68 protein-coding genes, 1 tRNA gene and 1 riboswitch are annotated in these 81,672 nt (G+C 60.7%); of the genes, 43 read left to right on the top strand and 26 right to left on the bottom strand.

Annotation, left to right across the window (positions count from 1 at the left end; genetic code table 11):
• Together ACURWW_RS15765 and istB are read left to right on the top strand one after the other, a co-directional pair.
• Positions 1 to 1,009 (top strand): Mu transposase domain-containing protein (locus tag ACURWW_RS15765; RefSeq protein ID WP_445618376.1); only part of this gene is annotated, 1,009 nt, incomplete at its 5' end.
• Entirely contained in the window at positions 1,002 to 1,754 is a 753-nt protein-coding gene (gene istB, locus ACURWW_RS15760) for an IS21-like element helper ATPase IstB (protein ID WP_458618512.1), read from the top strand. The genes ACURWW_RS15765 and istB, both read left to right, overlap by 8 nt.
• Positions 1,755 to 2,096: 342 nt before the next feature.
• Here istB and ACURWW_RS15755 read toward each other — a convergent pair.
• From ACURWW_RS15755 to ACURWW_RS15740, 4 genes are all read right to left on the bottom strand, one after another.
• Positions 2,097 to 2,172, bottom strand: a tRNA-Phe gene (locus tag ACURWW_RS15755).
• Positions 2,173 to 2,286: 114 nt separating this feature from the next.
• Positions 2,287 to 2,559 carry an oxidative damage protection protein gene (locus ACURWW_RS15750; RefSeq protein ID WP_445617865.1) on the bottom strand — a complete coding sequence of 91 codons (273 nt, stop codon included), beginning with the start codon at positions 2,557 to 2,559 and terminating at the stop codon, positions 2,287 to 2,289.
• A gap of 18 nt (positions 2,560 to 2,577) precedes the next feature.
• Positions 2,578 to 3,645: an A/G-specific adenine glycosylase gene (mutY, locus tag ACURWW_RS15745; protein WP_445617864.1), complete on the bottom strand. Its 1,068-nt coding sequence runs from the start codon at positions 3,643 to 3,645 to the stop codon at positions 2,578 to 2,580.
• Positions 3,642 to 5,750 carry an AsmA family protein gene (locus tag ACURWW_RS15740; RefSeq protein ID WP_445617863.1) on the bottom strand — a complete coding sequence of 703 codons (2,109 nt, stop codon included), beginning with the start codon at positions 5,748 to 5,750 and terminating at the stop codon, positions 3,642 to 3,644. Before ACURWW_RS15740 ends, mutY begins: the two co-directional genes overlap by 4 nt.
• Before the next feature lie 160 nt (positions 5,751 to 5,910).
• Here ACURWW_RS15740 and gcvT point away from each other — a divergent pair, with 160 nt between their 5' ends.
• Both gcvT and gcvH read left to right on the top strand, forming a co-directional pair.
• Complete coding sequence (gene gcvT, locus ACURWW_RS15735) at positions 5,911 to 6,996, top strand: glycine cleavage system aminomethyltransferase GcvT (protein ID WP_445617862.1); 1,086 nt, start codon at positions 5,911 to 5,913, stop codon at positions 6,994 to 6,996.
• 39 nt (positions 6,997 to 7,035) lie between these two features.
• Positions 7,036 to 7,428 (top strand): glycine cleavage system protein GcvH, encoded by a 393-nt coding sequence (gcvH, locus tag ACURWW_RS15730; RefSeq protein WP_445617861.1) that lies wholly within the window; start codon positions 7,036 to 7,038, stop codon positions 7,426 to 7,428.
• A gap of 111 nt (positions 7,429 to 7,539) precedes the next feature.
• Here the strand turns inward: gcvH and ACURWW_RS15725 are convergent, their stop codons facing one another.
• Together ACURWW_RS15725 and ACURWW_RS15720 are read right to left on the bottom strand one after the other, a co-directional pair.
• Positions 7,540 to 8,724 carry an imelysin family protein gene (locus ACURWW_RS15725; RefSeq protein WP_445617860.1) on the bottom strand — a complete coding sequence of 395 codons (1,185 nt, stop codon included), beginning with the start codon at positions 8,722 to 8,724 and terminating at the stop codon, positions 7,540 to 7,542.
• Positions 8,721 to 9,401, bottom strand: a complete 681-nt coding sequence (locus ACURWW_RS15720) for a histidinol-phosphatase (protein WP_445617859.1) — start codon at positions 9,399 to 9,401, stop codon at positions 8,721 to 8,723. The genes ACURWW_RS15725 and ACURWW_RS15720 overlap by 4 nt, the downstream gene beginning before the upstream one ends.
• Positions 9,402 to 9,860: 459 nt before the next feature.
• Here ACURWW_RS15720 and rppH point away from each other — a divergent pair, with 459 nt between their 5' ends.
• Complete coding sequence (rppH, locus tag ACURWW_RS15715; RefSeq protein WP_445617858.1) at positions 9,861 to 10,436, top strand: RNA pyrophosphohydrolase; 576 nt, start codon at positions 9,861 to 9,863, stop codon at positions 10,434 to 10,436.
• 5 nt (positions 10,437 to 10,441) lie between these two features.
• A complete protein-coding gene (ptsP, locus tag ACURWW_RS15710) occupies positions 10,442 to 12,712 on the top strand; it encodes a phosphoenolpyruvate--protein phosphotransferase (RefSeq protein WP_445617857.1) in 2,271 nt (756 codons plus the stop codon).
• A gap of 13 nt (positions 12,713 to 12,725) precedes the next feature.
• Here ptsP and ACURWW_RS15705 read toward each other — a convergent pair whose 3' ends face one another.
• The gene (locus ACURWW_RS15705) at positions 12,726 to 13,493 is read right to left on the bottom strand and encodes an NRDE family protein (RefSeq protein ID WP_445617856.1); all 768 of its coding nucleotides are present in this window, start codon (positions 13,491 to 13,493) and stop codon (positions 12,726 to 12,728) included.
• Positions 13,494 to 13,632: 139 nt separating this feature from the next.
• Here ACURWW_RS15705 and lgt point away from each other — a divergent pair, with 139 nt between their 5' ends.
• From lgt to ACURWW_RS15660, 9 genes are all read left to right on the top strand, one after another.
• Positions 13,633 to 14,436, top strand: a complete 804-nt coding sequence (lgt, locus tag ACURWW_RS15700; protein ID WP_445617855.1) for a prolipoprotein diacylglyceryl transferase — start codon at positions 13,633 to 13,635, stop codon at positions 14,434 to 14,436.
• A gap of 25 nt (positions 14,437 to 14,461) precedes the next feature.
• Positions 14,462 to 15,295, top strand: coding sequence for a thymidylate synthase (locus ACURWW_RS15695; RefSeq protein WP_445617854.1), 834 nt, complete (start codon positions 14,462 to 14,464; stop codon positions 15,293 to 15,295).
• A gap of 43 nt (positions 15,296 to 15,338) precedes the next feature.
• On the top strand, positions 15,339 to 15,872 hold the full coding sequence (gene folA / locus ACURWW_RS15690) for a type 3 dihydrofolate reductase (RefSeq protein ID WP_445617853.1): 534 nt from the start codon (positions 15,339 to 15,341) through the stop codon (positions 15,870 to 15,872).
• Between the two features lie 278 nt (positions 15,873 to 16,150).
• Positions 16,151 to 16,930 carry a DUF3450 domain-containing protein gene (locus ACURWW_RS15685; RefSeq protein WP_445617852.1) on the top strand — a complete coding sequence of 260 codons (780 nt, stop codon included), beginning with the start codon at positions 16,151 to 16,153 and terminating at the stop codon, positions 16,928 to 16,930.
• Entirely contained in the window at positions 16,927 to 18,312 is a 1,386-nt protein-coding gene (locus ACURWW_RS15680; RefSeq protein WP_445617851.1) for a MotA/TolQ/ExbB proton channel family protein, read from the top strand. The genes ACURWW_RS15685 and ACURWW_RS15680 overlap by 4 nt, the downstream gene beginning before the upstream one ends.
• 14 nt (positions 18,313 to 18,326) lie before the next feature.
• Positions 18,327 to 18,854 carry a MotA/TolQ/ExbB proton channel family protein gene (locus ACURWW_RS15675; RefSeq protein WP_445617850.1) on the top strand — a complete coding sequence of 176 codons (528 nt, stop codon included), beginning with the start codon at positions 18,327 to 18,329 and terminating at the stop codon, positions 18,852 to 18,854.
• An 88-nt stretch (positions 18,855 to 18,942) separates the two neighbouring features.
• Positions 18,943 to 19,344 (top strand): ExbD/TolR family protein, encoded by a 402-nt coding sequence (locus ACURWW_RS15670; RefSeq protein WP_445617849.1) that lies wholly within the window; start codon positions 18,943 to 18,945, stop codon positions 19,342 to 19,344.
• 6 nt (positions 19,345 to 19,350) lie between these two features.
• A complete protein-coding gene (locus tag ACURWW_RS15665; RefSeq protein ID WP_445617848.1) occupies positions 19,351 to 19,953 on the top strand; it encodes an energy transducer TonB in 603 nt (200 codons plus the stop codon).
• A gap of 65 nt (positions 19,954 to 20,018) precedes the next feature.
• Positions 20,019 to 21,374, top strand: a complete 1,356-nt coding sequence (locus ACURWW_RS15660) for a tetratricopeptide repeat protein (RefSeq protein ID WP_445617847.1) — start codon at positions 20,019 to 20,021, stop codon at positions 21,372 to 21,374.
• Positions 21,375 to 21,562: 188 nt separating this feature from the next.
• Here the strand turns inward: ACURWW_RS15660 and ilvD are convergent, their stop codons facing one another.
• From ilvD to ACURWW_RS15640, 4 genes are all read right to left on the bottom strand, one after another.
• Positions 21,563 to 23,407, bottom strand: coding sequence for a dihydroxy-acid dehydratase (gene ilvD, locus ACURWW_RS15655; protein ID WP_445617846.1), 1,845 nt, complete (start codon positions 23,405 to 23,407; stop codon positions 21,563 to 21,565).
• A gap of 79 nt (positions 23,408 to 23,486) precedes the next feature.
• The gene (gene argA, locus ACURWW_RS15650; protein ID WP_445617845.1) at positions 23,487 to 24,830 is read right to left on the bottom strand and encodes an amino-acid N-acetyltransferase; all 1,344 of its coding nucleotides are present in this window, start codon (positions 24,828 to 24,830) and stop codon (positions 23,487 to 23,489) included.
• Between the two features lie 83 nt (positions 24,831 to 24,913).
• Positions 24,914 to 26,191, bottom strand: a complete 1,278-nt coding sequence (locus ACURWW_RS15645; protein WP_445617844.1) for an inorganic phosphate transporter — start codon at positions 26,189 to 26,191, stop codon at positions 24,914 to 24,916.
• Positions 26,192 to 26,243: 52 nt separating this feature from the next.
• Entirely contained in the window at positions 26,244 to 26,924 is a 681-nt protein-coding gene (locus ACURWW_RS15640; RefSeq protein WP_445617843.1) for a TIGR00153 family protein, read from the bottom strand.
• A gap of 239 nt (positions 26,925 to 27,163) precedes the next feature.
• Between ACURWW_RS15640 and ACURWW_RS15635 the strand changes: the two genes are divergently transcribed.
• The 9 genes from ACURWW_RS15635 (at position 27,164) to ACURWW_RS15595 (ending at position 39,136) form a co-directional block, all read left to right on the top strand.
• On the top strand, positions 27,164 to 28,939 hold the full coding sequence (locus ACURWW_RS15635; protein WP_445617842.1) for a GspE/PulE family protein: 1,776 nt from the start codon (positions 27,164 to 27,166) through the stop codon (positions 28,937 to 28,939).
• 27 nt (positions 28,940 to 28,966) lie between these two features.
• Positions 28,967 to 31,963 (top strand): bifunctional [glutamate--ammonia ligase]-adenylyl-L-tyrosine phosphorylase/[glutamate--ammonia-ligase] adenylyltransferase, encoded by a 2,997-nt coding sequence (gene glnE, locus ACURWW_RS15630; protein WP_445617841.1) that lies wholly within the window; start codon positions 28,967 to 28,969, stop codon positions 31,961 to 31,963.
• A 195-nt stretch (positions 31,964 to 32,158) separates the two neighbouring features.
• A complete protein-coding gene (locus ACURWW_RS15625; protein ID WP_445617840.1) occupies positions 32,159 to 33,088 on the top strand; it encodes a branched-chain amino acid transaminase in 930 nt (309 codons plus the stop codon).
• 275 nt (positions 33,089 to 33,363) lie between these two features.
• Entirely contained in the window at positions 33,364 to 34,452 is a 1,089-nt protein-coding gene (waaF, locus tag ACURWW_RS15620; RefSeq protein WP_445617839.1) for a lipopolysaccharide heptosyltransferase II, read from the top strand.
• 113 nt (positions 34,453 to 34,565) lie between these two features.
• Positions 34,566 to 35,594, top strand: coding sequence for a lipopolysaccharide heptosyltransferase RfaC (rfaC, locus tag ACURWW_RS15615; RefSeq protein WP_445617838.1), 1,029 nt, complete (start codon positions 34,566 to 34,568; stop codon positions 35,592 to 35,594).
• Positions 35,591 to 36,751, top strand: coding sequence for a glycosyltransferase family 4 protein (locus ACURWW_RS15610; protein WP_445617837.1), 1,161 nt, complete (start codon positions 35,591 to 35,593; stop codon positions 36,749 to 36,751). The genes rfaC and ACURWW_RS15610 overlap by 4 nt, the downstream gene beginning before the upstream one ends.
• Positions 36,748 to 37,560: a lipopolysaccharide core heptose(I) kinase RfaP gene (rfaP, locus tag ACURWW_RS15605; protein ID WP_445617836.1), complete on the top strand. Its 813-nt coding sequence runs from the start codon at positions 36,748 to 36,750 to the stop codon at positions 37,558 to 37,560. Before ACURWW_RS15610 ends, rfaP begins: the two co-directional genes overlap by 4 nt.
• On the top strand, positions 37,560 to 38,393 hold the full coding sequence (locus ACURWW_RS15600) for a lipopolysaccharide kinase InaA family protein (RefSeq protein WP_445617835.1): 834 nt from the start codon (positions 37,560 to 37,562) through the stop codon (positions 38,391 to 38,393). The genes rfaP and ACURWW_RS15600 overlap by 1 nt, the downstream gene beginning before the upstream one ends.
• Positions 38,394 to 38,401: 8 nt before the next feature.
• Entirely contained in the window at positions 38,402 to 39,136 is a 735-nt protein-coding gene (locus ACURWW_RS15595; RefSeq protein WP_445617834.1) for a lipopolysaccharide kinase InaA family protein, read from the top strand.
• Between the two features lie 99 nt (positions 39,137 to 39,235).
• On the opposite strand, the gene ACURWW_RS15590 is transcribed toward ACURWW_RS15595, so the two are convergent.
• Positions 39,236 to 40,216 (bottom strand): glycosyltransferase family 4 protein, encoded by a 981-nt coding sequence (locus ACURWW_RS15590; protein ID WP_445617833.1) that lies wholly within the window; start codon positions 40,214 to 40,216, stop codon positions 39,236 to 39,238.
• Positions 40,217 to 40,220: 4 nt separating this feature from the next.
• Complete coding sequence (locus ACURWW_RS15585; RefSeq protein WP_445617832.1) at positions 40,221 to 40,865, bottom strand: class I SAM-dependent methyltransferase; 645 nt, start codon at positions 40,863 to 40,865, stop codon at positions 40,221 to 40,223.
• 308 nt (positions 40,866 to 41,173) lie between these two features.
• On the opposite strand from ACURWW_RS15585, the gene ACURWW_RS15580 reads away from it, so the two are divergent.
• From ACURWW_RS15580 to hldE, 3 genes are read left to right on the top strand one after another with little or no spacing between them, the layout of a single operon-like run.
• A complete protein-coding gene (locus tag ACURWW_RS15580; RefSeq protein WP_445617831.1) occupies positions 41,174 to 42,316 on the top strand; it encodes a glycosyltransferase family 4 protein in 1,143 nt (380 codons plus the stop codon).
• 58 nt (positions 42,317 to 42,374) lie between these two features.
• Positions 42,375 to 44,228 (top strand): lipid A export permease/ATP-binding protein MsbA, encoded by a 1,854-nt coding sequence (gene msbA, locus ACURWW_RS15575; protein WP_445617830.1) that lies wholly within the window; start codon positions 42,375 to 42,377, stop codon positions 44,226 to 44,228.
• A 49-nt stretch (positions 44,229 to 44,277) separates the two neighbouring features.
• Positions 44,278 to 45,717 (top strand): bifunctional D-glycero-beta-D-manno-heptose-7-phosphate kinase/D-glycero-beta-D-manno-heptose 1-phosphate adenylyltransferase HldE, encoded by a 1,440-nt coding sequence (gene hldE, locus ACURWW_RS15570; protein ID WP_445617829.1) that lies wholly within the window; start codon positions 44,278 to 44,280, stop codon positions 45,715 to 45,717.
• A gap of 282 nt (positions 45,718 to 45,999) precedes the next feature.
• Here the strand turns inward: hldE and ACURWW_RS15565 are convergent, their stop codons facing one another.
• Both ACURWW_RS15565 and ACURWW_RS15560 read right to left on the bottom strand, forming a co-directional pair.
• Positions 46,000 to 46,788, bottom strand: a complete 789-nt coding sequence (locus ACURWW_RS15565; RefSeq protein WP_445617828.1) for an aldo/keto reductase — start codon at positions 46,786 to 46,788, stop codon at positions 46,000 to 46,002.
• A 93-nt stretch (positions 46,789 to 46,881) separates the two neighbouring features.
• Positions 46,882 to 48,090, bottom strand: a complete 1,209-nt coding sequence (locus ACURWW_RS15560) for an FAD-dependent oxidoreductase (protein WP_445617827.1) — start codon at positions 48,088 to 48,090, stop codon at positions 46,882 to 46,884.
• Positions 48,091 to 48,264: 174 nt separating this feature from the next.
• Between ACURWW_RS15560 and waaA the strand changes: the two genes are divergently transcribed.
• Entirely contained in the window at positions 48,265 to 49,554 is a 1,290-nt protein-coding gene (waaA, locus tag ACURWW_RS15555) for a lipid IV(A) 3-deoxy-D-manno-octulosonic acid transferase (RefSeq protein WP_445617826.1), read from the top strand.
• Here waaA and ACURWW_RS15550 read toward each other — a convergent pair.
• Positions 49,524 to 50,990, bottom strand: coding sequence for a TolC family outer membrane protein (locus tag ACURWW_RS15550; RefSeq protein WP_445617825.1), 1,467 nt, complete (start codon positions 50,988 to 50,990; stop codon positions 49,524 to 49,526). The genes waaA and ACURWW_RS15550 overlap by 31 nt on opposite strands.
• A gap of 214 nt (positions 50,991 to 51,204) precedes the next feature.
• A riboswitch (TPP riboswitch) is annotated at positions 51,205 to 51,303 on the top strand.
• Between the two features lie 96 nt (positions 51,304 to 51,399).
• Between ACURWW_RS15550 and thiD the strand changes: the two genes are divergently transcribed.
• The 9 genes from thiD to ACURWW_RS15505 all read left to right on the top strand — a co-directional run bounded on the left by thiD (position 51,400) and on the right by ACURWW_RS15505 (position 62,145).
• Positions 51,400 to 52,224 carry a bifunctional hydroxymethylpyrimidine kinase/phosphomethylpyrimidine kinase gene (thiD, locus tag ACURWW_RS15545; protein ID WP_445617824.1) on the top strand — a complete coding sequence of 275 codons (825 nt, stop codon included), beginning with the start codon at positions 51,400 to 51,402 and terminating at the stop codon, positions 52,222 to 52,224.
• Positions 52,225 to 52,402: 178 nt separating this feature from the next.
• Positions 52,403 to 54,349: a phosphomethylpyrimidine synthase ThiC gene (gene thiC / locus ACURWW_RS15540; RefSeq protein WP_445617823.1), complete on the top strand. Its 1,947-nt coding sequence runs from the start codon at positions 52,403 to 52,405 to the stop codon at positions 54,347 to 54,349.
• On the top strand, positions 54,346 to 54,948 hold the full coding sequence (locus ACURWW_RS15535) for an NUDIX domain-containing protein (protein ID WP_445617822.1): 603 nt from the start codon (positions 54,346 to 54,348) through the stop codon (positions 54,946 to 54,948). Before thiC ends, ACURWW_RS15535 begins: the two co-directional genes overlap by 4 nt.
• A gap of 118 nt (positions 54,949 to 55,066) precedes the next feature.
• Positions 55,067 to 55,639: a DUF1249 domain-containing protein gene (locus ACURWW_RS15530; RefSeq protein WP_445617821.1), complete on the top strand. Its 573-nt coding sequence runs from the start codon at positions 55,067 to 55,069 to the stop codon at positions 55,637 to 55,639.
• 69 nt (positions 55,640 to 55,708) lie between these two features.
• Positions 55,709 to 56,569, top strand: a complete 861-nt coding sequence (gene cpdA, locus ACURWW_RS15525) for a 3',5'-cyclic-AMP phosphodiesterase (protein WP_445617820.1) — start codon at positions 55,709 to 55,711, stop codon at positions 56,567 to 56,569.
• Positions 56,570 to 56,696: 127 nt separating this feature from the next.
• Complete coding sequence (locus tag ACURWW_RS15520; RefSeq protein ID WP_445617819.1) at positions 56,697 to 57,287, top strand: YqiA/YcfP family alpha/beta fold hydrolase; 591 nt, start codon at positions 56,697 to 56,699, stop codon at positions 57,285 to 57,287.
• Positions 57,288 to 57,315: 28 nt separating this feature from the next.
• A complete protein-coding gene (gene parE, locus ACURWW_RS15515; RefSeq protein WP_445617818.1) occupies positions 57,316 to 59,205 on the top strand; it encodes a DNA topoisomerase IV subunit B in 1,890 nt (629 codons plus the stop codon).
• Positions 59,206 to 59,479: 274 nt separating this feature from the next.
• Positions 59,480 to 61,363, top strand: coding sequence for an outer membrane protein assembly factor BamB family protein (locus ACURWW_RS15510; RefSeq protein ID WP_445617817.1), 1,884 nt, complete (start codon positions 59,480 to 59,482; stop codon positions 61,361 to 61,363).
• A gap of 98 nt (positions 61,364 to 61,461) precedes the next feature.
• A complete protein-coding gene (locus ACURWW_RS15505) occupies positions 61,462 to 62,145 on the top strand; it encodes an HhH-GDP family DNA glycosylase (protein ID WP_458618511.1) in 684 nt (227 codons plus the stop codon).
• A 24-nt stretch (positions 62,146 to 62,169) separates the two neighbouring features.
• On the opposite strand, the gene ACURWW_RS15500 is transcribed toward ACURWW_RS15505, so the two are convergent.
• From ACURWW_RS15500 to ACURWW_RS15480, 5 genes are all read right to left on the bottom strand, one after another.
• Complete coding sequence (locus ACURWW_RS15500) at positions 62,170 to 62,784, bottom strand: hypothetical protein (protein WP_445617815.1); 615 nt, start codon at positions 62,782 to 62,784, stop codon at positions 62,170 to 62,172.
• A gap of 130 nt (positions 62,785 to 62,914) precedes the next feature.
• Positions 62,915 to 63,802 carry a helix-turn-helix transcriptional regulator gene (locus ACURWW_RS15495; RefSeq protein WP_445617814.1) on the bottom strand — a complete coding sequence of 296 codons (888 nt, stop codon included), beginning with the start codon at positions 63,800 to 63,802 and terminating at the stop codon, positions 62,915 to 62,917.
• 119 nt (positions 63,803 to 63,921) lie between these two features.
• Positions 63,922 to 65,532: an apolipoprotein N-acyltransferase gene (lnt, locus tag ACURWW_RS15490; protein WP_445617813.1), complete on the bottom strand. Its 1,611-nt coding sequence runs from the start codon at positions 65,530 to 65,532 to the stop codon at positions 63,922 to 63,924.
• Positions 65,529 to 66,134 (bottom strand): lipase secretion chaperone, encoded by a 606-nt coding sequence (locus ACURWW_RS15485; RefSeq protein ID WP_445617812.1) that lies wholly within the window; start codon positions 66,132 to 66,134, stop codon positions 65,529 to 65,531. Before ACURWW_RS15485 ends, lnt begins: the two co-directional genes overlap by 4 nt.
• Positions 66,131 to 66,946 (bottom strand): lipase secretion chaperone, encoded by an 816-nt coding sequence (locus ACURWW_RS15480; protein WP_445617811.1) that lies wholly within the window; start codon positions 66,944 to 66,946, stop codon positions 66,131 to 66,133. The genes ACURWW_RS15485 and ACURWW_RS15480 overlap by 4 nt, the downstream gene beginning before the upstream one ends.
• Before the next feature lie 316 nt (positions 66,947 to 67,262).
• On the opposite strand from ACURWW_RS15480, the gene ACURWW_RS15475 reads away from it, so the two are divergent.
• Complete coding sequence (locus ACURWW_RS15475) at positions 67,263 to 68,180, top strand: dienelactone hydrolase family protein (protein ID WP_445617810.1); 918 nt, start codon at positions 67,263 to 67,265, stop codon at positions 68,178 to 68,180.
• 93 nt (positions 68,181 to 68,273) lie between these two features.
• Here the strand turns inward: ACURWW_RS15475 and ACURWW_RS15470 are convergent, their stop codons facing one another.
• Together ACURWW_RS15470 and ACURWW_RS15465 are read right to left on the bottom strand one after the other, a co-directional pair.
• Positions 68,274 to 70,424 (bottom strand): YgiQ family radical SAM protein, encoded by a 2,151-nt coding sequence (locus tag ACURWW_RS15470; protein WP_445617809.1) that lies wholly within the window; start codon positions 70,422 to 70,424, stop codon positions 68,274 to 68,276.
• A gap of 136 nt (positions 70,425 to 70,560) precedes the next feature.
• Positions 70,561 to 70,968 (bottom strand): hypothetical protein, encoded by a 408-nt coding sequence (locus ACURWW_RS15465; protein ID WP_445617808.1) that lies wholly within the window; start codon positions 70,966 to 70,968, stop codon positions 70,561 to 70,563.
• Positions 70,969 to 71,183: 215 nt separating this feature from the next.
• Here ACURWW_RS15465 and ACURWW_RS15460 point away from each other — a divergent pair, with 215 nt between their 5' ends.
• The 3 genes from ACURWW_RS15460 to ACURWW_RS15450 all read left to right on the top strand — a co-directional run bounded on the left by ACURWW_RS15460 (position 71,184) and on the right by ACURWW_RS15450 (position 75,711).
• Positions 71,184 to 72,173: a 2-hydroxyacid dehydrogenase gene (locus ACURWW_RS15460; protein ID WP_445617867.1), complete on the top strand. Its 990-nt coding sequence runs from the start codon at positions 71,184 to 71,186 to the stop codon at positions 72,171 to 72,173.
• A 229-nt stretch (positions 72,174 to 72,402) separates the two neighbouring features.
• Positions 72,403 to 72,963 (top strand): lipid-binding SYLF domain-containing protein, encoded by a 561-nt coding sequence (locus ACURWW_RS15455; RefSeq protein ID WP_445617807.1) that lies wholly within the window; start codon positions 72,403 to 72,405, stop codon positions 72,961 to 72,963.
• 378 nt (positions 72,964 to 73,341) lie between these two features.
• Complete coding sequence (locus ACURWW_RS15450; protein ID WP_445617806.1) at positions 73,342 to 75,711, top strand: PAS domain-containing protein; 2,370 nt, start codon at positions 73,342 to 73,344, stop codon at positions 75,709 to 75,711.
• A 30-nt stretch (positions 75,712 to 75,741) separates the two neighbouring features.
• Here the strand turns inward: ACURWW_RS15450 and ACURWW_RS15445 are convergent, their stop codons facing one another.
• Positions 75,742 to 76,686: a DegV family protein gene (locus ACURWW_RS15445; RefSeq protein ID WP_445617805.1), complete on the bottom strand. Its 945-nt coding sequence runs from the start codon at positions 76,684 to 76,686 to the stop codon at positions 75,742 to 75,744.
• Between the two features lie 410 nt (positions 76,687 to 77,096).
• On the opposite strand from ACURWW_RS15445, the gene ACURWW_RS15440 reads away from it, so the two are divergent.
• Positions 77,097 to 77,879 carry a BON domain-containing protein gene (locus tag ACURWW_RS15440; RefSeq protein WP_445617804.1) on the top strand — a complete coding sequence of 261 codons (783 nt, stop codon included), beginning with the start codon at positions 77,097 to 77,099 and terminating at the stop codon, positions 77,877 to 77,879.
• Between the two features lie 290 nt (positions 77,880 to 78,169).
• Positions 78,170 to 79,819, top strand: a complete 1,650-nt coding sequence (locus ACURWW_RS15435; protein ID WP_445617803.1) for an isovaleryl-CoA dehydrogenase — start codon at positions 78,170 to 78,172, stop codon at positions 79,817 to 79,819.
• Between the two features lie 112 nt (positions 79,820 to 79,931).
• Here ACURWW_RS15435 and ACURWW_RS15430 read toward each other — a convergent pair whose 3' ends face one another.
• Together ACURWW_RS15430 and ACURWW_RS15425 are read right to left on the bottom strand one after the other, a co-directional pair.
• Positions 79,932 to 80,360, bottom strand: a complete 429-nt coding sequence (locus tag ACURWW_RS15430; RefSeq protein ID WP_445617802.1) for a hypothetical protein — start codon at positions 80,358 to 80,360, stop codon at positions 79,932 to 79,934.
• Positions 80,361 to 80,477: 117 nt separating this feature from the next.
• Complete coding sequence (locus ACURWW_RS15425; protein ID WP_445617801.1) at positions 80,478 to 81,608, bottom strand: hypothetical protein; 1,131 nt, start codon at positions 81,606 to 81,608, stop codon at positions 80,478 to 80,480.
• Positions 81,609 to 81,672 lie beyond the last annotated feature (64 nt).

Raw genomic sequence — 81,672 nt, 5'->3', positions numbered from 1 at the left:
CTGGGCCTACGCCCAGGTCGTCTACGGCGGCGAGAGCTTCAGTGCCCTGGCGGACGGGCTACAACGCGCCTTCAGGGCCAGCGGCGGTGTGCCGCGACAACTACGTACCGATAGCCTGAGTGCTGCCTACAAGAACCGACAGGAGCAAAACGACTTCACAGAGCGATTCGCCGGGTTGTGCCGCCATTACAATCTCCAGCCTACCCGCAACAACCGGGGGCAGGCGCATGAGAACGGAGCGATCGAGTCGCCCAACAACCATATCAAGCGACAGCTCAAGCAGGCGCTACTGCTAAGGGGCAGCTTCGACTTTGGAAGCCGGGCTGAATACCAGGCCTTCCTACAGGGTGTCCTGGACCGCCGTAACCGGCGCCTCTCGAGCGCCTTCAAAGACGAGCAGCGACAATTACAACCGCTACCTCTTTACGATAGCGTCAATTACAGCCAGCACACGGTACGAGTCAGCAGCACCAGCACCATTGCGCTGAAACGAGTAACTTACACCGTTCCATCACGTCTAATCGGTAGCCGCCTGACAGTGCACCTGTTCGATGATCGCTTGGAGCTCTGGTGTGCAGGCCAGCACACACTGACTCTCCCACGCCAGTACGCCTCTAAGCAGCAACGCCTGCGCAGCATCGATTACCGCCACGTGATCGAGTCATTGGTCAAAAAGCCCCGCGCCTTCCGCCACGCCCAATGGCGCGACGAGCTATTGCCCAACGAAGATTACCGACGTATCTGGAGCTACGTGGACAAAACCCTGAATGCGGATGCCGCCTGCCACTACATCGTTCGCCTGCTCCACCTCGCCAAGAAGAGCGACCGGGAAGATACCCTGGGACGGTTCGTCGTGGCCGGTATAGAACGTGACGCGCTCCCCAGCATTCTGCACTGCGAGGAACGCTTCCTTGCCTCACCGCGCATGCTGCTGTCGGATATGATCGTCCAGCAACATGCCCTAAGCGATTACCAGGCCCTGCTCACGACAGGGGGTTGCCATGAGTAATGTCGCCGCCAGCCTGCCTCTAATGTTGAAAAACCTGCGCTTGGCCAGCATGCAAAAGCAGTGGCGGTCGCTAGCTGAGAAAGCCGTCAGCGAACACTGGGCGCCTGAGCAGTACCTGGTCGAGCTATGCACCATTGAACTGGCCACCCGGGAGGACAAACGGCTACACCGCTACTTGAAAGAAGCCACCTTGCCACCGGGTAAGCAACTCGGCGACTTCGACTTCCATGCGGTGGAGGGCGTCACCCAGCAGCACGTCCGCCAGCTAATCAACCAACCGGACTGGGTAAAACGCGGCGAGAACGTGCTGCTGTTCGGCGCCAGCGGCCTGGGCAAAACGCACCTGGCGTGCAGCATCGGCTACGGACTGGTCGACGCTGGTATCCGGGTCAAGTTCATGCCGGCCACCGACCTAGTGCAATCACTTCAACGGGCCAAGGCCGAGCTGAAACTCACAGATCTTCTCAACAAGCTAGACCGCTATGCTGTACTCATTGTCGACGACCTGGGGTACACCCAGAAAACCGAGCAAGAGACAAGCGTACTGTTCGAGCTCATTGCTCATCGCTACGAACGACACAGCCTCGTGATCACCTCCAACCAAGCGTTCGAGAGCTGGGACAAGCTGTTCGACGACAGTGTCATGACGGTTGCCGCCATCGATCGATTGGTCCATCACGCAACCATCATCCACTGCCAGGGTGAGAGCTACAGAAGGAAAACGATCCAGAAGAAGGGATCATAGGTTCAGCATCAACCGGCCAAGTTAATTGACGCTGAACCGGCCACGATAGTTGACGCTGGATACCGTCCTTTCTCTTCCGGGAGACAAGCCCGTTCTCGGTCACTTCCGGCCCCGGTTGCAACGCTTTTCTCGCTTTCAGGCTGAACGAGCAGTTTCGTTTCTGACTAGCAGTGGTCATCAATACCTCCAAGGTGTTTAGAAGTATTTAGGGGGGAGCTGAGGGGGAGGACACCAGCGTAGGCTAGCGTAAATACACGTATTCCAGCGTATTTGGCAGAGCATGGTAACACAGCCGAACTGACGGCTGGATTCTCGTAAGCTGCTGATTTTGCTGGGAATAGATGGTGCCCAGAGGCGGAATCGAACCACCGACACGGGGATTTTCAATCCCCTGCTCTACCGACTGAGCTATCTGGGCAAGGAGGCGGGAAGGATGAGTTGGCCGGTGGCCTGACTATCTTCCTGCAAGAGGCCGCGTATTAAACGTGATCGGCGGCCTGGAGTCAAGGAGGCGCGGGGTACTCCAGCCTGGTTATTCTTCCGGCGGCACGTAGCCTTCCGCCCGGTCCACTTCCTCCCCGCTGAAGAACTTCTGCATCTGCTCCTTGAGGTAGGTGCGGGAGGTCATGTCCATCATGTTGAGGTGCTTTTCGTTGATGAGCATGGTCTGGTGCGCCAGCCAGTCCTGCCAGGCCTGTTTGGAGATGTTGTCATACAGATCCTGCCCCAGCGGGCCGGGCATGGGGGGCTGGTCGAGGCCTTCCATTTCTTGCTGGTACTTGCGGCAAAACACGGTGCGTGGCATGGGGTCCCCCTGGGTGATTCAGATGAGGCTGGCCTGAGCGGGTTTGAGCTCCCCGAGCTGCCGGAGCAGGCGTTTGACGGGGGCGGCCAGGCCCACGTTGGCGGGCCGGGCGCTGTTATACCAGAGGAAGCGGTCGTCGGCCATGATGCGCGCCGGTTCCGTGCCCAGCTGAAGGAGTACGGGGCTGATGTCCAGGTGGTAGTGGCTGAAGGTGTGCCGGAGCGTGGACCAGCGTTCCAGCAGGTTGGCTTTGGGGCACAGGCCACCGGCGTAGTCGATGGGTTCAGCCTCGGGTGCCAGCTCCGGCAGGCTCCAGAGCCCGCCCCAGATGCCCTGGGGCGGGCGCTGCTCAAGGAGGATTTCGCCGCGGGGATTCAGCAATAGCAGCATTTGCACCTGGCGCACGGGCAGTGCCTTCTTTGCTTTTTTACCGGGGTAGTCCTCGGGGTTGCCTCGCGCGGCCAGGCATTGGGTGACCAGGGGGCAGATCTCGCACTGGGGGCGCCGGGGCGTGCAGACGGTTGCGCCCAGGTCCATCATGGCCTGGGTGTAGTTGGCGCTGCGCGACTCGGGTGTGTTCTGCTCCGCCAGGGCCCAGAGCCGCTTGGCCACGGCGGTTCGACCGGGCCAGCCTTCAACGGCATAGAAGCGGGCCAGAACCCGCTTGACGTTGCCGTCGAGGATCGGCGCCGGGCGGTCCCAGGTGAGGCTGAAGATGGCACCCGCGGTGGAGCGGCCGATGCCGGGCAGTTCCGCCAGTTCCTCCACCGAGTCTGGATACTCGCCGTCGTAGTCGGCCACGACCCGCTTGGCGCAGGCGTGGAGGTTGCGGGCGCGGGCGTAGTAGCCGAGTCCGGTCCACAGGTGCAGAACTTCGTCCAGCGGCGCCGCCGCCAGGTCCTTCACTGTGGGGAAGGCCTGGGTGAAGCGTTCGAAGTAGGGGATGACGGTGCCCACCTGGGTTTGCTGCAGCATCACTTCCGACAGCCACACCCGGTAGGCAGTCAGGTTTTTTTGCCAGGGCAGTTCGGTGCGCCCGTGCTGGTCGAACCACTGGAGTACCGCGCCGGAAAAATCAAAGGTCATCGTCGCAACAGGTCCTTGAGAAGGTTGCTGGAGCTTTCCTCGTCCTCGTCGCCGCCAAGTCGCTCGCGGAGCTTCTCCCTGAGTGTCTCGCGAACTTCTTCCTTCTTCTCGGTGGTGCGTTTTTCCAGGTTGTAGCGCACTGCGTCCTTCGCCAGGTCGGCCACGGCCTGGGTATCCAGCCCGCACTGCTCGCCGAAATCCATGGTGTCCAGGGACCCGGCGCAGCCCAGTACATCCAGTTCGCGGTTACGCAGGAAGTTGCTCTCCACCAGGCAGCCGGAGGGGCTGGTGCGCTCCTGGGGCAGGCGCATGGGCATGCGGATGCGGTAATCCATGGCTTCCAGATCCAGATAGCCGGTGGAGGTCAGGACGAGGTTCTCCACGTTCGCGTTCAAGGTATCGATCGTGAGTCGGGAGTCGGCCACGCTGAGTCGGCCTTCCACTTCGCTGATCCGGGTGCGGCGCGGCCATTCGGTGGCGGGCATGTCGCCGTCCCCCAGTTGGGTGGCCGCCTGGCAGTAGAAGTATTCCGCGTTGAAGCCCTGAAAGGTCAGCACCGGGCTGGTGAAGGTGAACATCGCCTCGAGGTTCTGCATCAGCTCTTCGTCGGTGGCGGCTTCGGTCTGCGTTTCCAGCCGCCCGCTCACATTGCCACTCAGGTCTTCGAACTCGGCGAAGTCCCGGAGCAGGGGCTGCACCGCAAGGCCCTCCAGTTGGGCGGCGAACTGGAGTGCGGCACGGTCCCCGCGAGCGGCACGTGCGTCGAGGCTGCCGCTGCTTTGCAGGGTGCCTTCGTAGAAGTTGGCCGCCAGTTCGGACAGGTTCCACATTCCATCCCGGCCCCTGACCGTCAGACGCGCCTGGGTAACGGGCATGGCCATGACGACGATCTCGTCCATGCTCAGTTCCAGGTCCGCGTTGAAGCCGCGCAGGCTATCCCAGGGGAGCGGTTCGGGGCCGGTTGCGTCCGTCGTGGCGGTGCTGGCACTTGAGGTGTTGTCCTGCGGCGCCGCTTCATTGTCGTCAGTTTCCGGGGGCAGATAGCGGTCCACATCGATGCGGTTGCCACGCAGCCGCAATTGCGCTGTGGGCAGCCCGCCCTCCGGCAGGGCGAGCGCGAAGTCGCCGCTGAGGCGCGTTTCGTCCAGCACCAGAGTCAGCTCTCGGCCTTGCACATTGCTTTCATCACCCTCCACCTGCGCGGCCAGGCCCACGGCGGTCAACGCCGATGGGTCGGCCATGGCCGGCAACTCCTGACCCAGGGCGGTGAGCAGGGCGCGTGCATCAAAGGGTTCGAGTTCAATATTGGCCGTGTAAGCGAGGGCGTCTTCCAGGTTGGCGCTGGCGTTTAACGCCAGGGCCAGTCGCGCGTCTTCTTCCCCGGCCACGGAGAGCACCAGTTGCCCATCCTGCAGATTGAATCGGTCCAGTGCGCCGTTGGCCTGGAGCTGGCTCGCAAGCTGTAAGTCCACAGGATTGGGCAGCTCCGAGGCGCGAACCTGCGCTTCGACGCTCAGCGGAAACGCTCTCTCATCGAGATTGACGTCGGTCAGCTCGACGAAGAGGCTGTCCAGCGCGAAGCTCTGGCCGGTTTGCCGGTCCTGGTAATTGAGCGATGCATTCTCAAGGGCAATGCGCTCCACGGAAAGCTGGAGGTCCTGAGAGCCTGTGTCTTCCTCCGCGGGAGTCGGCTCCTCCGCTGGCTCCGAACCCTGGCTGAGGGCTTCCCAGTTGCCGCGGCCCTGCTCGTCCACAACCAGATCCACCGCGAGATCTTTCAGTATCAGCTGGTCCACCTGCACCTGTCCGGAAAACAGGGGCATCAGAGCGACCGCCGCGGTTCCGGCGCCCGCCCGGCCCAGCGGCTGGTCCGGTGCATCCAGCGCGGCAATGGAAACGCCTTCCAGCGACAAGCCGAGCTCTGGAAAGAATTGCCAATCGATGGGGCCCTCCAACCGCAGGAGAATGTTTTGTCGCGCCGCGATGTTCTCCAGCGGCCCTTTGAAGCGATTGGGGTCGACTACGAACGGCAACGACAGAACCGCAATGATCAACAGAACCAGAAGAACCGCGATGGCAGCGAGGCTGCGTTTTAGCCATTTCATGGAAAATCGTCCTCGTCGGCGTCATGGCGCCAATTGTTGTTTGTCCATGGACCCGGCAGGCGCGCAGATGTTGCGTTGAGCTCGCTCGGGTCCCTCGCCATTTTCATTTGCCATCCCGGGCAGTAGAATGCGCGCTTTCAACGGAAGGGGCCGGCACATTATGGGGCAGCACACCGAGCTGTACGAACAACATCGCGCACTGTCTGCCAAGCTGGTGGATTTTAGCGGTTGGGACATGCCGTTGCATTACGGCTCCCAGATCCAGGAGCACCGGGTGGTGCGCAGTGGCGCCGGGGTGTTCGACGTGTCCCACATGGCCATTGTGGACGTCACCGGCCCCGGCGCGCGGGATTACCTGCGCAAACTGCTGGCCAACGATGTGGACAAGCTGGCCGGCGTGGAGGGCAAGGCCCTTTATACTGCCATGCTGAACGAAGCGGGCGGCGTCATCGATGACCTCATTGTTTACCGCTTCGACGACTGGTATCGAACGGTCGTCAATTGCGGGACCCGCGACCGGGACCTCGCCTGGATGCAGGAACAGGCGAAGGGCTTCGACGTCACCATCTCCGAACGCAACGAACTGAGCATGCTCGCCGTGCAGGGGCCCCAGGCGCTCACCAAGGTCTTTGAAGTTCTGCCCCAGTTTGCCGAGGACCTCCGTCAGTTGAAACCCTTTCAGGCCAGCCTGCAGGGCGACTGGTTCTTCTCCCGGACCGGCTATACCGGGGAAGACGGCCTCGAGATCATCATGCCCGATGCGGAAGTGGTGGGCTTTTGGGAGACCCTCATCAACGCCGGGGTAGAACCCTGTGGCCTCGGAGCCCGGGATACCTTGCGCCTGGAAGCGGGCCTGAACCTTTACGGCCACGAAATGAATGAGAGCGTTTCACCTCTGGTGGCCAACATGGGCTGGACCATTGCCTGGGAACCGGCGGACCGGGACTTTATCGGTCGCACGGCCCTGGAGTCGGAGCGGGCCGCTGGTGTTGGCGAAAAGCTTGTGGGATTGGTGCTGCGCGACAAAGGTGTGCTGCGCGCGGAGCAGGTAGTTCGCATTCCGGGCAGTGACGCCACCGGAGTGATTACCAGCGGAACTTTCTCGCCCACCCTTGGGCTCTCTATAGCACTGGCTCGGGTCCCCTCCGACGTGGGGGGCCGCTGCCTGGTGGAAGTGCGCAGGAAGGAACTGGAAGTGGACGTGGTCAAGCCCTGTTTCGTACGCAACGGCAAGCCGTTGGTGTGAGGGGCGACTCCCCGGGAATTTGCATAACGAGGACAAGTAATGAGTGAATTTCGCAGCGACCTGAAATATTTGCCGAGCCACGAGTGGGCCCGCGTGGAAAGCGACGGCACGGTGACCATCGGCATCTCGGATCACGCCCAGGAGTCGCTGGGTGATGTGGTGTTCGTGGAGACGCCGGAAGTGGGCAGCGAGGTTACGGCCGGCGAGGAAGCTGGAGTGGTGGAGTCCGTGAAGGCTGCGTCCGACATTTTCTCCCCGGTGTCCGGCGAAGTCGTCGCGGTGAACGAAGCTTTGGAAGAGGCTCCGGAGACGGTCAACAGCTCGCCGTTCGACGATGGCTGGTTCTTCAAGGTGAAGCCCAGCGATCTAAGCGAACTGGACGATGCTCTGGATGCGGACGGCTATCGGGAGTCCATCGAGGACGAAGACTGATCCGGGCGACCTGGCCTCGTTCCGCGCGGTTGAAGCGGGAATGAGGTCGGCCCATTTGAGCGGGAAGCGGGCGTTATGCCGGCCCGCTCGTGCTTCTGCCTTCCTGCGGCCTCATTCCGGAGCTGGAATTTCTGCAGGTTCAAAGTGATCTGCCAGTTCTGACAGCCTCGCCGCCATGGCCGCGCCCTGCTCCCCCGTCGGAGGCCAGGCCTGCTCCTCCCACGCCAGCAGTTCTCCGCGCAGTTGCGCCAGGGATTCCTGCACCTGACTCTGTTCTTCCCCTTCGGGCAAAGTCCAGCGGCCCAAGGCATCTTCCCCTGTCTTCAGTAGCAGCTCTTCCAATCCGTGCAGAGTGTGGCCGAAGCTGCGTGCAGCCCCACCGGCAAAGGGGCTGTGGTGCAGGCTGTCGGAGCCCACGGCCTCCCCCTCGCCCTCAAGCTGGGCCTGCAGCAGGTTCTGGTGATGATTGAGTAGCCCATAGGCCGCATTCTGGAGCAGCTCCAGGCGGCTCGCGGAATGCAGTGCGAGGTAGCTCCGGCGCAGCAGGCCGTTGGGGTTTTCCACCGCCTCCTTGAAGGCCGAGAGATCGTCCACCAGCAGGTTGGCCAGCAGTGCGGTGAGTGTTCGGCGGCGATTGCCGGGCAGGTCCACCGGGCGGACACCGGCATTCTCTTGAGCGGTATCCGGCTGTGCCTGGGCAAAATCCTCGGCTGGCCGCTCACTGTCTTCACCCCACAAGAGGTACTCCAGGGCGTGAAAGCCCAGGCTCACGTCGCTCGCATCGGTGAAACCGTGTTGCTGTCGCAGGGCCTCGGCGGTGAGGGGCATGGCTGCGTCGTTGACGATGCCGCTGTGGGTGTACACGTCATAGGCGTCCAGGTAGCCCGGCTGGATGGGCCATGCTTCCACTGCAAAATCGTATTCGCCCATGGGTCCAAAGAGCCCCGGATTGCTCCCACCGAGCGCCGTAAACAGCTCGTACTGCAGGTAGGCGTTGTGGGCGCGGTGCCAGGCGCTGCGTGCCTTTTGCAGGCTCTCTTCCCCTGGGGTTTCCAGCAGGGCTTCCACCGCCGTCACCAGCTCCCGCGCTTCTCCGATGCCCGCGTCCAGAATGCCGACGCCGCGCAACCAGATGCCGATGGTGGCGCGATCGAGCTCCGGGTCCTCCAGGACCAGGGGTTCCGGTTCCGGCAGGGGGGGCGTCGAGCGGCTCTGGTTGTCACATCCGGACACGCCGAGAGTGATCAGAAGCGCCGCGGCCAGGAGCCTTGCGGATGAGCAGGTGTTCAGGGTCATGTTCCGGCCTCCTGACTGATTTCGTCCCGCAGGGAGATAATGTCCCAGCCCCGTTCGCGGGCGAGTGCTGCAAGGGTGGGGTCCGGGTCCACCGCCACGGGGTTGTCCACTTTTTCCAGCAGCGGCAGGTCATTGATGGAATCGCTGTAGAAGGTGCAACCGCTCAGATCGTGGGGGTTGCGGCGCAGCCAGTTCTCCAGGTGGTCGATCTTACCGGCGCGGTAACAGGGCACACCGACGATCCGGCCCGTGTAGCGGTCACCATCCATCTCCAGTTCCGTGGCCATCAGGTGTTCGATGCCCAGCATGGTTGCAATGGGTTCGGTGACGAAGCGGTTGGTGGAAGTGATGATCGCCAGCACATCGCCGTTTGCCTGATGGCGGCCGATAAGAGCCTGAGCCTTGTCCAGACGCAGGGCCTCGATCTTGTCGCGCATAAATTGCCGGTGCAGTTCCCGGAGCTCGGTGCCGCTGAAGCGGCTGAGCGGGGCGAGGGCAAAGGCCAGGTAGGCCTGGATGTCCAGTTCGCCGCGCTGGTAAGCCCGGTAGAACTCATCGTTTCGCGCCCGGTAATCCGCCGCATCCACCACCGCCTGTTCCACCAGGAATTCGCCCCACAGGTGGTCACTGTCGCCGGCAATCAAGGTGTTGTCGAGGTCAAAAAGAACGAGGCTCACGTCGCCTCCTTTGCTGTTGGCATGTGCTGATCTCATCGATGAAGCAACGCCGCGAACCGGGCGCGCAAATGGAGCCAATGATGGGCGGCCATCTTACACTGGCGCGAAAAATATGTAGATGTCCTGCTGTCAAAATTGCCGAAGGTTCCGCCAAATCGGCCGTTCCTGCGGGTCCGGAGGGCAACCCCCGGCCGGGGAAAATTGCAGCGCTCGTCTCCCCGGGCCGCTGCACAGGGCCCCCGGTTGTGGTATACAGGAACCCTTCGAACCTGTTTGATCGGTCCATCCCGGCTCCATGGAAAAGGATGAGGGGACGCGGACCGTTGTGGCCAGGAGCGCTGAAGGGCCTCTCCGAGCCCGACCGCCCTCGCCGCAACAGCGGCACCTGATCGCCAGCGAGGCTGACGCGATACAGGAGGTTCCGCAGGATCAACCCACCTATTCTTGGAGGAGTGAGTTGTGATTGACGCGGAAGGCTTCCGCCCCAACGTGGGAATCATCCTGACCAACCCGCGCGGAAAGATTCTCTGGGCTCGCCGCGTCGGAGGTCACGACGCGTGGCAGTTTCCCCAGGGCGGTATCCAGCGCAACGAGAGTCCGGAAGCGGCCCTTTACCGCGAGCTCTACGAGGAGGTCGGCCTCCAGGAAGCGGACGTAGACATCCTGGCCTGTACCCGCGGTTGGCTGCGTTACCGCCTCCCCCGCCATCTTGTTCGGCATCAGTCCAAGCCGCTCTGCATTGGCCAGAAGCAGAAATGGTTTCTGCTCCGGCACACCTCTGAAGAACACCGGATCTGCCTCGATCGCTGCACCACCGCCGAGTTCGATAGCTGGCGTTGGGTCAGCTATTGGTATCCCTTGAACAAGGTGGTGTCCTTCAAGCGGGACGTGTACCGCCGGGCGCTGAAGGAACTGGCCGCGCCCTACTTCAATTTTCAGAAGCGCGTGGAAACCATTGCGCTTGACGAGCCGGCCGGGCCTGTCACTGCGATAGATGAGCGGCCTGCTCGCTCTTCGACCGGTCGGCGGAGCTGACCTACATGTTGCAATACCTCCGCAGCATCGTTCAGGAAGTCAACGCCGCCCGGGACCTGAAGACGGTGCTGGAGACCATCGTCACCCGCATCAAGGAGGCCATGGCCACCGAGGTGTGCTCCGTCTATCTGCGCGACGACGACGGCAAGTATCTGCTGATGGCCACCGACGGCCTCAATCCCAATGCGGTGGGCAAGGTTCGCCTGGGGCCTCGCGAGGGGCTGGTGGGCTGGGTCGTCATGCGCGAAGAGCCCATCAACCTGGAGGACGCAGAGTCCCACCCGAGCTTCCAGTATTTTCCCGAAACAGGGGAAGAGTGCTACAACGCTTTCCTGGGTGTACCCATCATTCATCACCGTGTGGTTTTGGGGGTGCTGGTGGTGCAGCAGTCGGAGCGACGTCGCTTCGACGAAGGGGAGGAAGCCTTTCTGGTAACCCTGTCCGCCCAGCTGGCGGCGGTGATTGCCCACGCCGAGGCGACCGGCGTGCTGGAGCAGATCGGGCAGAAGGCCCGCCAGGCCCGCTTCAGTGGAGTGGCGGGCGCGCCGGGCGTGGCCATGGGTACGGCTGTGGTCATTACACCGATTGCCGACTTGCATTCGGTGCCTTTCCGGGTGATCGATGTCGACGAAATACAGGGCGAGCTGGACTTTTTCAAGCACTGCCTTGCGCTCACCCGGGACGAGATCAAGGATCTCGGTGAGCAGCTGAAATCGCGGCTCAATCGCGAAGAGCAAGCGCTGTTCGATGCCTACATCAGCATGCTGGACGACTCATCCCTGGCGGGTGAGGTGATCGAGCGCATCAAGCAGGGCATCTGCGCACCCTATGCCTGGAGTGAGGTGATTCTCGAGCACGAGCTCAACTTCTCCAGCATGGATGATGCCTACCTGCGGGAACGGGCGGCCGACGTCCGGGATCTGGGGCGCCGGGTTTTGCTGCATTTACAGGAATCGTCCCGGGAAAGCCGGGTATACCCCGCGAATTCCATCCTCGTGGGGGAAGAGCTGACCGCCGGCATGCTCGGCGAGGTCCCCAAGGGGCAACTGGCCGGGCTTGTGTCCCGCAAGGGTTCCCATAATTCTCACGTGGCAATTCTCGCCCGCGCCATGGGCGTACCCACCGTCGTAGCTGCCCTCGACCTGCCGTACAAACAGCTGGATAGCAGGGAACTGGTGGTGGATGGCTACAACGGCATCGTCTACAGCGATCCCGGTCCGGAGCTGCGCAAGCGCTACGAAGCCATTTACGAAGAAGAGCAGCAACTGGTCAAGGGGCTTGAAGCCCTCAAGGATTTGCCCTGCGAATCCCTGGACCACCACCGGGTTCCTCTCTGGGTCAACACCGGCCTGATGGCGGACGTATTCCGGTCCCTTGAGCGGGGCGCCGAAGGTGTGGGCCTTTACCGCACCGAGGTGCCCTTTCTGCTGCGCGATCGCTTCCCCTCCGAGGAGGAGCAGCGGGTCATCTACCGGGAGCAACTGGAAGCCTTCGCGCCGCACCCGGTTACCATGCGCACTCTGGATATCGGCGGCGACAAGTCACTGCCCTACTTCCCCATCGAAGAAGACAACCCCTTCCTCGGCTGGCGGGGGATCCGCGTGACCCTGGATCACCCGGAAATCTTCCTCGCACAGGTTCGGGCCATGCTCAAGGCCAGCGAAGGCCTCAACAACCTGCGCATCATGCTGCCCATGATCACCAGCATCTCCGAGCTGCAAGTCGCCCAGACTCTGGTCTACCGCGCCTACCATGAGCTGCTTGAAGAGGGTTACAAACTGGAGCTGCCCCCCATCGGCGTCATGGTGGAAGTGCCCGCGGCGGTCTACCAGGTGCGGGAGCTGGCCACCCGGGCCGACTTTCTGTCCGTGGGCAGCAACGACCTGACCCAGTATCTGCTGGCGGTGGACCGCAACAACGCCCGCGTCGCGGACCTCTACCACTCCTTCCATCCGGCGGTCCTGCGGGCCCTGCAATTTATCGTGACCGAGGCCCATGCCCAGGGGACGCCGGTGACCATCTGTGGCGAAATGGCGGGCGACCCCGGCGCCGCGATTCTGCTTGCGGCCATGGGCTACGACGTGCTGTCGATGAACGCCACCAACCTGCCCAAGGTCAAGTCGGTCATACGTAGCATCACCATGGTGCAGGCGGAAGAACTGTTGGAGCGGGTGATGAGAATGATGGACGCTGACGAGATCAACGCGACAGTCGAGGAGATGCTGCAGCAGGCCGGCATTACCCGATTGCTGCGCCCTTCGCGAATCCAGGCCTGAGTTGGAGCAGCACTCAACCGGAAAGCTGGAACTGATGAAGCTCCTCGTGCGGCTCCCGGTCGTAAAAGCTTCGTTCATGAAAAGTGGTACGGCCTGTTTCGTCCACAATGATCCCGGTGGACGCGCAGGTGCCGTATTGTCCCGCCTCGATGAAGATGGGCGAAAGATGCCGCTCGGCCTCGAGCCCCACTCCTGTATCCGGCAGAAATTCATCTTCCGCAATATTCCGGTCCGTGAGGATGTCCAGCAGCTGTCCGGTCTCGGCGCGGCTGGAGCTGTGCCACTGGGTCAGTACCTGCGTGAGTCGGTTCTTGCCACTGATCACTTTTGGCCAGGGCGTATCCAGCAGATGGTTGCTCAACCCATAAATGCCCGGCTGCAGCCGCTCCCAGCGGTGATTCAGGTTCTCGCAATAGACAAGCTCGTCCATGTTGCCCAGCAGAAGATTGAAGCCCTGGTAATCGGCCCCGCGCCGGACCACGTCGCGGGCGTAGTCCGCGGGTGATGCGCCGCCAACGAGGAACTCCCGCGTGAGCTCACCACGGGAGCGGAAGGTCCCGGCCCGCCGCTGCCCGGCGCGGAAATTGGTGACTGCGGCAAACCGTCCGTTGCGGGTGATTCCCAGCCAGGTCCCTCCCGCCTCCAGGTCCATGCCGGCCAGCAGTTCGGGGTGATCGGGCCAGAAGCCCGCCGGGCGGCTGGGCCGGTCGTAGCGCTCGTCCCGGTTGGCCGCTACCACCACGGGCAATTCCGAATGGGCCTTATATGCAAGTAGTATCAAACACACTGTTCTGATCTCCCGCGGATGCGACTATTGGCATCTTGTTTTTTGTAAGTGGTATGATCGCCGGCTCGTTTGGTCCCGCCACGCCCTAAGCGGCGTTGACTCTGACTCGTCCACAGATCACCGGCAAACCCCTATGCTGAGCTATCCCGACATCGATCCCGTCGCATTCTCCCTTGGCCCTCTGCAGGTGCACTGGTACGGCATTGCGTATCTCTGTGGCTTCGCCGCCGCCTGGTGGATCGCGGTCCGCCGCAGCCGTCTGAAGCATACGTCCATTCGCAAAGAACAGATCGAAGATCTGATCGTTTACGGGGCATTGGGGGTGATCCTGGGTGGCCGGATCGGCTATGTGCTGTTCTATCAGTTTGACGTCTTTCTCGCCAACCCGCTGTGGCTGTTCAAGGTATGGGAAGGGGGAATGTCCTTCCACGGCGGCATGCTCGGGGTTGTTGCGGCGATGTGGCTGTATGCCCGGAAGCACAGAATACACTTTCTGGACCTGATGGACTTCGTCGCTCCGGCAGTTCCCCCGGGGCTCGGATTTGGGCGGCTCGGTAACTTCATCGGCCAGGAGCTGTGGGGACGGGAGACAAACGTGCCCTGGGGCATGGTATTCCCGAAAGATGAGCTTGGGCTCGTCCGTCATCCCTCCCAGCTTTACGAGGCGGCGCTGGAAGGTCTGGTGCTTTTCGTCATCCTGTACTGGTATGCAGCCCGACCGCGGCCACGCGGAGCAGTGGCGGCACTGTTTGTACTCCTGTACGGGTGCTTTCGGTTCGCTGTGGAGTTTACCCGGCAGCCGGATGCCCACATCCAGTTCGATCTTTTTGGCTGGGTCACGCGGGGGCAGCTGCTTTCGCTGCCGATGATCCTGGTGGGTGCCGGGGTGCTGGTCTGGACCTACCGCAACCCGCGTACGCGGCCTCTCCGTTACTGATCTCAAGCAGAAGAATTTGTAATCAATGAAACAATATCTGGAACTGATGCGCCATGTGCGCGACCACGGGGTTGAGAAAGGCGATCGCACCGGCACGGGAACCAGAAGCGTTTTCGGTTACCAGATGCGCTTCGACCTGCGGGAAGGCTTTCCCCTGGTTACCACCAAAAAGTGCCACCTCAAGTCGATCATCCACGAGCTGCTCTGGTTTCTGAAGGGGGATACCAATACCCGGTACCTGCGCGAGAACGGTGTGAGCATCTGGGATGAATGGGCGCTGGACTCGGGCGATCTGGGGCCGGTCTACGGATTTCAGTGGCGCTCCTGGCCCACTCCCGATGGCGAGAGTATCGATCAGATGCGCCAACTCGTCGAACAGATTCGCCGCAACCCCAACTCCCGGCGTCTGATTGTTTCCGCGTGGAACCCCGCCCAGTTGCCCGATGAGTCGATCAGCCCCCAGGATAATGTCCGCGCGGGGCGTATGGCGCTCGCCCCGTGCCACACGTTCTTTCAGTTTTATGTGGCCGAAGGCCGGCTTTCCTGTCAGCTCTACCAGCGCAGTGCGGATATCTTCCTGGGTGTGCCTTTCAATATCGCCTCCTACGCACTGTTGACGATGATGATGGCTCAGGTGCTCGATCTCGAGCCGGGCGACTTTATCCATACGCTCGGTGATGCGCATCTCTACCTCAACCATATGGACCAGGTAGAGACGCAGCTTGCGCGCACACCCCGCCCCCTGGCGCGTATGAAGCTGAACCCGGCGGTGACTGACCTTTTCAGTTTTGTGTTTGACGATTTTGAGCTGGAGGGCTACGACCCTCATCCCCATATCAAGGCCCCGGTCGCCGTATAACAAAAAACAGAACGTCACCGGGATAGTGTTGTAAGATGGACCGATGCAAGTTTCTCTGATAGTCGCCATGGCGGATAATCGCGTAATCGGGCGGGACAATAAAATGCCCTGGCGCCTACCGGCCGACCTGAAATATTTCAAAAACGTGACAATGGGAAAGCCGATTGTCATGGGGCGAAAGACCTTCGAATCCATCGGCAGGCCGTTGCCGGGCAGAACTAATATTGTGGTTACTCGTCAAACTGACTGGCGGTTCGATGGTGGTGTCGAGATCGCTCATACTCTGCCGGAAGCGTTGGAAAGAGCCCGAAACTTATCGTTGATCGATGGAAACGAAGAGGTTATGGTTATTGGCGGTGCGCAAATCTACCGGGAAGTGCTGCCTCAGGCTCACCGGTTATATTTGACGCAGATCCATGCCCAGATCGAAGGAGATGCTTTTTTTCCGGAGATCAGTCGTGAAGAGTGGATCGAGGTAGGCCGGGAAGACCATCAAGCCGACCCCTCCAACCCCTACGACCACTCCTTCATAGTGCTCGATCGCGTTACTCGCCCGAGCGCGGGTAACGATAGGTAACACTCGCAGGACGTAATTAACCAGCCACACCGGATAATGGACTGTCAGCCCCAACACTGTACTGCTGGGTTGGGGAATGGCAAATAAGGTGTGCTTGTTACCTAATTACACAGAAACTAAGAAGCACTTACAAACCATTGAATGTTCACGCCAGCTATTATTAAATGTCGCGCTCTTAATTGGCGCCAAAGAACCTATACTTTTTTGTCGGAACCCGGTATGGCGAAGTGGTCACACTTGCGCTTGCCGAATTTGTAAGAACCCAAATCGGGGGAGCTATGAAGAAGCAACAAATCAGAGCTGTGGCACTGACCACCGTGCTGTCGGTGGGCGCTTTCATCGGCGCTGCGCAGGCGGACCAGACGCTCGATAACATTCTCGAAGAAGGTCAGGCCATGACCAATGCCGGTGTGCAATCCCAAAAGCGCATCGACAAGCTGCAGGAAGAAACCAGCGATCTTTACCAGGAATTCAAATCCGTCAACAAGGAAATTGAAGGCCTGCGTGTTTACAACGCCCAGCTGGAAAAGCAAATCGCCAACCAGCAGGACGTACTGGCGCGGCTGGAGCGGTCGATCGACCGCGTCACCGTTACCGAGCGTCAGATGCAGCCGCTTATCCTGCGCATGCTCGACTCCCTGGAGCAGTTCGTCGAGCTGGACATCCCCTTCCTTCAGGACGAGCGTCAGGAGCGAATTGCCCAGCTGCACGCTGTCCAGGATCGCGCTGACGTAACCGTTGCGGAAAAATTCCGCCAGGTGCTGGAAGCGTACAAGATCGAATCCGAGTACAGCCGCAACAGCCTCGTTTATGAAGACACGCTCAACATCGGCGGTTCCGACAAGCAGGTCAATATGCTGATGGTGGGTCGTATCGCCCTCGTATATCAGACCAAGGACAAAGAGCTTACCGGCGTTTGGGATCAGGACAACCGTACCTGGGTCGAGCTCGAGCCGGGCCGATATGCCAACGCTGTTTCCGAAGCCATTAAAGTTGCCGAGGGTGGCGTCCCCGAAATGATGAGACTACCGATTGCTGCGCCGGAGGCCGTACAATGAAAATGAAATTCGTAAAACATTGTCTGATCGCTTCAGCCGTCGGACTGTTCGCTGCCACTGGAGCTTTTGCTCAGGAGGAGCCGAAGGCTCAATCCCTTGAGCAACTGCTCGAGATGGTGAAAGAAAACCGCATCCTGGAAACGCGTGAGCACCAGCAGCGCGAAGCCCAGTTCCGACGCGACAAGGCCAATCAGCAGGAACTGCTGAACGAAGCCCGTCAAACCCTGGCAAACGAAGAGCGTCGTGCCGAACAGCTGGAAGACACCTACGAGCAACAGGAACAACAGGTTGTCCAGAAGCGCCAGGAAATGCAGCAGCGCCTGGGTTCTCTGGATGAACTGTTCGGCCACCTGACTTCCCAGGCCGGCGACCTCCGCCAGCGTCTGGAAAGCAGCATCGTCTCCGCCCAGCCGGGCCTGAGCGGTCGTGCCGGCTTCCTGACCGACCTCATCAACAAGATGAACAGCGCCACCGAGATCCCGGAAATCGAGGAGATCGAGCAGCTGTGGTTCGAGATGCAGCGTGAAGCTGTTGAAGCGGGCAAGATCGTCAGGTTCCCCGCAACCGTCCTTAAGACGAATGGTGAGCGAGTTCAGGAGGAAGTGGTCCGCGTCGGTAACTACAACCTGATGTCCGCCAGCGGCAACTACCTGTACATGACCCAGGACGGCCAGATCGCCGAACTGCCGCGCCAGCCCGCAGGTAACTTCACGGACTCTGCCGCTCAGCTGGCGTCCGCCGAAGAGGGCTTTGTTCGTGTGGGTATCGACCCCACCGGCGCCAAGGGTGGCTCCTTCCTGCAGGCGATTGTTGACCTGCCGAGCCTCGTGGAGCAATGGCACCAGGGTCAGGAAATCGGCTACGCCATCACCGCTCTGGGTGTGTTCGCCGTGCTGCTTGGTCTGTTCCGTCTGCTGGTACTCTCAGGCGTAAGCCGCAAAGTGACGGCTCAGCTTCGTTCCGACGAGCCGAACACCAACAACCCGCTGGGTCGCATCCTGCTGGTCGGCCAAGAGAACAAGGGTATCGACAACGAGTCCCTGGAGCTCAAGCTGGAGGAGGCGATCATCAAGGAACGCCCGGCCATCGAAAGCGGTCTAAACCTCCTGAAGGTGATCTTTATGATCGCACCGCTCATGGGTCTGCTGGGTACGGTTGGCGGTATGATCCAGACCTTCCAGGCGATCACTATCTACGGTACGGGTGATCCCTCCACCATGGCGGCAGGTATCTCTGCAGCGCTTGTGACCACCATGCTGGGTCTGATCGTCGCGATCCCCACCATGCTGATTCACACCATCGTCGCGGGCCGTGCCAAGCGCATCCTGCACGTGATCGATGAGCAAAGTGCGGGCATTATCGCCGAGAACGCAGAGCGCTAAGAGGAGGTAGACCCATGCTCGCTTTACAGGAAGCATTGGCGTCGATTCGTGACTTCATGGCATCGGGCGGGCCCGTCCTGCTCGCCATCGCAGCGCTGGCGTTCGTGATGTGGACCCTGATCTTCGAGCGTGTCTGGTATTTTCGCGGCGCCCTGCGCCGCGATGTCCGGACCGCGCTTGATCACTGGGAGAGCCGTGCCGAACGCAAGTCCTGGACCGCGCAAAAGATCCGCGAAAAGCTCATGTCCGAAGTTCAGATGAAGGTGGAGCAGAATACGTCCCTGATTGCCACGTGTGTGGCGCTCTGCCCTCTTCTGGGTCTTCTGGGAACAGTTTACGGCATGATCGAAGTGTTCCAGGTTTTGAGCTTCACCGGGGGCGGCGACGTGCGGCCCATGGCGGACGGTGTATCGAAGGCTACCATTCCCACTCTGGCGGGCATGGTGTCAGCGATCTCGGGGGTGTTTGGAAACACCTACGTGACGCGAAAGGCGGAACGTGAGAACCAGCTGCTGGAAGATCACCTGACGATGGACCATTGAGATGCCGGCAATCGTGCCACTGCGAATTCGATTGCGTGCAGCTACTTGAGTAATCATCGCCCCGAATAAACATTTGCAGAGAATCATCATGGCTAGAAGAAAGGTAAGAGAGGAAGAGGAAAGTTCGGTTGACCTGACGCCCATGCTGGACGTCGTGTTCATCATGCTGATCTTCTTTATCGTGACCTCCGTATTCATCAAAGAGGCCGGCATCGAGGTCAACCGGCCGGATGCGACGACGGCCCAGCCGAAAGAGAACGTCAGCATCCTCGTCGCGATTAACGCGAATAACGAAATCTGGATCGACAAGCGTCGTGTGGATGTTCGAGCGGTCAAATCCGTTATCGAGCGTATGCGCGCCGAGAACCCCGAAGGGGGCTTGGTGATTCAGGCCGACAATGAAGCCAACGTCAAGACACTCACCGCTGTGGCCGACGCCGCCCGAGAGTTGGGCTTGTACGATGTCTCCATTGCGACGGACGAGAGTTAATTTGCTATGAACGTTACGCGACTGATCACCGCCGGTCTGTTGGGCGCGATCACCACCGCAGTTCTCATTGTGGTGATGTTCAAGCTGGTCGACAGAGAATGGGATGCGCCAGACGAGACGGAACGTCGCAAACTGGCCGACTTCAACATGCCTCAGCGGGATATCGAAACCCAGTACGATCAGGAAAAGCCCGAGAAGCCCGAGAAGCCGGAGCCGGAGCCCGATATGCCGGAGCCGGACTTCGACACCCCGGACGTTGCCCAGGAGTCGGTGAGCGTTGCGACTCCGACCGTGGACTCGGCCGTGGGCGAAATCAACGTGACGAGCTTCGACGACGGAGAATATCTTCCGATCGTGCGTGTTGAGCCCATCTATCCGACCCGTGCCGCGAGCCGGGGTATCGAGGGCTACGTTATTGTGGAGTTCACGGTAACCACCAACGGCTCGGTCCGGGATCCGATGGTTGTGGAGTCGGAACCTTCAAGCATCTTCAACCGGGCGGCAGAGCGCGCGGTCATGAAGTGGAAGTTCAAGCCTCGGGTCGTGGACGGAACTCCCGTCGAGGTACCCGGTGTGCAAACCCAGCTGACCTTCAAGCTGGACAATTAAGTCAGCGTACAGGTCGTGCCCGCCTAAATGTCCGGCCGGCCCGTACGATCTAGTTGAGGTGGACTATGGCTAAGAAGACTTCAATCGCGCGTTCGCTTGTAACGGGCGCGCTGTTTGCGGTCCCGGCGTTTCTGCTTGTCCCCATCGATAGCGTGTCTGTCTCCGGCCAGGGTGTACAGGTGAGCTGGGCCCAGGCCCAGGCGCAGGACGATGACAAGCCGAAGCGCCGAACCCGCCGCGCCATGGCAATTTCAGAGTCGGTCAACAAAAGGCTGGCTCGCGTGAGCGAACTGCTCAACCCGGAAGAGGAAGGCGCCAAGCCGGATCTGCAAGGGGCGCTGCGTGAAGCGCAGGCCATCGATTCCAGTCGCTGGAACGAGTACGAGCAGGCTCAGTTGTGGAACATGATGGGTGGTATTTACGTACAGCTTGAACAGTACGAAAAAGCCATCGAATACTACGAGCGCTATGTACAGACGGAGAGTGTTCCTGAAGCGAACATGCTGAACGTCTCCTACTATCTTGCCCAGCTTTACCTGGCGACGGAAAACTACGACAACGCTATCCGCCTGCTGGAACAGTACATCGCCCGCTCCGAAATCGTCGGTGCGGACCACTACTACAAGCTTGGCCAGGCCTATTACATGGCCGAGAATCTGGACAAGTCGCTTCCGAATATCGACAAAGCGGTCCAGATGTACGAGGACTCGGACCGGATTCCGCCGGAAGGGCTGTACCAGTACCAGATGTCCCTGTATCACGGCAAGGAGAACTACCCCAAGGTCATCAGTGTTCTCGAAAAGCTGGTGCGTCACTATCCCAAGCTGAATCACTGGCGCACACTTGCTTCGGTCTACGGCGTCTCAGGGCGTCCGCTTGATCAACTCCATGCCTATGACACCATCTACCAGATGGACGGCCTCCAGGAAGAGAAGGAGCTGCGACTTCTGGCAAGTCTGTATCTTGAGCAGGAGTATCCCTACAAGGGCGCCAAGATTCTCGATAAGGGAGTCGAAGAAGGGAAGGTCGAAAAGACCAGCAAGAACCTGGAGCTTCTGGCCGGTGCCTGGAGCCTGGCGAAGGAGATGGACAAGTCCATTCCCGTGCTGGCAGAGGCTGCAAGCAAGTCCGATGACGGTGAGCTGTTTGCGCGTCTTTCCCAGCTGTACCTGTCCATCGACGATTACCAGAAGGCAGTTGATGCGGGTCGAGAGGCCCTCAACAAGAAGGGTTTGAAAAAGCCCGCCAACGTACATCTCTACATGGGCATGTCCCTGTTCAATCTGGAGAAGTACGAGGACGCCCTCAAGTCATTTCGGGAAGCGCGCAAGGACAAGTCCGTCGCGCAGCAGGCTAATACCTGGATACGACTGGTGGAGAGCGAGCAAGCGCGAGTCGCCAAGCTGCAGGAAAGCGCCTGACCTCCAAGGCGGGCACAAAAAAGGGCTGAATTATTCAGCCCTTTTTTTGTGCCCGTGAAATGCGCCATCTCGTCGTTTGCCCTGAGCGCCGCCGATCAATCACTCCACGGGATCGCCTTTCAGCGGCGCGTGGTGAAGGCATCGAACTCCGTTCGATTCGGCGGAGCGAGTCTCAAGGACTACAGCCCTCAGTCCAATTTGCTGAGATCACGCACTGCGCCCCGGTCCGCACTGGTGGCCAGCATCGCATAAGCCTTGAGTGCCGCACTGACCTTCCGCGGTCGCGGTTTGGCGGGCTTCCAGGCCTGGTCTCCCTTGGCTTCCATCGCTGCCCGGCGGCTTTCCAGCTCCTCGTCGCTGATGCGAACTTCGATGCGGCGACCGGGAATGTCGATGCGGATGATGTCCCCATTCTCCACCAGGGCGATGTTGCCGCCGGCCGCGGCCTCAGGGGAAACGTGGCCAATGGACAGGCCCGACGTGCCACCGGAAAAACGGCCATCCGTCAGCAGGGCGCAGCTCGCACCCAGCCCTTTTGATTTAAGGTAACTGGTGGGGTAGAGCATTTCCTGCATGCCCGGTCCGCCCTTCGGCCCTTCATAGCGCACGATCACCACCTCGCCCGACTTCACTTCGCCTTCGAGGATGGCCCGCACGGCGTCGTCCTGGCTTTCCACGACCCTGGCGGGGCCTTCGAACAACCAGATGCTTTCGTCCACGCCCGCTGTTTTGACCACGCAACCACTGGGTGCGATGTTGCCGGTTAGAACCGCAAGCCCACCTTCAGCCGTATAGGCGTGCTCCACGTTGCGAATACAGCCTTGCTCCCGATCACGGTCCAGGCTTGGCCAGCGGGTGTCCTGGCTGAAGGCTTCCTGGGTCGGAATGCCTGCCGGGCCCGCCTGATAAAAGCGGCTTACGTCCGGGTCATCGTTAACGGCAATGTCCCACTTTTGCAGTGCTTCGGCGAGTGTCCGGCTGTGTACGGTGGGAAGTTCGTTGTGCAGCAGTCCGCCCCGGTTCAGCTCGCCCAGAATGGCCATAACCCCGCCGGCGCGATGCACATCCTCCATGTGGTAGTTCGGGGTGCTCGGGGCGACCTTGCACAGTTGAGGGATTTGCCGGGACATGCGGTCGATGTCCGCGAGGTCGAACTTCACTTCACCTTCCTGGGCCGCTGCAAGCAGGTGCAGAATGGTGTTTGTCGAGCCGCCCATGGCGATGTCCAGGGCCATGGCATTCTCAAACGCTTTCACGCTCGCGATAGCGCGGGGCAGAACACTCTCGTCGTCCCGCTCGTAATAACGCCTGGCCAACTGCACGATGGTGCGCCCCGCTTCCAGGAAAAGCTCCCGCCGATCCGCATGGGTGGCGAGCAACGACCCGTTGCCGGGCAAGGACAGTCCCAGAGCCTCGGTCAGACAGTTCATGGAATTGGCCGTAAACATTCCTGAGCAGGAGCCGCAGGTCGGGCATGCAGAGCGCTCATACTCCTCCACGGTTTCGTCGCTGGCCGAATCATCGGCCGCGATCACCATGGCATCCACCAGGTCCAGGCCGTGGCTGGAGAGCTTGGTTTTGCCCGCTTCCATGGGGCCGCCGGAAACAAAAACCGTGGGGATGTTCAGCCGCATTGCGGCGTTAAGCATCCCCGGGGTGATCTTGTCGCAGTTGGAGATGCAGACCAAAGCGTCGGCGCAGTGAGCATTCACCATGTACTCGACCGAGTCGGCGATGATGTCGCGGGACGGCAAACTGTAGAGCATTCCGTCATGGCCCATGGCAATGCCATCGTCCACGGCGATGGTGTTGAACTCCTTCGCTACCCCACCCGCTTTTTCAATCTCCCGCGCCACCAGTTGACCCATATCCTTGAGATGCACGTGGCCTGGCACGAACTGGGTGAAGGAGTTGGCGATGGCAATGATGGGCTTCTGAAAGTCATCGTCCTTCATCCCGGTGGCTCGCCACAGGGCGCGCGCGCCGGCCATGTTGCGTCCGGAGGTGGAAGTACGTGAACGGTAAGCGGGCATAGGTCACCTCGAGGGAGTCTTGCAATGAAAGCGCGGAGGGAAGACCAACAAGAATAACAGAAAGTGGCGTGGCTCGCTGTCAGGCGGGACCTGAGCGGCTAAGCCCATCGGACAGATGCTTCACGAACACCTTGGAGTTGCGCTGATAGTTGTACAGGTGTTGTCGCTGCTCGGGAAGACTGGCCACCTGAGCCGGTTCGAAACCCTGCTCGATAAACCAGTGAGCCGTTTGCGTGGTGAGCAGGAACAGTTTGCGGATGCCCTGCTGTCGCGCGAGCTGCTCAATATTCTTCAGCAGCAGGGCGCCACGCCCCTGGTTCCGATAGTCTCCCCGGGTGGCCACCGCGGCGAGCTCTGCCATTCGGTCTTCAAAGGGGTAAAGAGCAGCACAGGCGATGATGGCGCCGTCCTTCTCTATGACCCGGAAGCGGTGGATTTCGGTTTCAAGCAGCTCCCGGGAGCGTCGCACCAGCGTGCCCTGCCGCTCCAGAGGCTCGAGCAGTTCCAATATGCCCCCGACGTCTTCAATGGTGGCCTGGCGCAAAGTCTCGTAGCTGTCGCTGTGAATCATGGTGCCGGCACCGTCGCGGCTGAACAGTTCCTCCAGCAACGCGCCATCGATCTGATAGCTGATCAGGTGGGCGCGGGGAACCCCGGCCCGGCAGGCCTCGTAGCAGGCTGTCAGCCCCAGGCGCAGTATGGAGTCCCCTTCGATTTCTTCCCGGAGGTGACGCTCGCAGTCGCGCAGCGTGAATTCCCGCTGCAATTGCCCCTTCTCATCCACCACGCCGCGAGTATCCGTAAAGGCAATGAGCTTGTCCGCCTTCAGGCTGGCAGCGATGTGGGTGGCCACCTCGTTGTAACAGAGATTAAAGATTTCTCCGGTGAGGGAGTAGCCGAGATTGGAGACGAGTACCACGGCACCGTGGTCCAGGGCGGTGCTGATCGCCTTGCCGTTGATTCGGCGTACCGTACCCGTGTATTGAAGATCCACTCCGTCAATCACGCCCTGGGGCATGGCGGTGACAAAGTTGCCGGCAACCGTCTGAATGTGGGCGCCCTGCAGAGGGGAATTGGGGAGGCCCGCGGACAAAGCCGCTTCGATCTCGACCCGCAGTTCGCCCACGGCTCGCGTAATCGCAGGCATATGCCCGCTTTCCGTGATGCGCAATCCGCGATGAAAGCTGCTGTGAAAATCGCACTTCGCCAGGTGTGTGTCGATCTGCGGGCGGGCACCGTGGACCAGCACCAGCCGGATGCCCAAGCTGTTCAGAAGGGCGATGTCATTGACGACGTGCTGAAAATTGCCATCCTGGAAACACTGCCCCGGCAACATGAGCACAAAGGTCCTGCCCCGATGCGCGTTGATGTACGGCGAGGCGTTGCGGAACCATTGTAGAAAGCTTTCCTGTTTTGCGGGCACGGTCGGGTCGTTGGCAGCGAAGTGAATGGTGAGAGCAGATTAGCATCGATTGGCCAGCCCGTCCCAGCTCATATCCCGCTGTTTCAGGAGAATATTCCCTGAAACAGATAAAAGAACACCACCGCCAGAACCGCACCGACCGGCAGCGTGATGATCCAGGACATGAAAATGGTGCCGATCACCCCCAGGTTCAGAGCGCCGATGCCCCGCGCGAGACCGACCCCCAGGATCGCGCCGACCAGGGTGTGGGTGGTGGACACGGGCAGTCCGGTCCCAGACGCGAGCACCACCGTGCCTGCTGCGCCAAGCTCGGCGGCGAAGCCCCGGCTCGGCGTGAGTTCAGTAATCTTTTTGCCGATGGTGGCGATGACCTTGTAGCCGTAGGTGCCCAGGCCGGCAACGATGCCGATCCCGCCAAGCAGCAGAACCCAGCTTGGCATCACCGCGCTCTGGCCCACCAGGCCGCCGCTGCTGACCACGTTGTAAACCGCCGCCAGTGGACCCACCGCGTTGGCCACATCGTTGGAGCCGTGAGCGAAAGCCATGGCGCAGGCGGTGAAGATCATCAGCACCGCGAAGACGCGCTCGACACCGGCGAAGCGATTGCCCGAGCTGGGGGTGTCCTCTTCCCGGATTCGGCGCAGCAGCAGGCTGCCGAGCCCGGCCACCAGCAAACCGGCGACCACTGAGTACAGCGCGGATTCCCAGAAGCTCAGTTCGAGGCCCGCGTCCGCGAAGACGTGCTTGAGGCCTTTGAGCACGGTGACCATGGAGATCAGGAAGCCGACCGCGAACATGTAAACAGGGATGTAGCGTTTGGCGTTCTGGAACGGGGTATCGGTGTTGAGTATCAGAATCTGAACACTGCGAAAGAGTCCGTAGGAAATGCTCCCGGCCAGCAGCGGGGACACCACCCAGCTGGCAACGATGCTGCCGACCCGCCCCCAATCCACGGAGTTCACCCCCACGCCTACGGCGGCGAAGCCCACGATGGCCCCAACGATGGAGTGGGTGGTGGAGACCGGCCAGCCGCGCAAACTGGCCACCAGCAGCCAGGTGGCCGCGGCCAGCAAGGCGGAAAGCATGCCGTACACCAGCAGTTCGGGGCTGTCGCTCAGCATCTGCGGGTCGATAATGCCCTTGCGAATCGTCGAGGTGACCTCGCCCCCTGCAAGGTAGGCCCCGAGGAATTCGAAAACCATGGCGACGATGATCGCCTGGCGAATGGTCAGTGCGCGGGAGCCTACCGAGGTGCCCATTGCGTTGGCGACGTCGTTGGCGCCGACCCCCCAGGCCATGAATACGCCAAAAAAGCAGGCCAGCACCAAAAGTAGAGTGCCGTGTTCGGCAATCACCGCCATCGCTTACCCCCAATTACCACCTGGAAAGACTAAAACTACAAAAAGCCCGCGGTTAGCGGGCCAGCAACAACTGTAAACGACTACCCACCCGCTGCGCGCGGTTGGACAATTCACCAATCCATTCAATGACCCGATAGAGGAACATCACGTCCACCGGCGGCAGCTCGTCCTCGATCGCGAACAGGGCGGCCCGGATCTCCACCTCCAGCTCGTCCGCCCGGTGTTCACGCTTGTCCAGCTCCTCAATGAGATTTTCCACAACCTTCAGCTCGCGACCGCTGAAGCCGGTCTCCAGCAACTCATCCAGCTCGTTGATCGCCTTCAGAGCCTGGTTGGCGGCGTCCACGGCGGATTGCACGAACTCGAGCATATCGGGCTGAATGGAGGACGGAATGGACATCTTGCGACCCAGCATGATGCCGGCGATGTCGCGGGCGCAGTTGGCGATTGCATCCTGCATGGAGAGCAGTTCCAGAAGGTCCGTGCGCGGCACCGGGAGGAACAGGCTCTTGGGCAGATGCAGGCGCAGGTTCTTTTTCAGCGCGTCCGCTTCGTTTTCCCGTTCGGCAATTTTTTGCTGAATCGTGGAAGCGTGATCCCAGTTGCCGTCCACAACGGCCTTGAAGAAGGGGACCAGCTCATCGGCCGTCGCGCAGGCCACTGTCATATGGTCCTGCATGGGTTTGATCGGTGAGCGGCCAAACAGACTGGAGAAAGGATTACTCATGGCCATAACAGATTCCTGCTGTGTCCGTAGCTGCGTTAGCGCCAGTAGCTGGCTGGGCGCGCATTATGACAAAAACAGGCCCGTTTGGCTGCCATTTTGCGCAGCACCGCCTGAATCCGGAGTACGCTGGTACTGCTCGTGGTTTATTGCGGCTACAATCGGGAGTCCCGGTAGCCGGGAGTCAGCCGCATCAGGCGGGACGTCGCGCAGCCCGCTCTGCACCAAGCAAACAAAAAGGTTCAACCATGGCGGAAACCGCAGCCCCCGACCGCGTCCTGGACTTGCGTGGTCTTCTCAATGATCTGGTCCGCGATGGCCGCATCAGCCAGGAGGACGCCAACAGCCTCACCGGCACGGTGCGGACTCGCGAGCAGGCGGCCCTGCATCCCCTCGTTTATGTGGCCGGCCAGCAACTGGCCGACCGCGCCCGCCCCGGCAAAACCCTGGATCTGGACAGCCTCAGTGAATGGCTGGCCGAGGCAGCGGGGCTGCCCCTGTTTCACATCGATCCGCTCAAGATCAAGGTGGCCAAGGTCACCGAGGTCATGTCCTACGCATTCGCGAAGCGCCACGGCATCCTCTGCGTGGAAGTGGATAACGAAGAAGTGGTGGTTGCCACCACCCAGCCCTTCGTCAGTGGCTGGGAGCCGCAGCTGGAGCACACCGCACAAAAATCCGTGCGACGGGTGTTTGCCAATCCGGCCGATATCGAGCGCTTCCTGGTGGAGTTCTACAGCCTGTCCCGCTCAGTTTCCGGAGCGACCGGCCTGACTGGGGGCAGCAATGTGACCAACTTCGAGCAGCTGCTTGAGTTGGGCAACATGAGCGACCCGGAGGCAAACGACGCCCACATCGTCAACATCGTGGACTGGCTGCTCCAATATGCCTTCGATCAGCGGGCCAGTGATATCCATCTGGAGCCGCGCCGCGAGGTGGGCAAGGTCCGCTTCCGCATTGACGGGGTTTTGCATCAGGTTTACGAATTTCCCGCCTCGGTAAGTAACGCGGTCACCAGCCGCATCAAGATCCTGGGCCGCATGAACGTGGCCGAAAAGCGAAAGCCCCAGGACGGTCGAGTCAAGACCAAGCGGGCGGATGGCAGCGAGGTGGAGCTTCGACTGTCCACACTGCCGACCGCCTTTGGCGAGAAGCTGGTCATGCGGATCTTCGATCCCGACGTGTTGCTGCGAACCTTTGCGGAGCTCGGGCTCACCGGGGACGACCATGCCCGCTGGCAGTCCATGGTCAAGCGGCCCAACGGCATTGTCCTGGTGACGGGCCCCACCGGCTCCGGTAAAACCACAACGCTCTATTCCACGCTCAAACAGCTCGCCACCGCCGAGGTGAATGTCAGCACCATCGAGGACCCCATCGAAATGGTGGAGGAAGCCTTCAACCAGACCCAGGTGCAGCACCAGATCGGTCTGGATTTCGCCGCCGGGGTCCGTACGCTCATGCGCCAGGATCCCGACATCATCATGGTGGGTGAAATCCGGGACCTGGAAACCGCGCAGATGGCCATTCAGGCGGCCCTGACCGGGCACCTGGTGCTCTCCACTCTCCACACCAACGACGCACCCACATCCATCACCCGTCTGCTGGACCTGGGCGTCCCCGGTTACCTGATCAAATCCACCCTGCTGGGCGTGGTGGCCCAGCGCCTTGTGCGCACTCTCTGCCCCCATTGCAAGGAGGATGCGCCCCTGGATGATGCTGCCTGGCAGGAGTTGGTCAAGCCGTGGCGGGCGCCCGGACCGCGAAAGATCTCCAAGCCAGTGGGCTGCCTCGAATGTCGCAACACGGGCTATCTCGGTCGCCAGGGGCTCTACGAAATGCTGCCCATTTCGGACGGCGTGATGGAGCTGATCGGCGACCGCTGCGAGCCCCAACTGCTGCGCAAGCAGGGAATGAAAGAAGGCATGCGCACGCTGCGGCTTGCGGGGGCGCAAAAGGTGGCAGCCGGACTGACCACCATCGAGGAAGTGATGCGAGTAGCTCCGCCGCCTGATACCATCAGCTGACCCCATCCCCCAGCGATCAGCCTATTCATGTTCGACACCAGGAACCTGCCCGAGCCCCTCGTCCGCCAGGCTGAGCGCTTTGTCCTGCAATGGCAAAGCAGCGCGTCGCCGGAGGCGCAGCATAATCTCGACGAGCTTCTCTCCAGCCGGGCCGAACTTCGCGAGCAGGCCTGCCGGGCGATCGTGGGGAGCGAATTCATTGCCGGGCAGCTTCTCGCTGATCCGGACACCTTTATTCGCTGGCTCGAAAACGATGAGCTTGAGTTTCTCACCGCCTGGGACGGGAGCCGGATCAAAGGCCATCTCGACCAGAGCCTCCAGCGCGACAGCGACGAACACTTCGACCGTTCCCTGCGCGAGTTCCGCCGCAAGTTCATGGTGCGAATCGTCTGGCGGGACCTGAATCGCCGCGCTGGCCTTGAAGAAACCACCGGCGAACTCAGCGTCTTTGCCGCCGCCGCCGTACAGGAGGCCATGGACTACCACTACGCTGCACTGAGCCGGCGCTTTGGCCTTCCTCTCGGGGTCGCGAGCGAGTCGCCGCAGCCCATGCTGGTACTGGGCATGGGCAAGCTGGGCGCCGGGGAGCTCAATGTCTCGTCCGACATTGACCTGATATTCGCCTACCCCGAAACAGGGGAGACCGCAGGCGGGCGGCAAACCCTCAGCAACCAGGAATTCTTTACCCGGCTGGGTCAGCGGCTGATCAAATCCCTGGATGCGGTTACCGCGCACGGTTTTGTTTTTCGAGTCGACATGCGTCTGCGTCCCTATGGCTCCAGTGGTTCACTGGCCATGAGCTTCGACGGACTGGAAACCTACTACCAGACCCAGGGACGCGAATGGGAACGCTATGCCATGATCAAGGCGCGGGTGATCGCCGCCACGCCCCCTGCGCTCCTCGACACGCTTGCCGCTGAAGCATTGCCATCTCCGGTTCATCCGCCCAATCGGGACCCGGCGGCGGAGCTGATGTCCCTGCTGCAGCCATTCACCTTCCGCCGTTATCTGGACTTTTCCGCCATTGACGCCATGCGGGCCATGAAGCAGCTGATCACGCGAGAGGTGTCCCGCAAAGGGCTGCAGGACGACGTCAAGCTGGGCGCTGGCGGGATTCGCGAGATCGAGTTCATCGTTCAGGTCTTCCAGCTGATCCGCGGCGGCCGCGATACGCGCCTCCAGGAGCGTCGTTTGCTCAGGGTTTTGCCCCTCCTGGTGGAAACCGCCTGTCTCCCGCCCGCGGTGGCCGACCGGCTGGCGGAAGCCTATGTGTTCCTGCGCGATACCGAACACGCCCTGCAGGGCTGGCAGGACCGGCAAACCCAACAGCTGCCTCCCGACGGGGACGGTCAGGCCCGTCTGGCCTGGGTGATGGGTTTTGATGGCTGGGACGACTTCGCGGCCGAGTTGCAGCGCCACCGGCATGCGGTCAGCGCCCAGTTCCGGGAGCTTATTGCGGAGCCGGAGGAGAAAAGCGGGGAAACCCGCGAAGACGACGGATGGCACCTGATCTGGCAGAACAGTCTGATCGACGAAGCGGCTCGCGACTTCCTCCACACCCAGGGGGTTCCCGACCCCACCGCCATACTGGGCACCCTCAACAACTTGCGCGAGAGCCGCTACGTCCTGGCGATGCAGGCCACCGCCCGGGACCGCCTGGATCACCTGATGCCGGCACTGCTGTCGGAACTGGGCGAGGTGGAAAATCCCGTCCCGACGCTGGAGCGTGTGTGCGGCGTGATTGAGGCGGTGGCCCGCCGCAGTGCCTATATTGTGTTGCTGCTTGAAAACCCTTCGGCGCGCAAGCAGCTTCTCAAGCTCTGCTCCGCCAGCCCCTGGATTGCCGGGGAGCTTCGCAGTCACCCGGTACTGCTGGACGAGCTGCTGGACAGCCGCACGCTCTATACGCTTCCCGACGTTCCCACACTGCGGGACGAACTGCGCCGGGATACCCTGCGCCTGAGCTGGGAGGACCTGGAGGGTCACATGGAGGCGCTGCGGTACTTCCGCATGTCTCACGCCCTGCGGGTAGCCGCCTGTGAGGTGACCGATCTGCTGCCCTTGATGAAGGTGAGTGACTACCTGACCTTTCTGGCGGAGGTCATTCTCGAGCATGTGCTGGAACTGGCCTGGCAGCAAATGATTGCCCGCTACGGGCGCCCCCGCCGGGCGGACGGGGGGACCTGCTCTGTGGACAGCCAGACTGGCGACTTCGTCATTGTGGGTTACGGGAAGCTCGGCGGCATCGAGCTCGGCCACGGCTCGGACCTGGACCTGGTGTTTGTGCACCGGGCCGACCCCCACCTCGGCACGGAAGGCCCCCGGGAAATCGACAACGGCACCTTCTTCATGCGTCTGGGCCAGAAAATCATTCACATCCTCAACGCCCAGACTCTTTCCGGTCAGCTTTACGACATCGACATGCGCCTGCGCCCCTCGGGCAACTCCGGATTGCTGGTCAGCACCCTTGCCGCATTCGCTCATTACCAGGAGAAGGATGCGTGGACCTGGGAGCATCAGGCATTGGTTCGGGCGCGGGTGGTAGCCGGGGGCGCCGGGCTTGCGGCGGAGTTCGAGGAGGTTCGCCAGCAGGTGCTTTGCCGTGAGCGGGATCTGCCCGAGCTCCGGCGGGAAGTGGTGGATATGCGGGAGAAAATGCGCCGGCACCTGGGAAGCGAAAGCCAGCCCCGCCATCAGGAGCCCCGGTTTCATATCAAGCAGGACGCAGGCGGTATTGTCGATATTGAATTTATGGTTCAATATGCTGTCTTGGCTTGGGCGCATCTACACCCGGCGCTGACAAGATACACAGATAACATTCGCATCCTCGGCTGTCTTGCCGAGGCTGGTCTGGTGACCCCGGACGAAGCGGACCAACTCATCGAAGCCTACAAAACCTATCGATCGACTGTGCATCGCCTGGCGTTACAAGGTTTGCCGAGCATCGTTTCCGGCGACCGGTTTCTGCCGGAACGCAGCCTCGTGGTCAGACACTGGCAACGGCTGTTGATCGCCCACCCCTGAGGTTCGCTTCCGGTACTGCTCGCTCACCGCGCGCCTGGAAGCGCCCCGCAAAACTCCTGTAGCACGGGATTGAACGGGACGTGCCGCCGTTTTCGAAGGGCAAGTTCGAGAATGCTCTGTTATTAATACAGGCTGACTGCGGGCCGGACGTGCCGCGGCAGCACTGTGATCGTGAAAGTAAATCTGGAGACTTCAATGTCGTTTGCGGATCGTGATGGTGTTATCTGGATGGATGGGGAGCTGGTGGATTGGCGCGAGGCCAAAGTCCACGTGCTGACTCATACTCTGCACTATGGGATGGGGGTGTTTGAGGGTGTGCGAGCCTATGACGCCGGCAAATACGGCACCTGCATTTTCCGCCTGCTGGACCATACCGATCGCCTGTTCCGCTCCGCTCACATCCTGGGCATGAAGATGCCGTTCAGCAAGGAAGAGCTCAACGCCGCCCAGAAGTCCGTGGTACGCGAAAACGGGCTGAAAGAAGGTTATCTCCGTCCCATGGCCTTTCTGGGCTCCGAGGGAATGGGCCTGCGTGCCGACAACCTGCAAACCCATGTGATCGTTGCCGCCTGGGAGTGGCCCTCCTACATGAGCCCAGAGGCCCGCGAGAAGGGCATCAAGGTGCGCACCTCCAGCTACACCCGCCACCACGTGAATATCACCATGTGCAAGGCCAAGGCGAACGGCAATTACATCAACTCCATGCTCGCCCTGCGCGAGGCTCTGGAAAGCGGTTGCGAAGAAGCGCTGTTGCTGGACAACGAAGGCTACGTGGCGGAAGGCAGCGGCGAGAACATCTTCATCGTTCGCGATGGCCGGATCTACACCCCGGAACTGACCTCCTGCCTGGACGGCATCACCCGCAATACGGTATTTCAGCTGGCGGCGGACTGTGGCTACACCATCCACGAGAAGCGCATCACCCGCGACGAAGTGTACGTTGCCGATGAAGCCTTCTTTACCGGCACCGCTGCCGAAGTCCTGCCGATTTGCAGCCTTGACGGCCGTACCATTGGCGAGGGTCGCCGAGGGCCGATCACCGAAAAGCTGCAGACCCTGTATTTCGATGCGGTGCGCGGCAATCTGGATACACACCCCGAGTGGCTGGATCCAATCAAGGGCTGAGCCGGCGACTCGACTTGCCGACTTGGCGTAGGTTGGGTTAGGCCGCAGGCCGTAACCCAACACTTTCCGACAGACGTTACCCGGTAAATTGTTGGGTTACGCTTCGCTAACCCAACCTACGCTGCTACGTCGATGTTGTGGTCCGCGCAATCGCGGAATTCCACCTGCTGCACACAAAAACGGGCGTTTGTGGCATCCAGACCCCCCTCGGCGACGACGTTCGCCGTTTCGTCGCGTAGAATATCGGGCCCATTTCCACCAGCAGTAGCCCTTTCATGCCGGACTCCCAAGCCCAACAGATCCTGATTGTCGGCCCATCCTGGGTTGGTGACATGGTGATGGCGCAATCTTTGTTTCAGGCCCTCAAACAGCAGGACCCGGACGCCGGAATTCACGTGCTGGCGCCCGCCTGGACCCGTCCACTGCTGGACCGTATGCCCGAAGTCAGCGGCAGTTTGGACCTGCCGTTCGGCCATGGTGATTTGCAGATCGGGGCCCGGCGGAGATTTGCGCAGAGTTTGCGGGGCCGATTCCAGCGCGCCATCGTTCTGCCCAATTCCCTGAAATCGGCCCTCATCCCCTGGTTTGCCGGTATTCCGGTTCGCACCGGCTGGCGAGGGGAGATGCGTTACGGGCTGCTCAACGACATTCGCCCGCTGAACAAACCCGACTATCCCCTGATGGTGGAACGCTTTGTGGCACTGGCCCATTCCCCGGGCGCCCCGCTCCCAGAGTCCCTTCCCATCCCGAAATTGACGGCGGACAGCCAGCGCATCCCCGAACTTCTCAGTCACTTCGGCCTGGACCGCATGCATCCGGTGCTGGCGCTCTGCCCCGGTGCCGAGTTCGGGCCGGCCAAGCGCTGGCCCGAACGCCACTACGCGGCGGTAGCCGAGGAGCGGATTCGCGCCGGGTGGCAGGTGTGGATCATGGGCTCCCAAAAGGACCGCGCGGTGGCTCAAGCCATCATTGCCGCCCTGCCGGAAGACGCGCGGCCCCAGTGCCATAACCTGGCCGGCACCACGGCGCTGGCGGACGCCATCGATCTGCTCTCCGCCGCCGACGCCGTGGTCAGCAACGATTCGGGCCTGATGCACGTGGCTGCGGCACTGGGCCGACCGCTGGTGGCCGTATACGGATCAACATCCCCCGCGTTTACTCCGCCCCTGGGGGAGCAGGTTGTTATCGAATCGATTCCTGTAGAATGCGGCCCTTGTTTCAAGCGGGAGTGCCCCCTGGGACACCTGAAATGTCTGGAAGACCTGGAGCCCAAGAAAGTTCTGGCCGGTTTGGAGCGCCTTTTGGAGCAGCAAAAACGGGTGGCGGTCAGGGAATTGAGTGATTCTCTCGGGCCGGCTCGGTGAACGTTGGGTTACGCTTCGCTAACCCAACCTACCACATGGCTACTGTAGATTGGGTTGGGCCGAAGGCCGTAACCCAACAAATCGAGACCATTTGACCAGCACATAAGCGAGATATGCGCGTTCTAGTTATCAAAACCTCTTCCATGGGTGACGTCATTCACGCGCTACCCGCACTGACGGACGCCCGTCGCGCCCTCCCCAACGTTGTCTTCGACTGGGTGGTGGAAGAAGCGTTTGCGGAGATCCCGAGCTGGCATCCAGCCGTGGACCACGTCATTCCGGTCGCGATCCGGCGCTGGCGCAAGCACCTGTTCCGAACCAAAAACTCGACGGAATGGCGGCAATTCAAAACCCAGTTGCGCAAGCACCATTATGACCTGGTGATTGACTGCCAGGGTCTTCTGAAAAGCGCCTGGCTGGGCAGCCTGCTCAAGGCGCCGGTTGCCGGAATGGACAAACAGTCCGCCCGCGAGTCCTTTGCGACCTTCTTCTATCGTCAGCGCTACCCGGTACCGAAGAACATGCACGCGGTAGAGCGCATCCGCCTGCTGTTCGCCCAGGCTCTGAACTACGAGCTGCCTTCGATACGGGGCAACTACAACATCGATCGGCAGCGCTTTTGTGGCTCCGCGCAGGAGCCCGCGAGCATTGTCTTCCTTCACGCAACCGCCCGCGCGGAGAAGCTTTATCCCGAGAGCCACTGGCGCGGCCTGGCTGAGCGCCTGGCCGCCGACGGCTACCGGATCCGTCTGCCCTGGGGCAGCGACGAGGAACGGGAGCGCGCGAAGCGAATTGCGGCAGGCATCGAAGGCGTGGAAGTACTGCCCAGGCTGAATCTCCATGGAGTCGCCTGTGTGCTCGCACAAGCGGCTGCCGTAGTCGCGGTGGATACCGGGCTGGCTCACCTCAGTGCTGCCCTGAACATCCCGACGCTCACTCTTTATGGGCCTACGGATCCAGCCCTGGTCGGTACCTACGGCGACAACCAGTTTCATCTCTGCGATCAGTCGGACAAACATGCACTGGCGGGTCTGATTCCCGAAACGGTGTATTCAACCCTGCGCCGTTCGGTGCTAGACGCCGGCACGGAAGGCAATGAGCGGGGGCAGATGCCGCCCCCGAGCGCGAAGCGGGCGCCATGAACTTTGCCTTCGTTCTGTTCAAGCACATCCCCTACGGTGGCATGCAACGCAACATGCTCGCCATCGCCCGGGCCTGTGCGGAGCGCGGCCACCGCGTAACCATCGTGTGCAGCCGCTGGAACGCGGAGCCCGATGGGCGCTTTGCGGTCGTGGAGTTGCCTCTTGCCGGGCTGGACCGGCTGCGCGGCAACGGCGGCCAGATGCAGCAATTCTGCCGCGCCTTTACCGTCTGGCTGTGTCAGCATCCCCAGGATCTAGTGGTGGGTTTCAACAAGTTTCCCGGGCTGGATGCCTATTACGCTGCGGATTCCTGCTTTGCCAGCAAGGCCCGGGAAGAGAAGTCCTGGCTTTATCGGCTCAGTGCCCGCGCCCGAATCTATCTCAGCTATGAGCACGCAGTGTTCGGCCCCGAAAGCCACACTCGCATTCTCGAGGTATCGCCGAAAGAACGGCCGCGCTTCGTAAAGCATTATGGAACGCCCGAGGAACGGTTCTTTCCCCTGCCGCCCGGCATCTCCCGCGATCGCGCTTCCGCCCAAAACTTTCGCGAACTGCGCACTGCGATCCGTCGGGAGCTGAGTCTGTCCGACCAGCAGCAGGTGTTTCTGGCTGTGGGCTCCGGCTTCAGAACAAAGGGCCTGGATCGCAGCATTCAGCTGCTGGCGGACTGGAATCGCAGGCATGGTGAGCCCGCTGTGCTGCTGGTAGCCGGCGCTGACAAGGACGCTCGCTTCCGCCAGCAGGCTTCACGCCTCGGTGTGGCTGAGCAGGTCCACTTCCTCGGTGGCCGCAGCGATGTGCCCGCTTTGTTTCAGGCCGCGGATGTGGTCCTGCATCCCGCCTACAAGGAAAACACCGGCAACGTGCTTCTGGAAGCCATGATTGCCGGTCGCCCGGTTATCGCCACGGATGTTTGCGGTTACGCCCACTACATCAGCGATGCACAGATGGGCGAGGTTCTCGCCAGTCCCTTCTCGCCTGTTGCTTATCTGAACGCGCTGGAACGCGTGCTGGGAGTGGCGGATCAACAGTGGCGGTCGCGGGGTGCAGAATTTGCGGCACGGGAAGAGATCTATTCCCGGCCCGCCGTGGCTGCCGACTTACTGGAGCAGTTTGCCACTGCGCCCAGTCAGCTGCAGGAGGCCGCCGCCCAATGACGGTGATCCTTCGCGGTGTTTTTGCCGATGCCTGGAACGAGACCAACGCCTTCGATCAGGTTCGCAGCCTGCAGGGCACGACGGTTCGTCACAAGGAGGGGCGTCGTACCCTGCGCTTCGAATTCCAGGGTCGGCATTATTACCTCAAACATCACCGGGGGGTTGGCTGGGGCGAGATTCTCAAGAACTGGAGCCAGTTGAAGGCCCCGGTCACCGGAGCCGTCAACGAATGGCAAGCCATCAACAGGGTACGCGACCTGGGTTTGCATACGCTGAATCCACTTGCTTTTGGTGAGCGCGGCCGCAACCCGGCCGAACGCGAGTCCTTCCTGATTACCGAAGAGCTGACCGGAACGGTTTCACTCGCAAAATACGCCGAACACTGGCCCGATCGCCCGCCATCATTCCGGGAGAAGCGGCAGATCGTCGAAACTGTTGCCCGCATCGCCCGCACTATTCATCGCAACGGTATCAACCACCGGGATCTTTATATCTGTCACTTCCTGCTGAACGAGGAAGCGAGCAGGCGGAGTGATCAGCCGGTGCTTCACCTGGTGGACCTGCACCGGGCCCAGTGCCGCTCCCAGGTGCCGACCCGCTGGCTGGTCAAGGATGTGGGCAGCATCTACTTTTCCGCGGCGGACATCGGTTTGACCCAGCGGGACGTGCTGCGCTTTCTCCGGGTTTATTTCGACAAGCCCCTGCGCCGGACTCTGGCCGAGGACCGGGCGTTCCTGCTGGCGGTACGCAGGCGCGCCCTGCAGTTGTATCGGCGTGATTTCGACCGCGAGCCGGTGCTGGTGCTCTGATGCAGCAGTCCACGGGCGAAAACTGGGAGCAGGTCGCCGCCACTCTGGCGAGTGGAAGTCTTCCCGCTGGATGGCAGCGACTGGTCAGCTCCGCGCAGGCCGGGGTTTTTTTCGCCCGCGATCGCGCCATCTATCTCAAGCTCTTTCATGAGAGCCGCCCCCACAAAAAACTGCGTAGCTGGCTCGCTCCGGGCTATGCCCGTCACCGGCAGTTTGTTCGCAACAGCGAACTGCTGCTGCGCCTGGGCTTTCGCGCGCCCCCCGTACTCGCCAGTGGCAAGGTGCACGGCGCGGCCCGCCACAGCTGTGGGTTTGTGGTCAGCGAGGCGTTCGAGGGCATGGGGCTCGGGTCTTTTCTGGCCCGCTACCTGACAGCCTCTCGCGAGGACGAGCGGCTGCGCCGCTGGAAGCGGTGGGTCATGCGGGAGCTGGGGGCGGAAGTTGCCCGCCTGCACAACGCCGGCATCGCCCATGGGGATTTGCGGCCCGACAATATTCTCCTCAGTTGCATTTCACCGATACCGCAGTTCTGCTTTATTGATAACGAACGCAACCACCGGCACCAGTTCGGAATTTCCCGGCGCGCGCGGGAAAAGAACCTCTCCCAGCTCAACATGCTGTGGTCGGAAGATCTCAGTGCTCCTTACCGGATGCGCTTCATCCGCAGCTACCTGTCCCACAGCGCCCAAGACCTCGATGGCAAGGCTCTGATGCGTCGGGTCAGCGCCATCTCCACGCGTCGACTGCGGGGCAAGCCGCGCGGGGGTTACCGGCAGGGCGACCAGAGACAGATGACCCAACCGGATTTTGATCGCCTGCTGGCGAAGGTGTGAGGACTCGAATGAACCAGTCGGCATTAAACCGGGACCATTGGCAGTTGCTCAAGGACGGCAAACGAATCCGCGTATACCAATCGCACCTGGAGGACGGCAGCCCGGTGGTCGTGAAAACCTATGGGCTGACCGGTCCCCTGAGAAGCTTCAGCTTCCATCGCAAGCGCCGAACCCTGGAACGTTTCTACCGGGAAGTAGGCGACGAGTTCCCGCTGCCGGAGCTCATCTCGGCTGGAACCGTTTCCCCGCCTCGCCTGGGTTATCTGTGCTTTCGTCTTTTGCAGGGGCAGGACTTTCGCCGGGTGCCCTGGAGCCGAATGTCCTCAACTGAGAAAGCCTTGCTGACGCAGCAGGCCGGTAGTCTGCTGGGCAAGCTGCACCATTTTGGTTGGGTCCATGGGGACTACAAGTTCGGCAACCTGATGGAAAGTGGTGGCGACATCTACCTGCTTGACCTCGAAAGCGCGCGCGAAACGACTTCGATGTCCGCGCGCGGGCGGGACCTCGCACGATTCCTGTTGAACGGTGTCGAGCTGGGGCTGGCGGAAGAGGATCTCGCAGCGTTCTGGGTGTGCTATCGAACCCAATGGGGCCAGGGATGGAATCGTCTGCCGGAAGCGGGAATCACCCGGGCGACCCGCCACTGGCTGGCGAAACTGTCTCGTCGCCATGAAAAATACCAGCACCCTGATGCGAAGGCGGACCTTGCCTTTCTGCAAGAGGGAGCCCCGGGATCAAGCTGACTGGCCCCTGTCCCCTGGCCAGGTGGGCAGCCGCGGGAAACCGCTGCCGTGGCTGACGGTGAGCGCTCACTTTTAAAGCTCGATGTGCGGTTCAGTGAGTCACGCCAGCAGTTCCGTGAACAGTTCGTCCATGGTTTTTGCCAGCGCTCCTGCACTGTAGTGATCGCGGGCGCGCTGGAGGGCATTCGTTCCCATCTTCTGCCGCAACTCGCCGTCCTGGAGTTGGCGCACCGCGTCGATCCACTCCTGTGTGCTCGTCACCAGATAGCCATTGATGCCGGGCTGGATGATTTCCGCGTTCGCCCCGCTGTTGGAGGAAATTACCGGCAGGCCGCAGGCCATGTATTGAATCACCTTCAGCGCGCACTTGCCCCGGGTCCAGGGGTCGTCGGTCATGGGTGCGATGCCGATGTGAGCGCTCGCCAACTCCCAGACCTCCGCCTCTTCGGACCACTGGATGCAATAAGTCTTGAGGGGCGCGAAATCGATGGTGAAGTCACCGATCACCTTCAGGCTCAGTTCCGGGAACGCCTGCCCCAGCGCTTCCAGGCTTTCGCGATGGTGTTCCAGGTAGCGGCTGGTGGATCGGCTGCCGATCCAGACCAGGGTCAGAGCCGGGGGCTTGCCGGCCTTGATGTCCCCGTACCGGGCCATCTCCACCGTGGTGGGAAACACCACCGTGCGGGGGCAGCGGGAGTGGTCCGCCAGGTAGCGGTTTCCCGCCAGGCACAGCCGGGCCCGGCCCGTGGTGCTCAGGAAGCGCTTCATCCGCCGCGGGGAGGGACCGCCATCGTCCCGCAGGAAGATGGCGTCATCGTAGTCGAACACCAGGCGCGGGTTGACCCGCTGCATCAGAGCCAGCGTGAGCGGATCGAACAAGCGCCGCTGGATCACCACCACGTCCGCGCGCGCGCATTCCCGCAGCATCTGCAGGCGACCGCGGGTGGCCGGTAGATAGTCCAGCTCCCAGCCCGCCGCGCGCAGATAGTCCCAGTACTGAAAAATACGGTAGCGGCTGGACGCGGCGTCCCTGCGTTTGGAAATGAACAGGATCCTTCCCTTGTGGCTCACCTGGTTCATGGGCTCAGGCGCCCTTGCGGCCGACGGCGATCACCTGCTTGCTGAAATCCAGCCCCAGCAGGCGAAACAGGGGCTGAAAAATCCAGCGCCGCAGCAGCTTCAGCAGCAGAGGGTCCTGATACAGGCGGTACAGAGCTTCCAGTTCGAAGCCGGCATGTTGAACAACCGCACCCAGCTCGTCGTAGCACCATGGCGTAATGTGGGTGGCGTCCCGAAGGTACTCGGGTGGATGGAAGGTATTGGGGGTGGTCACGAAGAGCAGACCACCCGGTCTCAAGTGCCCGAAGGCCGTACGCAGCATCTTGTGGGCGAGTTCCGGCGGCACATGTTCTATGACCTCAAACATGCACACCGCGTCGTACTCGCCCGCGATGTCTTCCAGGCGGTGAAAGTCGTGGGCGTGGGTTCGGTCGATGTCGAAGCTTTTGTAGTGCAGATTCTGCTTCTTTTTCCGCATCAGGTCGTAGAAGTTGCGGCTGCCCGCTCCCAGTTCGAGGATGGAGTCGATGTCCGCCAGCCGTTCGCTCACCAGCTGATGATGGCGCTTTTTGATGGGGAGTGCCCAGATGGTCTTGTAGCGCTTCTGGGTCGCGCGGCGGAAGCGGTAGAGCCCGCTCCAGTCCAGGGGCTCGGCGGTGGAATCAGTCATGGGCTTTGCATCTGTGTCAGTGGCTGCGCGCGGGCGGGCCGGCGCTCAGCTGCAACGGAAAGCGGCCTATCATAAAGGGCTTGGCGCAGGGGATACAGCCATAAGTGTGGAGCCAGAGATTCCCTTTTCCGGGATGGGAGGCAGAGCAAACAACCCAAGGTGCGACAGCTGGCTTGACATGTATAATGGCGCCCCTGCGGCACAGGCCGCGCAAGGCCGCCTGTAGGACTCACACTGTTCCACTTGCGGATGGATAGTAGTCCGGAAAAGCTGCCGCTAGCTGTGCTCCAGCCAGGATCTCTTCACTCATGACCTCGACGGTTCTCCAACTTAACAAAATTTACCGGTTCGACGCTCCTCTCATCAACAATATGGTGAAACCCGACAGCAAGGACTTCCGCACGGTGACTTGCTATCTGTCCGGCAAGCCGGACGGCAGGAATGGCATGGAGCAGCGAGCGGCACAAACGGTCTACTGCCGCATTCCTCTCAAGCAGGTGAACTGGAGGAACCGGGAGACGATCCGACGGGTGGCGGCCATTATTGATGAATACGAGGTGGATCTGGTGGTCTGCCAGTACCGGCGCAGCATTCCCATTGGTGTGCTGGCTGCGATGCTCTCAAAGCGCAAGCCCAAGGTAATTGCCATATTGCACGGCATCGTCGGCGGCAAGGTGGGTTGGGGCCGTAAACTGGTCAATTTTTTTGCCTTCCGCAAATTGGCAAAAGTCGTTTCCGTCTCGGAAGCCGGTGTTGCCGATATTCTCAAGTTGAACATCGCTTTGGATCCGGGCAAGGTGACGGCGATTCCCAATGGTCTGGATTGCGAGCCCTTCCTTGCTCCTTCGCGTGTTGACCGGGAAAATCTGTTTCCCAAGTTCGGTCCCCAGGATTTCATATTCGTCATGGTCGGACGCCTCGCCCCTGTGAAGAATCACCAGGGTGTGCTGCGCGCCTTTGCCGCGCTCGCCGGGGACTTTCCCCAGGCCCGGCTCGCCATCGTGGGTACAGGGCCCATGGAAGCGGAGATTCGCCGATCCATTGCGGCATTGGACCTGAAGGACCGGGTTCAGCTCCTGGGTTATCGCACCGACGTTCCGGACATCCTCAAGAACGCGGACGCCTACCTGATGCCGTCGTTTCGGGAGGGTTTCGGGCTCGCCCTCGCGGAAGCGATGGTCTGCCGGTTGCCGGTGATTACTTCACGCACCGGCGGCATGCGGGAGCTGGTTCCCGGTGAGCGCTACGGCTTGCTGGTGGACCCCAACTCAGTGGAGTCCATTGCGGTTGCCATGCGCCGGGTCATGCAGAATCACCCGGAAAAAAACCGGACCATCGGGGACAACGCCCGTCGGCGAGTACTGGAAAACTTTACAGCAGAACGGATGGCTGATGACTATGAAGCCCTCTATCGGTCCGTTCTCGCACCCCCGGGCGAAAATCACCCATAACGGAGCACGGCCAAATGCTCCTCAGCCCCTTAACGCAACGCAAAGCAAAGATAATTTAGTGGCAAAACGAACACAGGCAATATCCCAGAACCAACCCGGCCAATGGCGCATTTACTTGCGCTTGTTGAGCTATTTGCGTCCGCACCTGTTCATGTTCTCGTTGAACGTGCTGGGGTTTTTCATCTACGCAAGTACTCAGCCCATGCTCGCCAAGCTCACCGAGTTCCTTATCGGTGCGCTGGAAAACCGCGATGCACCGGCCCGGGACGAAACCGAGACAGCGACCGGCCCGTTGGGCGGGCTTGCGGACAAGCTTACGCCTGATTGGGATTGGCTTTCGTCATTCAGCGATGAGCTGCTGCTGGTGCCCTACCTGGTGGTCTTCATTTATCTCTTGCGAGGTATCGGTTTATTTGTAGGCAACTACGCCATCGCGGTGGTGGCGGAAAACATTGTCCACTCCCTGCGCACGGAAGTGTTCAACAAGCTCACCACCTTGCCCAGCAGCTACTTTGATGAACAAAGTTCCGGGCACCTGATCTCGAAGATCACCTACAACGTGGCCCAGGTGACTGTTGCCGCCACAGAAGCGCTCAAGATCATTCTGCGGGAAGGGTTCACCGTGGTGTTGGTCATGGCCTATCTGTTCTATACGAACTGGAAGTTGACCATGGTCTTTGTTGCCATCGCGCCGGTCATTGCGCTGTTCGTTTCCATTGCGGGCAAACGGTTGCGCCGTATCAGTGGCAAATTGCAGACCGCCATGGGCGCCATTACCAGCATCTCCTCGGAAATGATCGGCGGCTATCGCGTCATGCGCAGTTTCGGCGGTGAGGAATATGAGAAGCGCCGCTTTCGGGACGCCAGCCGCTACACCTACCGGCAAAACGTCAAAATGGTATTCACCGCCAATTTGGCCACCTCGGTCAACCAGTTCATTGTGGCCATTGCCCTGGGCGCGCTGATGTTGATTGCCATCAGCTTCATCGGCACCGGTGGCGCGGCAGAGTTGGTGGGTTACATGGTCGCGGTAGGGCTGCTTCCAAAGGCCATGCGTCAGCTCAGCGACGTGTATGGCAAAATCCAGAAAGGCCTGGTAGCGGCCCACAGCGTATTCGAGCAGATCGATGAGCCGGGCGAGAAGGATGAGGGACGCTACGAAGTGGACCGGGTTCAGGGAAAGGTGGAGTTCGAGAACCTCAGCTTCATTTATCCGGGCGCGGACAAGCCGGCCCTGGAGAGCATCGATCTGGTGGTTGCCCCCGGCACCACCGTGGCTCTGGTGGGGCGCTCCGGCAGCGGCAAGTCCACCCTCGTGAGCCTCATCCCCCGCTACTACGATCACACCACTGGCGCAATCCGGCTGGATGATCGGGAAATCAATGAGTATTCGCTGGCGAGCCTGCGCCGCCAGATTGCCCTGGTGACTCAGGACGTGGTGCTGTTCAACGATACGGTTCACAACAACATCGCCTATGGGGACCTGGCCACCAAGAGCCGGGAGGAAGTAATCGCCGCCGCGCGCAATGCCCATGCTCTTGAGTTCATCGACAAATTGCCCGACGGCCTGGATACCCAGATCGGCGAAGACGGAACTCGCCTGTCCGGCGGCCAGCGCCAGCGTCTGTCCATCGCCCGCGCCTTCCTGAAGGATGCGCCGGTTCTGATTCTGGACGAAGCCACTTCGGCACTGGACAGCGAATCGGAGAACCTGATCCAGGACGCCCTGGAGAAGGTGGTTAAGAACCGCACCACCTTTGTCATTGCCCATCGGCTGTCCACCATCGAAAATGCGGACAAGATTGTGGTGATGGAGGACGGCCACATTGTGGAGGTGGGGTCCCACCGGGAGCTGTTGGCAATGGACGGGGCCTATGCAAAACTCCACGCGGGCCAGTTCAAGGAAGAGTAGCGATCACCCATCCTCCACAGCCACCACCCAGACGTACACGGAGAACTCAATGCAACTGACCATGCCCCGTTTCAACAACTCCCAGGTTCTGGTTGTGGGCGACGTAATGGTCGACCGTTACTGGTATGGCGACACGTCAAGGATCTCTCCCGAGGCGCCGGTACCGGTGGTTAAAGTGGGTCGGCAGGAAGACCGCCCCGGTGGCGCGGCCAACGTGGCCCTGAACATTGCTGCCCTTGGCGCCGGCGCTTCTCTTACTGGCGTGGTCGGTAACGATGAGGCGGCCCAGGCGCTGCAGGCAACCTTGAGTGCCGCAAACATTTACGCGGACTTCCATCAGTCTGCCGACAAACCCACGATCACCAAGCTGCGGGTGATGAGCCGTCACCAGCAGCTCATCCGGATGGATCTCGAAGAATCTTACGGCGAGGCGGACAGCCAGGGTTGCTATGCAAAAGTGGCGTCGCTCCTCAGTAATGCGGGCGCGATCATCCTTTCCGATTACAGCAAGGGCACCCTGCAGGACGTACAAGGTTTCATCGCTCTGGCCAGGGCCAACGCGGTGCCGGTACTGGTGGACCCGAAAGGCGCCGACTTTGCCCGCTACCGGGGCGCGACGCTGTTAACTCCCAATTTGCACGAGTTCGAAACGGTAGTGGGCCCCTGCGCCACGGAGCAGGAGCTGGTTTCTCGCGGCACGCGGCTGATTGAAGAGCTCGAACTGGACGCTTTGCTGGTGACGCGCGGTGAGCACGGCATGACGCTGCTCTTACCCGGTCACCCGGAGCTTCACCTCCCGGCGCGCGCCCGTGAGGTATTCGATGTTACTGGCGCCGGGGACACGGTGATCGCTGTATTGGCCGCCAGCCTCGCTGCCGGTGAAAGCTACGCCCAGGCGGTGGCGCTGGCCAATCTGGCTGCCGGCATTGTGGTGGGCAAGCTGGGTACGGCGGTGGTGAGCGGGCCGGAACTGCGCCGGGCGGTGCAGCAGGAGAGTGGCTCGGAACGGGGCGTCGTTTCCCTGGATCAGTTGCTGGTGGCGCTGGATGATGCCCGGGATCAGGGGGAGTCGGTGGTGTTCACTAACGGTTGTTTTGACATCATTCACGCGGGTCACGTGGGCTACCTGGAAGAGGCGCGAAAGCTGGGCCATCGTTTAATTGTGGCGATCAATGACGATGACTCGGTCCGCCGATTGAAGGGCGCAGGCCGCCCCATCAATCCGGTGGACCGCCGCGCGGCGGTGCTCGCTGGCCTGGAGGCGGTGGATTGGGTTATCAGCTTCCCGGAGGACACTCCCGAGAATCTTCTGCACGCGATCAAGCCTGATGTGCTGGTGAAGGGCGGCGACTACAGTGATGATCAGGTGGTCGGAGCGGATATCGTCAAGCAGTATGGCGGTGTAGTGCGTGCCTTGTCGTTGTATGACAACTGCTCGACCACGGCCATTGTGGACAAGATCAGGGATAACGATCGAGAGGGGTCGTGACGATCGAGGATCAGTTTGTAGGTGGGTGCCTCTGGCCCGTTTGGCCATGGGACGGGGTATTTCGAAAACGCGGTGAATACATCCATGTAGCTCCCTCGCGGCATCCATGCCGCCAGGGTTTCGAAATACCCCGTCCCATGGCCAAACTGCATTGTGCCGGGGCATAGCTTTGCGCAAAAACTGAGATGCGCAAAAACTGAGAGTTGCTGGTGTGGGCTCTGGTGGGTAACGGCGGGTCTGGGGGCCAACTTCTTCGCTTTGGGCGTTGCGACGGGCTGACGATCAGCGGCCCGTGAGAGCGTCCACGTTCTGTCTCAAGTGCTTCGGGTTAATGGTGCCCACTATCGCGCTGGTGACTCCCGGGTGGGAGAACACGAAGTCCATGCTCTGTTGGAGTGCGTCGGCCTTGTCGCCCGCGGCGATGTGGCCGCTGGCCAGAACTTTTTTCAGCAGCACGCCCTTGTTGTGCTGGTGGCAGTAATCGATGACCGGTTCCTCTTCACGCTCCTGAAGGTTGTAGGTCACCATCATGCAATCGGATTGTTTGGCGGCGAGCAGGCCCCCCTCCACGGTCTTGCTGGACATGCCGATCGCCCGGATCAGGCCTTCCTTTTTTAGCTGGGCGAGGGTCTCCAGTGCGCCGCCTTCAACAATGGTCCGGTCCCGACCGTCCGAGTGAAGGAGCAGGATGTCGATATAGTCCGTGTTCAGGCGGCGCAGGCTGCGCTCCACGCTGTAGCGCAGGTGGGTGGCGGAAAAGTCGTGGCTGGACTCTCCGTTGCTAAACTCTTCGCCGGCCTTGCTGCAGATAATCCAGTCCTGTCGTTGCCCCTTGAGGAGCGTGCCCAGGCGTTCTTCGCTGTTGCCGTAGGCGGGGGCTGTGTCGATCAGGTTGATGCCCAGGTCCCTGGCCAGCGCTATGATGGAGGCGGCCTCCCGGTCGTCCGGTATCTTGAATTGATGTGGGTATTTTACGCCCTGGTCCCGGCCCAGTTTCACGGTGCCCAGGCCCAACTGGCTGACCATCAGTCCGGTGTTGCCCAGGGGGCGTCGGGTTAGGGTTTCGCGCATCGACGGTGGGTCCTCTTCTGCGGCGTTTTCATCCGCGCCCCATGCGGGCGCAGGCGATGGGTGTCAGGTGTATGTATCCAAACCGGGATTGCATTAGCGGTCCCAGGGGGGTAGCGAAACTTCCGCCGTAGGCAGCACGGCCAGTTCCGCGGCCCGGTCGTCGCCGGCTTCAATGTGGTCCCGTTGCAGCAGGTGCAGCACTTCGTTGGCCAGGTTGGGAGCGAGGGTCAGCTTGGTGGGCCAGCCCACAATCACGTTCTCCAATCCATCGGCGGGTTTGGCGTAGGCCTTGTCCGGGCGCAGAAAGTTGCGCTGGCGGGCCTCCGCCCGGTCGATGCGACGCGCCAGCCATTCGGCGCCGCTCAGGTCCACCCAGGGCAGGAGCTGTCGTATCTCCCGCTGGGCGCTGGCGATCACTTCCGCCTCACTTTGCTTTACGCCCGCTTCCGCAATCCCGCCGCCCAGGGACCAGACCCGGCGCCCGTCGGCGCTGGGGTGTGTGGAGATGCTGATGCGCGGCGTGGTGTCCGGGCCCAGGCAGTGGCCAAAAAAGTCATAGTCCAGGTTGTGCTTCACCCAGACCTGATGGACCGGTCGCAACTGCATGCGCGGTTTTTCCTGGCCCAGAGCGGCCAGCAGGTCCGCATTGCCCTTGCCGGCTGTGAATACGAAGCGCCGGGCCCGTACCCGGAGGGACTCCCTGCCGTGCTGGATCCACAGTTCGGCCTGCCTGCCGTCCCGGTGCCACTGGTATTCGCTGCCTGCAAGAGAAAAGACCCGTGGGCCAGCCCGCTCCGCCAGGGTCTGGAGCACGCTGGGAACGTCGAGAACGATGTCCGTGAGGCGGTAGACCTGACCTTTGAAGGCCGGGTTGTCCAGCAGCGGGGGGTAGTTTGCCCGGTCCAGTTTTTCTATCCGTCCCTGCACTGCCTTGCTGGCGAAGAATGTGCTCATGCGGGAGCTCACGCCGTCGCTGGACCAGAAGTAGAAATGGCGGCTCAGCAGGTGTGCGCCCTGCAGGTCCACGTTGCCCTCACCCGCCAGGCAGCGGGACCAGTAGGCGGGCATGTCGGCGATGGATTCCGAGGCCTTGGACAGTGCCCCGGCCAGGGTGTACTTGATTCCGCCGTGGATCATGCCCTGGGAGGCAAGCGTCTGGTCGCTGCCGAGGGAGCCCTGCTCGAACAGAGCGCTCTGGTAGCCCTGCCCGCGCAGGCGGTTCAGCAGCCAAAGGCCCGCGATGCCACCGCCGACAATGGCGATATCCAGCTCTACGGTACGTGAAGGGGGCGTTTGGATCATTGATACTCCCGGTGGACGGTACTCTCGGCGTGCGGTGGACAGGGCGCGTGCCGAACTGCACAATCCGGCGCTTCGCTAATACTGAGGCGGGGCACAGTATACTGGCTCGGGACCCGGATTTCCCGGGACCGGATCGGCACTGGCACCAAACGCTTCGTCCAACACGAGTAAAGAATGCGCTGGCTCTACACACTGGTCTTCTACCTGGCCCTGCCCCTGATTCTCGCGCGACTGCTCTGGCGTGCGCGCAAAGCACCCGCCTACGCCCGCCGCTGGCGCGAACGCTTCGGGATTTTCCCGGCGCCCCGTCTGAAAGGTCCGGTGCTCTGGCTGCACTCCGTGTCGGTTGGCGAGTCCATCGCCGCCGCGCCTCTGGTGCGGGCGTTAATGGAACGGCACCCGGAGGCCAGCTTCGTGGTCACCACCACCACACCCACGGGCTCGGAGCAGGTGCGCAAGCTCTACGGGGATTCCGTTTTTCATGTTTACGCGCCCTATGACCTGCCTACCTGTATTGGCCGCTTTCTCAAGCGCATCCGTCCCGAGTGCCTGGTTATTATGGAGACGGAGTTGTGGCCCAACACCGTGGCCCTATGTCGCGAGCGCGGGATCGCTACCATCCTGGCTAACGGTCGCCTCTCGGAAAAGTCCGCCGCCGGTTATCGCAGGGTCTCCCGGCTCATGGAACCCGTCTTCGCCGGACTCAGCGCGGCGGCCATACAGCACGTGGATGATGCCCGCCGGATGCAGTCCCTGGGCTTGCCCCCGGCCAAAAGCCATGTGACCGGCAACATCAAATTCGATCTGAGCATTCCAGGGCCCCTGCGGGCGCGAGCCGCGCAACTGAAGGGCGAGATTGTTGCTGCCGCTCCCCGCCCCGTGTGGATTGCCGCCAGTACCCACCGCGGGGAAGACGAGCAGATTCTCAGCAGTTTCGAGGCGGTGCGTCGGAACCACCCGGAGCTTTTCCTTATTCTGGTGCCACGCCATCCGGAACGCTTCAATGAGGTGGCCGCACTGTGCGAGCAGCGAGGGTTCCGGGTGCAGCGCCAGAGTGCCGCCGAGCCGGTTTCCTCGGAAACCGATATTCTGCTGGGGGACACCATGGGCGAACTGCTTATGCTGTTCGGCGCTGCGGATCTCGCATTTGTCGGAGGGAGTCTGGTGCCGGTGGGTGGTCACAACCTGATCGAACCTGCCGCCTGGGGCCTGCCGGTCCTGAGTGGTTCCCACCTGTTCAATTTTTCCGAAGCATCACGCCTGTTGCAGGGCGCCGATGGAATGGCCGTTGCGGAGGATCAGCATGCCCTGGCGGCACTGGTCGGGGAGTTGCTGAGTGATGCGGGGCGTCGGGAGGCAATGGGGCAGCGCGCACTCGCGGTGGCCGAAGCCAACCGCGGCGCGCTGGAGAAGCTTGTTGAAGTGGTGGAGACTTACTGGGCGAAGTCGGCCGGCGACACCTGACTCTGGGCATTCAGCCATTCGTTCAGCTTCACCACATCCTCGGGACTCAAAGTACCCGCTGCCTGTTTCAGGCTCAGGGTGTCGAGGATGTAGTTATACAGGGCGTCATAGTAGTTGCGCTGGGCCGAGTAGAGGTTGCGCTGGGCGAGCAGGACGTCGACCAGGGTACGGGTCCCCACTTCATAGCCGGCCTGGGTGGCCTCCAGGGCGCTCTGGTTGGACACGATCGCCTGGCGCAGGGCCTCGACCCGGACCACGCCGGTCTCCACCGCAAGGTGGGAGGCGCGGGCCAGTTGAATGGTCTGGCGCTGGGTCAGGCGGGCCAGGTCGTCAGCGCGCATGGCCTGGGCATAGGCCTGGCGACGCTGGGCGGAAACGCGCCCGCCACTGAAAACTGGAACGCTCAAGTTCAAACCTGCAGACCATCCATCGTTTTCGGTGTCCCGGTAGGTGTCGACTCTCCTGCTAATGGGCAGGCCAAAGGTGGGGCTATCTTCATTTTGGTCAATAAAGTTACTGACCGTGGACCGGTCCGAAGAGGACTCCGACTCTGAGTATCCAACCACAGCGTTCAGCGTCGGCAGGTGATCCGCTCGCCGGGTTTTCGCCGTCAATTCGGCCAGGTCCGCGTTGAGCCGGGCGGACTGCAGGCTGTAGTTGTTCTGCAGTGCGAACTCAACCCAGGCTTCACGCTGGGCCGGCACCGGGTCCGTAACCGGGAAGTCTTCCTCGATGGGAGCGACCTGGTCGTGGGGCTGGCCGGTCAGAACTTCCAGCGCTTCGTAGTAGATGGCCAGGTTACCGCGGGCCGCAATGGCACTGGCCACCGCGCTGTCGTACTGTGCCTGAACCTCATGCACATCCGTAATTGCGGTCAAGCCCACTTCATAGCGCTGGCGGGTTTGCTCCAGTTGTGATTCCAGCGCTTCCTGCTCTGCGAGTGCGGTTTCCAGGGTGTCGATTGCGCGAAGCACATCGAAATACGCCGTGGCAACGCGAACAATAAAGTCCTGCTGATCGGCCTTGAACTGGACGAGAGCCGCCTCCGTGTTTACAGCACCCGACTTGTAGGAGTACCAGGCTCCCATGTCGAACAGGGGCTGCTGCAAGCGAACGGACCAACTGGTGGTATCGCCTTCAGAGGACGTATCGTCTGTCGCGTCCGGGAAGATGTTCCCACTGAAGACCTGCGGGCCGGATGTCACGTTATTGCCGTCAGTTTCTTCGTAAGAGGCGGAACCGGAAATCTGCGGCAGCAGAGCGGACAAACCGATCTTTCTGTTTTCCAGCCCGGCTTCATAGGCGGAGCGGGCGGCTGCGAGTTCGGGGTCGTTGTCCAGGGCCTGTTCGTAAATTTCGAGAAGTGTGGCGCTGTGGGTAAGGCCGCTGGCCAGGAGCAAGCAAACCGCGCTTGCTGAAGGGGAGAGAAATTTCATTCTTTCAGTGTCCCTGTGTGACGAGAAATGCCGCGCCGAGTGTAGCGTTTTGACCACAAAAGGTCGAGTTGGCGCCTCACGTGCGGGGTTAAATTCTGTTAAATATTTCCGCGCCCGATTTGGGCTTCACAACATTGCGACCCAAGGGTCCCGAAGCCATGGCCCACACCTGACTCTCCTTTACAGTCCAGGCGGGACTCACTAGACTGCGGCGATCATCTTGTCGGGGTGTCCGCACGGAATGTGCGGGCTGAGAAAGACCCGTGAACCTGATCCAGTTCATGCTGGCGTAGGAAACGAGATACACAGTGGCGCAGCGTCCATTTCTTGCCCCTCCTCCCGTTTCCCGTCCATCGTCCGCTCAAGGTTTTCAACTGAACTGAATCAGCCGAAACCGGAGCGCACAATAATGGCGTCACAAAACACATCCATCGCCTTGACCATTGCCGGCAGTGATCCCAGCGGCGGTGCCGGCATCCAGGCGGATCTGAAAACCTTTACGGCTCTGGGGGTTTATGGCTGCGCTGCCATCACGGCGTTGACCGCCCAGAACACGCATGGCGTGTCCGGCGTCTGGCCGTTGCCCGAGGGCAGTGTGGCCGGCCAGATTGCCAGCGTGCTGGAGGACGTGCCGGTCGGGGCCGTCAAGCTGGGCATGTTGCTCAACAGCACCGTCATCGCTGAAGTAACGCGCGAACTGAGCAAGCGCCCTGACCTTCCTCTAGTTTGCGATCCGGTCATGGTGGCCACCAGTGGCGACCGCCTGCTGGATGACTCGGCGGTGGCCAGTCTCACCGGCGGCTTGCTGCCGCTCTCTCATCTCATCACCCCAAACACCGCCGAGGCCGCTGTACTGCTTGACTGCGCTCCGGCGGATTCAGAACAGGCCATGGAGCGGCAGGCGGAAGCTCTCCTGGAAATGGGCCCAAGGGCAGTATTGCTCAAGGGCGGCCATTTGCCGGGTGACCAGGCCAGTGATTTGCTGCTCTGGGCGGCGGACGGCGCCCTTCGGTCCCGCTGGTTCCGCGCCCCGCGCATCGACACCCGCAACACTCACGGCACCGGCTGCACCCTTGCTGCCGCAATCGCCGCCGGCCTGGCCCAAGGCCGGGACATGGAGGCGGCTGTGGGGGCAGCCAAGCAATACCTGAGCGGCGCCATCGCCCACGCCGACCGGATTCGTGTCGGTTCGGGCGCCGGCCCGGTAGATCATCTGTGGCGGATCGAAACGTGACACCGGCACGTTCCGTAGGTTGGGTCAGGCCGCAGGCCTTAACCCAACGGCCGTAACCCAACGGTTCTGCAAAAGTATGGTTAATGTTGGGTTACGCTGCGCTAACCCAACCTGCGCCAACCTACCGACGTCCCCGCCAACCCCCAGCACCCAACAACACAAACAACGGAGAGGCACCATGAGCAGTCACAAGGCACCACTGACCCAGGTCGATCAACAGGCGGTCCAACCTTTTCCGGCGTCCCGGAAAATCTATGTGGAGGGGCAGCAGCACCCGGTGCGGGTGCCCATGCGGGAAATCACCCTGCAGGCCACGTCGACGGATTTTGGGGGTGAGGAAAACCCGCCTGTCTGGGTGTATGACACCTCCGGTCCCTACACGGACCCGGAGGCGAACATCGACCCGCAGCGAGGCCTGCCGGATCTGCGTGGGCCCTGGATCGACGCACGGGGTGATACCGAGTGGCTCGAGGGTGTCAGTTCCCGCTTTACCGCCGAACGCCTGGACGACCCAACGCTCGCCGCCCTGCGTTTCTCCCATCGTCGCCAGCCCCGCAAAGCCAAAGCAGGGGCCAACGTGTCCCAGATGCACTATGCCAAACGGGGCATCATCACCCCGGAAATGGAGTACGTGGCCATTCGGGAAAACATGAACCTCCAGCGGGCGAAGGAAATGGCGGCCGCAGGCCAAGGTCCTCTGGCGAGCCAGCATCGGGGTGAGTCCTTCGGGGCGGCCATTCCCGACGCCCTTTCGGAGGGCATCACCCCGGAATTCGTCCGCAGCGAACTGGCTCGCGGCCGGGCCATCATCCCGGCCAATATCAATCACCCGGAACTGGAGCCCATGATCATTGGCCGGAACTTCCTGGTGAAGATCAACGGCAACATTGGCAACTCCGCCCTCGGCTCCTCAATCGAGGAAGAGGTGGAAAAGCTCACCTGGGGCACCCGCTGGGGGGCGGACACCATCATGGATCTGTCCACGGGCAAGAACATCCACGAGACCCGTGAGTGGATTCTGCGCAACTCTCACGTGCCTATTGGCACCGTGCCGATTTACCAGGCCCTGGAGAAGGTGGGAGGCGTTGCCGAGGACCTCACCTGGGAAGTGTTCCGGGACACGCTCATCGAACAGGCGGAGCAAGGTGTGGATTACTTCACAATTCACGCCGGTGTATTGCTGCGTTACGTTCCCCTCACTGCGAAGCGAGTGACCGGCATCGTCTCCCGCGGCGGGTCCATCATGGCCAAGTGGTGTCTCGCCCACCATCGGGAGAGCTTCCTCTATACCCATTTCGAGGACATTTGCGAGATCATGAAGGCCTACGATGTGTCCTTCTCCCTCGGCGATGGACTGCGCCCCGGTTCGGTGGCCGACGCCAATGACGAGGCTCAGTTCGGGGAGTTGGAAACCCTCGGTGAACTCACAAAAATCGCCTGGAAGCACGATGTGCAAACCATGATCGAGGGTCCGGGTCACGTTCCCATGCACCTGATCAAGGAGAACATGGACAAGCAGCTCGCCGAGTGCGGCGAAGCGCCCTTCTATACCCTTGGGCCCCTGACCACCGATATCGCCCCGGGCTACGACCACATCACCTCCGGTATCGGTGCCGCCATGATCGGCTGGTATGGCTGTGCCATGCTCTGCTATGTGACCCCCAAAGAGCATCTGGGCCTGCCGGACAAGGACGACGTGAAAGAGGGCATCATTACTTACAAAATTGCCGCTCATGCGGCGGATCTGGCCAAAGGCCACCCGGGCGCGCAACTGCGGGACAACGCTCTGTCCAAGGCCCGCTTCGAGTTCCGCTGGGAGGACCAGTTCAACCTCGGCCTGGACCCGGACACCGCCCGGGCCTACCACGACGAGACGCTCCCCAAGGAGAGCGCCAAAGTGGCCCATTTCTGCTCCATGTGCGGACCGAAATTCTGTTCCATGAAAATCAGTCAGGAAGTGCGCGACTATGCTATACAGGATAAAAGGGTCGCCGAAACGGAAGAGCTGGCCGTGCGGATGATTGATGTGGAAGCCGAGATGCAGCAGAAAGCCCGGGAGTTCAAGGAGCAAGGCGGGGAAATTTATGTCAAACAGCACTCGCCCGCTGAGGCGGAACCGGAATGAGTATCGATAAACCTCAGTTCCACCGGCAGGATGTGGAAATCGAACAGGAAGAAGTTGTCTACGACGGCTTCTTCCGAATGAAGGAGCTGCGACTCCGCCATCGGCTCTTCGCCGGTGGCTGGAGTGGGACAATCAGTCGCGAGCTGTACCTGCGTCATGAAGCAGTCGGGGTGCTGCTTTACGATCCCCGTCGCGACCTGATCGGACTTGTGGAACAGTTCCGCGTCGGTGCCCTCGAAGAGCCCCTCGGGCCGTGGTGCATGGAAGTAGTGGCTGGTATCATCGATAGCCAGGAAAGCCCGGAACAGGTGGCGCTGCGAGAGGTTAAGGAAGAGGCTGGCCTGGTGCCCGAGCGGGTCGAGTACATCTGCAACTACCTGGCGAGTCCGGGCGGCAGCAACGAGCGTTTGCACCTCTACTGCGGCTACTGCGATCTGGACGGAGCGGGTGGAATTTACGGCCTCGACCATGAAAACGAGGACATCAGGCTCCACGTACTTCCGGCAGCGGAAGTGTTTGAAAACCTTTACGGTGGGCGCTTCAACAATGCGGCCACCATGATCTGCCTGCAATGGCTGCAGGTCAGACGCGAGCAATAACTGCCCGCCGGCTGCGAAGGTCGACGGGATAACCCGGTCAGTGATTTGCGCTCCACGATTCCCAGAGTGGCTCGCCGCCTGGCGGCGAGTTCGTGCGCGCACAACGGTACAGAATTGAATGAGTTCAGCAGTAAAAAGTTTGTTTCTCAAAAAGCGGAACGCGGATTCGGCACCGAACCGGGAGTTCCGCCCCCTGTCGGCGCCACGGCCACTGTTTGCGCGCGAAAAGCGGGACAGCAAACCGCGGTATCGCGTCGACCTTTCCGGCCAGCAGGCGGACTGCGAGGCGAACTACCTTCGTCTCAAAAAAATCCTCCCCGATTTTTCTGAACGCGACGAGTGGCTGTTTCACATCGGAGCGGACGAACGAGCCGGACAGTTGTTGGTGCAGGTGGTCGACCGCGCGCCGTACACCACAACCCTGGAGCTCAGCCAGCCGGCCGACGGGGTTGCCAGTTCCCTGAAAGCGCCTCGCCTGCGGGTATGCATGTATCACGACGCAGACATGGCTGAAGTTACAGCCTGGGAAGGACATCGTCGGTTCAAGCCGCGCTATGACTATCCCAACCCGGGTATGTACCAAAGCAACGAAAAAGAACAACTCAATCGTTTTCTCGCCGAGTGGTTGAGCCACTGTCAGGCGGAAGGTCGTCTGGTCTTCGACCTGGCGGACCTCGGCTTTTACAAATAACAGTACCGGGTCTGACAAAAGCAACGATTACGGGCAACGGTGCGGGCCCGATCCTCGCGGATACAAACGATGCAAACAACTCTGGAAAGCAAACCAAAGCAGGAAGCGAAGCGACGCCAGATTGCCCATGATTCCGAGCAGCCGATTCGCCTGTTGCAGCTCACGGACTGCCACATCGGTCCGGACAATAGCGAAGAGCTGTTGGGCCTCAACACCAACGAGAGTCTCAACGACGTTATCGCCCATGTGCGCGAACACCACGCTCGCTGGGATTTGCTCCTGACGACCGGGGACATTGCCAACAACGGTGGTGCCCGCACCTACGTCAGGTTCCTGGAAATCCTCGAGAAAAGCGGTATCGACTTCAGTGCATTCGGCTGGCTGCCGGGCAACCACGACTCCCCCGTGGATATGAACGAAGCGATGAACGACGAGCAGCTCACCAAGGAGTTGCACATCGGGAACTGGCTCATTCTGCTGCTCAACACCCAGGTGCCTGGCCACACCCACGGCAACCTGGTGGAGGCGGAGTTGAACCTCCTTGATGAGGCGCTCTCCAACAATCGCGACAAGCACGTGCTGATCTTCATGCATCATCAGCCGGTGCCGGTGGGCTGCGCCTGGGTGGACACGCAAAAGGTCCGCAGCGAGTATGCATTCTTCAAGATCATCGACCAGTACGAGCATGTGAAGGCAGTCGTCTGGGGTCATGTCCATCAGGAGTTTTCCCAGCGACGCAACAACGTGCAGCTTCTCGCCACGCCGTCCACATCCATTCAATTCAAGTCCCGCAGCGATGACTTCGCGGTGGACCGTTTGATGCCCGGCTATCGCTGGTTCGTGCTGAACCCGGATGGCAGCTTCGAGACCAGCGTGGAGCGAATCGCCGACAAACAGTACCCGATCCAGTTTACCTCGCAGGGATACTGATCGCTCCGCTGCAGGCACAAGCGGGCCCCGGGGCGCCGCCCGCCTGAAGCCGGTGGAACTCTGAGGGCTCAGCCCGTAAACTCCCGTGCGCCGAATCAGCCCCGGAAATCTACCAGAGGCGCCCGCGATGAGCCTTCTTCTTTACATCCACGGTTTTCTCAGTTCGCCACTGTCCCACAAAGCGCAGCAGGTTGAATCCTGGCTTCAGGAGAACCGACCCAAGGTGAACTACGCCTGCCCCTTCCTGAGCGCCTATCCGGCCGAAGCCATTGAGCAGCTCGAGGACATTGTGAAGAACGCCGCTTCAGAGCCGGTTTACCTCATGGGCAGCTCCCTGGGCGGCTACTACGCCACCTGGCTGGCGGAGAAGTACGGACTGCCGGCTGTGCTCATCAACCCGGCGGTCGCTCCGTACGAGCTGATCAGTGCCTACCTGGACCAGGATCTCAAGAACTACCACACCGACGACCACTATCGACTCGGTCCCGAGCACATCGAGCAGTTGCGCGAGCTCGAGACAGAAGAGTTACAATACCCGGCTCGTTACTGGCTGATGGTCCAGACCGGGGATGAGACCCTGGATTATCGACGGGCGGTGGAGCGGTACAAAGGTTGCCGTCAACTGGTCGAGCAAGGTGGCGATCACAGCTTTCAGAATTTTGAGCGTTGGCTGCCGGACATCCACGAATTCTATACCGGCAGCTCCGCTGACCGCTGATTGAAACTTCAGGCATTCACAGGCAATTATGGCGAACTACTCCGCAGAAGATATTGAAGTACTCACGGGCCTGGAACCGGTTCGCAAGCGACCGGGCATGTACACGGACACCACCCGGCCGAACCATCTGGCGCAGGAAGTCATCGACAACAGTGTGGACGAAGCGCTTGCCGGCCACGCGAAGAAAATAGAAGTGATTCTGCACAAGGACCAGTCCATCACCGTCAACGATGATGGTCGCGGCATGCCGGTGGACATTCACCCGGAACAAGGCAAGCCCGGCGTGGAAGTCATCCTCAGCACCCTGCACGCCGGCGGTAAATTCTCCAGCAAGAACTATCAGTTTTCCGGCGGTCTCCACGGGGTGGGGGTGTCGGTGGTTAATGCGCTTTCCAAGCTGCTGGAAGTCACTATTCGTCGCGACGGCAATGTTTACCGCATGGGCTTTCAGAACGGCGATAAAGCAACAGAGCTGGAAGTCGTCGATACCTGTGGTAAGCGCAACACCGGAACGAGTATCCGCTTTCTTCCCAACCCCAAATACTTCGACTCTGCCAAATTCTCCGTCTCGCGCCTGCGCCACGTGCTGCGTGCCAAGGCAGTTCTGTGCCCCGGCCTGCACGTTGTGTTCACGGATGAGCAAAGTGGTGAGAAGGACGAGTGGTATTTCGAAGATGGATTGAAGGATTATCTGCTGCAAGCCACTCGCGGCTGGGAAACCCTGCCCGAGGAGCCCTTCGTAGGCACCTTCACCGCCACTACGGAAGCGGTGGACTGGGCGATCCAGTGGCTCCCGGAAGGCGGTGAACTTACCCAGGAGAGCTACGTCAACCTGATTCCCACCGCCCAGGGCGGCACCCATGTCAATGGTCTGCGCACCGGGCTGATGGAAGCCATGCGCGAATACTGCGAATTCCGCAACCTGCTGCCACGCGGCGTAAAGCTGGCACCCGACGACCTGTGGAACAACTGTTCCTACGTCCTCTCCTCCAAACTGGAAGATCCCCAGTTCTCCGGCCAGACCAAGGAGCGTCTCTCCTCGCGCGAGGCCGCGGCCTTTGTTTCCGGCGTTGCCAAGGACGCATTCAGCCTGTGGCTGAATCAGCACACGGAGGAAGGGGACAAGCTGGCGGACTTCTGCATCAACAACGCGCAAAAGCGCGTTCGTTCCGCCAAAAAAATTGTCCGCAAGAAGGTCACCCAGGGGCCAGCCCTGCCGGGCAAGCTGGCGGACTGCGCCTCCGACGACCCCACCCGCGGCGAACTGTTTCTGGTGGAGGGTGATTCCGCAGGCGGTTCCGCCAAGCAGGCACGCGACCGCGAGTTCCAGGCCATCATGCCCCTGCGTGGGAAGATCCTGAACACCTGGGAAGTGGATAGCCAGGAAGTGCTCGCCTCACAGGAGGTGCATGATATCTCTGTTGCGCTCGGCATCGAGCCGGGCTCCGAAAACATGGATAACCTTCGTTACCACAAGATCTGCATTCTGGCGGATGCTGACTCGGACGGCCTGCACATTGCCACCCTGCTGTGCGCCCTCTTCGTCCGTCACTTCAAACCCATGGTCACGGCCGGGCACGTGTACGTCGCCATGCCGCCCCTGTACCGTATCGATGTGGGCAAGGACGTCTACTATGCTCTGGATGACAGCGAAAAGCAGGGCATTCTGGATCGAATCGCCGCCGAAAAGAAAAAAGGCAAAGTAAACGTCCAGCGTTTCAAAGGCCTCGGCGAGATGAACCCGCTGCAATTGCGCGAGACCACCATGGCGCCCGATACGCGCCGCCTGGTTCGCCTGACGATTGAGAACGGCGATGACACCAACCAGATTCTCGACATGCTGCTCGCCAAAAAGCGCGCTGCAGACCGCAAGGAATGGCTGGAAAGCAAAGGCGATAAGGCCGACGTGGTCCTGTAGGTCGACGGTAGGCCGGGGTTCTTCGGTGCGATAAATTTATGTAAAGCCTGTCCACTCCCTCTGGGTGAGGTGTTTAAATCGGCCCAATGCTCACGTCTTTTGTGTTCTTTCTTTTCAGGTACTTCCCTGCCCTGGTGCGACTGCTGAAGAATAAACCTCCGCGCCAGCTCAATCGCAGGAGCAGTAGCTCAAACAACGCAGGTGGGACGTGTGCAAACAACGAGAACAAACCGGAGCGGGCGTGCCCGCTCTTTTTTTGGATGGAGTTTTAAGGATGAAGAAAGGAATTACGATACTGGCGAGCGTTGCAATCTGGTTCGCCGGCCCGGCCCAGGCTCAGGATGCCGACACCGCTCTGCAGGACGCGATGAAAAAGGGCGAGCCCTTTTACAAGGAAAGATGCGCACTTTGCCACGATAATCCGGAGGACTACGTTCCGCCGCGGCGCCAGCTGGAATTGCGCTCGGCCGACTACGTCATCAACGCCCTGACCAAGGGCAGCATGTATCCCCATGCGAAAGGGCTCGACGAAGCCGAAGTCAGAAGCATAGCCATCTATGTGACCGGTAAGATGCCCACCGGGTCCACTCTCAATCCCGACTGGAAGCTAAACGCCTGCGCCGAACCGGCTGCGCCGATCGCAGCAGGCGATCTTCACTGGAACGGCTGGGGCCGGGACCTGAACAACAGCCGCTATCACCCGGAGCCCGGTTTCAGCCCAAAGGACATCAAGAACCTCAAGGTGAAATGGTCCTTTGCCTACCCCAATGGTCGACATAACAGCCAGCCGACCATCGCCGGCGACCAGGTATTTGTTGCGGCCGCACCCGGGCGGGTTTACTCACTGGACGTGGGAACGGGCTGCAGCCACTGGGTTTACGACCCGGACGCAGGTGTGCGGGCGACCGTCAGCGTGGGCCCCATTCCGGGAACGGACCAGCAGGCGGTATTCGTAGGCACAACCGATCGTTTCGTCCACGCAATCGACACCCGGACAGGCGAGCGACTCTGGAAGACCCAGGTAGGCGAGTTGGAGGAGGCGCGAGTCACCGGTGCGCCCATCCTGCACGAGGACACGCTGTACGTGCCACTGTCCTCCTTCGAGGAGACCGCGGCCGTCAACCCGGATTACGAGTGCTGTCGCTTCCGTGGAAACGTGGTTGCGCTGGACACCAAAACCGGGGCGATCAAGTGGCGGACCTACGTCATCGATGAAGAGCCGCAGCAGCACAAAACCAACAAGCTGGGCAAGCCCATGTTCGGCCCCGCGGGCGCCGCCATCTGGTCGGCGCCCACCATCGACCTCGAACGCAGCGTGCTCTATGTTGCCACCGGCGACTCCTACACGGATGTGCCGGAAGATGGTTCGGACGCAATCGTCGCCATGGATCTGAAAACCGGCGAAGTGAAATGGAAGAATCAGGTCCTGGAAGGCGATAACTTCCTGGTCGGTTGCTTCGGCCGAGGCGGACACGCCAACTGCCCGGAAGAGGTGGGCCCGGATTACGACTTCGGCAGTTCGGTGATTCTTCGCAAAGCCGGCGACACGACCCTGGCGCTTGCGGGCCAGAAGTCCGGGATCATGTACGCCATGGATGTGAACAACAAGGGCAAGATCGTCTGGGAACGGAAGGTCGGCCATGGCAGCGCTCTCGGCGGCATCCAGTGGGGTTCCGCGGCGGATGAAAAAGCCGTGTATGTTCCGGTAACAGACACAGCGGTTTTTCAGCCCGATCTGCGCAAGCCGGGGCTGACAGCCCTCGACATCGCTACGGGAGAAACGCTCTGGCACACCCCCGCGCCGAAGGCCCAATGCGGCGACGGCGGACGCTGCGGTAATGGTTTGTCGGCGGCGATCAGCGCTATGCCCGGCGCGGTGTTTGCCGGTTCTCTCGACGGCATGCTGCGCGCCTACTCCACCTCGGATGGCAGCATTCTCTGGGAATTCGACACCAAGCAAAGTTACCAGACGGTGAACGGGCTCGAGGTGAAAGGAGGCTCCATCAACGCAACGGGACCGACCATGGCCAAAGGCATGCTGTTCATGAACTCCGGCTACGGCGGCATCATGAACGCGGGCAGCATGGGTGGCAGCGCCGGCGCGGCAAAGGGCCAGGACGGCAACGTGCTGCTCGTGTTCTCCGTCGACGGTCGGTGATATCCAGTACTAAAAAGACAGGGCGTTCCAATGGGGCGCCTTGTTCCCTTGGGCACTTGCCTTGCAACCTGCCTCCCAATAGCCCCTGAGTCCGGAGCGTGGAACCCAGCGCACAGGAGCTGATTATGCGGGAGCGCGAATCACCGTCGCGGAGCGCTCTGATACAGAAGCTGCTGAAACAGCACGGGCGGACTTTCGCCGAGGAACTGGCGATACCCGTGCAGAAGAACACGCCCTCCGCTTTGTTCCAGTTATTGGTTGCCGCGCTGCTGTTCAGTGCGCGTATTCCCGCCCACAACGCTCTGGAGGCAACGCGGGCGCTGATCGAAGCTGGGCTGACAACGCCTCGCAAGATGGCTCAGGCGAGTTGGCAGGAGCGGGTGGACGTGATCACCTGGCATGGCTACAAACGCTATGACGAGAGTGGCTCCACCCGGCTGGGTCAAACTGCTCAGCTGTTGCTGGAGCGCTATCAGGGCGACCTCCGCCGCTTGCGGGACGCCGCGGATGGCGACGTGGGCGAACTGAAAAAAAGGCTGATGGAGTTCAAAGGCATTGGCCCGGTGGGGGCCGACATCTTCCTGCGAGAGATTCAGGGGGTCTGGACAGAAGTGTATCCCTACGGGGATGCGCGCGTTCTGAAGACCGCCGCCAAGCTGGGAGTAGGACGTACAGTCAGTGAGTTGGCGGAGCTGGTTCCACCGAAGGACTTCCCACGTCTCGCGGCGGCTCTGGTTCGCGTGGATCTGGAGCACACCTACGACACGCTGCGATCGGCCTGAGCAGGAACCTCCGGCGGCAGGCTGTCAGTCCAACTCTTCCACCGCAATCCTGCCGGCGCCCTTGTCTTCGAAGTCCCGGCGCAACTTCGGGAGTTGCTCGCGGTAGGCCTTCGCATCGCCGTACTCCACAAATTTGCGATAGCGGTTGTGCGCTCCCTTCACTCGCTTTGCGTGCTTGATCGGGCACCAGTACTGCTCGGTCCGTGCGAGCACTTCGCGGGCGAAGGCCACCATTCCGTTGCCGTAACTGCAGTAAAGGCAATTAAGTTTTTCCAGTCCATTCAGGTAGCTCAACTGGTGGCGGTCCAGCACCATGTAATCAGCACGTCGTACGCGGGGGATTCCGTACGCGCGGAAGCAGATCTGCTGATACAGGTTGAGGAAGAGGTCAAACAGCGCGATGGGAATAACCATGCCGTAGATCACCGGTGCTGTAATGACATGCAGCGGCTTCGCGCGGGCGATGTAGCTGAGCAGGTGAACCTTGTAGCGACGCTGCGCAATTCGCACTGCGCGATCGAATCGGACCTTTCCGTTTCGAACGGTGTAGTGGACGTGATTGCGGGCAGTGGACCAGTAATCTTCCAGTTGCTCTTCCAGTTTGTTGATTTCGGCATAAATCCAATGCGGTTCTTTCACAAAGCTACCCCGATCGATCGGCTCCATAAATAAAACTATAGGCACAATACTATAACAGCAGAGCCTGCGTCTGCAGAGTAGTCGGCGTTGGTGAGCCAAATGCGGTACGCGCTGTTCGCGCGTTATCGGCTCAGGGGGTTGATGGATCCAATGCGGGGTCCGGCTCGGAGGCCGTGCCGGGTTCGCCCCGGGCGGCGGCGACCGCGCCCAGTACATCTTCCGAAAGGCTGATGTCGAGGTACGGAGAACCGAGGAAGGCTGTAGAAGGTTGGGTACCGATCATGGCTACGAAACATTTGGAAAAATGCGCTGTGCTGGCAAAGCCGGCGGCGAGGGCGGCTTCAGTGACCGAGCGCCCCAGGGAAAGGTAGACCGCGCCCACCATCACCCGGTAACGCAGCCGGTAGCGGGTGATGGGAATTCCGATCTCGCTCTTAAACAACTTTACCAGGCGCGATTCGGACAGGTGCACTTCTTCGGCCAGTTGACTGACAGGCAGGTTGGAACGAGCGCTTTCCCTGATTCTTTGTACGACCCGAACGATGCGTGGATCGCAGTGCGGCAGCGCCGCGCGATCCAACCAGGGTGGAAAAACAAGAGTTTCCATCAGGTCGAAGGCTTCGGCAGGTGGCAGTCGCTGATCCCTGATCTGGCGCAGGGTCCAGGCAAGGTGGGCTTCATCCCTGTGGTGCAGCCACACTCCTTCCTTGCACTCGCCCATGGCCCGTTCCAGGGCTGCGAAATCCTGACCGATCGGATCAAGGAAGCAAACGGCGGCCACGGTCGACTCGTTGTCAAGTTCATGGACCTTGACGCGGGTGCCTGCACGCAGGAGAGCGCTTCTGAAAACCTCACGAGAACCACTGGAGCGATGCCAGACAATCTCCCCGGAAAGGCAGACCAGCAGTTGATCGGCACCCACCGTATACTCCCGGAGCGGAACATGGCCAGCACCGAGAAAGAGGCTGCGTTTGCGTCCGATATAGAGCTTGTGAACAGCAGCGAGCGAAGTAGCCATTATTGTTATGTCCGTAGGCCGGTTTACGTGCTGTGATTGTCAACTATACGACGATGGTATGACCTGTCAATTGTCAGGTCGAAGGAGGCGCCTACTTCCCGGCTAAAGAGATCGGGTCGTCAGTCGTCCCGGTCCGCTCGGAGCAGGTTCGGTGCTGTCCCCCTCCGCCGCCACAGTGGCGACGTCAGCAGCAGACCGAGGGCGAAATAGACAGTGGTAAGCAACCATCGCGGATGGCGACTGAAGATGCTGCCGCCGGCTTCGGCGGAATAGGGAAGCTGGACCAGAAAGCCGCCCGCGACACCGGCCGGTGACCGAAAGACCTCCCGCCCACTGGGCAGCACGGCGGCCGACGGCCCGTTGTTCAGTACGTGAACGAGGGGCAGGCGGTTCTCCACCGCCCGCAAAACCGACGCTCGCAGATGCTGCAGCGGCTGAAGGCTGGCCCCGAACCAGGAGTCGTTGGACAGCCCCACAAGCAGCGCGCCCTGCGCACGTTGCGGAACCCCTTCCGCGGTGAACACGGGGAAAAGGGTTTCGTAGCAAATCAGCGGAACGATCCGCATCCCCGCCACCTCATAGGTTTGACGCTTCTCACCCGCAGCAACCCCGCTGACGAAATCACCAAAATAGGAACGCAGCACGGAATCCACTGGGGCAAAAGCTTCCGTTGGCAGATATTCTCCAAACGCGATGCGCTTGATCTTGCGATAAGTGGGTCGTTCGCGGCCGTCACTGCCAATCAGTGTCGCGCTGTTGAAGCGCAGGCCGGTGTCGGTCCGCTCCTGGTCCTGTAGCAGCAGGTTCGTGCCCAGCTTGGCCACGTTCTCCTTATGGGCCTGCCGGATGCGCCTATCGTCGAAGAAAAACCGCTGGGGCCCCTCGGGCCAGATGACCAGTTCAGCGCCCGCTGCGGCCAGCGTTTCGGTCATCTCCATTTCCGGGGGGTAGGCACGGCTGTATCCGGCCGCGACGGGCGGTTTGCTCAGGGTAGGCGGGCTGTTGGGCTGGACGATGCCAATGGTCCTGGTCGTCCACTGGTCCGCCTGGGCATCCCATTGCCCGAGGCTCCACAGGCCATAACCGAACCACCCCGCCAGCAGGACGCCGGCAATCGAGAACTGGTCAGCCCGCACCGGTCGGACCATGTCCTGTAGCCAGAGGAACACCACAATGTTGCTGAGCGCCAGCATAAAGTCCAGACCGTGTACACCGGTGAGGGCGACCCCTTGCAAGGCCGGCAGAAACCCCGCCTGGCTCTCCCCGAGTTGAACATTGAACAGTGCTGGAAAGTGGGCGTAGAAGACCACAGCCAGCAGGGGGAACAGTGCCAGCTCCGCTCTCGGCAACCACCGCCGCAGGCCGGTGTAGGCAACGCAAAGCAAGGCCAGGAGCTGCGCGGAACCGAGCCAGAACAGGAGGGCCATCAGGAAGCTGCGGCCGCCGTCCGCACCTTTGAACAGCATCAGAAAGTCCACGACCCAGGGCATCGCAGTAGTGTGGTAACCGAGGCCGGCCAAAAGGCCGAAGCCGTAACTGGCCCGGAGACTCTGACTATTAATCGCGAAGAGCATGGGCACAAAGGCGAACCACGCGAGCCAGAATGCCCCGGGTTCGTTGTAGCTCAGCCCCAGCAAGACCCCCGCCGCCAGCGCGAGAATTGCCCGTGTGCCGGGCCGGGCCTCTGGCATGCCCCCGGTGAAGCGCTCTCCAAACCAGGTCAGGTTCACGGTTCAGTTACTCCGAGCCGCGCCAGGGCTCCGTCGCGCTCGGCGGCGCTCAGCCCGGAATCGAGGTCGCGCACGCGCCGGGTTAGCAAGTAGCTTGTTACCGAATTCTGTCGGTCAAACAGTTTGCGGGCAGCGACTTCCCCGAAATACTCTCGCTGGAGAGCCTGGCTCTGTTCAAACAATGTCACCGCCTCTATCAAACTATTCCCGGGGGTTGTATTCCTCAGGTGCTCCACTGCCTTGCGATAACGGCACATAGCGGAAAAAACCTCAGCCAGCTCCTCTCCGTGGCGGGGGAAGCTCTTCGCAAAAAGAAAGGCCGCTCGCGCGGCGGAGTCGTCTGACCCGCTCGTTCCCAGAACATTGCAAGCGTGCTCCAGGTCCCGCGCCAGTTCCCGGTCAACAACAAGCTCCGCACCGGAAAGCCGCTTTGCGAAGCGTGCTTCGATCGCTGCGAAATCGAACTGCCAGCGATCCTGCACTGCGCTGTCGGGGCTCATTGGTGAGCCGTCCGGCCATGGGTAAAGAGTGGCGAGCCGCAGGGCGACAGCGGACACCAGCAGCACCGCAACAATGTACCGGGGCCGCTCCACGGCTTTCACGGATTGCGCTCGTCGTCGGAGGCGTTCGGTCCATCGGCCTCGCGGGTTTTGTCAGGATGGATTTGCTCGTAACGCTCGGCGATCTCCTGCTGTTTTTCCACTCGTTCGTCGGGAGACAGGGATTCGTCGCGCGCAAGTTGCATGCTCGCCAGCATGTAGTGTGCGTCGCGATTCTCCCTGGCGAAGAGCTTCGCGCTCACCTCAGGGCCGAAGTACAGCTCCCGAAGCGCCTGCAGGTCCGCAAACTGTTGTTCAAGACTTGCTGCCATACCGGGCTCTGTGTACAAGGCATCAAAGTCCTTCCTGGCTTGCAGGAAGTCGTGGTACCGGCCAACGAGGTCAGCCGTTTGTTCGCCGGGAAGCCCGGGCAGCCCGAGGCGAATGAGGTCCTTCAGTTCCTCCATTTGCACGCTGTTCAAGTCCAGGCGCTGGTACGCGAAAGCGTCTCGCAGCGCTTTTAACGTGAGCTCGTCCGTCACCACATTCCCGGCGTCATCGAGGCGAACAGACTGCAGCGCTTCATAGATATACGGCACGTCAAAGGCCACAGCCTCCACGGATTCTTCTTCCGCGTCTTCCGTCGCGATCGCCCTATTATCACGGTCGGGAAAGTTTTCCCATCGCCACTGATGACCGAGTGTGTTCTCCGGGGGAAGGGTGAGCGAGCGGGAAGAAGGTTGATCCACGCTGACCGTAGTGGCGCCAGGGACATCCTCCCACAACGATGATAACCCCAGAAATCCGAGGACAATAGCGAACAGGCCCACCGTCGCAATCACGGCAACCCCCGCGCCTTTGACTCTGAGTTCCATACGCATGCCTCCGGATGGTTGGCGACGTTGAAGCAGCTCGCGCTGAACACTGTCGCAAAGCGAACGCCTATTCTGCGCAATTCGCTACCCGACAGACAACACACAGGACCCATCTCCGAGTGCAAAGTGCTGATTCGTGAAAGAGCGGTGCAAGTCTCCGTGCTAGATTTCCTACCTCGCTGGTGGTTGCGCTTCGTCTTGTCGCACAGCGGGCCTATAACAATAAGAAAGCTATGAACAAGATAAGCGATCGGTTGGACCTTCGGGTCTACCGAACTCTAGAAAAACCATAACGAACTAAAAAAGGGTGATCTTTATGAAGAAAAGCATTTGGGAAAAGGTGATGCTGGCAACGGCGGCGCTCTGCCTGTCGTTCAGCGTTCACGCCATCACGGACCCGGACCCGGATCCAGACCCCTGCGATACTGATTGCGGCTACGAACGCGGTCCCGATCCCACCGTATCCTCCCTGGAAGCCAGCTCCGGCCCCTACTCGGTGAGCACAATCAACGTTTCGTCCTTCGTAAGCGGGTTCGGAGGTGGAACGATTCACTACCCGCGCGGCACCAGTGGCACCATGGGGGTGATTGCCGTTGTGCCCGGCTATGTGTCTTCGGAATCCGACATCAAATGGTGGGGGCCGCGCATCGCGTCGCACGGCTTCGTGGTGATTACCATTGACACGAACTCCGGCTTTGACCAGCCCGACAGCCGTGCCGAGCAACTGGAAGCCGCGCTCAACTACGTAATTGACGAGAGCGAATCCAGCAGCAGCGCGATCTCCGGCATGGTGGACCCCAACCGTCGCGGCGTAATCGGTTGGTCCATGGGCGGTGGCGGCGCTCTCAAGCTCGCCTCGGACGATCCGTCTCTGATGGCCGCCATTCCCCAGGCGCCCTGGTACAGCGGCTTTAACGACTTCGACGAGATCACCACGCCGACTCTGATCATTGCCTGTGAAAACGACACGATCGCACCGGTCAGCAGTCACGCCTCGCCGTTCTACTACGACATCCCCTCGAGTACGGACAAGGCCTTCCTGGAGATCAACAACGGCAGCCACTACTGCGCGAATTCCAGCAACTCCGACAAGGACATCCTGGGCAAATACGGTGTCTCGTGGATGAAGCGCTTCATCGACCTGGATCGTCGTTACGATCAGTTCCTGTGCGGACCCAACCACGAAGCGCCGTACGCGATCTCGGAGTACCGCGATACCTGTAATTACGACTAAGCTTTTGTGCAACAGACTGCACCACTATCAAAAAAGGGCCCCTCGGGCCCTTTTTCTGTACGTGCTTGATGCCGAATATGCTGTCAATCGCCGTCAGCGTTTGCGGCGCTTCTTGCCGGGGAAGGCCAGCTTTCCTCCACGCGCGACCTGCTTGCGTCCGCTGCGATGTTTCGGTTTGTCGCCTGCAGGGGGAACCAGTGCCTTGGGGCCGTCCCCAATCAGGTCAGGGCGTCCCATGGTGATCAACGACTGACGAATACGATCCCAGCCTTTTTCGTCGTGGTAACGCAAGTAGGCCTTTTGCAGGCGTCGACGATCCAGTTCCTTGGCAACGAAAATCTTTTCCGATTTATAGGATAGTTTGCGCAAGGGATTGCGTTCGGAAAAATACATGGCGGTCGCCAGCGCCATAGGCGACGGGTAAAACGTTTGCACCTGATCGACCCGGAAGTTGTTCTCCTTCAACCAGAGCGCAAGGTTCAGCATATCTTCGTCTTCACAGCCTGGGTGCCCGGCAATGAAGTAGGGAATCAGGTACTGCTTTTTGCCCGCTTCCCGGCTGTACTTCTCGAACATCCGCTTGAACGCATCATAGGTGCCCATTCCCGGCTTCATCATCTTGTTGAGCACGTTGTCTTCACTGTGCTCCGGCGCGATCTTCAGATAGCCGCCCACGTGGTGGGTAACCAGCTCCTTCACGTATTCCGGGTCCTCCACGGCCAGGTCGTAGCGCAAGCCGGAGGCGATGGCAATGCGCTTGACGCCGGGAATCTTCCGCGCTTCGCGATACAGTTCGGTGGTGTGCTTGTGACTGGTCTGCAGGTTCTTGCAGATGCCCGGATACACGCAGGACAAACGCTTGCAGTTGCTGAGGATCTCCTGGCTCTTGCAGTGCAGGCGGTACATGTTGGCGGTGGGGCCGCCCAGGTCCGATATGGTCCCCTTGAATCCGGGAACCTGGTCGCGGATCTGTTCGATCTCGCGCAGAATGGACTCCTGGGAGCGGCTCTGAATGATTCGACCTTCGTGTTCGGTGATAGAGCAGAAGGTGCAGCCCCCGAAACAGCCTCGCATGATGTTGACCGAGGTCTGAATCATCTCGTAGGCGGGGATCTTCGCGTCCCCGTAACTGGGGTGTGGTCGCCGGGTGTAGGGCAGATCGAACACCCCGTCCAGTTCCTCGGTTTCCAGGGGAATGGGCGGCGGGTTGATCCAGACTTCCTGGGTGCCGTGGCGCTGCACCAGGGGCTTGGCGTTGTAGGGATTGGATTCCTGGTGGAGGATTCGCGAGGCGTGCGCGTACAAGGCGGCATCCTTGCGCACCTTCTCGAAGGACGGCAGGCGAATGACGGCCCTGGCCGCGTCCCAGTCCTCCTTGCGGTGCAGGGGCATGGGAATGATGCGAACCGGTTCGGCTCCATCATCCGTTTCTTTTGTCGCCTTGTCGCTGGCGCAGGCAGAGGCGCTGTTGTGGTCGAACTCGTAGGGATTGGGAATCTGATCGATTTTGCTGGGCCAGTCGATACGGGTCGAATCGATCTCGGTCCAGCCGCCGGGCGTTTTGCTGCGCAACACCGCAGTGCCGCGGATGGATGTCAAACCGTCGACAGGCTTGCCAAGCGCCAGCTCGTGAGCAACCTCTGCAATCGCACGCTCCGCATTACCGTACAGAAGAATGTCAGCGCCCGAATCCACCAGAATCGAGCGGCGCACCTCGTTGCTCCAATAGTCGTATTGGGCGATACGACGCAGGCTCGCCTCGATCCCACCGATAACGATGGGAACGTCCTTGTAGGCCTCCTTGCATTTTTGACTGTAAACGATGACCGAGCGATCCGGACGCTTGCCCCCTTCTCCGCCCGGTGTGTAGGCGTCGTCACTGCGCAGCCGCAGGTCCGCGGTATAGCGGTTGATGAGAGAGTCCATATTGCCGCCGGTCACCCCAAAGAAGAGGTTGGGCCTGCCAAGGGCCATGAAATCGGCGGTGTTGCGCCAGTCCGGCTGGGCGATGATGCCCACTCGAAAGCCCTGGGCCTCCAGGAATCGCCCGATCACCGCCATCCCGAAACTGGGGTGATCCACATAGGCATCGCCCGTGACCACAATGATGTCGCAACTGTCCCAGCCGAGCTCGTCCATTTCCGCGCGGGACATGGGCAGATAAGGCGCGGGTCCGAAGCATTCGGCCCAGTATTTGGGATAGGAAAACAGAGGCTTGGCCTTGACGGCGGAGTTCGAGGGCATAGGGATTTCGGCTTGCAACTCAGGGATGATGGGCCGGAAGGCCGGCAGCGGCCATCATACCTGAATTGCTCGCCGGGTGAAGGGGTACAGGGCTCGGCGCGGCGCCTGGCCCGTTGGTTTCGTAAGCGCGTTTCGTTCAGTGGGTTTCCGAACTGCCTCCCGACTGTATTGACGTGAGCGCCTGGCGCTCCTCCTCGATCTCCATCCGAGTGCGAAAGCCCATGCGCCGCAGTATCGGGAGGGGCGGGCACCATCCCTGGAGACCGTGCTGGAGCAGAAACCCGCTCACCGCCACGGGTAGCACCAGAAACTTGCGGCTGAACAGGAAGCCGGCCCCGAGGCCCGCAAGAATCAAAGAGGAGGCGTTGGTTTCCAGTGCGCGCTCCACGTCCCATTCCTCGTCGAGCACGCGCAAGCGCTGAGGAATTTCCTCCGGGTGTTGTCGGTAGTATTCGATGGACGAGCGGGTCATCATTTCGATGCGTTGATTGATGTGGGCGGGAGTCTGGCTTTTGACCCGCTCGCGGCTGGTTGCAAGTTCCATTGTCTACCTCGTCTGATGATTGAAGCTCAGGGTCACGTGCGGGAGTCCAAGTTGCATACCAAGTGGGTCACGACGACGATCGGCGATGATCAGTTGCAGCTCCGCCATCCGGCCAACCGCCGGCTCCGGCAGTCCGCCTTACCGCCTGAAAGAATTACAGACCGGATTGCACAAACGCCGGCTGCCACAAGGAGGTCCGTCCCGTGAAAGTGGCCATGTTCAGTACCAAAGCCTACGACCGGGAGTATTTCCGCGTTCGCAACCGGGGCTTGCGCCACGACATCAGTTTTTTCGAGGCCAGGCTGTCTCCAGAGACGGCATCACTTGCCGTCAATTTTCCCGCGGTGTGTGCTTTCGTCAACGATCATATGAACGAACCCGTACTGCGATCACTGTCGCAGCATGGAACACGTTTAATCGCGTTGCACTCTGCGGGCTTCAACAATGTGGATCTGAAATGTGCAAAGGCACTGGGAATCACTGTTACCCGTGTTCCGGCCTATTCGCCCCATGCAGTGGCGGAACATGCGCTTGCGTTAATCCTGAGCCTCAACCGCAAGACGTTTCGCGCGTTCAACCGCGTTCGGGAAGGCAACTTTGCCCTGGACGGGTTGCTGGGGTTCGATCTTTTCGGAAAAACCGTGGGCGTGATAGGAACTGGAAGAATCGGCGCCATTTTCGCCCGAATAATGCTGGGCCTGGGCTGTCGCGTGTTGGCCTACGATCCAAATCCCGACCCGAACCTGCAAAAACAAGTAGATTATCTGACGCTGCCGGAGTTATACCGAGAAGCCGATATCATCTCTCTGCATTGTCCGCTGGTGCCCCAAACCCATCATATGATCAACGATGAGGCCATTGCTCAGATGAAAGAAGGCATAATGCTGATCAATACCAGTCGTGGCAGAATCATCGACACTCGTGCCGTCATCAAGAACATCAAAAGCGGCAAAATCGGCTATCTCGGACTGGACGTTTACGAGGAGGAAGAAGATTTATTCTTCAGCGATCTCAGTGACAAAGTGATCCAGGACGATGCGTTCATGCGGCTGCTGACCTTCCCCAATGTTCTGATCACGGGTCACCAGGGGTTCTTTACCCGCGAAGCGTTGACGGCCATCGCTGATACGACACTCGCGAACATCACGGCTTTCGAAACCGGCGAGGGCGACCTTTACGAGGTTACCACCGACAATATTGTGTAGCGGATCACACACGGGCACGGCCATTGCTCGACACCGCTCCCAATCATCCACTCGGTCCCAGCCAATGTTCTGCTTAAGAAGCTTGTATTGGCGCCTGCTCGTTGCAGCTCCATGCTTTTGCTCTGCGCTTGTTGCCGCACAGGCGAATGACGGACCGTTTGTCGATAGCCCGACGGTTACTGAACAGGAGTCCATCCCCGAAATCGGCCCTGGCGAAAAACTCCGCGCAATGGCCGAAGTGCTGCGGGAAATGAAGTCCGACCCCGATTTGCGCCATCTGCTGGAAGAGTCCCATGGCGTACTCGTCGTTCCCAACTACGCGAGCGCGGCCCTGGTGATCGGCGCCGCGGGCGGCGACGCCGTCCTGCTTTTGCGACAGGGCGGTGAATGGACTCACCCGGCCTTCTACCACCTGGGAAGCCTGAGCGCGGGTCTGCAGCTAGGGATTGAAGCGGGGTCCATGGCCATGGTGTTAACCAGTGACCGCGCGCTGGACAGCTTCACGAAAGACAACAATTTCAGTCTCAGCGCCGATGCAGGCTTCTCGGTGATCGAGTGGTCCGCACGCGCGCGCGGGGAGCTCACGGCCACGGCTGATCTGATTTTATGGATGGATACCGATGGCCTGCTCGGTGAGCTCGCGCTGGGCCTCAACAATCTTATCTGGGACAGCGGCGCCAATCGTGAATACTACGGCCGGGACGTCGACCCGGAACGGGTGCTGCGCCAGGGAGTGGCAAGCCCCAACGCCCACTTGTTGGCGAACGCTCTGGCCGCCCAAGACCGGTAGCGTTGAAGCGGGAAGCCGGCAAAGACTCCGACTATCTTCCTACACGAAGCACCTGGGCGCCGTTGAAGCACCCATGTCCGTGCAAGGCTCGTCACAAAAATCGTCCGTTCGCCACCAAATTGTCGGTCCGGCCTGTTGCGGCTGTCACCGGATTTTTCATTGCTGCTAATATAGACGCCTGGGTCGCCAGGGACCGGCTGCCGTCCTCGGAATGGGAAACGCTGCCGTATGGAGCGGAGCAGCGTACGTGCACCAACAACATCTGCACACAGCAAAACACGGACAAAAAAGAATAACTCCCAGCCGGAAACAAGCCCTGCGGCAGCCACATTGCTCCGCCAGCAGATCCGGCGAAGGTTCATCCCAAAGGAGCCAGCGATGTCCCCAGGTAAGCCGACCGTCGAGCCGGACCGCGAGGCGGGTTTTCTCGACAGTATCATGGCCCACCTGCACGTTCACGTTTGCGTGTGGGATGCTGCCCACCGCATCGTCTACGCCAACGCTGCGCTGGAAGAACTTCTGGGAAAATCCCGCGATCAGTACCTCGGGAAAACGCTCATGGACCTGGCGCCGACGATGCCGGTTGCCGCGATTCTCAGCAGGCAGATCGAAGCCGTTCTGGAAACCGGACAATCCATCACTGGTGAAATCGATTACGGCGGCCCGGGCCGGGGCATGGCCCATTACAGCTACAGCTTCAGTCCCATGCTGGACGGCAGCGGAGGGCCGGCCTATGTGGTTGGCGTGTCCCGGGACATCAGCCAACGCAAGGCGCTGGAGCAGGCGCTCGAAAAAGCGAACGAGCAACTGGAAGAAAAGGTGCGCGAGCGTACCCGCCACCTCCGCGAGAGCGAGCAGCGTTACCGCAAACTGTTCGAGGCCATCGACGAGGGCTTTTGCATCGTTCAGGTGCTGTTCGACGCACAGCAGCGATCGGTTAACTACCGCTACCTGGAAACCAATCCCGCATTTGCCCGCCACACCGGTCTGGAACACGCCACAGGCGCCACGGCGCTGGACGTGGCGCCGGACATGGACCGCGCCTGGTTCAAGATATTCGGCCGGGTCGCGGAGACTGGCAAAGCCGAGCGTCTGGTGGAGTATTCTCGCCAACTGGATCGCTGGTTCGAGATCGACGCCTTCCGGGTCGGCGACCCGGCCGATCGCAAAGTCGCCACCCTGTTCCGCGACATCACCGAGCGCAAATGTGCCGAGGACGAACTGCTGCGTGTACTGGGCCTGCTTGAGGGCATCACCCGCGGCAGCGAGGATTTGATCGCGGCCCTGGACAACGACTTCCGCTTCCTCTATTTCAACGACGCTTACCATCAGGAGTTTCTGAAACTCTGGCGCTGCGACATTGAAGAAGGCACCAGCATCCTGGAGGCCATGGCGCCCTGGCCGGAAGAACAACGCAAGGCCAGGCATCTCTGGGGCCGGGCGCTCGCGGGCGAATCCTTCCGGACCCAGATTGACTTCGGCCCCAGCCCTGCCGAGAAGCGGGTCTACGACCTGCGCTTCAACCCCATTCGCAACCCCCAGGGTCGCTCCGTGGGCGCGGCGCACATCTTCCGGGATATCACCGACCAGGTGCGGGTGCAGAGCGAACTGCGGGAAAGCGAGGAGCGGCTGCGCGAGTCCGACCGGCGCAAGGACGAGTACCTGGCCATGTTGGGGCACGAACTGCGCAACCCGCTCGCCGCGGTACGCAACGCCACCGAATTGATCAAGCGGGCTCCGGTGGCGGACCCTGGCCTGCGCCGGGCCTCGGAGGTGTTGGAGCGCCAGACCACCCACATGGCACGGCTCATTGACGGCCTGCTGGAGGCGTCCCGAATCGCTCGCGGCAAAATTGACCTGAACACCCAGGTGCTGGACCTTCGCACAGTGGTGGAGGGGGTGTTGCAGGACCGCAACGCCCATGTGGAAGCGCGCCACCTGGTGTTGAAGCAGGTGCAGCCGGGCCAACCCTTGTGGGTTTCCGGAGATCCGGTGCGCCTGGCCCAGGTGTTCGACAACCTGATGGGCAATGCCATCAAGTTCAGCGAGCCCCGCGGACAGATCACCGTGCGCCTGGAGTCGCAGGGCGAGTGGGCGCTGGTGCGTGTACGCGATACCGGGGTGGGCATCCGTCCCCAGATGCTGGGGCGAATCTTTGAGGCCTTTTACCAGGAGGAACAGGACATCGCCCGCGCTACCGGCGGCCTCGGGCTTGGCCTCGCGCTGGTCAAGGGGCTGGTGGAACTGCACCAGGGCCGCATCGAAGTCACCAGTGAGGGCCCGGGGCGCGGCGCCGAGTTCGTGGTGCGCCTGCCCATCAGCACCGCCCCTCCGTCATCGTACCCGCCCGAAGTGGAAGAACCCCTGGCCCCACAGCGTATTCTCATCGTGGAGGACAACCAGGATGCGGGGCAGACCCTCTGTGATCTGCTCACTTTGCAGGGGCACCACGTCCGTCTGGCGGAGAACGCCGCCCAGGCACTCAGCAGGTTATGGGAGTCCGAAGCAGACCTTGTGCTGTGCGACCTGGGCCTGCCGGGCATGAGCGGTTTCGAACTGGCGCGGGCCATTCGCCGGGACCCGGCATTGTCCCAGGCTCGCCTCGTGGCGCTCACGGGCTACGGCCAGCCGGAAGACCGGCGCCGTACGGCGGCGGCCGGATTCGACGACCACCTGACCAAGCCTGTGGATCTGAAATCGCTGGAAAGAACGCTGCGCAAACTGGTAGTGGAGCCGGAGGACGGTTGAACGCCCCGACCGGTCCCCGGCACGATCCGCCTATTCGATCCGCAGTCGGTAATCCGCGTCGGCAGGCGCCACCGCCAGCGAAAATGTTCCCGGGCCCATGTTGATGGTGGCTGTGAGGGTGTGGACACTGGTGACCACCTTCACACCGTACTGTGCAGCAAACTCCTTCAGCTCTGCCACCGCAGGATAATTCTCAAGCTCCTCCAGAGGCCCGGCGTAGGCGATGCTGATCAGCGGTGTCTGCAGTCCCCGTTCGATACAGCGCATGGCGTGGCCAACCATCTGAGCGACTGCATTCTTGTGGCCCTTCACCTTGCCCACCGCCTCGGTGCGGTTCTGACCGCCGAACACCACCGGGGAGATGTTCAATGCCTTGCCCAGCAGAGCGGCAAAGGCGCCAATCGTCCGGTCGCCCTTCTTGCGCGCGCGCTCGCGCAGGTAATGAAGGTCCACGGGCGCCGAGTAGGATTGAATGTGATCGGTGATCTGCTTGCTTCCTTCCAGAAGCTCGCGCCGCGACACGCCGCGCTGGCCCAGGTGGATGGTGTTCAATGCCATAAGCCCCTGCCCGGTGAACATGGCCCCGGAATCCATGATGCGCAGGGTGAACGGCCGATCGGTGTTGCGGTACTTGCGGTACTGGGCCGCAAAGGCGGTATTGACCTCCTGCCACATCTCGTACTGCGGGCTGCGTGAACGAGCCACCGTCTGGACGATCGCAAAGTCGTAATTGGGCAGAATGCGACTCACCAGAAAGTCCACAATCTGATCGCGGGTGGCCGGACGGGTGTCCACCTCCCGTTTCAGGTCGATGGCTCCCTCCTGAATCATGCGCAGGCGCTCACTGGTCGTGAACACGTCCCGAACGTCCTGTCCGTCGATAATAAGATTCAGTGGCATAACTTCCACCGAACGTGAATTGACCACCCTCTCGGGCAGGTCGCAGGCGGAATCTACGATGATGACGCTGGACACTTGTGTTCTCCCGGCAAAGCCGCGCATGGCGGCAGTAGTGGATAGGCGTTTTTTATGGTCCTGACTCCGGTCAGATTATTGGTCGCCTATTACAAGCCTAGATCGTTGGGACAGCTCTGCAAGGCTGGCAGGTAAATAATTGTGAGCTTTATGCGCCAGGGTTCTATCCCGCCGAGCGACTTCGCCACAATTGCTCTATTCCATAACCGGCGCCTACTGTGGCTAACAGGTCGAGGTGTTTTTGCTCATAAAGGGCTGAGGCCGTGCGCCGCGCTGGCACTATCTCTGCACTCCTCGGCAGGAGACTTCAATGGTTCTCGACGTTTACGGCGCCGGAGTTAAACACAGCTTGCGGCAGAAACTGTCGAAAGGCCGAGTAAGAAATTCAGTATGGCGCAAAGGGGGATGCAATGGCCGACTCATCAATTTCCGAAGAAGTGATCCGGGAAACCCGAGCCGCGCTGGAGCGGGACGTACGCATAAATCTCCACGAATTTCCAATTGAAGTGGAAGAACACGCAGGCCGCCTGCATCTGTCCGGAACCGCAGAAGACATCATCGCCAAACGACTGGCGGTGAATTACGCGCTTCAGTTTGCGGAGGGCCGCATGGCGGTCAGCGACGAACTCCGGGTGGCAACGGAGGCTGTGCAGGATCGTGAGATTCGCGATGCCCTGGCAAAGCAGTTACAGGGGGAGCGGGTATTTGCGGACACCACGCTGGTGGTGGACGCCCAGGGCGACGGCCTCATGGTTCACGACGCCGGCAGCGGTGCGGACTGGATCGAAGCGCTCATCGACGACGGCCGCGTTACCCTCACGGGCCGCGTTTCCAGCCTCGCCCACAAACGCATCGCCGAACTCCTCGCCTGGTGGACACACGGCACGGCCGCAGTGGAAAACAAACTCAACGTTTCCCCCGCGGAGGCGGACAACGACGACGAAATCGCCGAGGCCATTCACATCGCCTTCGAACGGGACCCCCTGGTCCACGCCGACCAGATCCACACGGACAGTGCCGAAGGCGTGGTCGTGCTCACCGGCTCGGTAGCCAGCGATGAAGAACGGCAGGTGGCCCTGGCCGATACCTGGTACATTCCGGGTGTCCTGGAAGTGGTCGACCGCATCGAGCTCCACGGCGACGCCCCCACCCACCCGCGCGGTTCCGGCGCCAGCACCCGCCCCTACGATTAGTGATACGCTAGGCGCGGACCCGTACCCGTAGGTTGGGTTAGGCCAACGGCCGTAACCCAACAAATCGTGCGATTCCGGCGTCCCTATGATTGGTGGCACGCGAGGTACGCACCCCGTATTGTAGGTTGGGTTAGGCCAACGGCCGTAACCCAACAAACCGGATCACAGTAACGGCACTCGGCCAGGGCCCGTCGACGACCCATCAAATGTAATGCCCCAATGCACCTCCCGGCTCCGAACCATCGCCCCCGATCCGAACTCATAAATAAAAACAATCCGAGGAGTTCCCGATGACCCAGACCCACGACGTCTTCAATCAACCGCCGCTGCTGGAAAACTACAATCTCTTCTCCTCCGACCGGGCCCTGGTTGAATCGGTGGAACGTTCCAGAGCCCAATGGGCGACCGCGGACCTGCAACAATACGGCGAGCGCTGCGGCCGCGCGGATACCATTCAGCTCGGCTTCCAAGCCAACGAGAACCCGCCGCGGCTGCGCACCCATGACCCGCGCGGCTTCCGCATCGACAGGGTGGACTATCATCCTGCCTACCACCAGTTGATGGATATGGCCATCTCCCAGGGCATCCACTCGCTGCCCTGGACCGACCCGCGCCCGGGCGCCCATGTGGCCCGCGCCGCCTACGTTTACATGCAGGCCCAGGTGGAAGCCGGCCACGGCTGCCCGCTCACCATGACATTTGCCGCCCTGCCCACCCTGCGCAAAGAGCCCAAAATCGCCGAGATGTGGGAGCCACTGCTGACCGCCCGCCATTACGATCCACGCAACGTCCCCGTCTCGCAAAAACGCGGCGTCACCATCGGCATGGGCATGACGGAAAAACAGGGCGGCTCCGACGTACGCGCCAACACCACCCGCGCCACACCCATCAACGGTGGACACGGAGAGCTCTACTCCATTACCGGCCACAAATACTTCTTTTCCGCGCCCATGAGCGACGCGTTCCTGGTTCTCGCTCAGGCGCCGGGTGGCCTCTCCTGTTTTCTCGTGCCCCGCTGGCGCCCGGACGACTCAAAAAACCCCATCGAAATCCAGCAACTCAAAAACAAAGTGGGGAACGTTTCCAACGCCTCCGCCGAAGTGGAATTTCGCGGGGCCGACGGCTGGCTGATCGGCGATGAACGGCGCGGCGTTCCCAACATCATCGAAATGGTCGCCCTCACCCGCTTCGACTGCATGGTCGCTTCGGCCGCCGGAATGCGTCAGGCCGTTGCCCAGGCCATTCACCACGCAAGCCACCGCGAAGCGTTCGGCAAGCGTCTCGTCGACCAGCCGCTCATGCAAAATGTGCTCGCCGACCTGGCACTGGAAAGTGAAGCGGCCCTGGCCATGAGCATGCGCGCTGCCCATTGCCTCGATAACCAGCACGACGAACGGGAGCGGCTTCTATTTCGTCTGCTCGCGCCCATCGGTAAATACTGGATCTGCAAACGCACTCCCGGCCACGCCTACGAAGCCATGGAATGCATCGGCGGGCGCGGCGCCATCGAAGACAGCATCATGCCGAGGCTGTATCGGGAGGCGCCCATCAATGCAATCTGGGAAGGCAGCGGCAACATCCAGTGCCTGGATGTGTTCCGGGCAATTCAGAAGCAGCCGGAGGTGCTGGATGTATTCATGGATGAGTTGCGGGAGGTGAGTGGTGCTCATCGAGAATACGACCAGCATGTGCAGTCGCTCGAACAACAGATGAACATTCTCACCACGGGAGATCCCTGGGAAGCTCAGGCTGCAGGCCGGCGCGTGGTCGAATCCATGGCGCTGGCCTTTCAGGCCCGCGTTTTGCTTTCGAGCCAAGCCAACGCGGTTTCGGAAGCGTTTTGTGCGAGCCGGCTGAATGGAAATACAGGAGGCTTGTACGGAACGTTGCCGGACGGGGCGTCGTTCAGGCAGATACTTGAGCGCGCGGGATCAGGTTGAGTATCCCATTGCGCAGCAGCATGGAGGAGTTATCAAAAGATGTGCATCAAACCGGGGGGAACTACAGCGATTGATCATGCAACGCCGTGGTAAGTTGACCCTTGGATATAAACTAATATTCGCGTGGCCCGATGACGGTGCCGTCCATCAGAACTGCTGCCCAGTTCCCGCTACCCCACAATCTGTTCCCATCAATCACTGGTGCCAACTCGATTACGTAATACCAACGGTCGGATACTCGCGAACAACCATACTGCGTAAGTCTCAAGCCTTCGACTTCAACGCTGTCATATCGGGCGTATTCTTGATTGCCCCAATCCTTCACAAGGCGATAGGCAGTTGAGAGGCTCAAAGGCGGCTCCCCGCCCTGTGGGTTCCATTCCGGTGTATTTTCAATCTGGTTCATTGAGATGAAAAGGCCGATTTTCGTTCCATCCTCTTTTTCCGTGCTTAGTACCGGACGGTCAGAGCCGCACGCGAAAGCGGCATCGGCGATCGCAGCCAAGCAAACCAAAACCAACGAGATTCTTATGATGCTCATTTATACTCCTTTTGACTCATAGCGCTCCAAACAGCCGCCGCTACTGGTGCCAGCCATTTCCGCGCCGGTGCTAGACGAGTAACCAGTTCCAAGATTCGAATCCACTCTTAACAAACGCTATTCTCCTCTCGCAATGATCTCATTTACAGCTTCCATTGCCGGATCTCTGCCCTCGAAGTATTGCACGGCTGTTAGGTCAACGGGTACATGAGGCGCGATCCAGATCCGATGATCTTCAGGAGCTCCACTTTGATGGAACTGCGAGGAAACGATGCCCGTTATACCGCTGTAAGGCAGCTGGAACCAGCCAGACTCGCTCATTGCGTTTGGACGAGACCCCGAGGGCTCGCCCACCAGGATTGCGTCAGTCAATCGGTCGATGTCCACTAGCAACGTATGGGCCGCCGAAAAGGTGTTCCTCCCAATAAGCACAAATAGTTTACCATCGGGCTTTAGACCCTCGAACAAAACCAAGGTGGATAACAAGGGCGGATTAAGCGAACCATTACCTCCGCTGTTATGCCGCAGATCCAATACAAAATGATCAATCTGCTCGCTAGCCAGTTTACTTCGAAGTCGTAGGCTGAAGTCATTAAGAGATTCAGAAGCCATGTTCTGAATAGCATTGACCTGAACAAACAGTGTTCTGCTTCCTGGTAATAGCGTGGCCCAATAGTTCTCATTGTGATTAGCCAAGTAGGTAGGCGGCGCTACATTGGTCGGGGGAGGCAGCACTGGAAATCCAGAAAAGGTGAGCGTTACGGGGGCAGGTTCAATCTTTGCGCGCCCCCCGGAAGGTCCTTCCAATGACAGAGTAATATCGCGGCTATCATCCACGATACCGAGGCCTTCCAGCACTGTCGGTAGACTCAGGTAGTAAGGGCCTAGCAAACGCTGCTGCATCTCGTTGTCTCGTGCATTTACGCGTCCGGTTCGCACTAGCGCTTCATCGACGGACGTAGCGCCAAATGATGTTACCTTGTAACCAATCCATTCTCGGTACTCTTCTTTAGCCTCTACAATGTATAGGCCGCCTGAGAACCAGTAGAACTGGAAAGGGAGCTGCTGAAACGCCCCTTTCGCTCCGAAGGCCGGCACAATAAAGTTATGACCATTAGATACTGACCCCAACAAACGCATGAACTCATAGGCTACTTGGCGATCCGTCAGGGAGGGGATACGGTCTTCGATGCCCGCTACTATTTCCTGGAACTCCACCTGGCTAATCGTGTGATTATAGAGCGACAATTAACTTGACCGGTCCAGCGACAATTATCTTGGCCGGTTGATCTGATAGGGTTCGACACCCGCA

The organism is Gilvimarinus sp. F26214L, from assembly GCF_054401055.1.
This window is presented reverse-complemented; position numbering and strand designations above follow the sequence as displayed.

Coding starts and splice junctions, on each gene's coding strand:
- istB (WP_458618512.1), top strand. CDS start 1,002: ATGAGTAATGTCGCCGCCAGCCTGCCTCTAATGTTGAAAAACCTGCGC.
- ACURWW_RS15750 (WP_445617865.1), bottom strand. CDS start 2,559: ATGCCACGCACCGTGTTTTGCCGCAAGTACCAGCAAGAAATGGAAGGC.
- mutY (WP_445617864.1), bottom strand. CDS start 3,645: ATGACCTTTGATTTTTCCGGCGCGGTACTCCAGTGGTTCGACCAGCAC.
- ACURWW_RS15740 (WP_445617863.1), bottom strand. CDS start 5,750: ATGAAATGGCTAAAACGCAGCCTCGCTGCCATCGCGGTTCTTCTGGTT.
- gcvT (WP_445617862.1), top strand. CDS start 5,911: ATGGGGCAGCACACCGAGCTGTACGAACAACATCGCGCACTGTCTGCC.
- gcvH (WP_445617861.1), top strand. CDS start 7,036: ATGAGTGAATTTCGCAGCGACCTGAAATATTTGCCGAGCCACGAGTGG.
- ACURWW_RS15725 (WP_445617860.1), bottom strand. CDS start 8,724: ATGACCCTGAACACCTGCTCATCCGCAAGGCTCCTGGCCGCGGCGCTT.
- ptsP (WP_445617857.1), top strand. CDS start 10,442: ATGTTGCAATACCTCCGCAGCATCGTTCAGGAAGTCAACGCCGCCCGG.
- lgt (WP_445617855.1), top strand. CDS start 13,633: ATGCTGAGCTATCCCGACATCGATCCCGTCGCATTCTCCCTTGGCCCT.
- ACURWW_RS15695 (WP_445617854.1), top strand. CDS start 14,462: ATGAAACAATATCTGGAACTGATGCGCCATGTGCGCGACCACGGGGTT.
- folA (WP_445617853.1), top strand. CDS start 15,339: ATGCAAGTTTCTCTGATAGTCGCCATGGCGGATAATCGCGTAATCGGG.
- ACURWW_RS15685 (WP_445617852.1), top strand. CDS start 16,151: ATGAAGAAGCAACAAATCAGAGCTGTGGCACTGACCACCGTGCTGTCG.
- ACURWW_RS15680 (WP_445617851.1), top strand. CDS start 16,927: ATGAAAATGAAATTCGTAAAACATTGTCTGATCGCTTCAGCCGTCGGA.
- ACURWW_RS15675 (WP_445617850.1), top strand. CDS start 18,327: ATGCTCGCTTTACAGGAAGCATTGGCGTCGATTCGTGACTTCATGGCA.
- ACURWW_RS15670 (WP_445617849.1), top strand. CDS start 18,943: ATGGCTAGAAGAAAGGTAAGAGAGGAAGAGGAAAGTTCGGTTGACCTG.
- ACURWW_RS15665 (WP_445617848.1), top strand. CDS start 19,351: ATGAACGTTACGCGACTGATCACCGCCGGTCTGTTGGGCGCGATCACC.
- ACURWW_RS15660 (WP_445617847.1), top strand. CDS start 20,019: ATGGCTAAGAAGACTTCAATCGCGCGTTCGCTTGTAACGGGCGCGCTG.
- ilvD (WP_445617846.1), bottom strand. CDS start 23,407: ATGCCCGCTTACCGTTCACGTACTTCCACCTCCGGACGCAACATGGCC.
- ACURWW_RS15645 (WP_445617844.1), bottom strand. CDS start 26,191: ATGGCGGTGATTGCCGAACACGGCACTCTACTTTTGGTGCTGGCCTGC.
- ACURWW_RS15640 (WP_445617843.1), bottom strand. CDS start 26,924: ATGGCCATGAGTAATCCTTTCTCCAGTCTGTTTGGCCGCTCACCGATC.
- ACURWW_RS15635 (WP_445617842.1), top strand. CDS start 27,164: ATGGCGGAAACCGCAGCCCCCGACCGCGTCCTGGACTTGCGTGGTCTT.
- glnE (WP_445617841.1), top strand. CDS start 28,967: ATGTTCGACACCAGGAACCTGCCCGAGCCCCTCGTCCGCCAGGCTGAG.
- ACURWW_RS15625 (WP_445617840.1), top strand. CDS start 32,159: ATGTCGTTTGCGGATCGTGATGGTGTTATCTGGATGGATGGGGAGCTG.
- waaF (WP_445617839.1), top strand. CDS start 33,364: ATGCCGGACTCCCAAGCCCAACAGATCCTGATTGTCGGCCCATCCTGG.
- rfaC (WP_445617838.1), top strand. CDS start 34,566: ATGCGCGTTCTAGTTATCAAAACCTCTTCCATGGGTGACGTCATTCAC.
- ACURWW_RS15610 (WP_445617837.1), top strand. CDS start 35,591: ATGAACTTTGCCTTCGTTCTGTTCAAGCACATCCCCTACGGTGGCATG.
- rfaP (WP_445617836.1), top strand. CDS start 36,748: ATGACGGTGATCCTTCGCGGTGTTTTTGCCGATGCCTGGAACGAGACC.
- ACURWW_RS15600 (WP_445617835.1), top strand. CDS start 37,560: ATGCAGCAGTCCACGGGCGAAAACTGGGAGCAGGTCGCCGCCACTCTG.
- ACURWW_RS15595 (WP_445617834.1), top strand. CDS start 38,402: ATGAACCAGTCGGCATTAAACCGGGACCATTGGCAGTTGCTCAAGGAC.
- ACURWW_RS15590 (WP_445617833.1), bottom strand. CDS start 40,216: ATGAACCAGGTGAGCCACAAGGGAAGGATCCTGTTCATTTCCAAACGC.
- ACURWW_RS15585 (WP_445617832.1), bottom strand. CDS start 40,865: ATGACTGATTCCACCGCCGAGCCCCTGGACTGGAGCGGGCTCTACCGC.
- ACURWW_RS15580 (WP_445617831.1), top strand. CDS start 41,174: ATGACCTCGACGGTTCTCCAACTTAACAAAATTTACCGGTTCGACGCT.
- hldE (WP_445617829.1), top strand. CDS start 44,278: ATGCAACTGACCATGCCCCGTTTCAACAACTCCCAGGTTCTGGTTGTG.
- ACURWW_RS15565 (WP_445617828.1), bottom strand. CDS start 46,788: ATGCGCGAAACCCTAACCCGACGCCCCCTGGGCAACACCGGACTGATG.
- ACURWW_RS15560 (WP_445617827.1), bottom strand. CDS start 48,090: ATGATCCAAACGCCCCCTTCACGTACCGTAGAGCTGGATATCGCCATT.
- waaA (WP_445617826.1), top strand. CDS start 48,265: ATGCGCTGGCTCTACACACTGGTCTTCTACCTGGCCCTGCCCCTGATT.
- ACURWW_RS15550 (WP_445617825.1), bottom strand. CDS start 50,990: ATGAAATTTCTCTCCCCTTCAGCAAGCGCGGTTTGCTTGCTCCTGGCC.
- thiD (WP_445617824.1), top strand. CDS start 51,400: ATGGCGTCACAAAACACATCCATCGCCTTGACCATTGCCGGCAGTGAT.
- thiC (WP_445617823.1), top strand. CDS start 52,403: ATGAGCAGTCACAAGGCACCACTGACCCAGGTCGATCAACAGGCGGTC.
- ACURWW_RS15535 (WP_445617822.1), top strand. CDS start 54,346: ATGAGTATCGATAAACCTCAGTTCCACCGGCAGGATGTGGAAATCGAA.
- ACURWW_RS15530 (WP_445617821.1), top strand. CDS start 55,067: ATGAGTTCAGCAGTAAAAAGTTTGTTTCTCAAAAAGCGGAACGCGGAT.
- cpdA (WP_445617820.1), top strand. CDS start 55,709: ATGCAAACAACTCTGGAAAGCAAACCAAAGCAGGAAGCGAAGCGACGC.
- ACURWW_RS15520 (WP_445617819.1), top strand. CDS start 56,697: ATGAGCCTTCTTCTTTACATCCACGGTTTTCTCAGTTCGCCACTGTCC.
- parE (WP_445617818.1), top strand. CDS start 57,316: ATGGCGAACTACTCCGCAGAAGATATTGAAGTACTCACGGGCCTGGAA.
- ACURWW_RS15510 (WP_445617817.1), top strand. CDS start 59,480: ATGAAGAAAGGAATTACGATACTGGCGAGCGTTGCAATCTGGTTCGCC.
- ACURWW_RS15495 (WP_445617814.1), bottom strand. CDS start 63,802: ATGGCTACTTCGCTCGCTGCTGTTCACAAGCTCTATATCGGACGCAAA.
- ACURWW_RS15480 (WP_445617811.1), bottom strand. CDS start 66,946: ATGGAACTCAGAGTCAAAGGCGCGGGGGTTGCCGTGATTGCGACGGTG.
- ACURWW_RS15475 (WP_445617810.1), top strand. CDS start 67,263: ATGAAGAAAAGCATTTGGGAAAAGGTGATGCTGGCAACGGCGGCGCTC.
- ACURWW_RS15470 (WP_445617809.1), bottom strand. CDS start 70,424: ATGCCCTCGAACTCCGCCGTCAAGGCCAAGCCTCTGTTTTCCTATCCC.
- ACURWW_RS15465 (WP_445617808.1), bottom strand. CDS start 70,968: ATGGAACTTGCAACCAGCCGCGAGCGGGTCAAAAGCCAGACTCCCGCC.
- ACURWW_RS15460 (WP_445617867.1), top strand. CDS start 71,184: ATGTTCAGTACCAAAGCCTACGACCGGGAGTATTTCCGCGTTCGCAAC.
- ACURWW_RS15455 (WP_445617807.1), top strand. CDS start 72,403: ATGGCCGAAGTGCTGCGGGAAATGAAGTCCGACCCCGATTTGCGCCAT.
- ACURWW_RS15450 (WP_445617806.1), top strand. CDS start 73,342: ATGTCCCCAGGTAAGCCGACCGTCGAGCCGGACCGCGAGGCGGGTTTT.
- ACURWW_RS15440 (WP_445617804.1), top strand. CDS start 77,097: ATGGCCGACTCATCAATTTCCGAAGAAGTGATCCGGGAAACCCGAGCC.
- ACURWW_RS15435 (WP_445617803.1), top strand. CDS start 78,170: ATGACCCAGACCCACGACGTCTTCAATCAACCGCCGCTGCTGGAAAAC.
- ACURWW_RS15430 (WP_445617802.1), bottom strand. CDS start 80,360: ATGAGCATCATAAGAATCTCGTTGGTTTTGGTTTGCTTGGCTGCGATC.